At 59.2% G+C, this 115,343-nt stretch carries 100 protein-coding genes and 1 pseudogene (1 of these 101 running past the window's edge); 43 read left to right on the top strand and 58 right to left on the bottom strand.

Features of this window, described 5'->3' with window-relative positions; translation table 11 throughout:
* Positions 1 to 229 carry the end of a DsbA family protein gene (locus tag HCK86_RS09885; RefSeq protein ID WP_176084302.1) on the top strand. It extends 380 nt beyond the left edge of the window, so the window shows 229 of its 609 coding nt (coding positions 381–609); its start codon lies beyond the left edge, outside the window; the stop codon is at positions 227 to 229.
* A gap of 51 nt (positions 230 to 280) precedes the next feature.
* Here the strand turns inward: HCK86_RS09885 and HCK86_RS09880 are convergent, their stop codons facing one another.
* The 3 genes from HCK86_RS09880 to HCK86_RS09870 all read right to left on the bottom strand — a co-directional run bounded on the left by HCK86_RS09880 (position 281) and on the right by HCK86_RS09870 (position 3,386).
* Entirely contained in the window at positions 281 to 1,159 is an 879-nt protein-coding gene (locus HCK86_RS09880; protein ID WP_176084301.1) for an aldo/keto reductase, read from the bottom strand.
* A 150-nt stretch (positions 1,160 to 1,309) separates the two neighbouring features.
* Complete coding sequence (locus tag HCK86_RS09875; protein WP_176084300.1) at positions 1,310 to 2,236, bottom strand: Gfo/Idh/MocA family oxidoreductase; 927 nt, start codon at positions 2,234 to 2,236, stop codon at positions 1,310 to 1,312.
* Between the two features lie 175 nt (positions 2,237 to 2,411).
* Positions 2,412 to 3,386, bottom strand: coding sequence for a LysR substrate-binding domain-containing protein (locus HCK86_RS09870; RefSeq protein ID WP_176084299.1), 975 nt, complete (start codon positions 3,384 to 3,386; stop codon positions 2,412 to 2,414).
* A 430-nt stretch (positions 3,387 to 3,816) separates the two neighbouring features.
* On the opposite strand from HCK86_RS09870, the gene ytfQ reads away from it, so the two are divergent.
* From ytfQ to HCK86_RS09830, 8 genes are all read left to right on the top strand, one after another.
* Positions 3,817 to 4,767, top strand: coding sequence for a galactofuranose ABC transporter, galactofuranose-binding protein YtfQ (ytfQ, locus tag HCK86_RS09865; RefSeq protein WP_176084298.1), 951 nt, complete (start codon positions 3,817 to 3,819; stop codon positions 4,765 to 4,767).
* Between the two features lie 84 nt (positions 4,768 to 4,851).
* Positions 4,852 to 6,366: a sugar ABC transporter ATP-binding protein gene (locus tag HCK86_RS09860; RefSeq protein ID WP_176084297.1), complete on the top strand. Its 1,515-nt coding sequence runs from the start codon at positions 4,852 to 4,854 to the stop codon at positions 6,364 to 6,366.
* Positions 6,366 to 7,403, top strand: coding sequence for an ABC transporter permease (locus tag HCK86_RS09855; RefSeq protein ID WP_176084296.1), 1,038 nt, complete (start codon positions 6,366 to 6,368; stop codon positions 7,401 to 7,403). The genes HCK86_RS09860 and HCK86_RS09855 overlap by 1 nt, the downstream gene beginning before the upstream one ends.
* On the top strand, positions 7,400 to 8,371 hold the full coding sequence (gene yjfF / locus HCK86_RS09850) for a galactofuranose ABC transporter, permease protein YjfF (RefSeq protein ID WP_176084295.1): 972 nt from the start codon (positions 7,400 to 7,402) through the stop codon (positions 8,369 to 8,371). Before HCK86_RS09855 ends, yjfF begins: the two co-directional genes overlap by 4 nt.
* Before the next feature lie 87 nt (positions 8,372 to 8,458).
* Positions 8,459 to 10,138: a ribulokinase gene (locus tag HCK86_RS09845; protein WP_176084294.1), complete on the top strand. Its 1,680-nt coding sequence runs from the start codon at positions 8,459 to 8,461 to the stop codon at positions 10,136 to 10,138.
* 42 nt (positions 10,139 to 10,180) lie between these two features.
* Positions 10,181 to 11,689: an L-arabinose isomerase gene (gene araA / locus HCK86_RS09840; RefSeq protein ID WP_176084293.1), complete on the top strand. Its 1,509-nt coding sequence runs from the start codon at positions 10,181 to 10,183 to the stop codon at positions 11,687 to 11,689.
* 10 nt (positions 11,690 to 11,699) lie between these two features.
* The gene (gene araD, locus HCK86_RS09835) at positions 11,700 to 12,398 is read left to right on the top strand and encodes an L-ribulose-5-phosphate 4-epimerase AraD (RefSeq protein ID WP_176084292.1); all 699 of its coding nucleotides are present in this window, start codon (positions 11,700 to 11,702) and stop codon (positions 12,396 to 12,398) included.
* A 306-nt stretch (positions 12,399 to 12,704) separates the two neighbouring features.
* The gene (locus tag HCK86_RS09830; RefSeq protein ID WP_176084291.1) at positions 12,705 to 13,901 is read left to right on the top strand and encodes a serine hydrolase domain-containing protein; all 1,197 of its coding nucleotides are present in this window, start codon (positions 12,705 to 12,707) and stop codon (positions 13,899 to 13,901) included.
* A gap of 187 nt (positions 13,902 to 14,088) precedes the next feature.
* Here HCK86_RS09830 and HCK86_RS09825 read toward each other — a convergent pair whose 3' ends face one another.
* On the bottom strand, positions 14,089 to 14,559 hold the full coding sequence (locus HCK86_RS09825; RefSeq protein WP_176084290.1) for an Lrp/AsnC family transcriptional regulator: 471 nt from the start codon (positions 14,557 to 14,559) through the stop codon (positions 14,089 to 14,091).
* Positions 14,560 to 14,660: 101 nt separating this feature from the next.
* On the opposite strand from HCK86_RS09825, the gene putA reads away from it, so the two are divergent.
* Complete coding sequence (gene putA / locus HCK86_RS09820; RefSeq protein WP_176084289.1) at positions 14,661 to 18,071, top strand: bifunctional proline dehydrogenase/L-glutamate gamma-semialdehyde dehydrogenase PutA; 3,411 nt, start codon at positions 14,661 to 14,663, stop codon at positions 18,069 to 18,071.
* Between the two features lie 151 nt (positions 18,072 to 18,222).
* On the opposite strand, the gene HCK86_RS09815 is transcribed toward putA, so the two are convergent.
* From HCK86_RS09815 to HCK86_RS09780, 8 genes are all read right to left on the bottom strand, one after another.
* Positions 18,223 to 19,041, bottom strand: a complete 819-nt coding sequence (locus tag HCK86_RS09815) for an ABC transporter permease subunit (protein ID WP_176084288.1) — start codon at positions 19,039 to 19,041, stop codon at positions 18,223 to 18,225.
* A complete protein-coding gene (locus HCK86_RS09810; protein WP_176084287.1) occupies positions 19,038 to 19,934 on the bottom strand; it encodes an ABC transporter permease subunit in 897 nt (298 codons plus the stop codon). The genes HCK86_RS09815 and HCK86_RS09810 overlap by 4 nt, the downstream gene beginning before the upstream one ends.
* A 9-nt stretch (positions 19,935 to 19,943) precedes the next feature.
* A complete protein-coding gene (potA, locus tag HCK86_RS09805) occupies positions 19,944 to 21,083 on the bottom strand; it encodes a polyamine ABC transporter ATP-binding protein (protein ID WP_176084286.1) in 1,140 nt (379 codons plus the stop codon).
* 65 nt (positions 21,084 to 21,148) lie between these two features.
* Positions 21,149 to 22,231: a polyamine ABC transporter substrate-binding protein gene (locus HCK86_RS09800; RefSeq protein ID WP_176084285.1), complete on the bottom strand. Its 1,083-nt coding sequence runs from the start codon at positions 22,229 to 22,231 to the stop codon at positions 21,149 to 21,151.
* A gap of 233 nt (positions 22,232 to 22,464) precedes the next feature.
* A complete protein-coding gene (locus HCK86_RS09795) occupies positions 22,465 to 23,400 on the bottom strand; it encodes an endonuclease/exonuclease/phosphatase family protein (protein ID WP_176084284.1) in 936 nt (311 codons plus the stop codon).
* Positions 23,401 to 24,059: 659 nt separating this feature from the next.
* The gene (locus HCK86_RS09790; RefSeq protein WP_348641063.1) at positions 24,060 to 24,725 is read right to left on the bottom strand and encodes a D-sedoheptulose 7-phosphate isomerase; all 666 of its coding nucleotides are present in this window, start codon (positions 24,723 to 24,725) and stop codon (positions 24,060 to 24,062) included.
* A gap of 398 nt (positions 24,726 to 25,123) precedes the next feature.
* Positions 25,124 to 25,483, bottom strand: coding sequence for a hypothetical protein (locus HCK86_RS09785; protein ID WP_176084283.1), 360 nt, complete (start codon positions 25,481 to 25,483; stop codon positions 25,124 to 25,126).
* 145 nt (positions 25,484 to 25,628) lie between these two features.
* The gene (locus HCK86_RS09780) at positions 25,629 to 26,591 is read right to left on the bottom strand and encodes a hypothetical protein (protein WP_176084282.1); all 963 of its coding nucleotides are present in this window, start codon (positions 26,589 to 26,591) and stop codon (positions 25,629 to 25,631) included.
* 171 nt (positions 26,592 to 26,762) lie between these two features.
* Here HCK86_RS09780 and HCK86_RS09775 point away from each other — a divergent pair, with 171 nt between their 5' ends.
* A complete protein-coding gene (locus tag HCK86_RS09775) occupies positions 26,763 to 27,485 on the top strand; it encodes a response regulator (protein ID WP_176084281.1) in 723 nt (240 codons plus the stop codon).
* A complete protein-coding gene (locus tag HCK86_RS09770) occupies positions 27,482 to 28,972 on the top strand; it encodes an ATP-binding protein (protein ID WP_176084280.1) in 1,491 nt (496 codons plus the stop codon). The genes HCK86_RS09775 and HCK86_RS09770 overlap by 4 nt, the downstream gene beginning before the upstream one ends.
* Positions 28,973 to 29,081: 109 nt before the next feature.
* Here HCK86_RS09770 and HCK86_RS09765 read toward each other — a convergent pair whose 3' ends face one another.
* The 6 genes from HCK86_RS09765 to HCK86_RS09740 form a co-directional block, all read right to left on the bottom strand.
* Positions 29,082 to 29,396 carry an SCP2 sterol-binding domain-containing protein gene (locus HCK86_RS09765; RefSeq protein WP_176084279.1) on the bottom strand — a complete coding sequence of 105 codons (315 nt, stop codon included), beginning with the start codon at positions 29,394 to 29,396 and terminating at the stop codon, positions 29,082 to 29,084.
* 105 nt (positions 29,397 to 29,501) lie between these two features.
* Entirely contained in the window at positions 29,502 to 31,292 is a 1,791-nt protein-coding gene (locus tag HCK86_RS09760; RefSeq protein WP_176084278.1) for an acyl-CoA dehydrogenase C-terminal domain-containing protein, read from the bottom strand.
* A gap of 4 nt (positions 31,293 to 31,296) precedes the next feature.
* Complete coding sequence (locus HCK86_RS09755; protein WP_176084277.1) at positions 31,297 to 33,618, bottom strand: 3-hydroxyacyl-CoA dehydrogenase/enoyl-CoA hydratase family protein; 2,322 nt, start codon at positions 33,616 to 33,618, stop codon at positions 31,297 to 31,299.
* The gene (locus HCK86_RS09750; RefSeq protein ID WP_176084276.1) at positions 33,618 to 34,754 is read right to left on the bottom strand and encodes a thiolase family protein; all 1,137 of its coding nucleotides are present in this window, start codon (positions 34,752 to 34,754) and stop codon (positions 33,618 to 33,620) included. Before HCK86_RS09750 ends, HCK86_RS09755 begins: the two co-directional genes overlap by 1 nt.
* Positions 34,755 to 34,911: 157 nt before the next feature.
* Positions 34,912 to 35,313 carry a MerR family DNA-binding transcriptional regulator gene (locus HCK86_RS09745; RefSeq protein ID WP_348641062.1) on the bottom strand — a complete coding sequence of 134 codons (402 nt, stop codon included), beginning with the start codon at positions 35,311 to 35,313 and terminating at the stop codon, positions 34,912 to 34,914.
* A gap of 47 nt (positions 35,314 to 35,360) precedes the next feature.
* Positions 35,361 to 37,130 carry a long-chain fatty acid--CoA ligase gene (locus HCK86_RS09740; protein ID WP_348641061.1) on the bottom strand — a complete coding sequence of 590 codons (1,770 nt, stop codon included), beginning with the start codon at positions 37,128 to 37,130 and terminating at the stop codon, positions 35,361 to 35,363.
* A 201-nt stretch (positions 37,131 to 37,331) separates the two neighbouring features.
* Between HCK86_RS09740 and HCK86_RS09735 the strand changes: the two genes are divergently transcribed.
* Entirely contained in the window at positions 37,332 to 37,853 is a 522-nt protein-coding gene (locus HCK86_RS09735) for an acyl-CoA thioesterase (protein WP_176084274.1), read from the top strand.
* Between the two features lie 44 nt (positions 37,854 to 37,897).
* Complete coding sequence (locus HCK86_RS09730; RefSeq protein WP_176084273.1) at positions 37,898 to 38,824, top strand: nitronate monooxygenase; 927 nt, start codon at positions 37,898 to 37,900, stop codon at positions 38,822 to 38,824.
* A 47-nt stretch (positions 38,825 to 38,871) separates the two neighbouring features.
* On the opposite strand, the gene HCK86_RS09725 is transcribed toward HCK86_RS09730, so the two are convergent.
* Both HCK86_RS09725 and HCK86_RS09720 read right to left on the bottom strand, forming a co-directional pair.
* A complete protein-coding gene (locus tag HCK86_RS09725; RefSeq protein ID WP_176084272.1) occupies positions 38,872 to 39,798 on the bottom strand; it encodes an FAD-binding protein in 927 nt (308 codons plus the stop codon).
* Positions 39,798 to 40,553, bottom strand: coding sequence for an electron transfer flavoprotein subunit beta/FixA family protein (locus HCK86_RS09720; protein ID WP_176084271.1), 756 nt, complete (start codon positions 40,551 to 40,553; stop codon positions 39,798 to 39,800). The genes HCK86_RS09725 and HCK86_RS09720 overlap by 1 nt, the downstream gene beginning before the upstream one ends.
* Positions 40,554 to 40,765: 212 nt before the next feature.
* Here HCK86_RS09720 and HCK86_RS09715 point away from each other — a divergent pair, with 212 nt between their 5' ends.
* Both HCK86_RS09715 and HCK86_RS09710 read left to right on the top strand, forming a co-directional pair.
* Positions 40,766 to 41,146 (top strand): antitoxin Xre/MbcA/ParS toxin-binding domain-containing protein, encoded by a 381-nt coding sequence (locus HCK86_RS09715; RefSeq protein ID WP_176084270.1) that lies wholly within the window; start codon positions 40,766 to 40,768, stop codon positions 41,144 to 41,146.
* Positions 41,106 to 41,882, top strand: a complete 777-nt coding sequence (locus tag HCK86_RS09710) for an RES family NAD+ phosphorylase (protein WP_176084269.1) — start codon at positions 41,106 to 41,108, stop codon at positions 41,880 to 41,882. The genes HCK86_RS09715 and HCK86_RS09710 overlap by 41 nt, the downstream gene beginning before the upstream one ends.
* 42 nt (positions 41,883 to 41,924) lie before the next feature.
* Here the strand turns inward: HCK86_RS09710 and HCK86_RS09705 are convergent, their stop codons facing one another.
* Positions 41,925 to 42,935 (bottom strand): LacI family DNA-binding transcriptional regulator, encoded by a 1,011-nt coding sequence (locus tag HCK86_RS09705; RefSeq protein ID WP_176084268.1) that lies wholly within the window; start codon positions 42,933 to 42,935, stop codon positions 41,925 to 41,927.
* A gap of 247 nt (positions 42,936 to 43,182) precedes the next feature.
* Between HCK86_RS09705 and HCK86_RS09700 the strand changes: the two genes are divergently transcribed.
* The 6 genes from HCK86_RS09700 (at position 43,183) to HCK86_RS09675 (ending at position 50,632) form a co-directional block, all read left to right on the top strand.
* The gene (locus HCK86_RS09700; RefSeq protein WP_176084267.1) at positions 43,183 to 44,463 is read left to right on the top strand and encodes an extracellular solute-binding protein; all 1,281 of its coding nucleotides are present in this window, start codon (positions 43,183 to 43,185) and stop codon (positions 44,461 to 44,463) included.
* Between the two features lie 132 nt (positions 44,464 to 44,595).
* A complete protein-coding gene (locus tag HCK86_RS09695; protein WP_176084266.1) occupies positions 44,596 to 45,528 on the top strand; it encodes a sugar ABC transporter permease in 933 nt (310 codons plus the stop codon).
* A 4-nt stretch (positions 45,529 to 45,532) separates the two neighbouring features.
* Positions 45,533 to 46,378, top strand: coding sequence for a carbohydrate ABC transporter permease (locus HCK86_RS09690; RefSeq protein ID WP_176084265.1), 846 nt, complete (start codon positions 45,533 to 45,535; stop codon positions 46,376 to 46,378).
* Between the two features lie 13 nt (positions 46,379 to 46,391).
* Complete coding sequence (gene ugpC, locus HCK86_RS09685) at positions 46,392 to 47,534, top strand: sn-glycerol-3-phosphate ABC transporter ATP-binding protein UgpC (protein WP_176084264.1); 1,143 nt, start codon at positions 46,392 to 46,394, stop codon at positions 47,532 to 47,534.
* Positions 47,535 to 47,564: 30 nt separating this feature from the next.
* On the top strand, positions 47,565 to 49,955 hold the full coding sequence (locus HCK86_RS09680) for a glycoside hydrolase family 3 N-terminal domain-containing protein (protein ID WP_176084263.1): 2,391 nt from the start codon (positions 47,565 to 47,567) through the stop codon (positions 49,953 to 49,955).
* Between the two features lie 260 nt (positions 49,956 to 50,215).
* On the top strand, positions 50,216 to 50,632 hold the full coding sequence (locus HCK86_RS09675) for a hypothetical protein (protein ID WP_176084262.1): 417 nt from the start codon (positions 50,216 to 50,218) through the stop codon (positions 50,630 to 50,632).
* 463 nt (positions 50,633 to 51,095) lie between these two features.
* Here the strand turns inward: HCK86_RS09675 and HCK86_RS09670 are convergent, their stop codons facing one another.
* From HCK86_RS09670 to HCK86_RS09645, 6 genes are all read right to left on the bottom strand, one after another.
* Complete coding sequence (locus HCK86_RS09670) at positions 51,096 to 53,267, bottom strand: alpha-glucuronidase family glycosyl hydrolase (RefSeq protein ID WP_210259868.1); 2,172 nt, start codon at positions 53,265 to 53,267, stop codon at positions 51,096 to 51,098.
* 141 nt (positions 53,268 to 53,408) lie between these two features.
* Positions 53,409 to 55,067, bottom strand: coding sequence for a glycoside hydrolase family 43 protein (locus HCK86_RS09665; protein WP_176084531.1), 1,659 nt, complete (start codon positions 55,065 to 55,067; stop codon positions 53,409 to 53,411).
* Positions 55,068 to 55,108: 41 nt separating this feature from the next.
* A complete protein-coding gene (gene ugpC, locus HCK86_RS09660) occupies positions 55,109 to 56,191 on the bottom strand; it encodes a sn-glycerol-3-phosphate ABC transporter ATP-binding protein UgpC (RefSeq protein WP_176084261.1) in 1,083 nt (360 codons plus the stop codon).
* A 12-nt stretch (positions 56,192 to 56,203) separates the two neighbouring features.
* Positions 56,204 to 57,286 carry a carbohydrate ABC transporter permease gene (locus HCK86_RS09655; RefSeq protein ID WP_176084530.1) on the bottom strand — a complete coding sequence of 361 codons (1,083 nt, stop codon included), beginning with the start codon at positions 57,284 to 57,286 and terminating at the stop codon, positions 56,204 to 56,206.
* 2 nt (positions 57,287 to 57,288) lie between these two features.
* Entirely contained in the window at positions 57,289 to 58,278 is a 990-nt protein-coding gene (locus tag HCK86_RS09650; protein ID WP_348641059.1) for a sugar ABC transporter permease, read from the bottom strand.
* A gap of 71 nt (positions 58,279 to 58,349) precedes the next feature.
* Complete coding sequence (locus tag HCK86_RS09645) at positions 58,350 to 59,615, bottom strand: ABC transporter substrate-binding protein (protein ID WP_176084260.1); 1,266 nt, start codon at positions 59,613 to 59,615, stop codon at positions 58,350 to 58,352.
* A gap of 565 nt (positions 59,616 to 60,180) precedes the next feature.
* On the opposite strand from HCK86_RS09645, the gene HCK86_RS09640 reads away from it, so the two are divergent.
* Positions 60,181 to 60,873 carry a GntR family transcriptional regulator gene (locus tag HCK86_RS09640; protein ID WP_176084259.1) on the top strand — a complete coding sequence of 231 codons (693 nt, stop codon included), beginning with the start codon at positions 60,181 to 60,183 and terminating at the stop codon, positions 60,871 to 60,873.
* Positions 60,874 to 61,028: 155 nt separating this feature from the next.
* Here HCK86_RS09640 and HCK86_RS09635 read toward each other — a convergent pair whose 3' ends face one another.
* A complete protein-coding gene (locus HCK86_RS09635; protein WP_176084258.1) occupies positions 61,029 to 62,066 on the bottom strand; it encodes a LacI family DNA-binding transcriptional regulator in 1,038 nt (345 codons plus the stop codon).
* A 258-nt stretch (positions 62,067 to 62,324) separates the two neighbouring features.
* Here HCK86_RS09635 and HCK86_RS09630 point away from each other — a divergent pair, with 258 nt between their 5' ends.
* The 5 genes from HCK86_RS09630 to HCK86_RS09610 all read left to right on the top strand — a co-directional run bounded on the left by HCK86_RS09630 (position 62,325) and on the right by HCK86_RS09610 (position 69,536).
* Entirely contained in the window at positions 62,325 to 63,596 is a 1,272-nt protein-coding gene (locus HCK86_RS09630; protein ID WP_210259867.1) for a dienelactone hydrolase, read from the top strand.
* Between the two features lie 258 nt (positions 63,597 to 63,854).
* Positions 63,855 to 64,832: a TRAP transporter substrate-binding protein gene (locus HCK86_RS09625; RefSeq protein ID WP_176084256.1), complete on the top strand. Its 978-nt coding sequence runs from the start codon at positions 63,855 to 63,857 to the stop codon at positions 64,830 to 64,832.
* A gap of 278 nt (positions 64,833 to 65,110) precedes the next feature.
* Positions 65,111 to 66,199: a glycoside hydrolase family 88 protein gene (locus HCK86_RS09620; RefSeq protein ID WP_348641058.1), complete on the top strand. Its 1,089-nt coding sequence runs from the start codon at positions 65,111 to 65,113 to the stop codon at positions 66,197 to 66,199.
* A gap of 2 nt (positions 66,200 to 66,201) precedes the next feature.
* Positions 66,202 to 67,038 carry a 5-dehydro-4-deoxy-D-glucuronate isomerase gene (kduI, locus tag HCK86_RS09615; RefSeq protein ID WP_176084254.1) on the top strand — a complete coding sequence of 279 codons (837 nt, stop codon included), beginning with the start codon at positions 66,202 to 66,204 and terminating at the stop codon, positions 67,036 to 67,038.
* On the top strand, positions 67,038 to 69,536 hold the full coding sequence (locus HCK86_RS09610) for a hypothetical protein (protein WP_246739537.1): 2,499 nt from the start codon (positions 67,038 to 67,040) through the stop codon (positions 69,534 to 69,536). Before kduI ends, HCK86_RS09610 begins: the two co-directional genes overlap by 1 nt.
* An 84-nt stretch (positions 69,537 to 69,620) precedes the next feature.
* Here the strand turns inward: HCK86_RS09610 and HCK86_RS09605 are convergent, their stop codons facing one another.
* On the bottom strand, positions 69,621 to 70,658 hold the full coding sequence (locus HCK86_RS09605; protein ID WP_176084253.1) for a LacI family DNA-binding transcriptional regulator: 1,038 nt from the start codon (positions 70,656 to 70,658) through the stop codon (positions 69,621 to 69,623).
* 177 nt (positions 70,659 to 70,835) lie between these two features.
* On the opposite strand from HCK86_RS09605, the gene HCK86_RS09600 reads away from it, so the two are divergent.
* The 5 genes and pseudogenes from HCK86_RS09600 (at position 70,836) to HCK86_RS09580 (ending at position 73,901) form a co-directional block, all read left to right on the top strand.
* Positions 70,836 to 71,339 carry a TRAP transporter small permease gene (locus HCK86_RS09600; protein WP_176084252.1) on the top strand — a complete coding sequence of 168 codons (504 nt, stop codon included), beginning with the start codon at positions 70,836 to 70,838 and terminating at the stop codon, positions 71,337 to 71,339.
* 1 nt (position 71,340) lies between these two features.
* On the top strand, positions 71,341 to 72,663 hold the full coding sequence (locus HCK86_RS09595) for a TRAP transporter large permease (RefSeq protein ID WP_176084251.1): 1,323 nt from the start codon (positions 71,341 to 71,343) through the stop codon (positions 72,661 to 72,663).
* Between the two features lie 82 nt (positions 72,664 to 72,745).
* Positions 72,746 to 72,886, top strand: a pseudogene (locus HCK86_RS09590) (transposase); the annotation flags it as partial.
* A 386-nt stretch (positions 72,887 to 73,272) separates the two neighbouring features.
* Entirely contained in the window at positions 73,273 to 73,482 is a 210-nt protein-coding gene (locus tag HCK86_RS09585) for a hypothetical protein (RefSeq protein WP_176084250.1), read from the top strand.
* A 218-nt stretch (positions 73,483 to 73,700) separates the two neighbouring features.
* The gene (locus tag HCK86_RS09580) at positions 73,701 to 73,901 is read left to right on the top strand and encodes a hypothetical protein (RefSeq protein WP_176084249.1); all 201 of its coding nucleotides are present in this window, start codon (positions 73,701 to 73,703) and stop codon (positions 73,899 to 73,901) included.
* A gap of 22 nt (positions 73,902 to 73,923) precedes the next feature.
* On the opposite strand, the gene HCK86_RS09575 is transcribed toward HCK86_RS09580, so the two are convergent.
* Positions 73,924 to 75,279, bottom strand: coding sequence for a pentapeptide repeat-containing protein (locus HCK86_RS09575; protein ID WP_176084248.1), 1,356 nt, complete (start codon positions 75,277 to 75,279; stop codon positions 73,924 to 73,926).
* An 847-nt stretch (positions 75,280 to 76,126) separates the two neighbouring features.
* Between HCK86_RS09575 and HCK86_RS09570 the strand changes: the two genes are divergently transcribed.
* The 5 genes from HCK86_RS09570 (at position 76,127) to HCK86_RS09550 (ending at position 78,959) form a co-directional block, all read left to right on the top strand.
* On the top strand, positions 76,127 to 77,083 hold the full coding sequence (locus HCK86_RS09570) for a zincin-like metallopeptidase domain-containing protein (protein WP_176084247.1): 957 nt from the start codon (positions 76,127 to 76,129) through the stop codon (positions 77,081 to 77,083).
* 48 nt (positions 77,084 to 77,131) lie between these two features.
* The gene (locus tag HCK86_RS09565; protein ID WP_176084246.1) at positions 77,132 to 77,428 is read left to right on the top strand and encodes a type II toxin-antitoxin system RelE/ParE family toxin; all 297 of its coding nucleotides are present in this window, start codon (positions 77,132 to 77,134) and stop codon (positions 77,426 to 77,428) included.
* A gap of 3 nt (positions 77,429 to 77,431) precedes the next feature.
* Entirely contained in the window at positions 77,432 to 77,746 is a 315-nt protein-coding gene (locus HCK86_RS09560; RefSeq protein WP_176084245.1) for an addiction module antidote protein, read from the top strand.
* A gap of 518 nt (positions 77,747 to 78,264) precedes the next feature.
* Positions 78,265 to 78,606, top strand: coding sequence for a DUF3768 domain-containing protein (locus HCK86_RS09555; protein ID WP_176084244.1), 342 nt, complete (start codon positions 78,265 to 78,267; stop codon positions 78,604 to 78,606).
* Between the two features lie 95 nt (positions 78,607 to 78,701).
* The gene (locus HCK86_RS09550; protein ID WP_176084243.1) at positions 78,702 to 78,959 is read left to right on the top strand and encodes a DUF1640 domain-containing protein; all 258 of its coding nucleotides are present in this window, start codon (positions 78,702 to 78,704) and stop codon (positions 78,957 to 78,959) included.
* A gap of 280 nt (positions 78,960 to 79,239) precedes the next feature.
* Here the strand turns inward: HCK86_RS09550 and HCK86_RS09545 are convergent, their stop codons facing one another.
* Positions 79,240 to 79,530: a mobilization protein gene (locus HCK86_RS09545; protein ID WP_176084242.1), complete on the bottom strand. Its 291-nt coding sequence runs from the start codon at positions 79,528 to 79,530 to the stop codon at positions 79,240 to 79,242.
* A gap of 283 nt (positions 79,531 to 79,813) precedes the next feature.
* Between HCK86_RS09545 and traA the strand changes: the two genes are divergently transcribed.
* Complete coding sequence (gene traA / locus HCK86_RS09540) at positions 79,814 to 83,191, top strand: Ti-type conjugative transfer relaxase TraA (RefSeq protein ID WP_176084241.1); 3,378 nt, start codon at positions 79,814 to 79,816, stop codon at positions 83,189 to 83,191.
* Positions 83,192 to 83,238: 47 nt separating this feature from the next.
* Here traA and HCK86_RS09535 read toward each other — a convergent pair whose 3' ends face one another.
* The 15 genes from HCK86_RS09535 to HCK86_RS24060 all read right to left on the bottom strand — a co-directional run bounded on the left by HCK86_RS09535 (position 83,239) and on the right by HCK86_RS24060 (position 96,555).
* Entirely contained in the window at positions 83,239 to 85,041 is a 1,803-nt protein-coding gene (locus tag HCK86_RS09535; RefSeq protein ID WP_176084240.1) for a type IV secretory system conjugative DNA transfer family protein, read from the bottom strand.
* A 179-nt stretch (positions 85,042 to 85,220) separates the two neighbouring features.
* Complete coding sequence (locus HCK86_RS09530; RefSeq protein ID WP_176084239.1) at positions 85,221 to 86,282, bottom strand: type IV secretion system protein; 1,062 nt, start codon at positions 86,280 to 86,282, stop codon at positions 85,221 to 85,223.
* Positions 86,282 to 86,713 (bottom strand): hypothetical protein, encoded by a 432-nt coding sequence (locus HCK86_RS09525; protein WP_176084238.1) that lies wholly within the window; start codon positions 86,711 to 86,713, stop codon positions 86,282 to 86,284. Before HCK86_RS09525 ends, HCK86_RS09530 begins: the two co-directional genes overlap by 1 nt.
* Positions 86,710 to 87,687 carry an ATPase, T2SS/T4P/T4SS family gene (locus HCK86_RS09520; RefSeq protein WP_176084237.1) on the bottom strand — a complete coding sequence of 326 codons (978 nt, stop codon included), beginning with the start codon at positions 87,685 to 87,687 and terminating at the stop codon, positions 86,710 to 86,712. The genes HCK86_RS09525 and HCK86_RS09520 overlap by 4 nt, the downstream gene beginning before the upstream one ends.
* A complete protein-coding gene (locus HCK86_RS09515) occupies positions 87,687 to 88,988 on the bottom strand; it encodes a TrbI/VirB10 family protein (protein ID WP_176084236.1) in 1,302 nt (433 codons plus the stop codon). Before HCK86_RS09515 ends, HCK86_RS09520 begins: the two co-directional genes overlap by 1 nt.
* Positions 88,985 to 89,704: a TrbG/VirB9 family P-type conjugative transfer protein gene (locus HCK86_RS09510; protein ID WP_348641057.1), complete on the bottom strand. Its 720-nt coding sequence runs from the start codon at positions 89,702 to 89,704 to the stop codon at positions 88,985 to 88,987. Before HCK86_RS09510 ends, HCK86_RS09515 begins: the two co-directional genes overlap by 4 nt.
* Positions 89,701 to 90,369, bottom strand: a complete 669-nt coding sequence (locus HCK86_RS09505; RefSeq protein WP_176084235.1) for a type IV secretion system protein — start codon at positions 90,367 to 90,369, stop codon at positions 89,701 to 89,703. Before HCK86_RS09505 ends, HCK86_RS09510 begins: the two co-directional genes overlap by 4 nt.
* Before the next feature lie 8 nt (positions 90,370 to 90,377).
* Positions 90,378 to 91,181, bottom strand: coding sequence for a type IV secretion system protein (locus HCK86_RS09500; protein ID WP_176084234.1), 804 nt, complete (start codon positions 91,179 to 91,181; stop codon positions 90,378 to 90,380).
* A 10-nt stretch (positions 91,182 to 91,191) separates the two neighbouring features.
* Positions 91,192 to 92,337, bottom strand: coding sequence for a lytic transglycosylase domain-containing protein (locus tag HCK86_RS09495; RefSeq protein WP_176084233.1), 1,146 nt, complete (start codon positions 92,335 to 92,337; stop codon positions 91,192 to 91,194).
* Positions 92,327 to 92,476 carry a hypothetical protein gene (locus HCK86_RS09490; protein WP_176084232.1) on the bottom strand — a complete coding sequence of 50 codons (150 nt, stop codon included), beginning with the start codon at positions 92,474 to 92,476 and terminating at the stop codon, positions 92,327 to 92,329. The genes HCK86_RS09495 and HCK86_RS09490 overlap by 11 nt, the downstream gene beginning before the upstream one ends.
* A complete protein-coding gene (locus HCK86_RS09485; protein ID WP_176084231.1) occupies positions 92,464 to 94,908 on the bottom strand; it encodes a type IV secretion system protein B4 in 2,445 nt (814 codons plus the stop codon). Before HCK86_RS09485 ends, HCK86_RS09490 begins: the two co-directional genes overlap by 13 nt.
* Positions 94,898 to 95,179 carry a VirB3 family type IV secretion system protein gene (locus tag HCK86_RS09480; protein ID WP_176084230.1) on the bottom strand — a complete coding sequence of 94 codons (282 nt, stop codon included), beginning with the start codon at positions 95,177 to 95,179 and terminating at the stop codon, positions 94,898 to 94,900. The genes HCK86_RS09485 and HCK86_RS09480 overlap by 11 nt, the downstream gene beginning before the upstream one ends.
* Before the next feature lie 25 nt (positions 95,180 to 95,204).
* Complete coding sequence (locus tag HCK86_RS09475; protein WP_176084229.1) at positions 95,205 to 95,588, bottom strand: TrbC/VirB2 family protein; 384 nt, start codon at positions 95,586 to 95,588, stop codon at positions 95,205 to 95,207.
* 2 nt (positions 95,589 to 95,590) lie between these two features.
* Positions 95,591 to 96,259: a lytic transglycosylase domain-containing protein gene (locus tag HCK86_RS24065; RefSeq protein WP_246739536.1), complete on the bottom strand. Its 669-nt coding sequence runs from the start codon at positions 96,257 to 96,259 to the stop codon at positions 95,591 to 95,593.
* Positions 96,256 to 96,555, bottom strand: a complete 300-nt coding sequence (locus tag HCK86_RS24060) for a hypothetical protein (RefSeq protein ID WP_246739535.1) — start codon at positions 96,553 to 96,555, stop codon at positions 96,256 to 96,258. Before HCK86_RS24060 ends, HCK86_RS24065 begins: the two co-directional genes overlap by 4 nt.
* 203 nt (positions 96,556 to 96,758) lie before the next feature.
* Between HCK86_RS24060 and HCK86_RS09465 the strand changes: the two genes are divergently transcribed.
* The gene (locus tag HCK86_RS09465; RefSeq protein ID WP_176084227.1) at positions 96,759 to 97,445 is read left to right on the top strand and encodes a hypothetical protein; all 687 of its coding nucleotides are present in this window, start codon (positions 96,759 to 96,761) and stop codon (positions 97,443 to 97,445) included.
* Positions 97,446 to 97,990: 545 nt separating this feature from the next.
* Positions 97,991 to 98,761, top strand: a complete 771-nt coding sequence (locus HCK86_RS09460; protein WP_176084226.1) for an FCD domain-containing protein — start codon at positions 97,991 to 97,993, stop codon at positions 98,759 to 98,761.
* Between the two features lie 9 nt (positions 98,762 to 98,770).
* Here the strand turns inward: HCK86_RS09460 and HCK86_RS09455 are convergent, their stop codons facing one another.
* The 7 genes from HCK86_RS09455 to HCK86_RS09425 all read right to left on the bottom strand — a co-directional run bounded on the left by HCK86_RS09455 (position 98,771) and on the right by HCK86_RS09425 (position 104,759).
* Positions 98,771 to 99,526, bottom strand: a complete 756-nt coding sequence (locus HCK86_RS09455; RefSeq protein WP_281409597.1) for an amino acid ABC transporter ATP-binding protein — start codon at positions 99,524 to 99,526, stop codon at positions 98,771 to 98,773.
* Positions 99,527 to 99,550: 24 nt separating this feature from the next.
* Entirely contained in the window at positions 99,551 to 100,576 is a 1,026-nt protein-coding gene (locus HCK86_RS09450) for a ketose-bisphosphate aldolase (RefSeq protein WP_176084225.1), read from the bottom strand.
* A gap of 69 nt (positions 100,577 to 100,645) precedes the next feature.
* Positions 100,646 to 101,443 carry a transporter substrate-binding domain-containing protein gene (locus HCK86_RS09445; RefSeq protein ID WP_176084224.1) on the bottom strand — a complete coding sequence of 266 codons (798 nt, stop codon included), beginning with the start codon at positions 101,441 to 101,443 and terminating at the stop codon, positions 100,646 to 100,648.
* Positions 101,444 to 101,461: 18 nt separating this feature from the next.
* Entirely contained in the window at positions 101,462 to 102,073 is a 612-nt protein-coding gene (locus tag HCK86_RS09440) for an amino acid ABC transporter permease (protein ID WP_246739534.1), read from the bottom strand.
* A 42-nt stretch (positions 102,074 to 102,115) separates the two neighbouring features.
* The gene (locus HCK86_RS09435; RefSeq protein ID WP_176084222.1) at positions 102,116 to 102,787 is read right to left on the bottom strand and encodes an amino acid ABC transporter permease; all 672 of its coding nucleotides are present in this window, start codon (positions 102,785 to 102,787) and stop codon (positions 102,116 to 102,118) included.
* Positions 102,784 to 103,848, bottom strand: coding sequence for a tagatose 1,6-diphosphate aldolase (locus HCK86_RS09430; RefSeq protein ID WP_176084221.1), 1,065 nt, complete (start codon positions 103,846 to 103,848; stop codon positions 102,784 to 102,786). Before HCK86_RS09430 ends, HCK86_RS09435 begins: the two co-directional genes overlap by 4 nt.
* Positions 103,845 to 104,759 (bottom strand): PfkB family carbohydrate kinase, encoded by a 915-nt coding sequence (locus tag HCK86_RS09425; protein WP_176084220.1) that lies wholly within the window; start codon positions 104,757 to 104,759, stop codon positions 103,845 to 103,847. Before HCK86_RS09425 ends, HCK86_RS09430 begins: the two co-directional genes overlap by 4 nt.
* 224 nt (positions 104,760 to 104,983) lie before the next feature.
* On the opposite strand from HCK86_RS09425, the gene edd reads away from it, so the two are divergent.
* A complete protein-coding gene (edd, locus tag HCK86_RS09420) occupies positions 104,984 to 106,819 on the top strand; it encodes a phosphogluconate dehydratase (RefSeq protein WP_176084219.1) in 1,836 nt (611 codons plus the stop codon).
* 391 nt (positions 106,820 to 107,210) lie between these two features.
* Here the strand turns inward: edd and HCK86_RS09415 are convergent, their stop codons facing one another.
* Positions 107,211 to 107,729 carry a DUF4405 domain-containing protein gene (locus HCK86_RS09415; RefSeq protein WP_176084218.1) on the bottom strand — a complete coding sequence of 173 codons (519 nt, stop codon included), beginning with the start codon at positions 107,727 to 107,729 and terminating at the stop codon, positions 107,211 to 107,213.
* 225 nt (positions 107,730 to 107,954) lie between these two features.
* Between HCK86_RS09415 and HCK86_RS09410 the strand changes: the two genes are divergently transcribed.
* Entirely contained in the window at positions 107,955 to 109,301 is a 1,347-nt protein-coding gene (locus tag HCK86_RS09410) for a prolyl oligopeptidase family serine peptidase (protein ID WP_210259865.1), read from the top strand.
* 173 nt (positions 109,302 to 109,474) lie between these two features.
* Here the strand turns inward: HCK86_RS09410 and HCK86_RS09405 are convergent, their stop codons facing one another.
* The 4 genes from HCK86_RS09405 to HCK86_RS09390 form a co-directional block, all read right to left on the bottom strand.
* Positions 109,475 to 110,215 (bottom strand): SDR family oxidoreductase, encoded by a 741-nt coding sequence (locus HCK86_RS09405; RefSeq protein ID WP_176084217.1) that lies wholly within the window; start codon positions 110,213 to 110,215, stop codon positions 109,475 to 109,477.
* A 38-nt stretch (positions 110,216 to 110,253) separates the two neighbouring features.
* Positions 110,254 to 111,783 carry an MDR family MFS transporter gene (locus HCK86_RS09400; RefSeq protein WP_210259864.1) on the bottom strand — a complete coding sequence of 510 codons (1,530 nt, stop codon included), beginning with the start codon at positions 111,781 to 111,783 and terminating at the stop codon, positions 110,254 to 110,256.
* Between the two features lie 63 nt (positions 111,784 to 111,846).
* Positions 111,847 to 113,499: a tannase/feruloyl esterase family alpha/beta hydrolase gene (locus HCK86_RS09395; protein ID WP_176084216.1), complete on the bottom strand. Its 1,653-nt coding sequence runs from the start codon at positions 113,497 to 113,499 to the stop codon at positions 111,847 to 111,849.
* Between the two features lie 76 nt (positions 113,500 to 113,575).
* Positions 113,576 to 115,039, bottom strand: coding sequence for a prolyl oligopeptidase family serine peptidase (locus HCK86_RS09390; RefSeq protein ID WP_176084215.1), 1,464 nt, complete (start codon positions 115,037 to 115,039; stop codon positions 113,576 to 113,578).
* Positions 115,040 to 115,343 lie beyond the last annotated feature (304 nt).

Raw genomic sequence — 115,343 nt, 5'->3', positions numbered from 1 at the left:
GACCGTCGACATGATCCTCGCCAACGCCGGACTTGATATGGATGCGGTTTCTGCCGCCGTGAAACGCAACAGCCGCAAGATCAACGGCCTTCTTGATCGCAACTATCTTCAGGCCGATGCCTTCGGCTTCATCGGGACACCGTCTTACATCGTCGACCAGACGTTGTTTCCGGGCGTCATCGGAGCAGATGTGTTGCATGCCGCGATTGCCGAAGCCCGCGCCGCCTGAACGCCGCCGGCAGGCGGCGTTCGCGCGTGATATCGCGATGTCGTTGCCGTGTCAGTCTTTCTTGTCAGCAAAGGCGGCGCGGCCGGCCTTGTCGAGTTCGGCAAATTCCGCGTCTGTGAGGCGGATGCCCGCACCGGCGATATTCTCCTCCAGATGGGCGCATTTTGACGTGCCGGGGATCGGCAGCATCACCGGGCTGCGCTTGAGGATCCAGGCCAGGGCGATCTGACCCGGCGTGGCGTCATGCGCTTTGGCAATTGCATCCATGATCGTCCCGGGGCCGGCCAGCGCGCCGGCGGCAAGCGGGAACCAGGGAATGAAGCCGATTCCATGCGCGCTGCAATAGTCGAGCACGGCTTCGCTGGTTCGGTCGATCAGATTGTAGCGGTTCTGAACTGTGGCAACCTTGAAATGGGCAGAGGCGGCCTTGATGTCATCGACCGAGACTTCTGACAGTCCGGCATGGGCGATCAGCCCTTCCGCGATAAATTCGGCAATGGCGCCGAACTGCTCGTCGGCGGGAACCTTCTGGTCAATGCGGTGCAGCTGCCAGAGCGGAATCTGCTCGAGCTTGAGGTTGCGCAGGCTCTTGTGAAGCTGCTGGCGCAGATATTCAGGGCGGCCGACAGGGAGCCAGATGCCAGGCCCGGTGCGGGTCAGTCCGCCTTTTGTGGCGATCGTGATCCCGCCATAGGGATGAAGCGCCTCACGGATCAGCCATTCGGACACGTCTGGTCCGTAACTGTCGGCCGTGTCGATGAAGTTGATGCCGAGTTCGGGAAGGCGTTTCAGGGTTCTGAGCGCTTCGGCTCTGTCTTCAGGTTCGCCCCAGACGCCCTTGCCGGTGATGCGCATGGCGCCGTAGCCGAGCCGGTTGATGGTGATATCGCCGCCGATTTTGAAGGTGCCGGATTGAGCCGCGTCGGTCATGGAATTCTCCCTTGATGAAACGAGACGGGTGCCGCGAGCCGTGTGTGATACCGGTGCAGCAAGAAAGATCTTGGCTCTTGTCACATGGTCAGCTGGCAGCATTGTTTCAATGGATGGACGTGCTTTTGCGACAGATTGTCTGTCTTCCGGTCATTCGCAAAAGGCAGGGCCCGTTTCGCGTATGCCGCGGGCAAGCGCGTCCGTGACCTGCGCCAGAGGACTGGTATCGACATCACTTTGTCCGCTGCCAATGAGGGTGGCGAAGTGGCGATAGAGCCCTGCATATTCGCGTTCAGGCGCTTCACAGAGCGTTACGCCATTGTGGCGCAGACGCATGCCGCTGCGATCGATCTCGATGGAGCCGCTATCGGTTTCGACGACGATCATCTTGTCGTCTGGACCGGTTTTGCGCCAGTCAAATGCGGCCTCGATGCCAAGGCCAGCTGCACCTTCAAACTGCAGGCGAGCGGCGATCGGGGCATCACGGCCATCGGGGTAGACGAGGTGAGCGGCGTGCAAATGAAGCGGCATCGGCAAGATATGGCCGAGAAGCGCCAGGCCGTTGATGCCGCTGTCAAACACGCCGAAAGCGCCGCTTTGCCAGATCCAGTCCTGACGGGGATGCCAGCGTCGCACGTCCTCATGCCAGCGCAGCCTCGCCGCGCGGACGGCGCTTTGCGCGACCAGCCGGCGGGCGGGTTCCGCGGCCGGGGCGAAACGGCTGTGCCAGCTGGCAAACAGTGTCAGTCCCCTTCTGTCGGCTTCCTGTTTCAGTGTTGCCATCTCCGCAAGACTGGTCGCCGGTGGTTTTTCGAGCAGGACGTGACAGCCGGCCTTTAGCGCCGCCATGGCAAGCGGAAAACGTGCATGCGGGGGCACGCAAAGGGCAAGGGCGTCGATATTGCGGTCGGCGTCAAGCAGGGCGTTAAGCGAAGTGAATGCGGGGCGAATATCGTCTGGCAGGGTCGGGTCGACAACACCCGCCAGCCGGAACTGGTGATCGGCCGTGATCGCAGGCAAATGCTGATCGCGGGCGATCTTGCCGAAACCGACGATCGCAATGCCGATCTGTGTCATGGTTTTCCCCGTTTTTCCGCCGAGGCGATCTGTCCTGAACAGGAATCGCGCGACGGGCGCCCACATTCTTCGTTTATCGCTGCTTAAGCACGAGGGGAAGCAGTGGCCGCGCCTCAGCCGCTATTTTTCTCGTTTTGCGTGAGATCCTGACGGCGAATGCCCGGTGCGGGCCGCTTCAACGGGAGGCAAACAGGTTGGCGAGCTGCTTTTCGATCAGTGTCAGCACCCGCCAGACCGGCGGCGAGGGAGAGCCGTCAGCGCGCTGGATCAATGAATAGGGACTGACATTGATCTCTTCCTTCAGCGGTAGCTGGCAGACCCGGCCACCGAGAATGCCTTCTTTTTCGAAGAAGGCGGCAACCGGGCGGGCAACCGGGCTGATGGCATCGGTCTCGGAGATGATTGCGAGTGTCAACAGGGCCGAGGTGGTGACGAGAATATGTTTCGGCAACATCAGGCCATGGGCGAGGAGGTGGATCTCGATCGAGCGGCGCAGCGGCGAGCCGGCCGGCTGCAGCACCCAGTCAAAATCGAGACAGTCGCCGATGGACAGCGTGTCGGCGCTGGCAAGCGGGTGATCGAGCCGGGCCATGATACTGACCGGCTCGAAGCCGATCGGGCGCATGGTGACGGTCTTGGCATCCATATCCTCCGGCAGGCGGCCGAGATAGAAATCGAGATTGTAGGAGAAAAGCGCTTCCGAGAGCTTGTCGGACGTATCAACCTGCACGGTCAGCTCGATTTCGGGATAGTTGCGGCGCAGTTCGCGGATCACCGGCATCACGATCTCCAGCGATGGGCCGGTAACCGCGCCCATGCGGACGGAGCCGCGCGCACCGGCAGCCATCTGGGCGATCTCGCGATGGCTCTCGTCAAGCTGATGCAGGATGACAACGGCGCGCTGGGCGATGGCGTAGCCGATTTCGGTCAGCACCACGCCGCGGCCGTGACGATCATAAAGCTTGGCGCCGACGGTATGTTCGAGTTCGCCCAAGAGGCGCGATGCGGCCGACTGGGTCATGCCCAGCTGGGCGGCAGCGGCGGAGATCTGCCCGCTGCGCTCAAGGATCGAGATCAGCCGGAGCTGCGAAAAACGCAAGCCCCTGCGGATAAACTCGTCTTCGAGGAATATCTGCTCCTTGCCAGCCATAGGATATACCAATTTCGCTATATCTATTGAGTTATTATTCATTTGAACGTCTAGCACAAAATTGCAACTATGGCTTCAGCGATTTGGTTGTAATTTTTATTTAACGTCCTGAAAATAAAGCGTTAAATTTGGATTTTGACCGCTCGCTCCATAGCTCGGGCGCTCTTTTGCGGCCGAAGGGGAGGTTGACGAACAATCCAACTGCATGCCCGGCCGGAATGATCCGGCGCGGGTCGGGAAAGTTGTACCCGAAACATCCGCAGGTTGTCTCTGGAGGTGGAGGCGCGTGCGGAAAGGATGGTGTTTGTCGCAAATCTGCTGACCTGACGGCGCGTGGTGCGCTTGCGTCATCGTCCGCTTCTGGCGGGCATCCTGTTGGGTTTGAACCGGAGAGGAACGGTTGGCCCGACGATCACTGGGAGGACTTTTTATGAAAGCATTGCTTTTGACGACCGTCGCCGCGCTGGCGATGAGCGCTGCCGCCGCATCGGCGGAAACGGTCGGCTTTTCGCAGATCGGTTCGGAATCCGGCTGGCGCGCCGCCGAAACGACCATCACCAAACAGCAGGCTGAAGAACGCGGCATCGATCTGAAATTCTCCGATGCACAGCAGAAGCAGGAAAACCAGATTGCTGCGATCCGCTCCTTCGTGGCGCAGGGCGTTGACGCGATCTTCCTGGCTCCGGTTGTTGCAACCGGCTGGGACAGCGCGCTGGAAGAGGCAAAGGATGCCGGCATTCCGGTGATCCTGCTCGACCGTCAGGTCGATGCACCGGATGATCTTTACATGACGGCCGTCGGCTCCAACGTTGTGCATGAGGGCGAAGTTGCCGCCAACTGGCTGATCGACACCGTCGGCGACAAGGATTGCAATGTGGTTGAACTGGAAGGCACGACCGGTTCTTCCGTTGCCATCGACCGCAAGAAGGGGTTCGATGATACCGTTGCATCGCATCCCAACATCAAGATCATCCGCAGTCAGACCGGCGATTTCACCCGCTCGCAGGGCAAGGAAGTCATGGAAAGCTTCCTGCAGGCGGAAAATGGCGGCCAGAATATCTGTGCGCTCTTCTCGCATAATGATGACATGGCCGTCGGCGCCATCCAGGCCATCAAGGAGGCCGGTCTGAAGCCCGGATCCGACATTCTGGTGGTCTCGATTGATGCCGTTCCGGACTATTTCAAGGCGATGTCCGAAGGCGAGACCAACGCCACGGTTGAACTGACGCCGAATATGGCCGGTCCGGCCTTTGATGCGCTCGCTGCCTACTGGAAAGACGGCACCATGCCGCCGAAATTCATCCAGACGGAATCGAAGCTTTACACCCAGGCTGACGATCCGGCCGGCGAATATGCCCGCCGCAAGGACCTTGGTTATTAAGGTCCCCTCCCGAGCCGCCGGGGCCGTTTCATCGGCCCCGGCGGGTCAAGCCTGGGCCTTGCGCCCGAACCGGGGTGAATTGAAATGCTATTGGAAATTGAATCTCTGACGAAGACCTTTCTGGGCATGACTGCGCTCGACCACGTCAATTTCGAGCTGGCCGCAGGAGAGGTTCATGCGCTTCTGGGCGAGAATGGCGCGGGAAAGTCGACGCTGATCAAGTGCCTGACCGGTGCCTATCATCGCGATGCCGGCTCCATCACGCTCAATGGCGCGCAGATTTCGCCGCGCTCCACGTCGGAAGCGCAGGAACTGGGCATTGGCACCGTCTATCAGGAGGTCAACCTCCTTCCCAATCTCACCGTCGCGCAGAACCTGACCTTCGGCCGCGAACCGCGCCGCTTCGGTGTGATCGATAACCGCACCATGAAGATCGATGCGCTGAAAATGCTGGAAGGCTATGGCCTCGACATTGATGTCAGCCGCGACCTCGGCACCTATTCCGTTGCCGTGCAGCAGATCATCGCCATCGCCCGCGCCGTGGCGCTTTCCGGCAAGGTGCTGATCCTTGACGAGCCGACGGCCAGTCTCGATACCCGCGAAGTGCGCATGCTGTTTGATGTCGTGCGCCGGCTGCGCGATGAGGGGCTGGGGATTATTTTCGTATCCCATTTTCTCGATCAGGTCTTTGAACTGACGGACCGGATCACGGTTCTGCGCAATGGGCGCAAGATCGTCACCGAAAAGACCGCCGATCTCGACCGGATCCGGCTGATTTCGCATATGCTCGGCCGGGAGCTGGAAGGCGAGGAAGGCGAGGGTGCCCGCCGGCCGACGGAAGGTCGTGTCGGTGCGGAACCGATCCTGACCATGCGCGGGCTTGGCCGCAAGAACATGGTCGAACCCTTCGATCTCGACATTCACAAGGGCGAGGTCGTCGGACTTGCCGGTCTGCTTGGCTCCGGGCGAACCGAAACCGCGCAGCTGGTATTCGGGGTGCGGCACGCCCAGACGGGAACGATCTCCGATCAGAATGGGCCGCTCAAGATCACAAGTCCGCGTGATGCCATTGCGGCGGGTTTCGGCTTTGCGCCGGAGGACCGCAAGACGGACGGGATCATTGCCGATCTCTCCATCCGCGAGAATATCGCGCTGGCCATGCAGGCCAGGCGCGGCTGGGCGCGGCCGATCCCGCGCGCCGAACAGGACCGGATCGTCGCTGATTATATCGAGAAGCTCGACATCAGGACGTCTGGTCCGGAAAAGCCGATTGGCGAGCTGTCGGGCGGCAACCAGCAAAAGGTTGTTCTGGCGCGCTGGCTGGCGATGAATCCACGCTTTCTCATTCTCGACGAGCCGACACGCGGCATCGATGTCGGGGCACATGCGGAAATCCTGCATCTGATCCAGGAGATCACCGCCGAGGGTATGTCTATCCTGGTGATTTCGTCCGAACTTGACGAACTGATCGCGGTTGCCGACCGGGTGATCGTGGTGCGCGACCGCGCCCATGTCGCTGAGCTCGTCGGTGAGGAAATCGTCTCGGACAATATCGTCCGGGCGATTGCCACCTCGAAGAAGCAGGAGGAGGTTGCGTGATGCCACAGGGAATCAAGCGGGTTCTGCCGCAACTTGTCACTCTGGCCTTTCTGGTGGCGCTGGTTTCGGTGTTCTTCCCGGCCTTCCTTCAGGTCGATTATTCATCCGGCCGTTTTGTCGGCCCGGTCGTCGACGTATTGAAACGGGCAGCACCTGTCGCACTCTTGTCCATCGGCATGACGCTGGTGGTGGCGACCAAGGGCATCGACCTTTCGGTCGGCACGGTGATTGCCATCACCGGCGCGGTTGCCGCCGCCACGCTGACGGCGGGCTACGGCATTCCGGCCGCGATCTTCATGGCGCTGGTCGCCGGGCTGATTGCCGGCCTTTTCAACGGGACACTGGTTGCCTTTATCGGCATTCAGCCGATTGTTGCGACGCTGATCCTGATGATTTCGGGACGCGGGATTGCCCAGCTGATCACCGAAGGCCGTATCCTTACGTTCAACGCGCCGGGTTTTGCCTGGCTCGGTTCCGGGGCTCTGTTCGGTATCCCGGTGCCAACCGTGATCTGGCTTCTGGCCGCAGTGATTGCCATTCTCGTGATGCGGCGCACCGCGCTCGGCCTTCTGGTCGAGGCAGTCGGCGTGAACATGAAGGCGGCGTCGCTTGCCGGCGTCAATGCGCGGGTGCTGCTGATTGCCGTCTATATGGCGTCAGGCCTTTGCGCAGCGGTTGCCGGCATTATCACGGCTGCCGACATCCGCGGGGCGGATGCCAATAATGCGGGGCTCTGGCTGGAACTTGATGCGGTGCTGGCGACCGTTATCGGTGGCAATTCGCTGCTTGGCGGCCGGTTCTCGATCTCGGCTTCCGTCATCGGTGCGCTGATCATCCAGACCATCGATACCGGCATTCTTCTGGCGGGTTTCCCATCGGAATATAATCTGGTCATCAAGGCAGCGCTGGTGGTCATCATTCTGGTTCTGCAATCACCCAATGTTGTCGGTGATCTGAAGTTCTTCCGTCAGGATTTCTTCCGTCGCGGCGCGTCTGCAACGACGAATGATCCGGCTGTTCGCAGGGGGGCAAAATGAAAAACCCGCGTCTCTATCCGCTGTTTGCCACGATCGCGATTTTCATCGTTGCCTATGCGATCTGCTACACGCAGTTCCCGGCCATGCTGTCGACCCGCGTCGCCGGTAACCTGCTCACCGACAATGCCTATCTCGGTATCGTCGCCGTCGGCATGACGGTGGTGATCCTGTCCGGGGGGATCGACCTCTCGGTCGGCTCGGTGATTGCCTTTTCCGGCGTCTTCATCGCGGTTTTGCTGCGCGATACCGGACTTCACCCGCTGGTCGTTTTCGCCCTGCTGCTGGTGGTCACCACCGCTTTCGGTGCGGCGATGGGCTTCCTGATCCACAAGCTTGCCATGCCGGCCTTCATCGTCACGCTGGCCGGCATGTTCCTGGCCCGCGGCGTTGCCTACATGATGACGATCGATTCCATCCCGATCGCCGATCCCTTCTTCAAGGCCCTGCAAAAGACCTATTGGGTGATGCCCGGCAAGGGACGGCTGACGCTGATCGGTATCATCATGCTGCTGGCCTTTGTCGTCGGTCATATCGTCGCCCACAAGACCCGCTTCGGCGCGTCGATCTTTGCGATTGGCGGCGGCGAGCAGACGGCCAAGCTGATGGGTGCCAGGGTGGGCCAGACGACGATTGCCATCTATGCCTTTTCCGGCTTCATGGCCGGGCTCGGCGGCATTGTTTTCGCCATCTATACCGGCTCGGGTTATCCGCTGGCGACCGTCGGCACGGAGTTGTCCGCAATTGCGACGGTCGTCATTGGCGGCACGCTTCTGACGGGTGGCGCCGGCTATGTTTTTGGCACGCTGTTCGGCGTGTTGACCATGGGGTTAATCCAGACTTACATCGTCTTTGACGGGACGCTTTCGAGCTGGTGGACCAAGATGGCAATCGGCATTCTCCTGCTCCTCTTCATCCTGCTGCAGAAGGGGCTTCTCAAGCTCACCGTGGCGCGCAGCGCTCCGGCCTGATCTTCACCGCAAAAGATCATCGGCGCAGTCAGGCGCCGGTGATGTCCACAACCCATAAAAACAGTCCCAGCCAGGGAGTACACCGCAATGTCCAGGGCCAACAAAGCCTTCTCGATCGGCCTTGATTATGGCACGAACTCCGTTCGCGCCCTTGTCGTCGGCTGCGACGACGGCTTCGAATATGGAACCCATGTGTTCAACTATCCAAGCGGCGATCAGGGCGTGCTGCTCGATCCAGCCAATCCGCTTCTCGCCCGCCAGAGCCCGGCTGACTATCTCGCCGGTCTCGAGGTGAGTGTGAAAGGTGCGCTTGCTGCTGCTTCAAACCATCCCGACTTCGCGCCTGAGCGGGTGATCGGCATCGGTGTCGATACGACGGGCTCCAGTCCGCTGCCGGTGGATAGCGAAAACCGTGCGCTCGCCGTGGATCCGCGTTTTGCAGACAATCTCAACGCCTATTGCTGGCTGTGGAAGGACCACACCTCCTGGCGCGAGGCTGGCAAGATCACCGAGCTTGGCAAGGCCGAGCGGCCGCAATATCTGGCCATGGTCGGCGATACCTATTCGTCGGAATGGTGGTGGTCGAAAATCTGGCACTGCCTCAATGTCGATCCGGCGGTCTTTGATGCCGCCGCTTCCTGGGTGGAGATCGCTGACTGGATTCCGGCCGTTCTTTCAGGCATCGACAAGCCGGCAGACATTCGCCGGGGTGTCTGTGCGGCCGGTCATAAGGGGCTCTACAATCCCAAATGGGGTGGACTTCCCGACAAGGAATTCCTCGGCATGCTCGATCCGAAGATCGCAAAATTGCGCGACCGGCTTTACGAGACAGCACAGGATATCGCCACGCCGGCGGGCGCGCTTTCGGCTGAATGGGCAGAAAAGCTCGGCCTGCCGGAAGGGATCATGATTGCCACCGGCGCTTTCGACAACCATCTGGGCTCGATCGGCTGCGGCATTCGCGAAGGGATGCTGGTCAAGGTCATCGGCACGTCCACCTGCGACTGCGCCGTGGTGCCGCCGTCGAGTGGCACGGACACGATCCCGGGTCTCTGCGGCATTGTCGAAGGCTCGATCCTGCCGGGCTATTTCGGCATCGAAGCCGGGCAGTCCGCCGTCGGCGATATTTTCAAGTGGTGGGTCGAACGTGTCTGCAAGGGCGATGCCTCGCTGCATGCCGAGCTGACGGCAGAGGCCACGGCCATGAAGCCGGGTCAGAGCGGGCTGATCGCGCTCGACTGGAACAATGGCAACCGTACCATCCTCGTTGACCAGCGCCTGACCGGCCTGATCATGGGCCAGACTCTCTATACGACGCGTTCGGAAATCTATCGCGCGCTGGTGGAAGCAACGGCCTTTGGCGCGCGTGCCATTGTTGAGCGGATGACCGATTTCGGCGTGCCGATCAATGAGGTGGTCTGCGCTGGCGGCATTGCCGAGAAGAACCCGATGCTGATGCAGATCTATGCCGATGTCATGAACCGCTCGATGCTGGTGACCCGCTCGGCCCAGACCTGCGCGCTCGGTGCGGCTGTGGCTGCCGCGTCGGTCGCCGGAGCGCATGACACGCTGGCCGAAACCACCGCGGCAATGACGGGGCTGAAGGACATCCGCTACGATCCGATCCCGGAAAATGTTGCCGTCTATGAGAAGCTTTATGGGCTCTACATCACGCTGCATGACGGCTTTGGCGGGGTGACCCGTGACGCCGATTTCTCCACCGTGATGAAGGAACTCATCGATATTCGCGACGAAGCCCGGGCGTAACGCCTCCGTCGCCAAGTGTTTGAAATTTGAAAGGGAATGACCATGCTCGGCTTAAAGCCTGTCAAAATCTGGTTCGTCTGCGGCTCGCAGCACCTTTATGGCCCGGAAACCCTGGCCCAGGTGGATGCACAGCTGGCGAAGATTACCGACTATCTGTCGAAGGAAGCCGGCCTGCCGCTCGAAATCGTCACCCAGCCGGTGGCCAAGTCCTCCGCCGAGGTGACGGATCTTTGCATCCGTGCCAATGCCGATCCTGAATGCGGTGGTCTGATCCTGTGGATGCACACGTTCTCGCCGGCCAAGATGTGGATCCGCGGCCTGTCGCAGCTCACCAAACCCTTCATGCATCTCCATACCCAGTTTGCCCGCGAATTGCCGTGGGATACGATCGATATGGACTATATGAACCTCAACCAGTCTGCCCATGGCGACCGCGAGGCCGGTTTCATCCATTCGCGCCTCAGGCTTGGCCGCAAGGTCGTTGTCGGCCACTGGACCGACACGGACGTTCATGCCCGCATTGATGCCTGGATGCGGGCCGCACGCGCCTGGCACGACTGGCAGGGCGGCCGCTTCTGCCGCTTCGGTGACAATATGCGCGAGGTCGCGGTGACGGAAGGCGACAAGGTCGCCGCCGAAATGGCCTTCGGCTTTTCGGTCTCCGGTTACGGAATCATGGATCTGGTCGACGTGATGTCCGGCATCGCTGACAGCGATGTTGCCGCACTCGCCGCCGAATATGAGACCCTCTACGATGTCATGCCGGTTCTGAAGAAGGGCGGCGACAAGCATCATTCGCTGCTGCACGCGGCCCGCCAGGAGCTGGCGCTCAAGGCCTTCTTCGCCGAGGGCGGTTTCAAGGGCTTTACCGACACGTTCGAGGATCTGCACGGGGTTGAGCAGCTGCCGGGCATTGCCTCGCAGCGCATGATGGCGGCTGGTTTCGGATTTGCGGGGGAGGGCGACTGGAAGACGGTGGCGCTGGTGCGGGCGCTGAAGGTGATGGGCCATGGCCTGTCCGGTGCGACCTCCTTCATGGAGGATTATACCTATCATATGGTTCCCGGCGCCGAGCAGGTGCTCGGGTCGCATATGCTGGAAGTTTGCCCGACGATCGCTGCCGACAAGCCCAAGGTGGAAATCCATCCGCTCGGCATTGGCGGCAAGGCTGATCCCGTTCGTCTGGTGTTCGATGCCCGTCTTGGCGACGCGGTGTCGGCGAGCCTGATGGATATGGGCAACCGCTTCCGCCTGCTGGTCAACGAGGTGACGACGGTCGAACATCCCGCTCTGCCGAACCTGCCGGTTGCCAGTGCGGTCTGGGAATGCAAGCCGGATTTCAAGACGGCGCTGCAGTCCTGGATCCTTGCTGGCGGTGCGCATCACACGGCCTTCTCCTTTGATGTCACCACCGAGATGCTGGAAGATTTTGCCACCATGGCCGGTATCGAGCTGGCGGTGATCAATGCCGACACGACGATCCCGCAATTCAAGCAGGACCTGATGACCAATGAAGTCTACTGGCACATTGCCAAGGGCTTCAGGGCCTGAGGAGGGTGACATGTCGATTTATAAAGAGATCCGGCGCGAGGCCTATGAAGCCAATATCGCGCTGCCGAAACACGGGCTGATCAACCTGACCTTCGGCAATGCCAGTGCGGCGGATCGTGACCGCGCCGTCTTTGCCATCAAGCCGAGCGGTGTCGATTACGACGAGCTGTCTCCGGACAACATGGTGGTGGTCGATTTCGACGGCAAGACTGTCGAGGGGAATATGCGCCCCTCGTCAGACACGCCGACCCATCGCTGCCTGCTGATGGCATTTGAGGGGATTGGCGGCGTGGTGCATACCCATTCCAGTCATGCCACCGCCTTTGCCCAGGCGGGCAGGCCGATCCCGAATTTCGGCACGACCCATGCGGACTATTTCTACGGCGAGATTCCGGTGACCCGGAAAATGACGCCGGAGGAAATCGCCAGCGCCTATGAATGGGAAACCGGCAATGTCATCCTTGAGCGCTTCAAGGGGCTCGATCCGCTGGACTTTCCGGGCGTTCTGGTCAATCGCCACGCGCCCTTCACCTGGGGCAAATCGGTTGCCAAGGCAGTTGAGGTCGCAGTTGCCGTCGAATGCATCGCCCATATGGCAATGATGTCGATGCAGCTGAACCCCGGTCTGCAGCACATCGAGCAGGAATTGCTGGACAAGCACTTCCTCCGGAAACACGGCAAGAACGCCTATTACGGACAGCCGGGCTGAAAGACATCGATTTCGAGATTTCGGGCGGGCGTGACGAAGGTCGCGCCCGTCTTGTTCTGGTGGCATGTCATCACTGAAATGACTGATAAATGTCATTCGTCACTTGCATGGAAAAATCGTATCGGTTTTACTGTCGGTATCGTACACAACCGGTGCAAATCCGACTTGCACTGCCGGCTGACCGCCGGGACGCATTGCCTTTGATCGCGGTGGCGCCGTCTTGTCGTCTGCGGGCTTTGCAATGATCATGCGTGTGCTCAAGGCCCGGGGAAATGCCGGTGTGACCGGTCCGAAAGCGAGACAGCGATGCGATCCCTCTTCACTGCCTTTTCCTGCCTGCTGCTGATCGGTGCCAGCGCCGAAATGGCGGCGGCCGACCCGTCGCCGGCGCAGCCGGCAGATGTCACCGCCATCGGCGATATCGTCCGGGCGCAGTTCGACGCGCGTGATCTCAACGCTCTGATCGTTGAGGTGAGGGTGGATGGCGAACCGGTCTTCAGTGAAGCGCTGGGCGAGGCCATGACGGGGGTACCTGCGACGACGGAGGTTCGGTTTCGCAATGGCGCAGTCGGGCTTGCCTATGTTGCAGCCCTTGCTCTCAAGCTGTCTGAAGAGGGAGCTGTTGAGCTCGATGCCCCGATCTCCAGATGGTTGCCTGATCTGCCGGACGCTGACACGGTCACCATCCGGATGCTTGCGAATATGACCGCCGGCTATCCTGATCATGTCGCCAATCAGGATGGCTTTGTTGAACCCTTCACGGAAGATCCCTTCGCGACCTGGACGCCTGATGCGCTGATCGCTGTCAGCCTTTCGATGCCGCGCCGTTTCGCGCCGGGGACGAACTGGGACTATTCGCATAGCGACTACGTCATTCTCGGTCAGGTGCTGACCGCTGCCACCGGAAAACCGATGCATCAGCTGATGCAGGATTATATTCTGACACCGCTGAACCTGACCGGGACATTCGGATTTGACAATGCCGAGATCCCTGCGCCCGTGCTGCATGGCTTCACCGCCGAACGCGGCTTTCTGGAGGATGCCACGTTCTGGAACCCATCCTGGACGCTTCCGAGCGGAGCTATCCAGGTGGCGACCATCTCGGATATGGCGAAAAGCTTTGACGCGATTGTCGGCGCCGATGGTTTTCTCAGCAAAGCGGCGCGTCAGGCAATGATTACGCCGGCGCTGATCGGTTTCGGTGCTCCGCTTGAGGGATGCCCGACCTGTCACAGGCTAACGCGTGATTTCAGCTACGGGCTTGGCACCATGCTGCAGGGCGACTGGGTGTTCCAGACGCCGCTGTTCGGCGGTTATGCAGCTTCGGTTGGCACGCTGCCTGAGGAGCACAACGATGGTCGCAGGATCACAATTGCCGCCGTCGCGACCTATCGTCCAAGTTCCGTTGCCGACTGGAGCGGGGCGTTGCCAAACTGGGCGGACCAGACGGTCCGGCTGATAGCCGCTGAACTCAAACCGGATAATCCGCCGCCGATGCGCTGATTTAGCCGCGTGAACTTGATTGTCTGCGACTGGCGGGATGGCGCATCGCAATGGCTTTTCGGTTGCCGCCAAAGGCGGAGAGGCTGCGGCCAGAAAAAGCGCGGAAGGCTCGCTTTTCTGGTGATCTTTTGAACAAGCGGGGCTGTTCAAACTCTTCTTTGGTGATTATGCAGGGTTGATGTGTTTTTTAAAGTTCAACCCAGCTTTGTTCGACGACGGCTTCCATGGCCACATAGCTGGTCGTTGAACTGACAAAGGGGAGTTCCGAGATCCGTCCGGCCATGATCTCGCGAAAGTGCATCATATCGCGCGAGCGGACCTTCAGCTGATAGTCGAAGCCGCCGGTGATCATGTAGCATTCCTCGACTTCGGGGATTTTGCGAACGGCCTCATTGAACTGAAGCAGGGCCTTTTCGCGCGTGTCTGTTACCTTTACGGTCACATAGGTGACATGGGTGAGGCCGAGTTTGATCGGTGAGAGAATGGCACGGTATCCGGTGATCAGGCCCATGGCCTCCATCTGCCGGATGCGCAGCGCGACGGGAGTCTTTGAAAGACCCACCATGCGTGACAGTTCCGTCAGAGGAATGCGCGCATTGTCGACGAGAATTTCGAGGATCCTGCGGTCGATAGCGTCGATCTTCGCGGTTGATACCATATGAAACCTGAATTTTGGTCTGATAGACCAAGTCTTTAACATTCTTCAGTCGCATGGTCCAAGGAATTGGCGATAACCTCACAAAAAAACCGAGGAACAGCATGACCAATATCAATTTCGATACACTGAATTTTACCGCGAAATTTGCCGACGAGCAGGCATGTCTGAAGGAGTTGGTCGATCAGGCCCGCATCACCGCAGACGAGCGTGCGGCCATCAGCGCCCGCGCGGCCGATCTGGTTCGCCGTATTCGCAGCGAGAGCAAACCCACGTTGATGGAGCATTTTCTCTCCGAATACGGGCTTTCGACCCGCGAGGGCGTGGCGCTGATGTGTCTGGCCGAAGCGATGCTGCGCGTGCCGGACCGTGACACGATCGATGCGCTGATCGAAGACAAGATCGCACCGTCGGAATGGAACAAGCATCTGGGCACAGCGGCATCCTCGCTGGTCAATGCTTCGACCTGGGGGCTGATGCTGACCGGCAAGGTGCTGGATGAAAAGAGCGAGCCCGGGATTGCTAATACACTGCACGGTCTTGTCCGCCGGCTCGGCGAGCCGGTGATCCGCACCGCGGTCACCCGGGTGATGAAGGAAATGGGCCGCCAGTTCGTGCTGGGCGAAACCATTGAGGGCGCGCTGAAGCGCGGCGAGGCACGCAACAAGCAGGGCTTCACCTATTCCTTCGACATGCTGGGCGAGGCGGCGATGACCAGCGCCGATGCCGACCGCTATGCCCGCTCCTATGAAAATGCCATCACCGCCATCGGCAAGGCCGCCGTTCATGCTGCCACTGTTGATAATCCCGGGATTTCGATCAAGCTTTCGGCGTTGCACCCGCGTTATGAAGTGGCCAAGGAAGAACGGGTGATGGCGGAACTGGTGCCGGTTGTCACCAGATTGGCGCGGCAGGCGAAAGAGGCCGGGATCGCGCTTCATGTCGATGCCGAGGAGCAGGCCCGGCTGGTCATTTCCTTCAAGGTGATCGAGGCTGTCATGGCCGACGAGACTCTTTCCGGCTGGGATGGCTTCGGCGTCGTGGTTCAGGCCTATGGCAAGCGGGCAGGGGCCGCCATTGATGCGCTTTACGCCATGGCGACGCGCTATGACCGCAAGATCAACATCCGTCTCGTCAAGGGCGCCTATTGGGACACCGAGATGAAGCTCGCCCAGGTCAACGGCATGCCGGATTTCCCGCTCTTCACCTCGAAGACCGCGACCGACGTTTCCTATCTTTGCCTGGCGAAGAAGCTTTTCTCCATGGGGGACCGGATCTTCCCGCAATTTGCCTCGCACAATGCTCATACGATTGCAGCGATCCTGGAAATGGCCGATGGCAGGCCTTACGAATTCCAGCGCCTGCATGGCATGGGCGAGCGGCTGCATGATATCGTGCTCAAGGAAACCAAGGGCCATTGCCGCATCTATGCCCCGGTTGGCGCCCATCGCGATCTTCTGGCCTATCTGGTGCGCCGCCTGCTCGAAAACGGTGCGAATTCGTCCTTCGTGCATCAGATCGTCGATACCTCGATCACCCCCGAAACCGTGGCCCGCGACCCGTTTGCCGGGCTTGAAACTGCCCGCGCGCCCTCCGGTCTCAAGCCAGTCAGCCAAGTCTTCGGCGCCGATCGCGTCACTGCACGCGGCTGGGACATCAGCGATGACGGTGTACTGGCCGAGATTGAGACCGCGCGCACTGCCGATCTGCCGAAAGGGTCGCCATTGACGGTCTCGCCACCGTCGGGTTCGGCCCGGCAGGTCCACAATCCCGCCACCGGCGCGGTGATTTCCGAGGTGGTTGATGCCGATGCCGCCACCGTTTCGCGCGCGCTCGATGATGCCATGCCGTGGAGCGCTCCGGCGGCGGAACGCGCCGCTTGCCTGCGCCGCGCCGCAGACCTCTACGAGGCGCATTACGGGCTCTTCTTCGCACTTCTGGCACGCGAGGCAGGCAAGACACTTGCCGATGCCATCGGTGAGGTGCGTGAGGCGGTGGACTTCCTGCGCTATTATGCAAACGAAGGCGAAAAGATCGATGCAGCGCCACGCGGCATCTTTGCCGCCATCAGTCCGTGGAATTTCCCGCTCGCCATCTTCACCGGCCAGCTCTCGGCGGCGCTGATGGCCGGCAATGCGGTTCTTGCCAAGCCGGCGGAACAGACATCGCTGATTGCCTGCAAGGCGGTTGAACTTCTGCATCAGGCCGGTGTGCCGCGCACCGCGCTGCAGCTTTTGCCTGGCGATGGCCCGACGGTCGGGGCACAGCTTTCTGCCGATCCGCGCATTTCAGGCGTTGTCTTCACCGGCTCGACGGATACGGCGAAACGGATTGCCGCTTCGATGGCGGACAATCTTGCGCCCGGCGCACCGCTGATTGCCGAGACCGGCGGCCTCAATGCGATGATTGTCGACAGCACGGCGCTGCCCGAACAGGCGGTGCGCGATATCGTCGCCTCGGCCTTCCAGTCGGCCGGTCAGCGCTGCTCGGCGCTCCGATGCCTCTATATTCAGGAGGATACGGCAGAGCACGTGATCGCGATGATCAAGGGGGCGATGGACGAGCTTGCCCTGGATGATCCATGGAATTTCGCCACCGATGTCGGCCCCGTCATTGACGCGGAAGCGCGTGACGGCATTCAGGCCTATCTTGCAGAAAAGTCCGACCAGATCCTGCACCAGCTGACGCCGCACGAGGGTGGCACCTTCATTGCGCCGACGCTGATCAGGGTCGATGGCATTGACGGGCTCGAGCGGGAAATCTTCGGGCCGGTGCTGCATGTTGCCACCTTCAAGGCACGCGACATCGACAGGGTTGTCGCGGATATCAATGCGCGCGGCTTCGGCCTGACGTTCGGTTTGCATACCCGCATTGACGATCGCGTTCAGGATGTTGCCGAAAGCATTCATGTCGGCAATATTTATGTCAACCGTAACCAGATCGGCGCCGTTGTCGGCTCGCAGCCTTTCGGTGGCGAGGGGCTCTCAGGCACCGGGCCGAAGGCCGGCGGGCCGCTTTACCTTCCGCGCTTCTACGTGCCGGAAGAGGCCCATGCAAAAGCGGGTAAATGGGCAAAGTCCGCCGATCTCGATGCCGTCGCGGCAAAGCTTGCCGCCCTTTCCGAGGAGAAACGCGGCGAGGAGATCATGCCCGGCGTAACCGGCGAGCTCAACCGGCTGGCCTTCTATTCCAGACCGCCGCTCCTGTGCCTTGGCCCCGGCAGGGCCGCAGCACTGGTGCAGGCCGATGCGGTCGAAGCGCTTGGCGGCAAGGCGGTGATGGTCGAGGGCGACGCCGATCCGGATGCAATCGCGGCGCTGACGGGCTTTTCCGGCTGCCTCTGGTGGGGTGGTGAGGCGGAGGCTGCTGCCCTCTCGAAGGCGCTGGCAAAGCGGGACGGGGCGATCCTGCCGCTGATCACCGCCATGCCGGATCGCGCCCATGTCCTGCATGAGCGCCACCTCTGCGTCGACACCACGGCGTCCGGCGGAAACGCGGCATTGCTGGCTGGCTGAACTTGGCGTTTGCGCGTTTTCTGTCCATGTTGGATGGCGGGCAGCAATTTCAACGCGACAGAAAGGCTCGCCAAGAGGTCTGACATATCATCGTTGGGCGGCGGGCCAATGACTGTTTGGTTTCGGAATATGACCAAGTTACGGGGCGCGTTCAGTCGCCGCTGGCAAGGGTCTCGTCGCGGCGCCGGCGACGGATGGCCTGGCGTGACATCACGCTTGCGCCGATGACGCCGGTTGCCACAATGGCCAGCAGGATCGTCGACAGGGCGTTGATCTCGGGTGAGACGCCGAGCCTGATCGAGGAGTAGATCTTGATCGGCAGCGTGGTCGAGGCCGGTCCCGTGGTGAAGGAGGCGATGACCAGATCGTCGAGCGAGAGGGTGAAGGCCAGAAGCCAGCCAGAAATGATGGCCGGTGCGATGATCGGCAGGGTCACAAGTCGGAATGCGCTGAGCGGGGTGCAACCGAGATCGAGGGCGGCCTCTTCCAGCGCCTGATCGAAGGATTTGAGGCGTGCCGTCACGACAACCGAGACATAGCACATCAGAAAGGTCGTGTGCGCCAGCACCACGGTCATGACGCCGCGTTCGATCCCCAGCGCGATGAACAGCAGCAGAAGCGACAGGCCGATGATTACATCCGGCATGACCAGCGGCGCAAAGGTCATTCCCGTAAACAGGGTCCGCCCCGGAAACCGCCGGATCCGCACCAGCACCAGGGCGGTCATGGTGCCCAGAATGGTGCCGAGCGTGGCCGACATCACTGCAACCTGAAGCGTGATCCAGGCAGCAGAAAGCATCTGATCGTCCTGAAACAGGACGCCGTACCATTTGAACGAGAAACCACCCCACACCGCCACCAGCTTCGAGGCGTTGAAGCTGTAGGTGATGAGGATCACCAGCGGTGCGTAAAGAAAGCTGAATCCGAGAACCAGCGAGACAAGATTGAAGACACTCAGGTTGCGCCTCATTGTCCGTCCTCCTCGGCCCGGGTCTGCGAACGCTGGAACAGAAGGATCGGCACGATGAGGATGATCAGCAGCACCACCGCGACGGCCGAGGCGGTCGGCCAGTCGCGATTGGAGAAGAATTCATCCCACAGAACCGAGCCGATCATCAGCGTGTGCGATCCGCCGAGAAGCGAGGGGATGACAAATTCGCCGATGGCGGGGATGAAGACCAGAAAGCATCCGGCGATGATCCCCTGTTTCGATTGTGGCACGGTCACCAGCCAGAAGGCCGAAAGTCGTGAACAGCCGAGATCCTCGGCCGCCTCCAGAAGCGAAACATCCATCTTGTCGAGAGCTGCATAGATCGGCAGCACCATGAAGGGCAGATAGCCGTAGAGAATGCCGAGATAGATGGCGAAATCGGTATTCATCATCTGCAGCGGCTGATCAATCACGCCCAGCCAGGTCAATAGCTGGTTGATCAGTCCCTCCTTCGAGATGATGCCGATCCAGGCATAGATGCGGATCAGGAACGAACTCCAGAAGGGCAGGATCACCAGCATCAGCAGCGCCGGGCGCCACTCGTCACGCGCGCGCGACATGGCATAGGCAATCGGATAGCCGGCGACGAGCGTCAGGATCGTGGCGAAGAACGCGATCTTCAGACTGGAAACATAGGATTTCCAGTAGAGGTCGTCGGTCGTCAGATAGATGAAATTGTCGAAGCTGAGCTGGGAGACGAAAGATCTGATCGCGCCCCAGCCGCCCCAAATGTCCAGCGTCGGCGTATAGGGCGGGATGGCGAGTGCGATTTCGGAGAGCGAGATCTTCAGCGCGATCAGGAACGGAATCAGAAACAGCGTCAGCAGCCAGAGGAAGGGAATGGCAATCAGGGCCAGGCGGCGGAGGTTCATCGCTTCATCCTATCGCGTCAGCACGATACCGGCAGTATCTGTCCAGCTGAGCCAGACGTCGTCTTCCCAGGTGAAATCGCGCCGCGAAAGGCGTCTGGCATTGGTCATCTGCGCCGACACCATCTGACCGCTCTCCAGCTGCACGTGATAGGTCGAGATATTGCCGACATAGGCTATGTCGATCACGCGGCCGCGGGCATGGTTGGCGCGTTCGGGATCGGGTGCGGCGGCGACCATGATCTTTTCGGGACGGACGGCATAGAAGACCCGTTGCCCCTGCGAAACCCTCTCCCCCATGCGGGCGTGGATCGGAACGCTACCCTCGGCATAGTGAATGTCGACCTTGTCATCGGAACTGGGATCGGCATTGCCCTCGAAGATATTCACGTCACCGATGAAATCCGCGACATAGACGGTTTCCGGGGTCTCGTAGATGCCGGCCGGGGTGGCGACCTGAACCAGCCTGCCTTCATCCATCACCGCCACGCGTGAGGCGACAGTCATGGCTTCTTCCTGATCATGGGTGACGATGATGAAGGTTGTGCCGGTGCGCTCCTGGATATCCATCAGCTCGAACTGGGTCTCCTGACGCAGTTTCTTGTCAAGCGCGCCGAGCGGCTCATCCAGCAGCAGAAGTTTGGGGGCCTTGGCAAGCGAGCGGGCCAGGGCGACGCGCTGGCGCTGTCCACCCGAGATCTGATGCGGTTTGCGGCTGGCGAATTTCTCCAGATGTGTCAGACGCAGCATTTCCTTGACGCGTGCGGCAACCTGATCTTTCGGCATTTTTTCGCGCTTGAGCCCGAAAGCGATGTTCTCCCAAACGCTCAAGTGCGGGAACAGGGCATAGTTCTGAAACATCATGTTGAAGGGGCGGCGGTTCGGGGACAGCGGCGTGATATCTTTTCCGCCAAACAGGATCTGCCCGGCCGTCGGGGCCTCGAACCCGGCAATCACCCGCATCAACGTGGTCTTTCCGCAGCCGGACGGGCCGAGCAGCGCAAAGAATTCACGCTCATAGATATCGAGGGTCAGATCCTCGATGGCGGTGAAGGTGCCGAATGTCTTGCGGATATTCTGTGCCCGTATCAGCGGCGTCGCTTTGGCATCTTCCCACGGGGCGAAGACTGGATGCGGTTTGGTCTGGACCATCTGGACCTCTTATGGCGGCATTCAAGATGAAGGCCCCCGCGCATGGCGAGGGCCGCCAATCATGCTCACGTACCGGATTTCAGCTGGGTCCAGAGCCGGGTCGCACTGCGCTGCACTTTCGCATCATAGGGCGTGGTAATGAACAGCCGCTGCATGACGTCTTCCGGCGGATAGATTGACGGGTCGTCGAGAATGTCCTTATCGACATAGGCCTGCGCCGCCAGATTGCCGTTCGCATAGAAGACATAGTTGGTGGATTTGGCGATATTCTGCGGGTCCATCATGAAGTTGATGAAGGCCAGCGCGCCGTCCGGGTTCGGCGCGTCGGCGGGGATGGCCATTTCGTCAAACCACATCGCGGCCCCTTCCTTCGGGATGTGATATTCGACCGTCACGCCGGCATCGGCCTGTTCCGCCTGATCGGCGGATTGCAGGATGTCGCCCGACCAGCCGAAGGCGACGCAGATATTGCCGTTCGCTAGGTCGTTGATGTAGTCGGAGCTGTCGAATTTGCCGACATAAGGGCGAACACCCTCCAGCAGTTTTTCGGCCGCCGCGAGGTCGTCGGGGTCCTTGCTGTCGGGATCCTTGCCCAGATATTGCAGCGCGGCCGGGAACATCTCCTTGGGCGCATCAAGGAAGGTCACGCCGCAGGCAGCGAGCTTGGACATGTTCTCGGGATCGAAAACCAGCGCAAGGCTGTCGACCGGGGCGTCGTCGCCTAGAACGTCCTTGACCTTTTCGGGATTGACGCCAATCCCGGTGGTTCCCCACATATAGTTCACCGAATAGGCATTGCCCGGATCGAAGATTGCGGCCCGCTTCTCGATTTCGGGCCACATGTTCTTCAGATTGGGTAATTTCGACTTGTCGAGTTTCTGAAATACGCCGGCCTGGATCTGACGTTGCAGGAATTCGCCGGAAGGCACGACCACATCATAGCCGGAATGACCGGCCAGAAGCTTGGTTTCGAGTATTTCGTTACTGTCGAACACGTCGTAGACGACATGGATGCCGGTTTCCTGCTCAAAGGCCTCGAGCAGGTCGGGGTCGATATAATCTGACCAATTATAGACATGAATTTCATCTGCCGCTGCGGCATGGGCTGCCAACAGTCCCGCGGCCAGGGTCGCCAATACTGTCTTCATGTGTGTGTATCCCGCTGCTGTTCCGTTTTTCCCATCTTGATCAAATGATTCCGGCGCTTGCAACATGCAAAACCAAAGTAATGCGAATAACCGCTTTTATCGTCAGGGTGCGATCGCAAAAGAGAAGGGGCTGTTGCTTGGATACCGCGTCGCGGGCGACAGCGACTGGTCGGAACGCGCGGTGAACAGGCCGGTCATTCCGGGTTCCGGCCAGAGGCTGTTCGGATGCCGCTTTACTGTTCCAGTGTCAGCGTGCAGATCATCGGGCGGTGATCCGATCCGAGAAGAGGCCCTGTCGAACAGTCCGACAGTTTGTTGCGGCCGTTGGTTAGGATGTGATCTATCGGCGATCCGAGCGACTGCAGACCGCGTCGCACGGCCATTCGTGTCGGGAACGGCAGCAATCTCGGTTCCTCATGCAGCTTTCCCTGGCTGACGACATGCTGAAAATTCGGGTCCCAGCGGGTGGCATTGAAATCACCCATCATCAGCATTGGTTCTGTCTGCCTGGATCCGATCTGCTCTGCCAGCATGGCAAGATAGTCATTGCGGGCAGCCAGTTCCGGAAAATTCCGTAAGGTTGAGGGGTGGATCGACCAGACGCCGATCCGGGAACCGTTCACATCCAGCTTGGCATATAAAATCGCCCGGCTCCCAACCTGGGTTATCCTTTGCCTGATGATCGGATATTTGGAAAGGAGGATGTTGTCCTGGGCAAGCTTGCTGCGATAGGGGAATAACGGAAACAGGCGCGTGGTCGCATCAAGATCGCGCGCGTTGAATTCATCAATGGTCATGATGTCAGGCTGTTGCTGGGCGATCCAGCGATAGATATCGCTGCGATCACGGTTCCCGCCAAGCCAATTATAGGTAATAACTTTGAGCGACTGACCGGTCGCTGGACCATTCTTTCGATAGTCAGACAAATAGGGCGAGATCAGGCTTGCCGCCAGAACCGTGAGCACAAAAGCTGCCGGCCACCGCGCCCTGGCGAAGACGATTGCGGTAAAGGCGACAAGGACGGCAAATGCGATCTCAAGATAGGCCCAGAAAAGATAAGCAACGGCAAAAAGATATGAAATCTGTAACTGATAGTGCTTTGCGAGAAGGATGACCGTGAGCAGGGTGGCCGGCATGAAGATGAGGAAGAGGCGTTTTTGCCTTGGCATCGTGGCTCCAGCTGGATTAAATTTTGTGCCGAAAATAATCCTAAGTATAAATTCTATAATCGGACCGATGTCGACCTGTCACTAATGGATTTTTTGCTGATTAAGGCTGAATAAAAACGAGTGACAGCCATATCCGAAGCTTCTTAATATATTTCGTCATTTTAATTGGAAAAATATGATCCCATCGTCAGGATCGGTCATCTTTTTCATCTTGTTGGAAGCTTGAATGGGTATTCATGAATGTAAATGAAAATGCAAAGAATCCGATCAATATAAAGTAAATGTAGATGATATATTGACCTGTTATGAGTAATGACACGATGCCGAATAGAAATGCGATCGCAGTCACTATCCTGATAAGTAGTAAAACCATTTATGTCTCGCAGCGTATGATCGGTTCCAGGCGCGTAAAACTGATTTAAATTGCCGTTATGTCGCGTCGGCGCTCAACAAGGCTTCTGGTGATTGCTTGCCGGAGGTGAAGCGAAGGAACATCGTGTTGACGCGGCGTTCAGGATCGCATGAACCGATAGGGTTGTCCAGCGATCGCGCCGTCGCGGCAATTGGGGGGGCGCCCCGCGCATGTGGGGCGCTGTCGAAACCATTGACGGAAAAGGTAGAAGCGCCCCAGAGGCTCGGGCCGAGGCGACCTCAGAGAATTACAGCTTGGGTGAGCACAATGCGGCCTCTACGAAAGCACAGATCAGATGGCCAACGGCAATGTGAGCTTCCTGAATATGATTTGTCTTGTCATGTGGAACGGCAAGCAGGACATCAGCTTCCTCAGCCATTTTCCCGCCTTTTGCCCCGGTCAGCGCAATGGTGCTCACCCCAAGCGACTTTGCGACCGCGAATGCCTCAACGACATTCTTGCTGTTGCCGCTGGTCGAGAGGCCAAACAGGACATCACCCTTTTGCGCGATACCGCGAAGCTGTCGTGAAAACACCTTCTCATAACCGTAATCATTGCCGATCGCCGTCAGGGCGGAGGTATCGACGGTCAAAGACAACGCTGGCAAAGGGTCGCGATCAATCAGGAAACGTCCCATCAGTTCCGCGGCAAGATGCTGGGCATCAGCGGCAGAGCCGCCATTCCCACAGAAGATGATTTTCCCGCCCGATTTCAGCGATGCGATGCAGAGCTCAGCGGCCGCAACGATATCGGCTGCGATGCTCTTCGTATCAGAAACACTTTTGGCAGCTTCGGTCAGATAAGCGTTGACCGCGGCTTCATCGCATTTCGGCATAACAATATTACTTGCATCACTCATAAATCGCGTCTCACCCCTTAGGACCCAAACATAATTTGGGCGTTTCAGATTCACTCTATATGCCTTTCGGCTACTCCAACAAGAACCAGAACGCAACGACCTCGATAGTTCGGATGATGTGTACCCGTAGAAAACCTTCGAAAAATATCGTCTCGCTGCAGATTCCGCTGGCTGATTGTTATCAGTCTCATCTGCTATCTCCTGCGTGTCGTTCACAAATGGGCAGGGTGACATTCCTAGTTTGTAGAGCCGGGACATTGTTACTTGTTGGCCACATTTACTGTCGCAACCGCTTTGAATTGTTGCGGGTTGCGCAACATAGAAATGTCTCCAACAGGCGCGGGCGGGAGTAAAACAGACAGACCGAGACCAGATATATCACAGCTCTGGCTGGCTTTGCGGCGGAGAAGAGGCTGAGATTTTCTGCAGATGCTGAGAGGGTCCGCAGACGGTCAAACTCGCGCCACCGCCATGCCGAAGAACGTCTTCTTCTCTCTGGAGCGCGATGCAGGCGATTGACCGGGCCTCCTGCTGCTTGGTTTGTACTCCTTCGTCTCTGCAATCGCGGCGCAGCTGTCCTCGTATTTGCCGACAAAGTCGCGCGTGGTCTCGGTCTCTCCGAGCATGATGCGCTTGCGATCATGGGAAAACGTGAGCTGCCGACCATCACACCGGCTCTCGTGGCAGCGCAGGTCGTTTGCCAGTTGATCCGGCTCGAGGTGCAGTTGGTTGAGCGCATGGCCGCACTGCGCCATCCTTGGCTCGACGGTTGGCTTGAACCAGTGCGTCCAGAGGCGAAAACTGTCGCACAATCAAGTGGCTTCTATAATCTCAGGTAAGATAATCGATCTTATGGAACTTATGCTGGCGAGCCTCCAGCCATCAGGGCCAGACAAGCCGGGGGCGCCGGATTGCTCCGGCGCCCCCTGTGGTCGTGTCATGAAAGCGGATCAGGCATCAGTTCTGCTGGATCGGGCCGCCCATGCCGCGCGGTGCGGGTGGCGTGCCGGGCTGACCCTGCTGGAACTGCGGGGCCTGCTGTGCCTGGTTCAGCGGTGCGCGCTGACCGGGAAGCTCGGCGATTGCGACCTTGCCGTCACCATTTGCGTCCAGCGCTTCGAAGCGGTGTTCGACCATTGGCCGGCCGGTATCGGTGACGAAGGCCTGGAATTCATCCAGCGTGATGAAGCCGTCGCCATTGGCATCATATTTCTGGACATTGGTCAGGAGACCGGGACCATGCGGGCCACCGCGCATATTGTCGCGATCAAAACCCTGCTGGGGCCCGGGCGCCTGGCGATTGCCCATCATGCCCTGACCATAGGCCGGACGGTCATCATGTCCGCGCATGGCCATCATGCGGCCGCCCATGTCGTCACGGTCAAAGCCGCGCTGCGGGCCGTTGGCCGGCTGACCGTTGAACTGGGGCTGGCCATTGCCGGGGCCGAAGCCCGGGCCGCGCATTTCGCCACGCGGGCCGTTCATATTGGCCTGCATGCGGTCCTGATCCGGTCCGCGATTGAAGCCCTGGCCGCGATCACCAACCGGACCATGCGGGCCGCTCTGGTCGCAATCGGCCGGGGGCTGGAAGTTGCCGCGCATCGGGCCATTGCCCTGTGCGATGCCTGCGGGTCCCTGACCATTCATCATGGTCGGGCCGGCGTCCTGGGGACCACTTGCCTGTTGGCCATATCCCTGGCCGCGCATCGCCATCATGTTACCGCGCGGTCCGTCATTGTTTTGACCGGCAAACTGACCCGGGCCGGCATTCATCGGACCGTTGCCATTGGTGGCGGTCTGCTGAGTGGCATAGCGCGGTGCGTTGACGCTGCCGGTGACATCCTGTGCGAACGACGGGATGGCCGATGCGCCGAGAAGGACTGCTACAAGGCTGGTTGCCAGGATCAGATTGCGTTTCATAACATCACCTCTTGTGTTCGATGTTCCGATGACCCCAATCTGGTGGCCGCCTGTCGCAGGGCGATGCCGAAAAGACCCCTAATTGTATCCGTTTGTCGCAGCGCGGGCTTCTGATACAAATCGCGACACAGTTTTCCACGTCCCCTGCCGAAGTTGCGCTAAAACGTAAACATGACAAAAGAACCGCATATCCTGATCGTTGACGATCACCGGGAAATCCGTGATGCCGTGCGCAGCTATCTGGAGCGCAATGGCTTCCGCGCCACGACGGCGCGCGATGCCGGAGAGATGAATGAGAAGCTGCGCGCCGGGCAGTTCGATCTGATTGTTCTTGATGTGATGATGCCGGGTGAAGACGGCATCTCCGTCTGCCGGCGGCTCAGTGCGGAAGGTTCTGTTCCGATCCTGATGCTGACCGCCCTTGGAGAGGAAACCGACCGGATCATCGGACTTGAGGTCGGTGCTGATGACTACCTGCCGAAGCCGTTCAACCCGCGTGAACTGCTGGCGCGGATCCGGGCCATCCTCAGGCGCTCCGAGCGCCAGCCGAAGATCGCCGGTGCGCCGACAGGTGAGAAACTCCGCTTCGCCGGCTGGACGCTTGACACGGACACGCGGCGACTGATTGCAGCAGATGGGCGCGAGGAAAATCTGACGACCGCCGATTTCCGCCTCCTGACCACGCTCCTGGCACGGCCACGTTTCGTCATGAGCCGTGATCAGCTTCTCGATGCCACTGCGGGCCGCGCCGCCAACGTCTTCGACCGCACGATCGACAACCAGATCAGCCGGCTGAGACGCAAGATCGAGCATGATCCGGCAGCACCCGAGATCATCGTCACCGTGCGCGGCGGTGGCTACAGCCTCGCCGTCGATGTGGAGCGGCTGTCATGAGATCGCTGCTGCCAAAGACCTTGCGCGGACAGATCATCTTGTTGATCGTCATTGCGCTTGCTCTGGCGCAGGCATTGACGCTGTGGCTTTTTGTCGATCAGCGCGCGCTTGCCGTGCGTTCGGCTCTGACGCTTGAGGCGACGGACCGGACCGGCAATACCGCACGCCTTCTTGAAGACGCACCGCAGGACCTCTGGCCGGATATTCTCAAAGCCGCCAGTTCGACGCTGGTGCAGTTTGCCGTCTCCGACACGCCCTCGGTCGCCGATGGCAAGGGTTCGGCTCCCTCTTGGGTCAGCCAGCGGATCAGGGTCGCCCTCGGCAATAGCGATCCTCAGGCCGTTCGCGTCGAACTCAACACGGTTCATTCAGCTCCGCCGCCGCCACCCGCCCCTGCCCCATTGCCCGCGCCTGAGGGTGGCGGGATGATGGGCGGTGGCTCCGGGCAGGGGCTCGGAGCCATGACGGGCGGCGGCATGCAGGGCATGCGCCCTATGCGCCAGCCGGGCAGCGGCCAGCCACAGAACCGCGAACCGGTCAGTGCGATCGAGCTCAATCTGTCCGTGGCGCTGAGTGACGGCAACTGGCTGAATGTCACGTCGCGTTTTCGCGATCCGCCCTATCAGTGGGTCTGGAAAGAAGCCGCACCCTTTGCGCTCACCGCCGCATTGCTCGCGGCCGTCCTTTGGTTTGCACTGGCCCGGTTGGTCGGGCCACTGAAACGGCTCGGCCGCGCCGCGGACCGGCTCGGGCGCGGCGAGGATGTTGAGCCGCTGCCGCTTGGCGGGCCGGTCGAGATGCGTCAGCTCGCGACATCCTTCAACGACATGCAGTCTCGCCTCGACCGCTTCGTGCGCGAGCGCACGCAATTGCTCGGCGCGCTAAGCCATGATCTGCGCTCGCCGCTTACCGCGCTGCGGGTTCGTGTGGAAATGGTCGATGATGAGGAAACCCGTGAGCGCATGACCGCAACCATTGAGGAAATGCGGGAGATGGTCGAGGCGACGCTGTCCTTCTCCCGTGGTGCAACCGTCGCCGAACCGGCCGAGGATGTGTCGCTTCGCGACTTTCTGCTTTCGCTGGCAGAGACCTGTCGCGAGACCGGAGGCACCGTGCATACTGGCGCGATTGCCGATATTCATCTGCGGCTCAGGGTGACCGCGATGCGCCGGGCGTTGCGCAACCTGGTCGAGAATGCCATCCGCTACGGCCACGAAGCCAGCGTTTCGGCCGGTGTCGACAAACGACACGCCGTCATCTGTATTGATGATAAGGGGCCAGGTATTCCTGAGGACAATATGGAGCGGGTGTTCGAACCCTTCGTGCGTCTCGAAACGTCGCGCTCGCGCGAGACTGGCGGCGTCGGTCTCGGCCTTGCCATTGCGCGGACGACGATCTTCGCCCATGGCGGTGACATCGCGCTCGAAAATCGCGCCGAAGGCGGCCTCAGGGTAATAGTGACGCTGCCGCTCGATGATCAGGAATGAATGGAAGGCCGCGGCCGCCGAATAAAAAAGCGCGATTCACGTTTCCGGAAAGGAATGTGAATCGCGCGAAATAGCGGTCCGGGTGCGCCGTTGGACCGCATGAATCTGGTCAATCCACATTCAGCAGACGCAGCAGCTTCAGGGCAACCCCCTGTGATCCCTGCAGCTTCAGCCGGCCCGTCGAAAAAGCCAGCATTGGACTCAGGCGACCGGCAAGCAGCTTCGCCAGATTGTCGGATGAGAGTTTCAGTATCGTATCGGCTTCTGCGGAGCCTTCCGCTTCATGTATTGTTGTCTGGCCATCTGCTGCATCGAGCAGAATGGTTCCACCATCGGTCAGATCGAAGCGGACACGATATCCCAGCGTCTCCAGCTGAGCGGCCTTCTCCTCCATGGCCGCAACCAAGGTTGCAAGCTCTGCCATAACGCTCCTCTCCTACCCCGCTCCTCAACGGGGTGATTGCGCTATCCTAACCAGAGATGAGACGAAAGGCGAATACGACTTTCGTCCCGATCCAGTGGGACCTGTTCAAAACAGTGTTTCATCCAGATCCATCATCGACGCCTTGCCGGCGCGGATGGCGGCGATGAGGCCTGCTGCCTGTGGCAGGATCCTGTCCATATAGAAACGGGCGGTCACCAGCTTGGCCCTGTAGAAATCCGGATCGTCACAGTCACCCGCCAGCGCCGCATGGGCCACCTTTGCTGATTTCAGCCACATGAAGCCAAGTGCCACCAGTCCGAACAGCCGCAGATATTCGCTGGCTGCGGCGCCTGCTTCTTCCGGGTCGCCAAGACCTATCTGGGCGATTTTCGCCGTTGCAAGCTGCAGCCCGCCAAAGGCCTTTGCCAGCGGCTCGGCAAGCGGTGCCAGCCGTTCGTCATCAATAGCGGCGTCTATTTCTGCCAGAACCGGATGGAAGAAGCTTCTCAGGTAGCGGCCCATATGCGCTGGCATCTTGCGGCCGACGAGGTCGAGCGCCTGCACGCCATTGGTGCCCTCATAGATCATCGAGATGCGGGCATCGCGGACATATTGCTCCATGCCGTGATCGCGGATGAAGCCGTGGCCGCCATAGATCTGCATGCCGATTGACGCGCTTTCAAATCCAAGATCGGTAAAAAGCGCCTTGACGATCGGCGTCATCAGCGCGGCAAAATCCTCCGCTTCGGCTTTCGCCGCCGGGTCCGGGTGATGTTTCATCATATCGAGCGTGCGCGCCACCCAGCCACCGAGGGCGCGGCAGCCTTCGGTGTTGGCGCGGATCGTCATCAGCATGCGCCGCACATCCGGGTGAACGATGATCGGGTCGGCCGGTTTGTCGGGATGTTTGGCGCCGGACAGCGCCCGGCCCTGCAGGCGTTCCCTCGCATAGGCTACCGCCCCCTGATAGGCCGCCTCGCCGACGCCCAGACCCTGAATACCGACGGAAAGCCGCTCATTGTTCATCATGGTGAACATGGCGCGCATGCCCTTGTGTGCTTCGCCGACCAGCCACCCTTTCGCATCATCAAAGGCCATCTGGCAGGTGGCTGATGCCTTGATGCCCATCTTGTGCTCTAGCGCCGTACAGGAAACGCCATTGCGCGGGCCCGGCATTCCGTCTTCCTTTGGCAGGAATTTCGGCACCAGAAACAGGCTGATCCCTTTGACACCCGGCGGCGCATCGGGAAGCCGGGCAAGCACAAGATGAATGATATTTTCGGTCAGGTCATGATCGCCGGCGGAAATGAAGATCTTCGATCCGGTGATCCGGTAAGATCCATCATCCTGCGGCACGGCGCGGGTGCGCAGCAGTCCGAGATCGGTTCCGCAATGGGCTTCCGTGAGGCACATGGTGCCCGACCATGTGCCGTCGACCAATTTCGGCAGATAGGCTTGTTTCAGTTCTTCCGAGGCATGATCCACCAATGCGGTATAGGCGCCGTGGGTGAGGCCGGGATAAAGTCCGAATGACAGATTGGCCGAACAGGTCATCTCCTCGACCAGCTTGTTGAGCGCTTCGGGCAGGCCCTGCCCGCCCCATTCGGGATCGGCGGACATGGCGGTCCAGCCGCTTTCGGCAAAGGCTTTATAGGCCTCGGGGAACCCCTTTGGGGTGCGCACGATGCCATTTTCGAGACGGCAGCCTTCCTCATCACCGGATGCGTTGATCGGCAGCAACTGCTCGGTGCAGAATCGCGCTGCCTCCTCCAGGATGGCATCGGCCAGATCAGGCGTCACCTCCTCAAGGCCGGGAAGGGTCTGATAGTCGGACATGCCGATCAGTTCGTGCAGTACGAAGCGCATGTCCCGGATCGGTGCGTTATAGACTTGCATGGGCCTAATTCCTCAGCGGGCGTCCGGTTTCGACAACACTTTCAAAGCGTTGCAATGTCGGGATGGTTCTGACCAGACGCATGAAGCTTTCATGTTCAAGTTCGAGAATGCGCGCCTCGCCAATCCGGTCGATGATGTCTGTGTCGCCGCCGGAAAGAACGGTGGCAAGTTCACCGGCCACGGTGAGGTCATGGGGCGTTGCGATACCGCGCCGGGCAAAGCCTTCGGCCGCCATCACCATTGCGGTCTTTCCAGCAGGTCCCGGCAGGATGATCTCGTCGGCAAGCGGCGGTCGGTAACCATCGACCATTGCCAACGCCTTTTTCTTGGCATCAGCCAGCAGCCGGTAACGGTTCATGGTGACTCCGTCGTGCTGGCGCAGGATCATCATGTCACGGGCCTCTTCAGCCGACTTGGAGACCGTGGCCGTGGAGATCATTTCAAAGACTTTCGCCGCCGCCGGCATCGGCCCCTTGGGCAGCTTGCCGCTGGTCTGCCAGCGGGTCAGCATTTCCTTGCAGCCGCCCCAGGCCGGCACAAGGCCGACGCCGCATTCGACAAGGCCGATATAGCTTTCTGCGTGCGCCTGAATGGCATCGGAATGGAGCAGGATTTCGCAGCCGCCGCCAAGCGCCATGCCGGAGGGGGCTGCGACGACTGGAAATTCGGCATATTTCAGTTTGAGATAGGTCGACTGCCCGGCCGAGACGAGCTTGTCGATCTCGCCCCAGGCAGCAATATTGGCGGCGAAAAGCGCCAGGCCAAGATTGGCGCCGACGGAGAAATGCGTGCCCTCATTATAGATCACCAGTGCCTTGAAGCGCTTCTTTACAAGGCCGATCGTCTTGTCGAGCAAGGCCATGATCTCGGCATCCATGGCGTTGGCCTTGGAGGTGAACTCGAAGCAGACAATACCGTCGCCGAGGTCCCACAGCGCTGCGGATGCGTTCTTGAGCAAGGGTTGGCTGACGCGTTTGATGTCCTCCAGCATGATCACCCCGTCCGGGCGGACAACATCGCGATAGACCCCATCCAGACCGAGCACCTGACGGCGCCCGTCTTCGATCCGGTAGAAGCTGCGATTGTCGAGCTTTTCGAGAAGCGGGGGCACGGCTATGCCCTCAGCCTGCATTTTCGACACAAGCCAGTCGGCGCCGATCATGTCGATCAGTTCGAAGGGGCCCCACTTCCAGTTATAGCCAAGCCGCATGACCTCATCGATGGCGGCTACGTCGTCGGCCACTTCGCCGGCGATGGATGCAGCATAGCCAAGCGTTGCCGCCATCACCGAAAAGGCATAGGCGCCGAGACGATCGTCAAGCGCCATGACCTCGCGTGGCTTCTTCGCTGCCTTCAGCGACGGATCTGAGGGTTTCTCGGAAAGCCGGTATTCACCGGTATCAAGGTCGATCGCCTCCTTGATCTTCTCGCCGCCGGACCGGTTCAGACGGTAAAAACCGCCCTTGCCCTTGCGCCCGGTATAACCCTCGGCAATCATTTTCGTCACCAGCGGCAGGTCGACATTGGTGTCGTGGAACAGGTCGCCTTCGGGCAGTGCGGCCTTGAGGCTGATGCTAATATGCGGCATCAGATCGAGGCCGACGAGATCGATCAATCCGAAAATGCCGGTTTTCGGAATGCCGAAGGGACGCCCCATCACCGCATCAGCTTCCTCGACGGTCAGTCCGTGTTCGATCGCCTTGATGACACCAAGCTGGATCCAGGTGACGCCAAGCCGGTTGGCGATGAAGCCGGGTCGATCATGGCAGGCGATCACGCTCTTGCCGAGCTTGCGGTCGGCGAAATCGGCAACCAGCGCCGCCAGAGTCGGGTCGGTTTTTTCTCCCTTCACCAGTTCCATCAGTCGCATGTAGCGTGGCGGATTGAAGAAATGGGTGATCATGAAATCGCGGGCAAAATCCTCCGGCATGCCCGAGACAAGTGTCTTCAGCGGAATGGTCGAGGTATTGGAGGAAATCGCTGTGCCCTTGCGGCGCACGGCATTGATCCGGCGATAGAGTGCCTGCTTGATATCAAGCCGTTCGACCACCACCTCGATGATCCAGTCCACCTGATCCAGCTGCTCAAGGTCATCGTCGATATTGCCGGCTGTCACCAGCCCCATGGCCCGCCTCGACATGAAGGGCGCGGGATCCGCCTTTTTCATTTTCTCAAGCGCTGTTTCTGCGACGACATTGCGGTTTTCATTCCCTTCCGGCACGATGTCGAGCAGCAGAACCTCGTGACCGGCATTGGCCACCTGTGCGGCAATGCCGGAACCCATCACCCCGGCGCCGATGACGGCGACTTTTCTGATTTCAACCATCACACTCGCTCCAGAACCGTTGCGATGCCCTGTCCGCCGCCAATGCACTGGGTGGCGAGTGCGAACCTGCCGCCGTCGCGGGCAAGCAGACTGGCGGCTTTGCCGACAATGCGTGCACCGGTGGCGCCCAGCGGATGGCCGAGGGCGATGGCGCCACCATCGATATTGACAGTCTCATCCTTCAGCCCGAGCTCCCGCATGCAGGCAATCGCCTGGGCGGCAAAAGCCTCGTTGAGCTCGACGATATCGAGGTCATCCATGGCGATGCCGGCGCGGGCAATGGCTTTCTTCGTGGCACCGACCGGGCCGATCCCCATCACATCCGGTGCACAGCCGGCAAGGCCGACCGAGACGATGCGGGCGAGCGGGCTAAGGCCGTGTTCCAGGGCGTAGTCCTCCGAGCAGACCAGCACCGCCGAGGCGCCATCCGTCAGCGGCGAGGATGTGCCGGCCGTCACCGAACCATCCTCCTGAAAGGCGGGTTTCAGCCCGGCCAGGATGTCGGCCGTCGTCTCTGCCCGGATGCAGCCATCGTCTGAAATGCTGGATCCATCGGCGCTGATCGTGACGATCTCATCGCGTAATCGTCCCTCAGCCTGTGCTGTGGCGGCTTTTTTCTGGCTGAGAACGGCGAAGGCCTCCTGCTCGGCGCGAAAAATCTGCCAGCGCCGCGCCACATTTTCTGCCGTGTCGCCCATGCTCATATAGGCAGCCGGCATCCTTCCGGCCAAAGCCGGGTTTGGCAGCGGGTTATAGCCCATCATCGGCACGCGGCTCATGCTCTCGACGCCGGCGCAGATGAAGACATCGCCGGCACCCAGCTGGATCTGGCCCGCGGCCATGTGGATCGACTGCATCGAGGAACCACAATAGCGGTTAACGGTGACACCGCCGACCGAAAGCGGCAGATCCGCCATCAGCACCAGCATGCGGGCGAGGTTGAAACCCTGTTCCGCCTCGGGAAAGGCGCAACCGAGGATCAGGTCTTCGATATGTTCAGGATTGACGCCCGTTCGCGCGATCAGCCCCTTGATCACCTGGGCGGCGAGATCATCTGGACGCACCCGTTTTAGGGCGCCCTTCTGGGCAAGGGTAAAGGGCGAGCGCTGATAGCCCGCGATCACGACATTGATCATGGCATCCTCATGGAAATCAGGTTGTGCGGGGGATGGGCCCTTTCGCTCCGTCGCGAAGCGAAGACAGAGCCGGTCATTCGGCGGACCGCAAAACGGCGCCGTTCATCATGCAGCCGGGCGGGGCTTTTGCCGCACCGGCCACGAAACGATGGCGATGTCAGCTTGCGAGCTGATCCTTTGCCGAGCGGTCCGAAAGGCGGGTTTCGGTTTCGATCAGAACCTGCTTGAGTTCGCTCAGCGTGAGCTCGAGCGCGATCTTCTGATCTTCGAGAAGCGCAATCCGGCTTCGCACAGCCTTCTGCAACGCGGTCAGCTGTTCTTTCTGGGTTCTGTCGATCTCGTAGAGATCCAGAAATTCCTTGATTTCCTGGAGCGAGAAGCCAAGGCGCTTGCCGCGCAGGATCAGGATAAGACGGGCGCGATCCCGGCCCGTATAGATACGCGTCTTGCCCGCGCGGCCGGGACTGATCAGACCCTTCACCTCGTAGAAGCGTACCGCCCTCGCCGTTAGGCCAAGCTCGTCGGCAAGCTGGGTCACAGTGTAGAACTGATCCGTCACGCGAAACCTTTTCGTTATATAGGGCCTGATCATAGCGACCTTCCGGCTCAAGCGTCAACATGGGCCGGCCTCCGATTTGCTTCACCCTGAGGGCTCAGATGTGCGTGACGCTCTTCCTCAATCAGCTCCTTCTTGGAAAGCTTGCCGATCAGCGTTTTCGGCAACGTGTCGCGGATCTCTATGGCGCGCGGGCGTTCGATTTTCGACAGCCGTTCGGCGAGAAATGCCTGCAATGTTTCTGCCGTGACCGTTTTGCCGGGTCTGACCGTCACGAAGGCCTTCGGGCTTTCGCCGCGATAGGGATCGGGAACGCCGATTACGATGGCCTCGGCGACGGCATCATGCTCGTAAAGTGCTTCCTCGATCACTCGCGGGTAGACATTGTAGCCTCCGCAGATGATCAGATCCTTCATACGGTCGATCAGGAACAGATAGCCGTCCTGGTCGAGATAGCCGATATCGCCGGTGCGCACTGCATCGCCGACAAGCGTGGCGGCGGTTTCGTCGGCGCGGTTCCAGTAGCCCGTCATGTTTTGCGGTCCGCGAACCCAGACTTCGCCCTTTTCGCCTCTGGCGAGAACGCGGTCCGGATGGTCGGGGTCATGAATTTCAATGATTGTGCCGGGCAGAGCCTTGCCGGCGGAGCCGTCGCGCACGGCTGAAGCATCAAAAGGATTGACGGAAACGACCGGTGAACATTCCGTCAGCCCATAGCCTTCGCACAGGGTGCAGCCGGTGAGTTTCTCGAACTGTGCCCGCACTTCATAAGGCAGCGGCGCTCCGCCCGAAATGCAGAGCCGGAGCGAGGTCAGATCGACTTTCCGGGTCATGGCGACGGCATTGATCGCGCCATAGATCGTCGGAACGGCGGGGAAGAGCGTCGGGCGACGCTTCTCCATCAGGGCAATCAGGGCGTCGCGGTTGAAGCGCGGCACCAGGATCTGCTTGGCACCGATCTCGACCGCTAGCAGCATGATCACGGTCATGGCGAAGACATGAAACAGCGGAAGAACCCCCATGATCGTTTCCACGCCGTCGCGCAGCATGTCCGAACCCTCATGGGCAATCATCTGCCGGGCATTGGAAATAAGGGCGGCGTGGGAAAGCATCGCGCCCTTGGGGACCCCTGTCGTTCCGCCGGTATATTGCAGAACGGCGATGTCGTCCGGAAAGAGTGCGACAGCGGGAAGCGGTCTCTCCCGGCCCTGGCGCATCACCGCCTCATAGCTGATATGGATGCCGTCTTTCGGGATCGATGCCCTTTCGGACCGCTTCAGCAGTCTGAACATCATCGCCTTTGCGGCCGGCAGCGTATCCGCCATTGAACAGACGATCACGTGTTTCAGGCCGGCTTCGCCGACGATCTTGCCGAGGTTCTCATAAGCCGCCTTCAGGTCGATCGTGACCATGATTTCTGTGCCTGAATCGCGGATCTGCGTCAGAAGTTCGCGGCTGGTATAAAGCGGGTTGCAGTTCACGATGATCGCTCCGGCCTTGAGCGCGCCGAAGAAGCAGATCATAGAATAGGGCGTATTGGGCAGGCAGAGCCCGAGCCTCGTTCCTTTCTTGACGCCGAGAGCTGCAAGGCCGGCGGCGAAGCCGTCAATCCGGCTGCCGATTTCACCATAGCTGTAGGCGCGGTCGAAAAACTCGATGGCAGGACGGTCGGAAAAGCGTCTGACAGCCGCATCCAGGAAGGATGGCAATGTCAGCCCCTCATCCTTCCGGCTGAACAGGTGCCCCCCGGCAACCTTTGCCTGCGATAGGTCATTGCAGCCGGCCATGGTGGCCGGCTTTTCAAAATCTTCCTGTCTCACGTCTCCTCCCTGGATATTGCCGGCCTCTCCTCAAAGGCTGATGGCGATATCTTCTTCTCGACATGACTGATAGGATAGATAGTATACGTATACGTCATCCTCATCAAGAGAAAGGTTGACGACTGTCAATCTTTTGGTGGTCTATCCTGATCCACCAAACGCTCAGGAGCGAAAACGATGTATGTCTGGCGAAGGTTATTGATGACGATCAGTCGCAGCCGGTTCCGGCAGAACCTCAACCCGCCGCATGATATCTCGACGGTTTGGCTTCGTGTCTGGCCGCAGGATCTCGACATCAACTTTCATGTCAACAACGGTCGCTACCTTACCTTGATGGATATAGGGCGCATGGACCTGCTTTTCCGCTCGGGACTGGCACAGAACATGCGGCGACATGGCTGGATACCGGTTCTCACCGGTCTCAATGCCCGCTATCGTCGGTCACTGGGACTGTTTGCCCGCTTTGCACTCGAGACAGAAATTGTCGGCTGGACGCAGCATTCTCTGTTCATGGAGCATCGCATCATGACGGCGACTGGGGAGCTTGCCGTCAGTGCGTTTGTGCGCGCCGTTGTGCTGAAGCCGGGCGACGGCAAGGAAAAGGTGACGACAGAAGATTTTTTCGCGCCGCTCGGGCGCTTGCCGTCAAGCCCAGCCCTGCCGGAAGCCTGCCTTTTGTTGCTGTCTCCCGCCGAGCGGGCGACCATGGCCGTGGCTGCATGAGGTTTGACTGATCGCGGTCAGCATTTGGACGCAGGAGCATCTGCATGGTTTCGCTTGTCGAATTCAGATCAAGGTTGCGGTTGCCGGTAATCGCCGCGCCGATGTTTCTGGTCTCAGGCCCGGACCTGGTCGTTGCAGCCTGCAAGGCCGGGATCTGCGGTACATTTCCGGCGCTGAACCAGCGCAGTACCGCTGGCTTTGCCGCCTGGCTGGAGGCGATCGATGAACGTCTTGCGGATCTGCCGGGTGCTGCCCCCTTTGGCGTCAATCTGATCGTTCACCGCTCCAACAATCGTCTCGATGCCGACCTTGAGGAAGTGGTGCGTCACCGTGTGCCGCTGGTCATTACCTCCCTTGGCGCTGCGCCAGCGGTGGTCGATGCCGTTCATGGCTATGGCGGCCTTGTCTTTCATGATGTGATCAGCCGCCGTCATGCGGAAAAGGCGGCAGAGGTTGGCGTTGACGGCATTGTCGCTGTCTCCGCCGGCGCGGGTGGCCATGCCGGGACCATCAATCCCTTTGCCCTCGTTGCGGAAATCCGGCAGGTTTTTTCAGGGCCGATTGCGCTTTCCGGAGCCATTTCCAATGGTGCGCAAATCGTGGCAACGCTGGCTGCAGGCGCGGATTTTGCCTATATGGGAACCCGCTTCATCGCCACGCGAGAGGCGCTGGCCGCCGAGGCCTATAAAGCGATGCTGGTCGCGGCGCAGGCCGGTGATATCGTCTATACCCGCGAAATTTCAGGGGTGGGTGCCAACTTCCTGCGGTCCAGCATCGCGGCGGCCGGTCTTGATCCGGATGCCCTGCCGCCCCACGGTGCAACGGACATCGCCAGTGAGGCCAGGGCTTGGAAGACGGTCTGGTCGGCTGGCCATGGTGTCGGTGCGATCGATGCCGTGCCCGGCGTCGGTGCTCTGGTCGATCAGTTGGCGGCGGATTACCGGGCAACGCTGGCGCGTCTCTGCCGCTGAGGCAACCGCATGCCGCACAGGGCAGGATGCCCCGCCCTGTGCGCTGTTCATAGCTTTCGCTGAAGTTCCGGTACAGCCTCGAAGAGATCCGCGACGAGGCCATAATCGGCGATCTGAAAGATCGGCGCCTCTTCGTCCTTGTTGATGGCGACGATGATTTTCGAATCCTTCATGCCAGCCAGATGCTGGATGGCGCCGGAAATGCCGCAGGCGATATAGAGGTCGGGTGCAACCACCTTGCCGGTCTGCCCGACCTGACAGTCATTGGGGGCGAAACCGGAATCAACGGCCGCGCGCGAGGCGCCGACGGCGGCACCCAGCCGGTCGGCAAGCCCTTCGATCATGGCAAAGGCGTCCCGAGAGCCCACGCCGCGGCCGCCAGAAACAACGACGCGCGCCGCGGTTAGATCGGGCCGGCCGCTGTCTGCCCGATGGTCAGCGATCCAGCGCGCGCAGCCTTCCGCGTCCGGCACGGCGACAGTCCTGATGCTGGCGGCAGGGGCCGTTCCGGCTGCGGCAAAACCGGATGTGCGGATGGTCAGTACTTTGATCCGGTCGCGGCTTTTCACCGTCTGGATCGCATTGCCGGCATAGACCGGTCGGGAGAATTGGTCCGGTCCGCTAATGGCAATGACATCGGGAACTACCATCACGTCCAGCAGGGCTGCGAGACGCGGCATGACATCTTTCGCCGTTGTCGTCGCGGGGGCGGCGATGATGTCATATTCCCCGGCGAGACGTGCGAGCAGCATTGAGAGCGGTTCGGCGAGCTGATGGGCAAGCGCGGTCGAGCCGGCTTCCAGGACCTGTGAAACGCCGTCGATGGCCGCCGCCATTTCAGCTGCTTCCCCGGTCTGTGCATCAGCGATCAGCACAGTGACGTCGCCATGCGGTGAAAGCGCAGCGACCGTTCGTGCGGTCGGATCGCGCATCAGCTTGCCATCCGTCATTTCGGCCAGTACGAGTATGGGCATCAGATCACTCCTGCTTCCTGTCTGAGCTTTTCGATCAGCGCGTCTACCGTGGCGACGCGGACGCCCGCTTTCCGCCCTGCCGGTTCACGCGTCATGACAATCTCGAGCCGCGGAGTGACATCGACACCGAAATCTGCAGCCGTCATTTGGGTGAGAGGCTTCTTCTTGGCCTTCATGATGTTGGGAAGCGATGCATAGCGCGGCTCGTTCAGCCTGAGATCGGTGGTGACAATAGCGGGCAGTGCCACGCTGATTGTCTGCAGACCGCCATCGAGCTCGCGGGTGACTTCGGCCGTGCCCTCGCGCAGCACGAGTTTCGAGGCGAAGCTTGCCTGCGGCCAGCCGAGAAGCCCGGCCAGCATCTGCCCGGTGGCGTTCATGTCGTTATCGATCGCCTGTTTTCCGGTGATGATCAGATCTGGAGCTTCCGCCTCAGCCACTGCCTTCAGCAGTTTGGCGACGGCAAGCGGTTCGAGGTCGAAGGATGGATCGGCAACAATCAGGATGGCCCGGTCCGCACCCATGGCCAGAGCGGTCCGCAGTGTTTCCTGTGCCTGGGGCGCGCCGATGGAAACGGCAATCACCTCTTGCGCTATGCCCCTTTCCTTCAGCCGGATCGCTTCTTCGAGCGCAATCTCGTCGAAAGGGTTCATCGACATTTTAACATTGGTGAGATCAGCTCCCGATCCATCGGCTCTCACCCGGATTTTTACATTGTAGTCAATGACCCGTTTGACGGGCACCAGCACTTTCATCGCCTGCCTCCTCCGCAAGAGATTTTGTCAGTCACCACATGGCCAATTATCGACATTAAATGACGTAAAGGCAATATATATGACGTATAGGGAATATACCGTCAACCATGCGATGACATGGCTCAGGCAGTGGTGCGGGAAGCTCTGTCCGTGCAGATGATCTTTACGAGGGAAGAATTTGACACTATATTTCCCTCAGAAAGGATTTGGCGATGCTTCAACCTGTTGCAATGCAAAGTGCACCTGATCGTGGCGCGATCCTGACCAAGGCTGTCTCGCGGGCCAGTGATCGGCTCGGCCTGTCGGGTCGGCTGCTGGCAGAGGTGCTTGGTGTGTCGGAAGCACAGATCTCGCGCTACCGCAAGGGCGAGGCTATTCTGGCCGAGGGAACAAAGCCGTTCGAACTGGCCGTGCTGCTGGTGCGCATCTTCCGCTCGCTCGATGCGATCACCGGCGGTGATGAAGCGGTGACGCGGTCGTGGTTTGTTGCCGAAAACAATGCTCTCGGCGCCCGCCCGATTGACCGAATCACCTCCATTCAGGGACTTGCCGATGTCGTCGCCTATCTGGACGCCCGCCGCGCTCCGCTCTGAAGCGCGTGCCTATTCCGGCAAGGGCTGGCGACTGGTCGAAGCGCAACATCTGGTGTCGACCCAGAAGCTTGTCGACAGTGCCGACGAACAGGCGGCACTGGAGGATATTCTCGAGACAACCAAGCCGCCGGTCCCGGCTTCCTGCCGTCATCTCGATTATCTTCTGTCGACGCCCTTTCGCTATCGACCTTATCCCTATGGCTCGCGCTTTCGCCGCGCCGGGATCACGCCTGGTGTCTGGTATGGGGCAGAACGGCCGGAAACGGCCGTGGCCGAAATGGCATTTTACCGGTTGCTGTTTTTTGCCGAGAGCCCGGATACGCCTTTTCCGGACAATGCGGCAGACTATACGGCGTTTTCGGCGGCGCTATACGTGGATCTGGCGCTTGATCTTGGCGCCGGTGGGCTGGCCGATGACGCGCCGCTCTGGACCCACCCAACCAATTATGAGGCCTGCCAAGCACTCAGCGCGACGGCGCTTGAAGCCGGAATTGGGCTGATCCGCTATCGTTCGGTGCGTGATCCCGGATCCCGCATGAATGTGGCCGTTCTGACCTGCGCCGCCTTTGCCAGCCCCGCACCGCTTGAGCGGCAGAGCTGGCGGATCCGGGTTGCCGCCTCCGGCATTCAGGCAATGTGCGCGTTTCCGCGCCTGCGGCTGGAATTCCCGCCCGCCGCCTTTGAGGCCGATCCGCGTATTGCCGCGATGGACTGGCATCGCGTGCGCGGGCACTGAAGCGGCGCCTTTGACCGTCGAACCGCACCGATCTCGGTGTGTTCAGCGTTTTGGCGGGGCAACGGATTGCCGCACGACCAGTTCGGCCGGCAGTGTGATCTGCTTTGATGGCGCTTCAAGCCCGAGAATCAGCGCCAGCAGCATGTTGACGGCCGAACGGCCCATCTGCTGCAGCGGCTGGCGGATCGTCGTCAGCGGCGGATGCATCTGTGCCGCCAGCGGAATATCGTCAAAGCCGACAATAGAGATATCGCCCGGAATATCGAGCCCGGCCTCACGCACGGCGGCATAGGCGCCGAGAGCGCTGATGTCATTGGCCGCGAAAATCGCCGTTGGCGGCGATTTCAGCGTCAAAAGCCGCTTGGCGGCCTCGAATCCGCTGCGTTGCAGAAAGTCACCCTCGGCAATCAGTGCTGGATCATCGTCAAGGCCAAAGCGGCCGACCGCGTCGCGATAGGCAGAAAGCCGTTGCCGTGCGGACAGCAGCCGGTTGTCGCCGGTGATGAAGGCAACGCGGCGATGGCCGTGTTCGGCCAGATGCTGCATGATCAGCCGTCCGCCCTGATAGCTGTCCGCCATCACCGAGGGAAAAGGCGGCTCATCTTCCTGTGCGTCAATGGTTACGACCGGCACGGCTGCACGGTCGAGCGTTTCGAGATAATGCGATTCGTAGGGTAGGATGGTGATCACGCCATCGGCCACCTGCTGCACGAGGCTGACAACGCTCGACGGCGGCTGGCTGTCGCTGTCCGGCAGCGAGTAGACCAGCATTTCATAGCCCGCCCCGCGCGCTGCGCGGCCAACGCCCATGACCAAATCGCTGGTGAACGGCGTGTGAAGCTGCGCTATGACACCGATGATATGGGTCCGGCCGGAGGAGAGCTTCTGGGCCAGGCGGTTCGCGACATAGCCCATTTCATCGGCGATGCGCAGAATATCCTCGCGCGTTTCCTCTGACACGCCGGGCTGGTTGTTGAGCGCGCGTGAGGCGGTCATGCGGGAGACGCCCGCAACCTTGGCAATCTCGGCGAGTGTCGGTGTACGCTGTTTCATTCTTTCCTCCCCGGGGGCCGGGCCTCTTGTCGTTTTTCTCGCCAATCTGTCCGCGACATCTGCCTTCGGCCTTTCAGCATTTAAGGCGAGAGGTGCGGACTGTCCACTTTCGCGGTGCTGAAGCATGTGCCTGGCGTGGCGCCGGGACCTTTTGAAAGCTGCCGAAAGGCGATTGACACTCTATAACGTTACCGGTAACGTTACATCTATGGCGACGTTTTCGCCACTGTTTCCATGGGAGGAAATCATGAATTCACGTTTTTTGCCGCGCGCCGCGGCCCTGTTGTGCACGGCTGCCGCCATCGCAGCCGGCCCTGTAGCTGCCCATGCCGATGATGTCATTACGTCCTGGGATCTGCGTTCCGATGCGGTGACGGCCGGAACGATCCGCGATGCGGCCGATCGCTTCGAAGCCGCCAATCCCGGCTATAAGGTTGAAGATTCCCACTTCGCCAACGATGCCTACAAGACCAAGCTGAAGATTGGTTTTGGTGCCAACCAGCCACCTTGCGTTTTCGCGTCCTGGGGCGGCGGGCCGCTGAAGGAATATGTCGATGCCGGCCAGGTCATGGATATGACGCCCTATCTCGACAAGGACCCGGCTTTCAAGGACCGCTTCATTGATGCGAGTTTCGGACCGGTCACATTTGACGGCAAGATCTACGGCATCCCGGCGGAGAATACCGGTCTTGCTGTTGTCTTCTACAACAAGGACATGTTCGCGGAATATGGTCTGACACCGCCCAAGACCTGGGATGATCTGATGAACATCATCCAGGTGCTGAACGATCATAATGTCGCGCCCTTTGCGCTTGCCAACAAGAACAAGTGGCCGGGGCTGATGTATTACGGGTTGCTGGTTGACCGCGTTGCGGGACCTGGTGCCTATCAGGCGGCCTCCACCGGTGAAGGCTCCTTCACGGATCCTGCCTTTGTCGAGGCCGGAACGCTGTTGCAGGATCTGGTCAAGGCCAATGCCTTTGCCAAGGGCTATAACGGTCTCGATTACGATATCGGCGGCTCGCGGCGCCTGCTTTATGCCAATAAGGCGGCCATGGAAGTCATGGGGACCTGGGAGCTTTCCTCGATCATCAACGAGAACCCCTCCTTCGCTGACAAGGTCGATTTCTTCACCTTCCCTTCAGTTCCCGATGGCAAGGGCGATCCGAGCGATGTGCTCGGCACGCTTGGCGACAACTATATCTCGGTTTCCGAAGCCTGCCCCTATAAGGACAAGGCCTATGAGCTTGCCACCTATATGACCGACGATACGGCCGCTGCCGACCGCCTTGCAAACCAGCGGATGATGCCGCTGAAGAATATCCAGACGGACGACCCCTTCCTGCAGAAGGTTGCCAATACCGTGGCAAACGCTAAGAGCGTTCAGCTCTGGTACGATCAGGACCTGCCGCCGGCCGTTGGTGAAGCCACCAAGGATGCGGTTCAGGAACTCTTCGGTCTGTCGGTCACGCCGGAACAGGCAGCCCAGCAGATCCAGGACGCTGCATCGGCCAAGGCCTCCAACTAAGGCCCTTCCCCTACTGCCTGCCGGTGCGGCTTCTGCCCTTCAGGGGCACACCGCATCGGCAATCTGCCCGACGCACGCGCTTTCATCGGCGCGTGCGAAAGGAAAAGGCTGGCTTCTTGAAAGGACATCATCATGTCACAGGTCGGCGACAGCACGCGGTCTGACAGGCTCCGGAAACAGCGAAAGCTGATCCTTGCCAATAAAACCGCCCCGGTGATCTTTCTGGCACCGGCGCTTATCCTGCTTCTGATCTATCTACTGTATCCGCTGATTTCCAGTTTCCACTATTCCTTCCTCGACTGGAACGGTCTGGGCGACAATGCCAAATTCGTCGGTCTCGCCAACTGGAAACGACTGATCCATGACGGCGTTTTCTGGCATTCGGCCTGGAACAATATTCTGCTGGCGCTGTTCTCGATCGTCATCCAGCTGCCGATTGCGCTAGTTCTGGCTGTCGTGCTGGATGAGGCCTCCAAGGGCTCGCGGATCCTGAAGATTCTCTATTTTATTCCGCTTCTGATGTCGTCGGTTGCACTCGGCGTCTTGTTCAAGAACATTTACGATCCGAATTTCGGGCCGGTCAACGCCATCCTCGATGCCATCGGCCTGCCCGGCCTCGCCCATGATTGGCTCGGCGATCCAAGCTACGCGCTTGGTTCCGTGATCGTCGTCGTGCTGTGGCAGAACATCCCCTTTTACATGGTGCTGTTTCTGGCCGGACTTGCCTCTTTCCCGCGCGAAATCACCGAAGCCGCCCGCCTTGATGGCGCCAGCCAGACGACGATTTTCTGGCGGCTGAAGCTTCCGCATCTGCAGGGCACCTTCCGTACTGCCGTGCTGCTCGCAGTGATCGGTTCGATGCGTTACTTCGATCTCATCTATGTCATGACCGAAGGCGGGCCGGAAAATGCTTCCCAGGTGATGGCAAGCTACATGTACAAGCAGGTCTTCGCCTCCTTCGAGCTCGGTTACGGCACCACGGTCGCCTCGGCCATGTTCATCATCATCACCGTGATCGCGGCCATTTCCTTCCGCCTGTCACGGCGCTTCGAGACGGAGGTCTGAGATCATGGCAAAAGCAGCAAGAAAATCCGGTTTTTCGGTCAAGTCCGTTGTGATCCCGGTGCTCGGACTGTTCTGGCTGGCGGTGACCACCCTGCCCTTCATCTTCGTCGTCATGATGAGCCTGAAGACCCAGAATGAAACCTATGTGAACCCGGTCTGGGCCTTGCCGGAAAGCTTCAATCTTTCCAACTATATCGATGTGCTGAAGGGGTCCTTTCTGATCTATCTCAGAAACAGCCTGTTTGTCATCTCGGTCTCGGTCGTCCTGATCGTGCTGATTTCGGCCATGGCTGCCTATGCGCTGGCAAGGCTCAGATTCCGGCTCTCCGGCGCGCTTTTCGGCCTCATCGTCGCCGGCATGATCGTGCCGCTGCATGTGACGCTGGTTCCGGTCTATCTGATGACGAAGTCGATGGGGCTTTATGACACGCCTGCCGCCCTGATCGGGCCCTATGTGGCAATGAGCCTGCCGATCTCGATCTTCATCCTGACCGAATTCATGCGGCAGGTGCCGAAGGAACTGGAAGAGGCAGCCCTGCTAGATGGCTGCGGCCCGTTCAAGGTGTTCTGGAAGATCTTCTTCCCGCTGTCCGGGCCCGGCCTTTCCACCGTTGCAATCTATAACGGCATCATGCTGTGGAACGAGTTCGTCTTTGCCTATGTGCTGACCTCGTCTCCCGACAAACGCACCCTGCCGCTCGCCGTCTGGGATTTCCAGGGCCAGTACGCATCCAATATTCCCGCCATTCTCGCCGTCGTCACCTTGAGTTCCCTGCCGCTGATCATCGTTTACGCGATCGGCCAGGAAAAGATCGTCAACGGCATGATGGCCGGCTCACTGAAGGGCTGATGGAGACAAGACCATGACCAGTATCACTCTCACAAAGGTCGAAAAGCGCTTTTCCGCCGTCACCGTTCTGCACGGTATCGACCTTCAGATCGCAGATGGCGAATTCTGCGTCTTCCTCGGGCCGTCCGGTTGCGGCAAGTCGACGCTCTTACGCACCATTGCCGGGATTGAAACCTTGAGCGAAGGCCAGCTCACCATCGGCGATGAGGAAATGAACGACGTGCCGCCATCGGAACGCGGCGTCGCCATGGTGTTCCAGAACTATGCACTCTATCCGCATATGAGCGTTTACGAAAACATGGCCTTCGGGCTGAAGCAGGCGAAAACGCCGAAAGCCGAGATTGAACGGCGCGTCGGCGATGCAGCCCGCATTTTGCAGATTGAAAACCTGCTGGAGCGCAAGCCGAAACAGCTCTCCGGCGGCCAGCGCCAGCGCGTTGCCATCGGCCGGGCCATTGTGCGCCAGCCTGCTGTCTTCCTGTTCGATGAGCCGCTTTCAAATCTTGATGCAGCGCTCCGGGTTCACATGCGTACGGAGATTTCCAACCTCCATCGCGACTTTCCCGAAGCCAGCATGATCTATGTGACCCACGACCAGACAGAGGCCATGGCGCTGGCCGACAAGATCGTGCTGCTCAGGGCCGGGCCGGATGTGCTGACCAAGGGTTCGATCGCCCAGGTCGGCGCGCCGCTGGAGCTCTACCACCGGCCGAAAAACCTGTTTGTCGCCGGTTTCCTCGGGTCTCCGGCTATGAATTTCCTGCCGGCAACGCTGGCATCTGTCGGCCCGGACGGGGCATCCGTGACGCTTTCAACGGGTGAGACCATTGAGGTTCCGGTGGATGCTTCGACACTTTCCAGCGGCGCCAAGCTGACGCTCGGCATACGTCCGGAACACATGCAGCCGGCGGTACCGGGAGCAACCGAGCAGGTACTGACCCGCAAGGTCACCTCGGTCGAGAATTTCGGCGAATATAGCTATCTCTATCTCGAGAGTGATGCACCGATGATCGCCAAAGTCTCCGAGGACATCGTCAGCCCGGCCGAAGCCCCCACCACTTTTTCCATCAGGCCCGCCTCATGCCATCTCTTCGACGCCGCCGGCGACGCGCTCAGCTATCTGCCGAGCGTTCCCGGACCGCGCAAGCAGGCATGATGCCGTCGTAACGCTTTTGGATTTCAGGACATGAACACAATGACAACGCCCCTCTACAAGGACTCCGCCCTTTCGGCCGAAACCCGCGCTGAAGATCTGATCTCGCGTATGTCGCTTTCTGAGAAGATCGGTCAGCTTCACGCCGTCTGGCTGTTTCTCGAGGAGAACGGGCAACACCGCACCCGTTCGGACCAGTTCACCGGCTCATCTGACCCGGAAACGCTGAAGGCGATGCTGTCATCCGGCCTCGGCCAGGTGACCCGTCCGCTCGGTACGCGCAGCATTGACGCGCAGGAAGGGGTTCGCGCCCTCAACAGCCTGCAGCACTTCATGATCGAGGAAACCCGCCTTGGTGTTCCTGTCATGTCGCATGAGGAATGCCTTTCCGGTCTGATGATCAAGGGCGGCACACTGTTTCCCTCCTCGCTTGCCTATGGTGCGACCTTCAATCCGGCACTGATTGAAAGGGTTGGCGAAGCAATCGGCCAGGAGGCGCGTGCCATCGGCTGCCACCAGGGGCTGGCCCCTGTTCTCGACGTTGCCCGCGACGCTCGTTGGGGCCGGACCGAGGAGAGTTTCGGCGAAGATCCCTATCTCGCCGGCATCTTGGCGACGCATTATGTCCGCGGCCTGCAGGGCAAGAAGCGCGATCTCCTGGCAACGCTGAAGCATTATGCCGGTCACTCTGCCAGCGAAGGAGGCCGTAACCATGCGCCCGTTCATATGGGCTGGCGCGAACTGAATGACATGTTCCTGCTGCCGTTCGAAATGGCGGTGAAACTTGCCAATGCCGGATCGGTCATGCCTGCCTATCACGACATCGACAATGAGCCGGTGCATGCCTCGCATCATCTCCTGACAGAGGTGCTGCGCGAGGATTGGGGTTTTGACGGGCTGATCGTTGCCGACTATGTCGGCGTCAGCCTGCTCTATCAGCATCATGGCGTCGCGGCAGACCGGGCGGAAGCAGCTGCCCTTTCCTTCGGTGCTGGCCTCGATATCGAGCTTCCGGGCGATGACTGCGCGCGGGATCTGAAGGATGCGGTTGCCCGTGGCCTGATTTCCGAGGACAAGATCACTGAAATCGCCCGCCGGGTTCTCACCGAAAAGTTCCGCATCGGCCTGTTTGAGAAGCCCTATGCCGACGACGCCGGGATCGTGCTGCAGGCGGGGTCAAGCGTCGAAACAGCCCGCAAGGTTGCCGAACAGTCGGTGACGATCCTTGACAATACCGGCATCCTGCCGCTCAAGCCTGGCCTCAAGGTCGCCGTGATCGGCCCCTGTGCCGATGATCCGCTGGCACTGCTCGGCGACTATTCCTTCCCCGTGCATCTGATTCATAACGAGGCGCAGGAAGAGGTCGAAAGCGTTGTCACGCCGCTTGAAGCGTTCAAGAAGGCTCTAGGTGAGGACAATGTCGTCTATGCCCGTGGCTGCAACATCCTCGATGAACGGCGTGCCGGCGCGCCGGTTTTTCCCGGCGATGTCGATGACAGCACCTCGCTGGAGCAGGCCTCGTCGCTTTCCACAAGGCTTGACATGATCCCGGATGCCATGGCGGCTGCCAAATCAGCTGATGTTGCCGTGATCTGTGTCGGTGATCTGTCCGGCATTTTCCAGACTGGTACCGTTGGTGAAGGTTCAGATACGGACAGGCTGGACCTTCCAGGCGTGCAGCAGAAACTGATTGACAGCATCATCGCCACCGGCACACCGGTGATTGTCGTGCTCTCTTCCGGCCGCCCCTATAATCTCGGCGGTAATGAAGACCGGATCGCGGCGCAGGTAATGACCTTCTTTGCCGGGCAGGAGGGTGGTACAGCGCTGGTGTCCGTGCTGACCGGTGCAGTCGAACCATCAGGACGTCTGACGCTTTCCGTGCCGAAAAGCGCCGGGGCCGGTCCCTATTTTTACAACCACAACTTCAAGTCGTCGGGCACGCCGATCGCCCGCCACTTCGGTAGCCGCTATCCATTCGGCCATGGTCTGAGCTACACGCGCTTCGCCTATTCCAGTGTCATGCTGGAGCGTAACGCTGTTGATATCGACACCGGCACGGTTGAACTCTCCTTCACGGTGACAAATGTCGGCGGGCGCAAGGGCATCGCCGTGCCGCAACTTTATGTGCGCGACGAACTGGCTTCGGTCGTCCGCCCGGTCAAGGAGCTCAAGGCCTTCGGGCGTGTGGAGCTGGCCGCGGGCGCTTCTGCGCGGGTCCATATCCGCCTGCCAGTCGATATGCTGAACTTCACGGGCATGGAAGGAAAGCGCGTGGTCGAGCCCGGCTTTTTCACGCTGATGGTCGGTGCTTCCAGCGGTGACATCAAACTGAAGGCCCGCGTCGAGGTGAAGGGGGCTCGCCGTGTGCTGGCGAAGGACTGGCGCATGGAAAGCAGCTTCAGCTACGACTATCAGATTTGAGTGCTGACGCTGGCGCCGGGGACACGGACACCTCGGCGCCACACCTTCGCCGCGTTATTGGCAAAATTGATTATAATATCTGTATAAACTTGAATATATTTGACAGAGATTTTCGATTAGCTGAACAACTCTGCGAGTTTGCCATGAAGACCATAACTGGCCATATACAATCAGGGCGAGCGCCCAGCGTGTGCAATGAACCGGCCCCGTCAGAGAAGCAAGCCGCGATACGCGGCCGTCTGAACAACCGATCGGCAACGTTGAAGCCGAAAGAGGGCGGCAGCGACGTCTCCGCAATCTACGGTCGGGCCGGACGAACGACAGCCCCAGCCAGGCTGCATGCCGGACACCACGACACTGAGCGCGATCTGGCGCAGAACCATCAGGCCTTTTTCGATCGCCACGAAACGGCAATGAAAAAGCTCGGTCTTGCATCGGAAAATGGTGAGATCAGGTCTGATTTTGCCAATATCATACACAAGCCCGGCATGGAGCGGGCGATGCACAGCCTGACCGATCCGGCGAAACAGGCCGCACAGATCGCGCGCGGCTTTCTTGACAGAGACGGCAAGGTGACGAAATCGGCCATGTCCATCCTGAAGATGCCGACGCTGTTCGCCTGCCTTTATGGCGACAGGGCGTCCGACGATCTGAAGCTTCTCGGGCTGCAGGCCTAGCAACTCGGACAATCGTGCTTCGGGCTACGCGCCTCTTTAGGCTTCTGACTGGTCTCATTGAGGTCGTCGGAGGGCGGTTACATCATCAGAGCCGAAAAGAGTTCAGCTCCGCTGAGGTTCGCCTAGCCAGGAGCGAGAACGTTCTTGCTGATCTCTCTCACAATATGCGTTTTTAGATCATCTTTTGCGCGATGCGATTTTTCGATGGGCAACCTGTAATGACGGTTATGGATGTCCCCGGCCAGGTGGCCGGCATAGTTTTCGCCGCACCGCGGTGCCTATCCGATGGACATCCCCACGGGACCATATTGCCGAGATGATCGGTTCACCGGAGGGGCCGGGGCCCGATGAGGCAGGGTCCTGCTAACCTGGCAATCCCATTGGCTGAGATGCCCGATGTTTGTGCGCCTGTGAAGACCCGGACAGCAGACCTGAGCCTGCGGTCCGGGCCTTGCGGTGTCCGTCAGTCGGGATTGCCCGGGGCAAATGGGAAAGAAAGGGCTTTGTAGGTTTCAAGTCCCTTTTGCGGGGCTGCATACCCGGTTGGCAACGGCAGTCCCGAGATCGCCTGAAAATAGGCAATATTGGCATCCCGCCACCATCGTGCCTCGCGTGCCTGGATTGCGAGAAAGGCGTTTACCTGTTTGAACCGCTGGCCGTCCACATAGGGGCGTGCGTCGGACCAGTTTGCCGCCATGACGGCGGCAGCTTCCGCGCCCCTGTCGAAACGCTCGATCAGACTTTGCCACAACGACTTGCCGGATTTCATGCGGAAATCCCAGGGAATGTGATGAAACCAGAGCAGATAGCGTTCGTCAAACGCGTGTGGGTCGGAAAACAGCGCCTGCATCTCTTCGCTATATTGGCCAATGCTATTGCTGCCATCGGCAAGCCGGTTGAAGCCGATACCGGCGCTATCCGCCCTGTTATAATAGGTCGGGTTCCATTCCGCGCGTGCCAGATCGTTTACCCAGGGGCCGGGCCCATAGTGATGGCCGGTCGCCACTTGGTGATGCAGGCCGAAGGGCATCATATAGTCGACAAGGATTTCGTGCGACTGCATCAGCATGTCAACGATTGTGGACACGAAAGCAGCCTCATTGCTGAAGGTCATGCGAGTCCAGTCTTCTGCGATGGCACGGGCTGTGTCATCCGGGTCCCATGCCATTCTGCCAAAGGCATACCAGTTGGCCTGATTGAATATTCCGCCGGTCCAGTCGCGGTCGGAGCCGATATTGGCAACGCCCGACATGCCTGTCAGCCTCTGCGGGAAGAGCTTTCCCTGCAGGATTTTCGAGATTGTCGATCCCCTGCCGGCGCTCAGGGTGTCAAATTGCAGCACCTCTTCGAAGACGGGGCCGAGAAAGGCAAGGTGGGTTGCCTGGCCGAGATATTCCTTGGTGATCTGGAATTCCATCACCAAAGGGGTTTTGGTGAGCTTGCCGAAGATCGGCGAGAAGGGTTCGCGCGGCTGGAAATCAATCGGACCGTTTTTGACCTGTACCAGAACATTTGGCGCAAAGTGCCCGTCCAGCGGCGCAAACTCGTTCAGCGCCTCGCCCGCCCTGTCTGTTCCGGCATCCGAGGCGTAGACAAAGGCGCGCCAGATCAGTATGCCGCCATGCGGCGCCAGTGCCTCGGCAATCATATTGGCGCCTTCAGCATGGCTGCGCTGATAGTCGCCCGGGCCGGGCTGTCCTTCGGAATTTGCCTTGACCAGAAAGCCGCCGAAATCAGGTATGGCGGCATAGATCGCGTTGACCCTGTTCTGCCACCAGGACTGGACATCCGGATGGCTCGGATCTGCCGTTTCACATTCGCCGAGGGCAGCGGGTGAGGCGAAATTGACCGAAAGGAATACCTTCAGACCAAAGGGCCGGAAGATCGCTGCCAGCATCGCGGCCTTTTCCAGATAGAAGGGGGTGAGGATTTCCGGAGCTGCGTTGACGTTGTTGAGTACAGTGCCATTGATACCAAGTGAGGCATTGGCCCGTGCGTAGTCCGTGTAACGCTGCTGCTGATAGTCCGGCAGCGTCCACCAGTCCCAGATCGAGAAACCCGCATAGCCGCGCTCCACCGTGCCATCGAGATTGTCCCAGTGGTTCAGGAGGCGGAGATCGAGTTTCGGACGGGAACGAAGATCCGTTGCCGCAAGCGACCGGCCGGTCTGAATATGACGCAGGAAGGCAAAGCAGCCATAAAGCACACCGGTATCGCTGCCGGCGGCAATGGCCGTCACATTGCAGCCATTCATGGTCATGCGCCGAACCAGATAGCCCTCGGGGCCGAGATCATCAAGTGGCAGTGCCGCCGATGCGATAAGCGGATTACCTTCAGGGGTTCCGATGATGATCGCGCCATCGCCGATGGTGGATGGTTCGGCCTTTGGCACACAGTGGAGCGTCATGGCGAAAAGCGCGTGTTCAAGTTCCTCCTGGGCCACCAGAATGGTGGGGCTGTCTGCACCGGCAATCAGCATTGATGCATGTTCAAGGATATGCGTGCGCCGGTCTTCCGGCTGCGGCAGATAGCGCAGCCAGAGGTCATATCCATCCTCGTTGGTGAGGGTGGCCGCGCAGGTCTCGCCTCTGGCGTCTGCCTCTAGCTTCATAAAATGCGACAGTAAGGTGTTCATCGGTGCTTCTACCATTGGGCTTTGTGACGCGAGCGACTGCGACGGAGGTATGTTCAGGGCACGAAAACCCATCTTCGGCGCGGCGCGCCAAAGCAATCAGGTTTCGCAGATGTAAAAAATGCGGAAAGCGGTATGCCCCAGCTAACCGCGCGTCTCGTAATCGAACCAGGCGAAGTCGGCATGCTGTGCCTGGCCGCTGATATCGTGTGCGGCCATGCCAACAAAGGCGCCGGTGAAATTATTGCCCTCGCCGACGCCCGCCTCATCGGAGAGGATGGTGGCGTCAAGGACCGGGCCAATCATCTGCCAGCCGCCCTCGCCGTTCCGCCAGAAGAACTGCAATGCCGGACCGGCGACTTCGACGGCGAGATCCAGCGGGCCTTCTTCGGGAAGCCGGACTGGATCACAGCCGAAAACCGAGCGACCGAACGGAAAATCTCCGAGTGCCGACATGATCCGCAGGGCACGGCTTCCGTCATCTTCGCGCGTCATTGCAAGATAATGATACTGGCACTGATTGTACCAGCAGATCAGGCCGGCAAAGCTCTGGAAATCGCGCGGGCTGAAATCAATCTGCGTTGCAGCACGATAGCTGAGCGCTGTCTGACGGCGGGCCAGCATGGCGCTTTCGAAAAAGTTGCCGGGCGACAGACGGCCATAGATACGCAGGCTTCCCGGGTTGGCCGCAAGTGAAAACAGGCGCGCAGGTTCTGGGCTGCGCAACCACTGGAACGCAATGGGAAGCTGGCCGGGGGCAAAGCGGGTCCGCACAGGTTCCGCGGCCGTTTCTTCCGCTTTCAGACCGTCCGGTCTTGTGGTGTGGATCGTCTTCGGTGCCTGGCCGCCTTCGGCAAGATAGAGCCAGCCGTCATCACGCCATTCCATCTTCTGGATAGCTGTCTCCCGTCCGAGTGGTGAGCGGCGCTGGATCTGATCTGAGCCGGGCAGATCACGCCGGATCGCTGACTGTCCCGTCGTATCGGAGACGGTGAGCGGGCGGGAACACAGATGAACCATATAAGTCTCGCCCGCCTGCGTCTCGACTATATCAGCATGCCCGCAGCGCTGCAGCGGAACGTCCGGTGCGAAGGCGGTGGTCAGCACATGCTTGTCCGGGTGAACCTCATAGGGTCCGAGGAGCGACCGTGATCGTGCCAGTGTCACGGCATGTTCGTAGCCCGTGCCGCCTTCAGCCGTCATCAGATAGTACCAGCCTTCACGGTAATAGAGATGCGGCGCTTCCGTCAGCTTCCGCTCCGTTCCCTGGAAGATGTTGTGGATCGGCCCGGCCAGTTTCTCGGCGTTTACATCATATTCCTGCAGCACGATCCCGGCGAACTGATCACCATGACCTTGCTGTCTGTGGTCCCACAGCATGTTGACAAGATATTTCCGGCCATCGGGCGCATGGAAAAGGGACGGATCAAATCCGCTTGCATTAAGATAGATCCGCTTTGACCAGGGGCCGTTAATGGTGGGCGCTGTGGTCAGGTAGTTGGGGGCATCCTTGAAACTGCCCGAAAGCCGTTTCACATCGGTGTAGATCAGCCAGAACAGCCCGTCGGCATGGGTGAGGCAGGGTGCCCAGATACCGCAGCTGTCGGGGTTGCCGCGCATGTCGAGCAGATCACCCCGATCAAGCGGATGGGCGATGAGGGTCCAGTTCGCGAGATCGCGCGAATGATGGATTTGGACGCCGGGATACCATTCAAAGGTGGAGGTCGCGATATAGTAGTCGTTGCCTACGCGGCAGATGGAGGGGTCCGGATTAAAGCCCGGCAGGATCGGATTGGTGATCATGGTTTCAGTCATGGCAAATGCGTTCCGGATTGAAGGATGGGTCACCTGATGACCTGTTCATCGGCACCAAAGAGGTGCCAGGCGGCCGCCTTCGGGCGGACGACAAGCACGTCGCCACGACGGGTCTTGAACTGACCGGGCTTGTGCACGAGAATTTCGGTGCCATCGGCAAGGTTGCCGTGAAGATAGGTGTCGCGGCCATGCTGTTCGGCGACAGACACCGTGAAACGCCAGCCATCACCACCGGTTTCGAGAACCTCGAGATCTTCCGGGCGAATGCCGAGGCTGACCGCCTCATTGTTTCCGACCGGCAGGTCACGCGGGTCAAGCCGGATCGTTTCCAGCGTGTCGGATGTGAAGGCGAACCCGCCCTCGCCATCGGCTGCAATACTGCCGTCGATGAAATTCATTCGCGGCGAGCCGATAAAGCCGGCAACGAACTTGTTGTCGGGACGGTTGTAGAGCTCAAGTGGCGCCCCCACCTGCTCGATAACCCCCTTGCGCAGCACGACAATTTTGTCGGCCATGGTCATGGCCTCGATCTGGTCGTGGGTTACGTAGATCATGGTGTTACCCAGACGTTCGTGCAGGGCGTTGATCTCAAAGCGCATGACCACGCGCAGTTCCGCATCGAGATTGGACAAGGGTTCGTCGAAGAGAAAGATTTTCGGCTCGCGCACGATCGAGCGGCCGATGGCAACGCGCTGGCGCTGACCGCCCGAGAGCTGGGTCGGCTTGCGCTGCAAGAGTTCGTTGATCTGCAGCATCACTGCAGCGGATTGGATGCGCTGCTCGATCTCCGCTTTGGGCATGCCGATATTCTCAAGGCCGAAGCTTAAATTCTGGCGCACCGTCATATGCGGATAGAGTGCATAGGACTGGAAAACCATCGATACACCCCGGTCTGCGGCCGGCGTCCGAACCACGCTGTGTTCATCGATCAGAATATCGCCCGTGGTTGCCGTTTCAAGTCCGGCGATCATGCGCAGCAGGGTCGACTTGCCGCAGCCGGACGGGCCGACGAAGACCACGAATTCTCCGTCCTCGATTTCGAGATTGACGTTCGGAATGACCGCGAGGTTGCCGAATGTCTTGTTGAGATTGACGAGTTTGAGATTAGCCATGGGACAATACTCTTATTTGACACCTGACGAGGCAATTCCGGCGGTGATGTATCGCTGCAGGAACAGGAAGACGAGCGCGAGCGGGAGCGCCGTCAAGGTCGTCATCGCCAGCAGCAGGTGCCAGACAATACCGTTTTCTGTCTGGAAACCGGCCAGCGCCAGCTGGAGGGTATGAACTTCGGGACGGTTGAGCACGATCAGGGGCAGCAGGAAGTCGTTCCAGCGGCTCATGACCGAGAAGACTGCGACGACAGCGAGCGCCGGCGTTGCGAGTGGCAGGACGATGCGCCAGTAGATCTGCCATTCCGAGGCATGGTCCATGCGGGCTGCTTCCAGCAATTCATCAGGTATGGTCAGCATATATTGCCTGAGCAGGAACACGCCTGTCGGTGTGGCGACGGTTGGCAGGATGACGCCCCAGAGATTGTTGACCAGCCCCAGTTCCGAGACGATCAGATAGGTGGGAACCAGGATGACCGTCGGCGGAACCATCAGTGTGGCGATGATCGCGACCAGGGCTATGGTCGAGCCAGTGAACCGGTATTTCGACAGAGCGAAGGCGGCCATGGAATTCATCACCAGCGTAATCAACGTCGCGATGATGGTGATGAAGGCCGAGTTGTAGATATTGAGCCAGATGTTACCGCCCGATGTTTCCAGCAATTCGCGGTAGTTTTCAAAGGCGAGATGGAATTTTCGGACCGGGCTCGTATCATTGACATCGACAGTAACGCGTCCGGCGGCGGGATTGTCTGGATCGATCATCTGGGCGCGGATGCCGATCCGGCGCAGCTGCGCCATCCGTTTGACCGTTCCGTCTTCACCGGTGACGTTGAAGAGCGGAAGTGGGTCGTCAAAGCCGTCGACCATGACGGTCTGAACGGTCTGTGGCACCAGGGTCGGCGGATATTCCGACAGATTGGCCGGCGCCTTGAACGAGGAGATGAAAACCCAGACCACGGGCAGGAGCATGATGACGACGCCGAGTAGCAGATAGCCATAGGTGACGTAATCGGCCCAGGTGGCCTTGATACCGCCCTGCCGGCGGGTCAGGAATGCACCGATCCCGCCACGTTGCGTGGTTGAAGCATGCATCGTCATTTTTTCCCTCCCGAAAGCTTCATCTGGACCAGCGTGAACACGAGCAGCGCGGCGCCGAGCATCAGCGAGGCTGCTGCCGCAAGTCCGTAATTGCGCGGCTGCGTGGCAAAGCCGGTTTCATAGATGTATTGAACCAACAGCATGGTCGCAGAACCGGGGCCGCCGCCAGTCAGCACGTAGATCTCGTCAAAGGTCTGAACCGAACGGATGACCGCGAGAATGAAGACAACCAGAAGAACCGGCTTCAGAAGCGGGACCGTGATCCTGTAGAACACCCGCCACGGCGAGGCGCGGTCCATTTTTGCCGCCTCATAGACATCGCGCGGTATGGACTGCAGGCCGGCGAGAAGAATGATCATGAAGAAGCCGGAATGGGCCCAGACGGTGACGAAGATGGCCCAGAAAAAGGCCCAGTGGGAATCGGCAAGCCAGGTGTATCGCTCAAAGCCGAAAAAGCCGAGAATACCGTTCAATATGCCGTTTCTCTGCAGGATCCACTGCCATGTCAGGGCGACGACGACCGGGGAGAGCATGACGGGAAAGAAGAACACGCCGCGGAAAAAGCCACGCGCCCTGATCTTGCCGTTCAACGCGATGGCCGTCAGCAGCGCCACAGCCATCATGAAGATCACCTGCAATGGCACGAACATAAGGAGATTGCCGAGCGCACGCCAGAACAGGTCGCGCGAACATGTCGCCGGATCGAGATAGTTCTGGCAGGCCAGCAGTGTCGCGTAGTTCTCGCTGCCGACGTAAGGTCTGTCCTGCAGGTAGAGATTGTCACTGCCAGTGAGCGAATAATAGATGTTGATGAAAACGGGTAGCAGGCTGAAGCAAAGAACGCTCAGCATGTTGGGCGTCAGGAAGACCCATGGCAGGCGTTTGACGCCCACCCGTTTCTGCAACCATTTCCAGACGGGCTCCACGGCGCGGGCGGGTAATGCCGCAGCCGAACCCAGTATGGTTGAAATCGTACCACTTGCCACGAGAGCACCTTTTGCAATTTGGCATTCGTCTTGTGACGGGCAAAGCCGCCACAAGACTTTCCGGGAGGCTGTTATTGTTTGGCGGCTTCGATCGCCAGGCGAACGTCCTGATCAATGCGCTGAAGCGCCGTATCGATATCCATTTCGTTGTTGATGACCTGGCTGATGCGCGTGGTGAGCGAATTCATCATGGCGCGCTCAAATGGCCAGCCCTGGAACCGGTAGGCGGTTTCCGTCATCTTGGGGATCTGGGCGATGAAGGTTGATAGCCCTTCCTGCACCTTGTCCGAAACACCGGGATATTTGATGCCCGACTGGATCATCGATTGTGCCGTAGGAATGTTGACGGCGGCCGAAATCATTTCGCGGAGATTTTCATCCTGCGATGCGAAGTTCAGGAATTCGCCAACGAGTTCGGGGTGCTTTGTCGACTTGAAGCCCGCCAGTGCACCGCCGCCAGGCATGGATGAACATGCGGCAACGCCGCAGGGGGCATCGATCACTTTCCAGTCGAAGAAATCGCCGACTTCTGAATCGAGACGGCGCAGCTGCCAGGATCCGCCATAATAAAGAACAGTTGTTCCATTGACGAAATCAGTGAAATTATCGCGCATCGTTGCGCCACCAACGGCGCCCCACAGATCCATTGGCATCACGCCATCGCGATGCCATGCGACAAACTGAGCGATGGCATTGCGCAAACCGTCGTCGATAACGGGCATGCCCTGTTCATCGACCAGCTTCGCGCCATAGGAAATCGCCATGGCAGCAAAGCGATGGCCCGAGCGGTCCATCTCGAAAGGGAAATCGGTGTTGGTGGCTTTGGCAACCTCCTGTGCTGCCTTGCCCCATTCCGTCCAGCTGGCCTGCGGGCCTGGCAGCGCTATTCCGGCCTGTTCGAAAAGCGTCTTGTTGACGAAGCCACCGGTGACCGTGATGGAATCCGGCAGTCCGTAAATGCCCTTCGGGTCAGAGCCTTCACCGCGCATCCAGTTCAGTACCATACCAAACTGCTTTTCGAAGTAATCGGCGTCCACATAGGGGCGGAGATCCAGATAGTATTTCGAGAGGCCACCCATATCTGTGACGACGGAAATGTCTGGTCCGCCGCCAGATGCGAGCTGTACCGGCAGGCTTTCGGCAACAGATTGATAGCTTACGACCTGGAGATTGATCTTGTCTCCCGGATGTGCGGCCTCAAATTTCTCGATAACCGGTTTGAGATACTCGTCCAGCGCTTGAACGGTAATCTCCTCCGCCCGCGCTGCGGTGGTAATGGAAAGGGTAGCGGCAGTCATCGCCAGCAGCAGACCAAGGCGTCTGGTTAAGCACTTCATGTTAATCCTCCCGATCGTCATAACTAGTCGACAGTTATTGCCTGTCTTTCAATAACTACCATACCATTATGGACTGTCAACGCTACTGCGAAAAGTTTTAGTTCGCATTTACTAACATTGGTCAAGAAAAGGTCCAGATGTGGCGCCGTCCCTTCGCTCAACCGGCGCGATTTCACAGCTTTAGGGATGCTGCGGCAATTCTCACAGACCTAGTTTCCAGGGTCTGGTCGTGGTGTGAAAAATAAGATATATATAACATATAGATAACGGATTTTATCGCCTCGCTTTGGTTTCGCCTTTTACTTGAGGTGAACGTGATCCAGACATTGTGCGTTTGAGGTCGGTTCACTTTTCATCGCCGATGAGATTGATCGCCGCCGCCATGGATGCAGCATCTCAAAATGCCTTGTGCAATGTGGCATATGCCTTGGAAACTTTATGATTTGCGTAAAATTCGCAGCAAGATGGAGAGAAAATTGCCAATTTGGTATGGTAAAATATCTTCGCTTTGGTATGGTTCTTTTTCCGGCGAGGGGGCCGGAGATAAAAGGCAAGGACCATCAACATGACGGAAACCGATCTCGATTTTCTCGGACCGGTGGATTTTAGCCAGCCGATTGTGCCGCAGATTCATCGGAAGTTGCGAAATGCTATCATACGCAACTATTTGGAGCCGGGGCGGCGCGTCTCGGAGGCTGGTGTCGCAGATGCTCTCAAAGTGTCCCGACAGCCTGTCCGGGAAACCTTCATTCGGCTTGCCGATCAGGGAATGCTCGATATCCGCCCAAAAAGCGGAAGTTCCGTGCCACAGATTTCCATTTCTAAGGTGATTCAGATTCAAGCTATCCGCGAGGCGATTGAGGCCGATATTGCCCGCGGCGCGGCGCGTCTGATGACCACCAGACATATTGATGATCTCTTTGCCCAGCTGGACCGGCAGGAATGCGAGGAGGCCCGCAATCCCTCAACCTTCATGGAGCTCGATGACCTGTTTCACAAAACGCTGGCGCAGGGCGCGGACCTCCCCTTTGCATGGAATGTGATTGAGGTGCAGAAGGCGCAGCTGGATCGCGTACGTTTCCTGGCGCTCAACGAAATACCTTCGAGTAGCCTCAAGGAACAGCACCGTGCAGTTGTTGAGGCAATTGCCGATCACAATCCGGATCGGGCTGAAATGGAGATGCGGGCGCATCTGCGGAACGTCTTGCGGGATCTGCCCATCATTGCGCGCCGGAACAGTAGCTATTTTATCGATTGACCGGACGTGGAGACAGTTACCCTGTATAGCAGTTTGTCCGGCATCGCCTGCTGTACAGCAGACTTGCTGATTTCGCTTCCAGGTTCGTGGAAGAACATATCTGTGACGGCGTCGCTAGCCGGGCCGTGATCGGGGCGAGACGCCCTCTCTGCCTCTCAGGCAGCAGGCAGATGCCGGATCGAGAGCTGGTGCGGCAGAAACAATGCGGGCGTCGCCGTCTGTGGGTCTAGCTGGCGCATGACCGCCGCTCCGAAAAGCTCCGCTGGGACCACGGCCGAATTGAGCCAAGGGGCAACCCATGCGTTGAAGATGAGATCGTCAAAGCCGAAGAAGACGAAGCGACTGGGCGGATCAAGCCCCGCTTCGTGCAGGGCGCGAAAGGCACCATAGGCAAGTGTATCGCTCAACCCGAGCACCAGAGGCGGGGTGTCGCCGGCCGCAAGCGCCTGCAGCATGCCGCTCCGCCCGACTTCGAGCAGATTCGTGCCCGGCGCCGTGGCCAACATCAGCGCGTCGTCCGGCAGTCCCTGCGCGGCAAACACCTCACGAATACCCTGAAGCCTGAGTGTCGCGGCCGTGCGGTCGAGCGAGCCATGCAGCAGCACGGCGCGACGATAGCCGCGTGCAAGAACTGCCCGAGCCACATCGCGGCCGGCCTCTCGATTGTCCATGCCGGCATAGCAGGACGTTCCGGCCCCCGGATCCGGTCGGTTGACGAAGACTTTCGGAACATCTTCCTGCCGGAGGCGGTCGAGCTCCGGGCTGTCGACAGCGCCAAGCAGCACGAATCCGCGCACCGACTGGGCGCGCATTTCGGCGAGAAACTCATCCTGAACCGCTGCATTTTCATGCGTGTCACTTAGGGCCATCACCAGACCGCGCTCTCGCATGGCCCTGCCCATCGACGCGGTGATGGCAGCCATGACCGGATTGATCAAGGATGCGGCAAGCACGGCGACGATCCGACTTTCACGCCGCCGCAAAGCCTGGGCCGCACCGGCAGGGCGGTAGCGCAACGCCTCGACCGCCGCCTTCACCCGCTTGACGGTTTCCGGCGATGCCTTGTTCGGAATGCCATTGATCACCCGTGACACTGTGGCGACCGAGACGCCTGCATGCCTGGCGACCTGGCGCAGTGAGGCCGGGGCCGATCTGGCCTTCGCTCCGGTTTCCGGTTTGTCCGAGGATGACATGGCGCGTTCCCTGGGGGCTGTTGTCGGCGCAGGCGAAAATATCGCAGGTCCGGCCGTGATAACGACTTGCCTAAAAAGACAGAAAAGTTCAACCTTGCAATAAGGGTAATCGATTACCCTTATTTGGGATACTGCTGCCCGCCGGCCGGAAATAGCGAGACGGACAGCAAAGGAGTGATTTTTGAGGAGATTGAAATGCATGCGATAAGCAGATTGGTTTGTGGCGTGGTCCTGCTGGCCGCCATGGGAGTGCCGGCCTTGGCCGAAAACAGAATTGATGTCATCCGGCCTGATGCGCCCGCGCTGGCCGCTTATGGTGACCAGATGGTGGGCGTGCGTGAACTGACGCTCGTTCATAAGGACCAGATCGACATCGCCAATGTGACTGCGGACATGACCACTCCGGATCAGATGCCCCGTTATGATCGCCCGCTGCCGGTCGAGATCTGGTATCCGGCCGATAGCGAGGCTACCGGTTCGACGACGCTTAAGGCCTATATGCGCGATGGCAAAACCTTGGTCGATCTGCACGGCAAGGCCATGCTAGACGCCGCACCGGCAAAATCGGAAACGGGCTTTCCACTGGTCATTGTCTCACATGGCTACCCCGGCAACCGGTTCCTGATGTCGCCGATCGCAGAAAATCTGGCATCCAAGGGCTATGTCGTGGTCTCGATCGACCACACGGACACCACCTACAGCACGCTGCGATCTTTCCCATCGGCCTTGGTCAACCGTTCGGAAGACCAGATGTTTGTGCTCGACGAAATCGCCCGCCTGTCGCAGGATCCGGACAGTTTCCTGAATGGTCTTGTCGATGCCGGGGATACGGCGATCATCGGCTACTCCATGGGCGCCTATGGTACTCTCGTTTCAGTCGGTATCGGCCTGACGGATCAGGCGGTCGACGCGCGAGAAGGGTTCTGGCACGCGCCGGCAGGTACGCTGGAGCGCTATCGGGCAAGTTCGCCTGCCTATCGCGGCCGCTTCGATCCCCGCATCAAGACAGCAATCGTTTTTGCGCCGGCCGGCTATTCCAGCGGCTTCTTTGATGATGAGACCTTGAAAGGCATTCGCGTCCCAACCCTTTTCATCGGCGGATCGAATGATGATACCGTCGGCTACAAGGATGGCGTTCTGCCGACATTTCAGGGTGCAAAAGGCGTTGATCGCGGCTTTCTGGTGTTTGAAGGCGCCAATCACAATGTCGGCGCCCCCATGCCCGCGCCGGAAGAAGCATGGGTCTACGACCCCGATCTGAAATTCAATCTCGCCATGCATTACACCGACTTCGTCTGGGACAATGTGCGCATGAACAATATTGCCACCCATTTTGGCACGGCCTGGCTCGGCAAGTATCTGAAGGGCGACGCGGCGATGCAGACCTATCTGGATCTTGTGCCCGTCTCCAATGATGGCGTCTATGACATGGTCGACGGAAAGCCTGCTGCAGACCATACCTACTGGGCCGGCTTCCAGCCGCGCACAGCCCAGGCACTGCGCTTCGATTTTCTGAGCGCTGAACATTAACCCTTCGCTTCGGGCCGATGCTTTCAAGGGGCGCCGGGTGTCTTAGCCCGGTGCCCCTTGATGTCGACGGCCAGCCAGGGCCGTCCTGTCGGGGAACCGGCGCCTGATGTTCGGAGACGATTTGAAATGAAATTTTCTTTCAACTTGAGAAATAAAATTTCATTTTGCATACTCTATTCCAGAAAAGTGCTCCTTTCCAATTCATGCCGCCGAGCGTCATGACGGGAGGAACGGGACCTTTCATCTGGGAGTGAGATAATGAAGAATACGACCTACGCACTTGTCGCGCTGGCGGCAGGTATTGCACTGTCATCAACTGCGGCCAACGCCGCAGTACGGCTGAAACTGGCTGATGCCCTTGCGGCAGACCACCCGACCAGCATCATCCTTCAGCAATTCGCCGACGAGGTTGAGGAGAAGACCAACGGCGACGTCAAGATCCGCCTTTACATGAATGCCGTTCTGGGTTCGGAACGTGAGGTTCTCGAACAGGTTCAGAACGGTGCGGTCGACATCACCCGCGTCAGCGCCGCCAATCTCGAGAACTTCAATCCGATCTACCAAGCTTTCACCCTGCCCTATCTGTTTTCGGATCAGGAACACTTCTACAAGGTGATGGACGGACCGATCATCGATCCGGTCTATGATGCCTCGATCGAGAGCGGTTTCAAGGGGCTGACCTATTTCGACAGCGGAGCCCGCTCCTTCTACACCAAGTCCAAGTGCGTTGAAACGCCGGATGATCTGAAGGGACAGAAGCTGCGCGTCATCAACTCCCACACATCGATCCGGATGGTCGAGCTGATGGGCGGCATTCCGACACCGCTTCCCTATGGCGAAATCTACACCGCCCTGCAGCAGGGCGTGATCGACGGAGCCGAGAACAACCCGACGGCACTGACGCTTGGCCGCCACGGCGAAGTCGTTAAATGCTATTCGCTCGATGAACACCTGCGTATTCCTGATTTTCTGGTCATTTCCAACACAGCTCTGGCAAAGCTGACTGATGAGCAGCAGGCCATCATCAAGGAAGCCGCTGTTCACGCGACGGAAGCCCAGAAGAAGGCCTGGAACGAAGCGGTAGACGAAGCCATGAAGCAGATTGCCGACATGGGTGTCGAGATCGTCCGCCCCGACAAGGCCCCATTTCAGGAAAAGGTCGCGCCGCTGATCGAGGAATACAAAGCCAACCCGGCAATCGGCCAATTGGTTGATGCCATTCAGAACGCCCAATAATCCTCGGAATTTCTGACATTACTGAAAGGCGTCCTTTTGCGCAGCGCGCGCGGAAGGGCGCCTTTTAGCTTTTCCGGAGGCCCTCGGGCGACGGCGGTGTCAGGCTGCAGGCTATCCTCTGTCGCCGCCCATTCAAGGCAGATCGTCCGCGATCCTTCTGCCGCGGTCCGCTCTTGCGAAACGTCAACCGAATCTGAATGAAATTTTATTTCATATTTCGCAATAGATTTTCATACTGCATATTATTGCCACCAAGAAATGAAAATGGAGGAAATGCGGTGCTCTCGGCAAAACACCTGAAACAGAAGATCGACCTCGTGGTTGATGGTTTGAAGTCGCTGCGCGATGAGGGGAAATTCAACGAGCCAAATCTTGACGGTTCGGCGGGAGACTATGTCAGCTTCAATTCCTGGGAATGGCCGCAGGGCGTCGGCCTCTACGGCCTTGCCCAGATGTGGCGCCGGACCGGCGACAGCTCGATCCGCATGCTGCTGGAGGACTGGTATGCCGGCCAGATCGAAAAAGGCCTTCCGCCGCAGAATGTCAACACCACCGCACCGATGCTGCCCCTGTCGCTTCTGTGGCAGGAAACCCGCGATCCGCGCTGGGAAGAACCGCTGAAGCGCTGGGCTGATCAGCTTCTCTCAGAGATGCCACGCACGCGCTGCGGCGGTTTCCAGCACAATGTCTCAGATAAAATCAATGACGACGAACTCTGGGACGATACGCTCTTCATGGTCGCCCTGTTTCTGGCCAGCTATGGCCAGGCCGCAGGGCGCAAAGACCTGGTGAGCGAGGCGGCGTTTCAGTTTCTCATACACACCTTTTATCTTGCGGAACACGAAACGGGCCTGTGGTTTCACGGCTTCACCTTCGACGGCCACCACAATTTTGCCCGTGCGCGCTGGGCCCGCGGCAATTCATGGATCTCAGCCGGCGTTCTCGACCTCCTGGAACTAGCCGAACTGGATGAGGCGACCCGTCGCTACCTGACCGAGGTGGTGCGCGCGCAGCTCGAAACGCTGATCGGCTATCAGGCCGAAAGCGGCGCGTGGCACACGCTGGTCGACGATGAAACCTCCTATGAGGAAATCTCGGCCACCGCTGCGATTGGCTACGCCCTGCTCAAGGGCGCAAGGCTCGGGATCGGTCCTGCAAGCTGGCGCGATGCCGGGCTGAAGGCCCTTGCCGTGACTGTGAAGAATATCGGCGATGACGGTGTCGTCGGCAATGTTTCCTATGGCACGCGCATGGGCCACGACCTGCAGTTCTACAGGGACATTCCGATCCAGCCGACCGGCTATGGCCAGTCCATGGCCCTGTTGCTTCTGGTCGAAGCGCTCAACATCGCCAGCGAAGAGGCATGATCATGTTTGAAGATACCCGTTATTCCGTGTCGCCCAAGGATGTGCGCGGCTATTCCAATGAACGTCTGCGTGAAGAGTTCCTGCTCGAGAGGCTGTTCGTCGCAGACAGGCTGCAGATGGTTTACACCCATGTCGATCGCATGATTATCGGCGGATTCCTGGCCATCCATGGCGAGGCCGAGATTGCCGATGGATCTGCGGTCGGAACACCCGGATTTTTCGATGCCCGCGAGATGGGGATCGCCAATCTCGGCGGTCCGGGAACCGCAACGGTGGACGGTCAGGTGTTCACAATGGAACATCGCGACATTCTCTATGTCGGACGGGATACCAAGTCGGTCAAACTCGCCGGTCTCGACCCTGACAATCCGGCCGCTTTCTACATGAATTCGGTGCCCGCCGGCTATGCCGTGCCAACCGCGCTGATCCGCAGGGCAGAGTCCAAACCGGTTACCATGGGCGATGAAGCCCATGCCAACAAGCGCACGTTGAGAATGTACATTCATCCCGAAGTGTCGCCGAGCTGCCTGCTGCTGATGGGGATCACCGAAACGGCTCCCGGCAGCATCTGGAACACGGAACCGCCGCATGTGCATGAACGCCGCATGGAGGCCTATGTTTATTTCAACATGGCCGCCGAGGACCGCGTGATGCATTTCATGGGTGAACCGCAACAGGTGCGCAGCATTGTCGTTGCCGACCGTCAGGGCATTCTGTCACCCGCCTGGTCCATCCATATGGGGGCTGGAACAGGGCCCTATTGCTTCGTCTGGGGCATGACAGGTGAGAACAAGGCTTATAACGATGTCTCGCCCGTCGCCGTGAAAGATCTGCTGTGATGAAACACGAAACTGAAATGAATGGTGCATTGCGCCGGTCGCTGCCAAAGGGCGCGCCGGTTTGCTACTGGCATGTTTCCGCTATCGCCCCGGAAGAATACAATGTCGCCGATACAACCATGTCCGGCCATATGGATGCACAGTTCTTCCTGACCAAGGAAAAGAACTTCATCCCCCACGAATATCCGTGCCGCACGGCCTTTTTGCAGGAACGGCACGGCCGGCGCCCCGTTCTCGTCGACAAGAAAGGCCCGTCGCGGATCTGGACGCCGTTCGGCTCGCCACGGGTCGACCTGTCCGGCTTCTGGTTTCGCGCCACAGCAGTTTCAGCCTGGGCTGAAACCCGTATCGAGGCCGAAACGGCCGGGGTCGCACGACTGAAACTCAGTTGCTGTGGCGGCGCCGTTCTCTTCGTCAATGGCGTTGAAGCGGGCCATATGAGCATCTATCAGCGCAACTTCGAGACCGCGAAGGAATTTGAGGTTTCGCTCGCAGTAGGCCTCAACACGATCACCGTCTTCTTCGACGATCTGGCTGAACGCGATGCCCGCTACTTCTTTGAGCTCGACTATCTCGACGGACCTGCCGCCCATGTCTCGCTCGCCGTGCCGTGCGCCGACCGTCTTGCCGATGAGATGGAAGCGCTGCTCGAAGCCATGCATTTCGAACATCCGGCCTATTCATCGGGAATGGTGGCCTTCAGATGCCCGGTCACGGTCAGCCAGGATCTCGCGGTCGAAATTGCGGTCGCCGGTGACTTCCTCGCCGAAGAGCACGATATTTTCACCAGCAGCCTGCCATCGGGATCGTCCAGACTGGAGGTTGGCGACGTGTCGTCCTTCCACAGCGATTTCCGCCATTTCGATGTCCGCCTGAGCGCCGGCGGGTTGACGATGTCGCGGCCCTTCACGGTCGAGATCGCCCGCTGTGCGGAACAGGGAGCGCCGCCTGAAAATCTCGATCAGAGAATCGACGAAGCGCTTCATCATGTCGCCGACAAGGGCTATGCCGACGCGATATCGGCGCTAGCTAGGCTTGGCCTTGGGCTTTCTGGCGACCGAACCGAAGAGATGATTGCCGTCTCGCTGCCGAAAATCGAGAACTGCCATGACTGCGCGGACTTCCATCTGGTGCCGCTGCTGTTCGGCCGCATTCTCTATGGCGACCTTCTGTCCGATGCCATCCGTGCGCGCATTGACGCGGCAACGCTGAACTTCCGCTACTGGATGGATGAGCCCGGCAATGACGTGCAGTGGTATTATTCGGAGAACCATGCGCTTCTGTTTCACACTGCGGCCTATCTTGCCGGACATTTCCACGCAGACAAGATGTTCGTCCGCGCAGGGATCAAGGGCGCAGAGCAATCACTGCGCGGTGCGGAACGTTTGCGGGCCTGGTTTGATCACTTCGAGAGATGGGAGATGGCGGAATTCAATTCAGTGCCCTATTTCCCCATTGATCTCAAAGGTCTGACCACGCTCTACGCACTCGCCCATGACGATGACATAAAGAGGCGGGCCGGCAATGCCATCCTGCGGCTGATCGCCATTGTTGCGGCTTCTGCCCATCATGGCACGCTGACAGCCGCGCAGGGGCGCTCTTATGAACATACGCTGATGGCCGCGCGCACCAGCGAACTGTCGGCGATCGCCCGCGTTCTGTGGTCCCGTGGCTATTACGGCCGAACTTTCCAGACCCTGCCACAACTGCTTCTTTGCTTGCGCGACCATGGCCTTGCCGTTCCCGCGGAGAACCGCGCTATCGCCTGCCTGTCGGGCGATGCGGCACGGGAATGGACCTTCTCCCAGGGCGAGAACAGCTTTGCCCATCTCTATCACTACAAGACGGCCGATACGGCGATGGGCTCGCTCGCCCGCTATCGTTGGCGTGAATGGGGTTACCAGGAAACCGTGCTACAGCTGCGGCTCGGTGACAATCCCGATGCCCAGATCTGGATCAACCATCCCGGCGAGGTCATTCATTGCGGTTTCGGCCGGCCCTCCTATTGGGGCGGTTGCGGTTCACTGCCGCGCGTCCACCAATATCGCGATCTGGCCGTCGTTCTTTTCGAGACCAATGAGGGCCAGCCGGAGTTCAGCCATATCTGGTTTCCTGAACAGGTGTTCGACGAGGCGATCCGCCGGGAGAATTCAGCCCTGGCCCGCTGCGGCAATGCCATGGCTCTGGTCATCGGCTCCGGCCCGCTCGAAACGGTTCAAACCGGCCCGACTGCTGGCATGGAAATCCGCCAGCATGGCCGCAAAACGGCCTGGCTGATCCGGCTCGGCGTTGCAGGTAGGGCTGAGACGACGCTTGCCGGCTTTGGCGTGCGGTTCGCGTCGCTGCATGCCGAAGAGCCGAGCGGAGGTGCACTCGTGATCCATGATCCGGACTATGGTGAGGTGTGTTTCGGCAATGACGGAACGATCGAAGCCGAGGGTCGCCGTCTCAATCCGGCGGACTGGACTATCCGCGGCGAGACGCAGGTCTTCTCCTGACCTCAGCGCTTCAGCAAAGAATAAGGGCCGTGACGCGCCGGCGCCACGGCCTTTTTCATCAGGGCTTGGGCCCATCAAGCGGCGCTATCGCTGTTTCCTCGGGGCGGCGGCCGAGCCGCGCGCACTCAGCGTGCAGGAGAGCTCGATCCGGCGCGGCAACCACGTCTCGTTGTCGAGATGATCGCGCAGCATGTCGAGGGCGGCAGAACCGACCTCGCGCATCGGGATTTGCACGGAGGTCAAAGGTGGATCGAGGAAATCACTCTGGGGCAGGCCATCAATGCCGACGACTGACACATCATCCGGGACGGAGAGGCCAAAGGAACGCAGGCCAAGAATGGCACCGGCTGCGAGACTGTCTCCGGCACAGAGAACAGCGGTGAAAGCAGGTGGCCCGTCGCCGATATAGCGGCGCAGCGCTTCAATGGCAGCGTCAGGTGTCCAGTCGGCGGCATCGACGACGAGATCCTTCCAGTCTATGCCTGGAATGGTCTCAATCTCGTCTCGCCAGCCTTCCAGCCGCCGCAGGATCGTGCGCCGGCCGTGGCGGGCCAGAAACAGAATGCGTTCATGGCCGAGCGATTTGAGATAGCGCGTGGCAAGCGCCGCCGCCGCTCGGTTGTGCGGAGCAATGCTGGACAGTTCCATCAGCGGGTCATCGCCGTTGACCAGGAGGATCGGCTTTGGAAACGAGCGCGTCGGCGCCAGCATCTCGTCTTCGTCGATGGTCAACATCAAGACACCAGCAATCTCGTCGTCTTCCGCGGCCTCCTCCAGCATGCGGCGCTCCTCCTGAAGATCCGATATGGCCCGTGTCACCAGTGTCAGCCCAAGCACTTCGCTGCGCTCGCGCATGCCTTCCAGCACAAAGGCGGTGAACTGGTTGCGCTGGTAGTCGATCATCGCGCTGGCACTCGCTGCAACGATCACCTTGTAGCCAGCAATCGAGGTCGGCACATGATAGTTCTGCGACCGTGCCGCTTCGAGGATCTTCTCCCGAAGCTCGGGACGGACCCCGGGCGTGCCGGACAGTGCCCGCGAGGCCGTCGACGGCGAGACACCGCAATAGCGGGCCAGATCACTGAGACGGAAACGTTTGCTGGTCTTCTTCATCGCGTTCACTCCCTTTGCCCCAGTATGAAAAATTGTTTCATATAGCGCAATCACTTTTCATGCTGCATTATAATATTCATATTCGTCGGCCTCCGCGGAGGAACGCTTTACAATGGACCGGCGAAAAACAGCCACAAACGGAACTGCGCGATATCTTCGACGCGCCGTGTGGCATGGAGGAAGCCCATGCTGGACAAGATAAAAACAACACTGGAAAAAATACTGCTCTACCTGACCTCGGCGATGCTGGCAGTCATGGTCTGCCTGATGCTCTGGCAGGTCTTCACCCGCTACGTCCTGGCATCGCCGGCTCTCTATACCGAAGAGTTGCTGCGCTTCATGATGATCTGGATGGCCTTTCTCGGATCGGCCTATGCCTTCGGAACCCGTCAGCATCTCTCTCTCGTCTTCATGGTCGATGCCATGTCGGGACGCAAGCAGCTGATCCTGATGCTGATCAATGACGCCGTCGTGCTGCTTTTCGCACTGTTGATCCTCCTGCCGGGCGGGATCAAGGCGGTCAATTCGTCAATGGCGCAGTTCTCGCCGATCATGCGTATTCCCATCGGTGAGGTCTATATGATCATGCCGATCACCGCCGTGCTGATCGCCGTCCTGCAAATTCTGAACATGGCCGACCTCATGCGCAACCACAAGCATCGGCATCTCGAGGCTGCGGGGACTCTCTGACATGGACTTCATTTTCGATTACGTGGACGAGACGGTATTCGCCGCCGTCCTTCTCTTCGGCCTGTTCTTCTGGATGCTGGCGCAGGGCATTGCCATTTCGGTGGCCATTGCCGTCTCGTCGATCATTACCGGTCTGTTCTTCCTGCCGCCCAAGGTTGCCTTCTTCGTCGCGACGCAGAAGATGTTTTCCGGCCTCGACAGCTTCACGCTTCTGGCCATTCCCTTCTTCATTCTGGCCGGCAACATCATGAACAAGGGCGGCATCGCCATAAGGCTCGTCAACCTTGCGAAACTGCTTGGTGGGCGCCTGCCGGGCGCGCTGGCGCACACCAATGTCATAGCCAACATGCTTTTCGGTTCCATCTCCGGATCGGCGATTGCTGCAGCCGCAGCCGTCGGCGGCACCATGGCGCCGCTGCAAAAGAAGGAAGGCTACGACCCGACCTTTTCGGCAGCCGTCAATATCGCTTCGGCGCCGTCCGGTATCCTCATCCCGCCAAGCGGTCCGCTGATCCTGTTCTCGCTCGTCTCCGGCGGCACCTCGATTTCAGCGCTCTTCATTGGCGGCTATGTGCCCGGCATCATGATGGGCCTTGCGGTCATGATCGTTGCCGGGATCATTGCCAAGCGCCGCAACTTTCCCATCTCGGAACGTCCAGGAACCGGTGAGGCGATCCGCGTCGTCTGGCAGGCCCTGCCGTCGCTCCTCATGGTCGTCGTCGTCATCGGCGGTATCGTCATCGGAGCCTTCACGGCAACTGAGGGTGCGGCCGTTGCCGTTCTCTATTCCTTCATCCTGTCGCTTATCTACCGCCTTGCGACCTGGCGTGAATATCTTGAGGTTCTGAAAGGCTCGATGATCACCAGCGCGGTGATCCTCTTCCTGATCGCCGCCTCCGGCATAATGTCCTATGTGATGACAATAACAGGGATTCCCGATGCCATCGCCGATGGGCTGCTGACCTTCAAGAACCCGATCGTGATCCTGCTGATCATGAACATATGCCTGCTGATCATCGGCTTTTTCATGGACCTGACACCGGCCGTTCTGATCTTCACGCCGATCTTTCTGCCGATCGCGACCCAGGTTGGGATGGACCCCGTTCAGTTCGGCCTGATGATGATCTTCAACCTCGGAATCGGTTCGATGACGCCACCGGTTGGATCGGTCCTGTTCGTCGGCTGCTCGATCGCCGGCGTCACCATCGAAAAGGTGGCAAAGCCGCTGCTGCCATTCTTCATCACCCTGTTTATTGCGCTGATGATGGTAACCTATATTCCAGCCCTGACGCTCGGTCTGCCACGGCTGCTCGGCCTGATGTGATGTCCTTCCACGTCAGCTGAAAGGACGCGGTGGTTTTCGGGCCACCGTGTCTCGTTGTCAGTCCCACTCACGGTGACAACGACAGGCTCGCAGCCGTCATCGCGTTGACGATCGGCGTGTTCTGAGCGGTATCATCTTCGTCAACCGCAATCGGCTCGGGTGGTTCGATGCATCGAAGGAATACGGGCCCTTCAAGACGCATTATAAGCTCTGGAAACGCTGGTGTCGCTTGGCAGTTAATTTTGAGAATCTGTGAAATCATTTTCACAAATTAATTGTATCTGATTTGTATGTCTTTCCTTCTCTGCGGGTAAGAAAAATGGGAGTGCCTCGGGGTCGAAATGCGTTTGGTTGGTGGCAAATGTTGATTGCCGCAACATGAATGACATTTCGGCTCCCGCAGGAAGTTGGCCCCGATCGGCAGGCAATACTGGCGCACCAAGTTTCTGGTAGCTTCCTTCTGTTCGTCATCAAACTAATGCGACCGTGCGGTCATGGCTTTTCCAGCGACCTTTATGAGCCGTTTGCGCTTGATCGAGTAACGGTGATGGTGAATATCGTGCTCAGTGACGTTGGGCCGCCAAATCAGAGCGCAGGAGTTAAGTCGTTATGGCTGAGAACATTCAGATCGAAACCCGGGGTGACTTTGGCCTATGGGCCATCGAAGTTGCCAATCAGATCGTCAAGGAACAGGGCTTCGAACTTGCCAGAGCCGCACGCGACGGCACGGAAGAGGATATTCGTGTTGCGGGCAATGCTTTGGGTCAGGCAATCACCAGCGCGCTGATGGAGGTCTATGACGGACTTTTGCAGGAATAAGCCGAAAGGCTATCAACAGCGCGGCCTGCTCGCCATTTCGTCATGCGCCCTGTTCCCGATCCGGTTCCGGTGATGCGAACATATCTCGTGCAGCCGAGCGCCCGCAAGCATCCGGCCTGCCCACTGACCGCCCGGCTATCGCCACAAGCCCGCCGTTGCCGATGCGCTGTTGACAGATTTTGGATAAAGCACACTTCCCGAATTCTATGAGTAGGGTCATGGGAAAGACCTTCGTCAGACACCGGCTGGTGCTCAGGGACCAGAACGACCGGATCATCCTCGATCTTTCCTTCGACAGCTTCGCCGAGGCCCAGCCGCACTATATTGAGGCGTCGGCGACCCTCAAGGCCGGCTATTCGCTCTGTCTGCAACATGGCGCGCGGATTATCAGCAGGGTGGAGGCCGCTCAGGAGCTTTGACCGTCTTGGATGAGCAGCAGCGCTAAACTGGAATATCCATCATGAGAAAGTGGACAGTATTCGAAGCCACGATGAGGAAGTAGACCAAGACTGCTTTGTCGGCGATTTTTTGCAGTGTCCCCCAGGTCAGCCTCCGGAGGCCCTGCGCCTCGAAAATAGGATCGACAAGGCTGAAATCAACCCGAACGCCTCTGACTTCTTCCTGAAATTCCAACGTCTTCGTCTTCCAGAGCATTATCCCGCGCAGGCAGTTGAACAAAAGTCCAAGTATGAATATGACAAACGAAAAGCTGAAATCGAAGCCGGTCTCCCAGTTCACGCCACCGTTGTAAATATAGCGGCAAAGCGCTTCAGCCAGCGTGATGTGCTCCACCGCCGGATTGTCAAAGAAGCGCGCCTCGCCCCATTTGCTGAGCAGAAACCATGCATATGGGAAGATAAAGGCCACCAAAGCGACAAGGTGCATCCAACGCAGATAGCCACTGAATCTCTGCCTCAGGATTGCAACGTCATCCTGGATCGCCATCTTCATTCTTGCCCCGTCAGACAACTCGCCATAGTCTTTAAGGCATTCCAGTGCGTAGCGGTTTATCCGGCAACCATCGGCGGTGGCCTTCTCGAATATTGTCTTCGTGTTGGTATGCGCTCCGAGCAAATTGGCGTTGGTGAGGTCCGCTCCGGTAAAATTTGCGTCCTCAAGGTTTGTGTTCGTGAAGTCGGCGTCATGTAGAGAAGCACTTCGAAAATTCGACCCGTGCAGGTCCTTTCCCGCGACAACTAGCGGCGCGTGAAATTTCGAACCTTGCATCGCAACCGTCCCTTCAAGCATTGCCTCCGATAAGTCGGCTCCCTCATGAAACGTTGACCCACTCAGATTCAGCTTCCTTTCGCTTCTCATACCCTTCCAGTTGGCGGGTTTGTGCATTTCGCTGCTTTGGATAGCGAACTCCTGGCTGATGTGGCTTCCGGAGAAATCGGTAGCGTCATGAAAGCGCGCGTGGAAAAACTTGAGTTCGGTCGCTTGGCATCGAGATAGATCCAGCTGCCCCTTAAACGCAACGCCATGAAAGGTGATTGCAGAGAATTCACAACCATTGAAGCTGATTGCGGCAGCGAATTCGACTCTGTCGAAAGTCAAAAATCCAGGAAATAGCCACCCGGAAAAGTCGATTTTCTGTTCAAAGATATGTTTTCGTAACACAACATTGGCACGTTGTTGCCAATCTTGGGTCAAGCGTTCACGTTCCACTTGCTCATTGGCGGGAAGCTGTGACGTTGGAATGCTCGTGTCTGGTTTTTCGCGAAGCAACCCGTTTGCCCAGCGGTTCCAGGCGCTTTTGCCTTCACTGAAAAGCTTTCGCGTCTCATCCTCATCCATCTTCGTCCCCCGAAATCTAGGCACGCCGTAGATTTCCAGAAACGATCCACGCCGGCCGTGGCAATGCATCCTATGGTTCCGTCGCCATCTATACCATCCTGTTTTATATACCGCTTGTAGGTGGGTGGGCCTGGCAAATTGTAACTTCTCTTGAGATCGCCTTCCGTTCTTGCGCCCAGCCGCGCTCTATGCCTGCGGCACGAAGCCAGCCTTGGCCGTCTTCTCCCATGCGGGTTACGATCGCTAAGGCAGGCCGCCGCCCTTGGCGCCGGAAAATGAAGGCCCAGCCGGCGATGCAGTCGGTCCCGCCTTCCGGCCTGCGGCCGTCGCTATGCTAAGGCTCCTGCGGCTGCATTCTCTCACCGGCCGGACCTGTCGAGAATTCCCGCGCTCCCGGCCTGCGGCCGTCACGATGTTGAGCGCTCCGATGCTCGCCATTCTTCTTTCCTTATCGGCCTCGCCCGTCGCCGTCGCGACGGTCGAGGCAGCAGCTTGTCGCTGAAAAGGCCAAGGGCTTTTTTCGAAGATCGAGGGGGATCAGGAAGACGCTGTCTCCCTCCCCCTAAAGCGAAAATTCGGGTCTCCCCATCCTTCCGCTCTGCGTTCGCGCCGGCTTCGCCGGCACGCCCTCCGTTTGTGCAGGACTGCGCCAGGCTCCGCCCAGGGCAGGCCTTGGGCGGAGCCTCGCTTGCACCTGCGGTGTGGGCGATACCCCTCCCGATTTTTCGCTTTGCCCCCAACCCTCTGATCGGATCGCCGATTGCTCGGGAGCAGGAGCGGGGCTCCTGCCCGAGACGGGCAAGAGCAAGACCGCTTCGCGGGAAAATGGGAAAGCAGGAGAAACACCATGGCACGCCGGAACACGAAAAAGGCAAGCGAAGAACTGGCAGTTCATTCCGATATTTATCAACGGATCACAGACAGGATTGTTGGGCAGCTGGAAGAAGGAACGCGGCCATGGTTCAAGCCTTGGAAAGGCGGCGCTCCATGCCGCCCGCTTCGCCATAACGGCCAGCCCTACCGTGGCATCAATGTTGTCCTGCTTTGGATCGAGGCAGAGGATCGCGGTTACACGTCTCCCTACTGGATGACCTACAAGCAGGCGCAGGAACTAGGCGGGCAGGTGAAGAAAGGCGAAAAATCGGCCCTTGTGGTCTATGCCAACACCTTCGAGAAGAAGGAAGAGGACCCAGAGACAGGCGAAGAACGCGAGCGCCGCATTCCGTTCATGAAGGGCTATTCGGTTTTCAACGCCGATCAGATCGAAGGCTTGCCCGAGCAATTCCACATTGCCGCGCAGCCGGAACAGCCGGAAAATGAGTTTGACCGCATCGAGGCAGCCGACCGGTTCTTTGAAAATCTTGGCGCTGATATCCGCACAGGCGGAAGCCGTGCCTTCTACTCGTCGTCAGGCGATTTCATCCGTATGCCGCCGTTTGAGAACTTTGTTTCCGCCGAGGCGCATGCCGCCACGCTCGGCCACGAATGCGTCCACTGGACGATGCATGAAACCCGCCTTGATCGCGATTTCGGCACGAAGCAGCGCGGAGACGCTGGCTACGCCCGCGAAGAACTTGTAGCCGAGCTAGGCAGTGTTTTCCTTTGCGCCGATCTTGGCATCGAGGCCGAACCCCGCGACGATCACGCGGCCTATATCGGTTCGTGGCTCAAAGCTTTGAAGAATGACAAACGTGCCATTTTTCAGGCCGCAAGCCATGCTGAAAAAGCCGTGGGCTACCTGCATTCAAAGCAGCCAAAGGCCGAGGAGGCCGCCGAAAACGAGGGGGTGAGCGTCGCCGCTTAAGCGGCGCTGTTCCCTTGACAAAATGACAACCATGGTTTACATATCGACATGTTCACAATTCACCAGACCGACGAATTTTCCCGATGGCTGACGGCATTGCGCGACAGGCGCGCTGTCCTTCGCATCGTCAAAAGGATCGATCGCCTTGCCCTTGGGAATGCGGGCGATGTTAAGCCGGTTGGCGAAGGCATCAGCGAATTGCGGATTGATTACGGTCCCGGCTATCGCGTCTATTATGTTCAGTCGGGTGAGGTTGTCTATTTGCTGCTTTGTGGCGGCAGCAAAAGCACGCAGGCGCAGGATATCACCAGAGCCAAGAAGCTGGCCAAAGAGCTGAGAGATTAAGTCATGACCTTGAAAACCAGAGCTTTTGACAGTGCCGAATATCTCGAAACCGAGGACGATTTTGCCGAATATCTGGCGTTGTCGGCGGAAAGCGGTGACGCGCAGGAAATGGCGCATGCGCTCGGTGTTGTGGCCCGCGCGCGCGGCATTACCGACATTGCCCGTAAGACGGGCCTGACCCGGCAGGCGATCTATAAAGCGCTGAGCGGCGAGGGAAATCCGGAGTTTCTCACAATCACGAAGGTGGCCGACGCTCTGGGCTATCGTTTGTCGTTTGTCGAGAAGACGACCGATCATACGCTGTCTAGCGTGTCCTGATCCGGCAAGTTGAGGGGAACCCAAACCCTTCCCCTCAAACTCCCCTGCCCGCCCCCCTCTTTTTGGCAAACATGGACGTTCGGCTCTCTGTTGACGTTCAATAACGGCTAAGCCGCTATCTACCCGTGTCGTTCGAGAATCCACTCTGAATCGCCATGCGCGGCAGCAGCGTGCCGCTGAAAAGGTCAAGGCGTTCCTCCTAAGGTCGAGGAGGATCAGGAAGACACTGTCTTCCTCCCCCTAAAGCGAAAAATCGGGTCTCCCCATCCTTCCGCTCTGCGTTTGCGCCGGCCCGGCCGGCACGCCCTCCATTTGTGCAGGACTGCGCCAGTCTCCGCCCAGGGCAGGCCTTGGGCGAAGCCTAGCTTGCACCTGCGGTGTGGGCGATACCCCTCCCGATTTTTCGCTTTTCCCCCAACCCTCTGATCGGATCGCCGATTGCTCGGGAACAGGAGCGGGGCTCCTGCCCGAGACGGGCAAGAGCAGGACCGCTTCTCGGAAGAATAGGAGAGACGAATATGTCAACGACAGAAACGAGCAGAACCGCCGAGATTGCAAAGCTGAATGACACCTTGCGGCAGTTCTTCTGCATTGGCCGCGTTGTCCAGACGCTCGGAATTTCGGCACTGGACGCCGACACGCAATCGGCCATCCGTGAGAAGGTCGTGGCCTATGACGATTTCACGCGGGACAATGACCCCTATGGCGAACGGGACTACGGCGCGTTTGATCATGACGGCCACAAAATCTGCTGGAAAATCGACTACTACGCCCTGGACATGCTGCATGCCTCGGAAGACCCGGCCGACAGGCGGAAGACCGTTCGGGTTCTGACGATCATGCTGGAACGCGAGCGCTGATCGCAACGGTGCGGCCTGCCACCTCAGCGGCAGGCCCTAATCGCACTGTGAAGCCCATGCAAAATGCAGTATACAGGACAGGAAGGAGAACCGGAGTGGCGGTTTTGGCATTTGACACACTGAAGGCAGCGAACCGGCTGAAAGAGGCCGGGTTTGATGACAAACAGGCGCAAGAGCTTGTCTCGACCTTTGCCGAGGGCGTTGGCGAGAATATCGCAACGAAACACGATATTGAAAGGCTGGAAAGCAAGATCGAGGCTCTTGGTCAGAAGATGACGATCAAGCTTGGCAGCCTGATGGTAGCAGGCGTTGCCTTTCTGGCGCTTCTGGACCGGCTTTTCCCGCCCGCGTGATTGCGAGGGGCAATCATCTCTTTGAATTATCGAAGGCCGCGTGAGCGGCCTTTTTGCTGCAGCGCTTGCGGCGTTTTTCCACCCCGAAGGGGCGGAGCGCAGCGGCGCAGGCGGAGGCTGAACGTGCTTTCCAACGCGCCGTAGAGAGGCCGGAGCCTGTGGGGAAAGCGGTCCGTGCAATGGCTATTTCGGAACGTCGATTGACTCGTCTGCCAACCCCTTCCGCCATGTCTGGCAGAACGAGCGCATAGCGGTTGAGCGCCGGGCATTCCGTTTCCGGTCAAATTTCAGAACCCGGCTTTGCTTCCGAATTGGGATTCAGGATCTCATCGAACAATTCTTTGTCACCGTCGCGGGTGAGGAATTCCGGCAGTTCGGCTGTGATCCATTCCCGTATCTTTCCGACGAACTGCTGATCGGCCTTGTGTTCGAGACGATGGAGCAGAAACGCGCCGAGCAGCACCTTGCGGCGGGTGTCTCGGCTGCGTTCCTGCTTGCCCAGTCTGGCCTTGAGGGTCTTCTTCTGCTGTTCGAGTTCAGCGAGCCTTTGCTCGATCGATTTCTGCGCCATGGATGGTCTCCTGTCTGATGAGGCCGGAGACTATCCGGCGCGTCGTGAAGCTCAAGAATAACCTCTCTATCACATTGTTATATTTCCATTTTCCCTGCCTTTGCCGGACAAGTTCGTTTCATTGCCCTTCCTGTCCGACGCGCGCTGCAGTCGCCACACCGATGTGGTCTGAAGCGGGAGCTTCAGAACCGCGAAGGGCGCACTTACGAGTTGCTGCGCAACTCAGCGCGCCGATCCTCCTTTCGGGATCGGAGCATGATGAGACGGCATCGGGGCACGGGACGTGGCGATCTACCATTTCAGCATGAAGCCGGTCTCGCGGTCGTCTGGTCGCAGTGCCGTCGCGGCGATCGCCTATCGCGCCGGTGTCTGCCTCACCAACACCCGCGATGGCATCACCCATGACTACACCCGCAAGCAGGGGGTCGCCCATGCCGAGATCGTGCTGCCCGATGGTGTCGATGCCGCCTGGGCCCGTGACCGCTCTGCCCTGTGGAATGCCGCCGAGCATTGTGAGAAGCGCAAGGATGCCCGCGTCGCCCGCGAATTCGTCGTCGCCCTGCCGCATGAGCTGGATCGGGGGCAGCGGCTTGAGGCGGTGCGGCTGATGGCGGGCGAAGTTGCAAACCGATACGGTGCAGCGGTGGATTTTGCCATCCATGAACCGCATGAAGCAGGCGATATCCGCAATCACCACGCCCATCTTCTGATGACGACACGGCAGGTCACGCAGGCTGGCCTCGGTGACAAGACCCATCTGGAACGGGAGAACAAATGGCTGCTGGAACAGGGCCTGCCAACCACCGACATGCAGCTGAAGGATCTGCGCCAGACCTGGGAGGATATCGCCAATGCACAACTGGCCACCGCCGGTCTCGATATCCGCGTTGACCAGCGCTCCCACAGCGCGCGCGGACTTGAGATCATCCCGACCGTGCATGTCGGTGTTCACGCCACGCAGATCGAGCGGCAGGGCAAGGCGGTTTCGCGGTTGCGGCTTACCCCGGACGATGCCGCCTACAATGCCGATCTGATCCGGGAAAAGCCGGAACAGCTGCTTTCCGTCATCACGGCGGAAAAAAGCGTGTTTGACCGTCGCGATATCGCACGGACCCTGCATCGCTATATCAACGACGATGTTCAGGAATTCCAGAACGCCTTTGCCGCGGTGATGGCCTCGAAAGCGCTGGTTGAGTTGCAGGCCGAGCAGGTTGATCAAACGACGGGAGAGATCAGCGCTGCCCGCTATTCAACGCGCGAGATGATCGAAATCGAGTTCGGCATGGCCGAGGCGGCGGTGCGGATGGATGCAGCGGAAGATCACGGTGTAGAGCAGCGGCACGTTGAGAACGCCATCGCGCGGCAGGATGCCGCCATTCAGCAGAGAAGCGGTGATCTGACAGCCGGGCTCTCTGACGAACAGCGCGGTGCGATTGCCCACATCACCGGGGCGGAACGGATCTCTGTCGTTGTCGGTTTTGCCGGGGCTGGAAAGTCCACCATGCTGGCGGCGGCGCGGGAGGCCTGGGAGGCGGAAGGCTACCGCGTTCACGGTGCTGCCTTGTCGGGCAAGGCGGCCGAGGGGCTGGAAGAGAGTTCCGGCATTGCAAGCCGGACGCTTGCCTCGTGGGATATCAGCTGGAAGAACGACAAGCGTCTTCTCGGCCGTGGCGATGTGTTTGTGATTGACGAGGCGGGGATGGTTGGCAGCCGGCAGCTGGCCCGTTTCATCAACGCGGTCGAAGAACGCGGTGCCAAGGTCGTTCTGGTTGGCGACCATGAGCAGCTGCAGGCGATCGGCGCCGGTGCACCATTCCGGGCGATTGCCGAGACGGTGGGCCATGCGGCACTGTCGGACATCCGCCGTCAGCGCGAGGACTGGCAGCGGGCTGCGTCCATTGCCTTTGCCACGCACCGGACAAAGGAAGGGCTGGACGCTTACCGCGAACAGGGGTCCGTCGCGATCACGCAAACCGACGAAGATGCGCGCCGGGTCCTGGTTCGCGACTATCTTGCCGATTGCGCGGAACGGCCGGATGGAACCCGCCTTGCCATGGCGCATCGGCGCAGCGATGTTCGGGCGCTGAATTATGCAATCCGCTCCGCTTTGCAGGAGCGTGGCGAGTTGGGGCAGATGCCGATCATGGGCGATGATGCTGGAGAAGCGACTTTCCGCACTCAGGATGGCGAGCGGCAATTTGCGGCCGGTGACCGACTTGTCTTCCTTGAGAACAATCGCGATCTCGGCGTGAAGAACGGCATGCTGGGGACGGTGACAGAGATCGCGGTGGACGAGGACGGCGCCGGCGGCGCCATAGTCGTCCAGCTGGACGGCCGCGACGGTGAAACGGTTCGGGTTGCGATGGATGATTATCAGGCTGTCGATCACGGCTATGCGACGACCATTCACAAGAACCAGGGCGCAACGGTGGACCGGGCCTTTGTCATGGCCTCAGCCTCGATGGACCGGCATTTGACCTATGTCGCCATGACCCGCCACCGCGACGGTGTTCAGCTTTATGCCTCGGAAGAGGCCTTCAGCCATAGCGGCCGTCTGATTGCCCATGGCAAGGCACCTTATGACCATGAAACGGCCAATCGCGACAGCTATTTTGTGACGCTTGAGGATCGAAAGGGCGAGCAGCACACGCTCTGGGGTGTGGATCTCAAACGGGTGATGGAGGCCGAAGCGCCCGAGATCGGCGCGAAGATCAGCCTGCAGCATGTTGCGGCCGAACCTGTCCGGCTTCCGGACGGAACGGTTACACACCGCAACAGCTGGTCGCTTGAGACAGGGCCGGAACTGACGTGGAAGGGCGTGCAGGAACGGTTGTCGCGCTCGGGCGTCAAGGAGACGGCGCTGGACTATCTCGAAGCCTTTGCCGCCAAGCGGGGCATTGCCGCGGCAATGGGCATCGAGAGCGAGATTGAAGTTTCGGTGGACACAATCGTGCGGACAAGGGGTGATGATATGGAACAGGGTGTCGAGAACCGGGCCGCGACGGCGGAGGAATACCGCGCGGGCCTGATCGCTGAGGTCAAAAGTCTTGCTGCGCGGGATCAACTGGATGGCGAGGAATGCGAGCGGTTTGTTGTTGCCGTGGACACGCTGCTTGACAAGGAACAGCGCCATGATCTGCGCTGTGGCAACAGCGAGGCGCTTGCGGACGTCGTTGAAGACAGGAAGGAACGCTTCGACCTGACCGAGAGATACCTCCAGGCGGAGAAAGGCCTTGGAGAAGACCGCGACGATGCACTGAGGATCGTTGAGCTTGAGCGCAAGCTCTGGACTGATGATCGCGTCTCGGAGGTCCGTGCTCTTGCTGCGCGTGGCGAACTGGATGGCGAGGAACGCGAACAGTTCGTTGATGCCGTGGACATGCTGCTTGACGAGGATCAGCGCCATGATCTGCGCTGTGGCAACAGCGAGGCGCTTTCGGACGTCGTTGAAGACAGGAAGGAACGCTTCGACCTGACCGAGAGATACCTTCAGGCGGAGAAAGGCCTTGGAGAAGACCGCGACGAAGCATTGAGGATTGTCGAGCTTGAGAAAAAACTCTTCGAGATGGACCGGCAGCTTGAGATTCAGGCCAACCGGGAACGGCTCGATCAGGTCTACCGGGACCGTGCCCGCGAACAGGATGACGGGTTGGATCTGTAAAAATCCGAAGGGTGCTCCGGGCGCCCTCCATGGCATTGAAGTTTCAGTCAGCTTTTCCTTTCCGCTCGTGTGACCGAGCCTCCGACACTTTGTTTCAGGCGCTCAAGCTCGGCCGCTGCCCCGTCCCGATCTTCCTGCTGTTCGGCAGCCGGCTCCATCACGACATAATCTGCTTCCGTGATGGTATGTGGCGGCAGCGGCAGGGGTGCGGTGAAGTCCTGGCTCTCGAACAGCGGCTTGTATTTGCTGTCCTCGTAATAGACGATCCGCTTGGCCCGGATCGGCATGTCGGCATCGACAACGATAATGATCTCATCAAGCGGCATGCGCCGGGCCTCGTCCTTTGTCAGGAGCGGGTGTTCTTCTGTGCGCTCGGAGACACTGGTTCCGAACATGCCATCCTTCTGCGATCGGGATTTGCTGACGACGCGTTTGGTCGTTGTTCCGACGGAGGCGGACATTTCCGCGATCGTGTCTTCTTCGCTCGGCGTCAGATAGAGCTTGATACCCGTTCCCGCCTGGATGGTCTTGCGGCCGTTCTCGCCATAATGCCTTTCCAGCTCCGGAATGGACTGGGTGACAATCGCCAGATTGACGCCGTAGCTGCGTAAAAGCGAGATGCTGTCCACGATCTTGGGCATCTTGCCAAGGCGCTGAAACTCATCGAGCAGGATCAGAACCGGAAATGGTTCGTCTTTGCCGGGCTCGTGATGCTGCATGGTTGCAACCAGGTCGGAGAAGAACAGGCGTGCCAGCGGCGCGATCGGCTCAATATCGTCAGTCGGCACATTGAAATAGACCGTCTGCGGCTTTCTGCGGAAGGTCGCGAAATCGAAATCGGTGCTGTTGGTGACGGCGCAGGTATGCGGGTTCATCCATGTGGACATGCCGGCAGACGAGAGAACCGAGAGATAGGCCGAAAGCGTTTTCTCTGTGGTATTTGAAAGCTTCTGGAACAGAACCTTTGCTTCAGGATCTTTGACTTCATCGGCATAGGCGGCGAATTTGGCATTGTTGTTCAGCGCCCCGCCAAAGGCCAGCCGGTAGACCTGGCCGAGGGTGAGATTGTCCTGTTCATAGGCCAGAATGGCGCAGGCGATAAAGACCTCGCGGCTATTGGGCAGGAAGCCGGCGGCGCTGCTGTCTTCGGTCTGCAGGAACAATGTGGCGATCTTTTCCAGCTCGGCCATGCGCTTGGCGCGATTGGAATAGGTTTTGATCCGATCCAGCGGATTGTAGCGGAAGCTTGGCTGGTCGAAATCGCGCGGGCAGAAGCGATAGATGGTGTGCCCCATCTTCTTGCGGAAACGGGCAGTCTTCTCGAAGTTCTCGCCCTTCACATCGAGGACAACCGCGCTGCCGAGATAGGTCAGAAGGTTCGGAATGACGAAACCGACATTTTTGCCGCGGCCAGTCGGCGCGATCAGCAGGCAATGCGGGAATGGGCCCGAGGCGATGTAGTCGCCTTTTGCGGCGGGCTTTCCGGTCTTGCCGAGTGTGAAGGCGATGCAGGGATCGGCAAAGAAGTTCTTCTTTGCTAACTCGCAGCCGCTCATCCAGTGGGTTGAGCCGAACCGGGTGAGACGTTCAGTGACGATGCGGGTGGCGAGCAGAAGCCCGGCGAGGAAAAAGCCCCCGATGGTCACGTTGATGATGTTCCACACACGCAGATCGACGGTGCGCAGTTGCCACCAGTGGCGGGCGATCCACAGAAGATCCGGCTTCGGTTGGCCGTACCAGTACTGAACGATGCCGGTTGCCACGACATAGCCGATGGCTGCGGTAAAGATAGCGATGGTCAGGGCGCCGCCGATCTGGCGGCCCCTGATTTCGGAAACGCGTGTGCGCATCGGCGCAACCTTTCATGACGGGAGGTTTGTTATTCGCTGCGGAGCCGTTGAATGCCGAGGTGCCTCTTCGCTGCGCGGTGGCCGAAACTGGCAGGCATTTCAGGCTGCTTGGTTGTCGTAAGTCGGGTTCCAGCGCAGCGGATGGACGATGCAGATGGGGAGATGAACTGGGCAAAGCTTTACGGTGTTGCCGGAAAGGACTTCTTCTGCCTTTCGGCATTTTCACGCTGCTTTTTCGCCAGTCGCTCAGCTCGTTCATGCATCCGGAGCGCCAGGCCATGATCTGGTGGCCTTGTGTTGTTGGGTGGCGTGTTGCCGGTTGGCCCGCCTGGTGCCTGTCCAGTATCACCACATGAATTCTTCGCTATCGGGTTCTCTTTCAGAAGCGACTTTCCGAGTGTTGCAAGAGCAAATGTGGCTGCGATCGGGGAAGCCGCGGCGATAACGCCGGACAGAGCGCTGACGATCGTGGGAATGAAGATCACGCTGATCAGCAGAATGATCAGGCAAGTGAGAAAGGGGATGAAGTCAGAAATACTTCTCGAAACGGATGCATCAAGAGTGTCTGAATATCCGATCACGAGACGCAGAACTGATCCGAGAAGGACTGCGATTACGAGCGGGTAGAGCATGTAGTGGATGCAGCTATGCAGCCATTTATAGAAGTAGTCCTTTGTGGCTTCGAACATGCTGAGTGCAATGAAGATCGGCGCAACGCCGATAAAGATCGTGACGATGATATTCGCAAAAATGAGCACTATTGCCACAGCCGCGCACAAAAGCCCCATCGAGAAGGTGACAAGTGCACCCATGACTGCTCCGGTCATCCAGCCCATGGGTGCGAGCATCTGGTTGACCTGGGTTTTGTAGGCACTGAGAAAACTGTCCATGGCGCCTGCCAGGCCGCCGTAACTGGAGACGGTCTGTCCACCGTAGTTTCCCAGCAGCGTGCCGGCAATCGAGTCGATGGTGCCTTGAACCGCCATGGCGATCTTGTTGAACTCAGACCATTGCAGGCCTATGGTGATGATGGCGATCAGCTTGATGAGGTTGACAAGAATCGCGCCCGACGACATGGGGCGATATTGCAGCAGGATGTTAACGCCCATCAGGACAACAGCGAGTGTGGCCGCCGTGGCAAAGGTGGTGGACAGCTCGGATACGACCTCGCCAAAGGCAGAGGCTGCCACGTTGTTGAGCTGGTTTTGGGCGCTGTTCACAAAGCCGGAGATGACACCCATCACTTGATCCCCTGGCTGCGGCAGTAGTTCGTGAATTCATTCAACATTCTGCCCCCTTCAACGACATAACCGGGCATCCAAGGCGCATCGTCGGCGTTGAGGGGAAGGATCTTGGTCTGATACTCTGCCAGAGCTGCGTCCCATCTCGGGAAACGTAATTCACAGGTGCACGTGCCAACCTTCATCAGATTTGCGGCAATCTGATGAAAATAAACGGCCTCTAACATGCGGCCACCGCCCTGTCCCTGCACCCATTTCTCTGCGACTTGAGGACGTCTATAGCCAGTGCAGCCGCCAAGCGTTGTATATGTCTCGGCATTTGGATCTTCCTTCTTGAATGTGAAATATCCTGCGTCGGGCCTCGCCTGCTGAGCGGCGGCGACGGTTGCACCGAGCGTTGCGGCAAGTGCCAGACATACGGTCTTGTTCATTGGGTTCCCTCCTCTTCGACCCGGTAGATTTCAGCGACGCCCCAGCGCCCGCCAATCTTGCCGGACTGGATGATCACGTCGATGGTGCGGCGGATATAGGCAGTAAGGTTGTCGTAACTCATGGGAATGTCGGCGTGGCTTGCGGCGATGGCGAGACGATCAAGCGCCAGGCGCGGCGTCTCGGCATGGATGGTGGTCATCGATCCGCCATGGCCGGTATTGATGGTTTCCAGAAAGGTCATGGCCTCACGGCCGCGCACCTCACCGACAATGATGCGATCGGGCCTGAGCCTGAGCGTTGCTTCCAGTAGCTGATTCGTGGTGCGCGACGTACCGTCCTTGTCGGCGATCAGCGCCACGGTGTTGGGTTGCTCGGGATAAAGCTCGCGGGAATCTTCAATGGTGATGATCCGGTCAGTCACCGGGATCATCGATATGATCTTTCTGAGTGCCACGGACTTGCCGCTTTCGGTGCCTCCCGAGATCAGGATGTTCATCCTGTTCTCGACGGCAAAGCGCAAGGACTCCATCAGATTGCCGGCAGAGATCAGCTGAGCAAGAGCCTGGTTCTTTTCCCTGCATCTTTGATCCAGTGACACCGGTTTATCATGCAGCCAGTCAAGGGTGATCTGATCGAGTGGAAGGGCAGCAAAGAGGCGGAAAGACATAGCCGGTTCTCCACCCGCTGTTGCGGGCGGGAGGACGGCCTGCGCGCGCAAGGGGCGGTCCCTATAGGTGACGGAGGCCGAAATCAGCAGTTTGTTCCTGCCGGTCTGGGCGTGATTGGCGCCGGCAATATGATTGGTCAGCTTCAGGCTGAAGCCCTCATCAACCATTTCGCCGGTATCGACCATGGCGTGATCACCGCGTCTGAGCAGCCAGATACGGCGATCGGGATTGATCGAGAGTTCAATCGTGGCCGAATCATCCAGCCATTGGGCAAAGCGGCCGAGATAGTGTTCGACGTGATCCATCAAAAAATCTCCAGATCGCGATCGACCATGATTGTGATTTCCGACCCCTGATCGATGCCGAGTGTTGGCTTGCGGTTGAGATAGGCCGAAAGCGTGTTGCCGAGCGCGCCGGAAAGGTTTTGCGCCATGGCGTCGGCAATGTCCGATCCGTTGTTGTTGTCGCCCTTGTCTTCAATGAGAAGCGCAGGCGCGAGTGTGATCAGGCTGATAAGGGCAGCCGAGCCGAAGCGCGCGCTGAAATGGGTATCGACCTTACCGCTGGCACCGGAACGGCCAATGGCATCACCACCATAGGCACCGATATTGACGGTCTGGTTGTCAGGCATGATGATCCGATGCCAGACGATCATGACGCGGCGCTGGCCGAGCACGATATCGTCGGAATAGGCACCGACGACATGAGAGCCGCGCGGAATGAGAACGCGGCTTCCGTCGAAGGAATGAACATCCTCGGTGGTGATGGCGCGGATTGCGCCGGGAAGATCGGTGTTGATGGCGGTTTCAAGTGCCGCCTGGATCATGGTCCCCTGCATCACGGTGTTGGCCGGATTGGCGATGATCGCCGCCTTTTCGACGGTTGCCGGCTTTGCCTGTTCGCGGGCGAAGAGCTCGTTATTGCTCATCTTGTGCACTTCGCCATTGTCACCACCGGCTGCTGTTTCGCTATTGCCGGAACGGGCATAGGCAACCATCGGTGAATTGACGCGCTGTTGATAAAGATCTTCGTCACTATGGTCTGGCGGCGCTTCATTGAGGCCGCGCAGGCGGGCGGCATCGAGATTGGCCTGCATGATTTTCAGTTGCCGGTCACGTTCTTCGAGCGCCCTGCGGTTCTCCTTCTGGGCATCGTCAAAGGTGGCTTGCAGCTTTGTCAGCTGGGCAAGCAACTGTTCGATCTTCTCATCAGCACCATCGTCTTCGACCGGCTGCGGTTCCTGTGGCGGCTGGTTGCGTAATGCGTCGAGTTCGGCTTTGAGCGCGGCCAGCTGCTTCAGCAGTTCCGGATCCGGTTCGGCTGGCGGCGCCGGTTGCGGTACTGGCTTTGCGATCTGGCCGAAGGGGTCGCCATTGCCGGTCTGGAACTGTTCGGCGCTGCCGGTTTCGAGCGTCTTTTCCGGTTTCGGCCAGTAGACGAAGACGAGAAAGCCGGCTGCGACGCCGATCATGACGACGGCTGGAAGAAGGCGGCCCTTGAATGCTGCGCTAGATTGGCCGCCACGGCGCTGCTTCTTTGCCGTATCGATCGCATCGGCCATACGGGCGGCATCGGCTTCCGGGCTGGTGTCTTGCTCCTGGGTCATTTTGGCGGATCCATCATGGCGACGACGGTCTCGGTGGTTCCGGCACGCAGGACCCAATATTGGGAAATCCCGCTGACGCGGACGGTTCCGTCGGCCGTTGTCGTGGAATTGACGGTGCGCTCCGGCCCCGACTGTGTCTTGAAGATTGCTGGCACACGGCCGGCCTCGGGGAAGCGGAAATAGGTGAAGGCTCCGTCATCCCAGACCTGAAGCGGCGTGATATCGTTCAGGACATTGGCGCCGTAGGACGTATAGGGGGCCGTGTGTTTGACCATCTTGCTGGATGCCGCGCTGCCCGTGTTCTTGCTCGAAACACCGCCATCGAAGCGGACGGCGTAATAGGCTGCGTGGCCGGTTTCCCTGATTTCGAAGTAATAAGCGCGGCGATTGGTATAGACGGAGGCGTTGGTTACGGCCCCTTCCGCCACCGGCTTGATGCCGAAGGCCTGGCCGCCAGCGGCCGGCTGCGGCTCCTGAAACCCTGCGGTGTCACCCATCAGGATATTGGTGATGTATTCGCCGGGACCGAACTCGATCATGGTTGTGCGCAGCCGGTTGGTGTCGATCCTGTAGACCTGGCCGTCCACATAGCGGGCGTTTCTGACGCGGCTGTCATAGCGACCGGCAGCGGGAACGGATTCCGCCTTGGCCGGGCTGGTCAGGACCGGAAGGACAGTCACAAGGACTGCAAGCGGTGCGATAAGAAACCGTCTCACTGGCTGGCCTCCTTTGCCTTGAAGCGTTCGGCGACCACCCGGTAATCCCTGACCTTGAAGCCGAATGGATTGTTCCAGATATCCTTGAGGTCCCGCAGCGTGGATGGCTCAAAATCATAGGCGAGCGTGACCACGAAGGTTCCCTCGCTGACGCCATCCGGAGAGGTCAGCCGTTTGGTGATACGCGCTTGCGCCCGCTGATTGGAAATCTGCGTGATCGAGGCAATGGCAACGTCGATACGGGCGTGACTACCATAGACGGACGGCGGATAGTTCGCATCGGTTGCGTCCCAGAGCCGGTTGAGCGAGTTCAGCGCTTCGCCGGTCGAGCGATCGATAACGCTTTTGATGCGCAGATCATTGTCGAGCTGGTTATAGGTCTCACGGTCATGCACATAGGCGTAAATCAGAGACTCAAGAACGGCCTCTTTCTCATGCATGCCGATGGTACCCACGCGAGCCTGCGGCAAAGCCACGCCCGTGGCCGGATCGAAGGGCACGAGAACGGGCGGCGGCTTGTCGATGACGAGGGCTTCCACACCGGCAAGGAGGCAGCCGGCAGCGCCGAAGACGAGGCTGACGAGGGCAATTTTACGCCACCGCGCTTCGCGATCGCGGGCGCCGAAGATCAGTTCTTCCTCAAGAAGGTCTTTGACTGATGACATTGCCGGCCTCACTCGTTTGAAAACGTCATGTATTTGCGCTCGTCGGCAATCGCCGCCGCCGAGAGCACACCGGCCTGACCGTTATAGACAGCCTCGATCGACTGCAGTTCGAGTGACTTGGCGAGTTGCACGGAAAGCTCGGCCAGCATGCGGGTGTTGAGATCGATGGACTCTTTAATGTCGGCACTTTCCTTCGACATATTGACGATCTTTTCGACCCGCTGCAGCGACTGACCTGTTTCGGAGTAGGTCTGTTCGGCGGATGCCGCCAGAACCGCGCCAGCCGAGGCCTGACTTGCCGCCCGCTGCGCGCCGGGGTCTGCCGACTGCGCCAGTGCCGCGACATTTTCCTGCGACAGCCCGGCAGCGGACAAGGCCTGTGTCACGCCCTTGCGCATGACAGAGCTCTTGCCATCGGCGAAGCCGGACCAATTGCCGGTCTTGCCGGCATTGATGGTGCCGAGCACGTCGCCAAGACTGGATTTGAGAACACCGTCGAGCCTGGGGCCGGCGTCTTCAAGTTTCAGATCATCCATTGCCATGCCGACGATATCGCGCGCGCCGGAGAATTGGCCGTAGATCCCTTTCAGTTGGGTAAGTTGCGCCTCAAGCTGCTTGATCTGTGTTTTAGCCTGTTCGAGGATACCCTTCTGAATGCCGGCGTCAGCATCCATGACGAGCCATTGTGCATAGGTCTGGGCCAGACTTGCTTCATCGCTGGTCGGGATGCCTGATGGCACGGACTGTGCATGGGATTGCGATGCGAGAAGGCCGGTCACGGCGAGCGAAAGAATGAAGGATGTGCGTTTCATCGGGGTCATCTCACTGATTGGAAAAAGTCATGTAGGCGCGCTCCCCGGCGTGGAGGGCGGCCTGTTGCAGGGCATCGGCGCTGACCTGTTTTGTCTGGGCCGCCAGAAGGCGCAGACGCAGCACCATGATCCGTTCCATCTCGGCGCGCGCATAGGTGTTGATCACCCAGGCCTTGGCCGGATTGGTGTTGTTTTCCATCTGGATCATGATGGCCTTGACCCGGTAGGCGATGGCGGCAACCTCGGCGTTGAGGTTGGCGCCATAGGCCATGGCATTGTCGCTCGACATGGAGAAATTGGCTGAAGAGGCCAGCACCGGATCAATGGTGCCGGTCGCGTCAATGCCGCCGATCAGAGCGAGATATTCGTTGTATTTCTTCGGAATGACCTGGACGTAGTGTTGCGTCTCTTTGAACGGCGGCACGCCGTTATGTTTGCGGACATTGCCAGGACCTGCATTATAGGCGGCAAGGCCATGAACGACGTTGCCGTTGAACATATTCAGCATATTGCCGAGATAGTTGGCACCGCCGCGCACCTGTGCGTTCGGGTCCGTCCTATAGGCGGGATTGACGCCCATATCCGAGGCCGTTCCCGGCATGAGCTGGGTCAGACCATAGGCGCCGACCGGCGATGTGACATGGGCATTGAAACGGCTTTCCTGCCAGATCAGCGCTTGCAGCAGCGCGCGCCACTGTGCCTGTGACAAGCCGGCCGCACTGACCCCTGCATTGCCATAGGTCGCCTTGGCACCAGCAATGATCACATCTTCGACCGTGGGGGCAGCATCGCCGAAGGTCTGTGCGGCGGCCGGGTTGGTGTCGTCCGGATTATAGAGCTGGCTGACGGCCGCCTTGTCCTCGCCAGCGCCTTCTTCCAGCGTGTCTATCGTCTTTTCGGTACTCTCTGACGGGACGTTACCGGCATCGATCAGCCGGTCCAGTTCCTTGATGATATCGGCGTCGAGATCGAGAAGCTGACCGGCGCGGGAGCGCTTCTGGTCCTGTGTCGTCAGGTCCGCGTTCAAGGCGTCGAGGATATCGCTTTCCTGGTTTACCAGGGCTCTGTCGAACACGGGTATACCGGCAGCCAGAGCATTACCGGTCCCGGTCATCAGCAGCATGGCGACAGCCGCGATTTTTCGTTTATGGCGCATCACTGCCCCACAGTTCCGGCAGTAGCGTGAAAGTGCAGCTTGCCTTGCCGTGCCGGAAGCAGTCGGAGCTTGCCGGATTGGTCGTGGCACAGGCAGAGACGGAAAGAACAAGGATCAGAAGAGAGATCAGCCGGAACATGCAACGTCCTCCTGGCTGTTGGTTGACTTGAGGCGGCGGGCGAGAGCGGCGCGGCCGGCCGGGCCGCCGCCAAGGATTTTGAGGTCTTCGCCAAGGGCCGAGAGATCGACATTCAGCATCACCGAAGCCGCCTGATTGCGGACAAGGGCGAGACGGGCATTGCCGTTTCCGTTCAGCAGGTTTGACAGTTCCTGTTGGTTCAGATCGAGCGCCGCATAATGTTCCGGCCTGGCATTCGCATTCGGAATGAGGATCTGGTTCGAGATCGCCTGCAGCATGGAAAGCCCTGCCCTGCTCTGTTCCAGCTGGGAGGGAAACTGTGTGACCATCAGCACCACGGCATTGAGCTTGCGTGCGGTCACCAGCCAGTTCTGAAGCTTTTCGGCAAAATAGTCGGTCGCCAGAGCCTTCCACGCCTCATCAATAATGATCACGGTCGGGCGGCGGTCCTGCAACTTGCGCTCCAGGCGCTGGAACAGATAGCCGAGAATGGCTGTGCGTTCCTTGTCCTGTCCGGAATCGAGCAGTGTCGTCAGATCGAAGCCCATGACGGGTTCATCAAGGGCGAAACTGTCGGTATTGTTGTCACCGAAGACCCAGCCGAAACGGCCGCCCGTGGTCCATTCGCGCACGCGGCCTTCCAGATCGCCATCGTCATCGACATGGCGGAGGGCAGCGGCCAGGTGTTCGAATGTGCGCAGGTGTTCGGGCAGACTGGTATTCTCGACGACAGCATCATGGATGGCCTGGATCTGGACTGGCGAAAACGGGTGATCCGGCCGGTTCAGAAGCGCTGACAGCCAGTCACCAAGCCACATCTGACCGATGGCATCTGTCTCCGCAAAGAGTGGGTTAAGACCGGTCGGCCTGTCTGCGGCGATCGTCGCATAGCGCCCGCCCAGCGCCTCGATCTGAACTTCCAGCCCGCAGCGATAGTCAAAGGCAAAGACCCGAGCATCGACGCGGGCAAGCTGGGCGGCGAGAAAGGCGACCAGCAGCGATTTGCCGCCACCGGTCGGCCCGAAGACAAGCCCGTGTCCGGCTGACGGTTCGGCATCGGGCTTTCCTTCTGGATGGAACGAGAACTGAAAGCCGCTCCGATCTGGCGTCGGAAAGATGCTGACGGGCGTCTGCCACGGCAGGCTCGTCCCGGCAAGGCCGGTCGGGGTCCGGTGCAGAGAGGCCATGCAGGCATAGGCGCGATTGCTGATCAGCCCGGTTCTTGCACGATAGGTGGCATTGCCTGGCCACTGTGCAAAATAGTGGCCCTGCCCGGCAAACGCCTCGGTGATGATTTTTGTGCCGCCTTCCTGGCTGATCTGGGAGAGTTCTGCCGACGCGTTTTCGAGGTCTGTCTCATTGTCGGCATAGACCGCGACCGTCATGTGATGGGTGCCGAAAGTCTCAAGCCCGCTCGCCAGCCGGTCGAGACCAACGCCGAGGGTTTCGCTTTCGGTGCGGGCGGCATTGCCAAGCCCGCTGCGCTGACGCATGGTCCGCTGGAAGCGCTCGGTGACAATGTCTTCGGACGCTGGTACGAATGAATGGGTGACGACTAAGTCGGCGGGCAAATTCAGCTCGTCGAACATCCCGGCAACGGCTTGCCGTGGATAGGTCTTGATTGCAAATATCCGCCCGACCCTGTTCGGTACTGATCCGCCCGAGATAGTGATCTTTGTGCCCCGGAAAGTCGGACGATAATTGGCGACACTGCGTGACAGGACGGCAATTTCCGGGTTTGGCCAGGCCACGGTTTCGGTGCCCGTTCCAATGGCTTCAAGAAAGCCGATCAGCTCGCCACTTTCTCCCGTCAGAACCCGGCCATTCATCCCAGCCGTTGCCGACAGTAAAATCCGCACAAGGTCATTGAGTGTCTGAAGACGCTCGCACCTGTCATCGGCATAGTGCGACCAGCCTGTATTGCCATTGCCGGACAGCGCCGCCCGGATGCGCTCGAAACCCTGCAGGGTCTGCTGCAGCCTTTTGGGCCGGTTCATGATGGTGATCGTCAGCGTGATATCGCGCAGGCCCCGCCGCTGGAGGTGCCGTTGCCATTTGCAATCTATATCCTGCGCGAAACCGGGTTGGACGATCGCGGCAATTTCCGGCCTGAATGGCTTGCTGATCTTGTGGACGTAGAAGCTGTGTCCCGTGCCGGCATGTGTGATAATCTCGGCCATCCGCTTCCTGAGGCCGTCGATGTTCTCGTCCGTCGCCGTGAGTGCATTCAGGCCGTCCACCCGAATGCACTGCATCAGCTCACCGCCGCGTGTCAGAATGGTCTTGTCATCGTCCTGCAGGGTGACGAAGGGCAGATCATCCTCGAACTGCAATTCATGTTTCATGGCACGCGGATAGATCCGTTTGCCATTGGTGGAATTGAACAGCCTTTTAAAACCCGGCGAAAATTCCTTTCGGCTTTTACGGCTCATAGGAAAATCCCCCCCAGATCCTGCGATTGCGGCACACGCCAAAATTCCGCGTCGTGACCGAAATGACGGTAAAAAAGTGCGGATCCCACTGGGTCAGACCGTAGAGAAAGGCGTAGCCCGGGATGGCGAAGGCGAGGCTGAAAAAGCTCTCGCTCCACATGAAGGCCAGCAGGCTTGTGACCATCAGTACGGCGAAGGCACCGCTCGGCAGGCCGAACACCTTTGTCGGCCGCAGCAGGCCGGTGTAAATTGTTTCGGTTTGAAGCGTCATGGTGCCCCCCTTGTCGTGACTCCGGTCAGGAGCCACTGCCCCAGAGGCTGTTGACGACGGTCGGTGCGGCGCCGACAAAGACGATGGCGACGACGATCCACATGGCCTGGCGGAAATCGATCACGCCGAAGAACCAGCTGATGAAGACGCCGACAAGCGCCAGCGTGGCGGCGGTCTTGCCGAGCGTGCCGGTCAGGGCGTCAACGAGCGACTGAAGAAAGTTCTGGATCGCATTTGTATTGACGGACTGGGCGAAGGCGGGTTCGCTGAAGATGAGCAGCGCCAGAAGGGCTGCACTCAGAATGCAAGCGGCTCTGAAAAGTCGTGTATGCCAACTACTATTAAATTTAGGGTTGTGTTTGACGGCATACGAAAACGGCACTGTGTCGAAAGCGGTGACAGCGGTCATGCTTATTTCCTGTCTGTGGTTTCGGAAGTTTTGAGACGGTGATAGACGGCCATGACCTTGCGGACATGACCTTGCGTTTCCGCGTAGGGCGGAATTCCACCATGCCGGGTGACCGCATCGGGTCCGGCATTATAGGCGGCGAGCGCCAGCTCCTTGGAACCGAAGCGATCAAGCTGCATCAGCAGATAACGGGCAGAGCCGTCGAGGTTCTGTTTGGGATCACGAGGATCAACACCGAGATGGGCCGCAGTTTCCGGCATCAGCTGACCGAGACCAATGGCTCCGGCATGGCTGATGCTCGATTGCCGGTAATTGCTCTCAACGGCGATATTGGCAGAGAACAAAGCCATCCAGTCGGTCACCGACAGGCCTGCCTTGCATAAGCCATTGTTTCCGGCATAGCGCAAAGCCGTCTCTTCGATTGCTGTCTTAATGTCTGCCGCCGGGATGGATGTTTTGATGGTGGTCGGTGTTGCCACCTCGTTCGATTTTGCAGCAGGTTTGGAGCATAGTGGCACGCCGCCGGGACCATAGCTGAAAGAAAACGCCCCCTGCCCTTGTGCGCAGGCGTGAGATGTCCGAACTCCGCCAGGACCGTAGTTAAATGCAAAATCGGCAGCGATAGCTGGGACGCCAGCTGAAACGGCCAGCACTAGACCAGCAAGGGTCAATCGGTATTGATTTCCTCTACGGGGGTCATGGGGATGGGCAGGATGGTCTCGTCCGGCATCATTTCCCGATAATAGCGAAACAGCGCGGCGAAGGTCCTGAAGTAGCGAATTTCTGCAGTGTGATAGACGACGACACGATAGATTGTTGGGTCGTCCGGCAACCGAACATGGACCCGCCAGGCGAGTTTCCCGTTCAAGAGAACGGTTTCGACTTCCAGTCTCCCGCCTTTCCGTCTGATCAGATGCCTGATGGCAAAGGTATTGGCTGGTTGAACGACAACACGGGTTGTGGACACGCCACCTCCAGAAAGCATGAGCGACACGTCCGAAGGATTTGCTTCGGACTGAGCCGTGCTTTTCATGTTTGAATAAATATATCAACACATCGATCATTTTTATGCTTTGAGCACTAAGTCGTAAAATGATCAATATTACGGATCGATTAATATTTACAAAATATTAATCGAATTTCAAAATGTGTTGTTAGAAGAAGACGAAATTGATTCTTAAGTTGTTCCGACATGGTGCGCTCCAGGTGCATTCGGCATTGTTCAATGAGGTTAATGTGAAGGGATCTGACAAGACGATAGGACGGCGGCTATCGCTCATGGCCGCATCATTCGCGGCTGCTTTTGCCGTCCAGACTCCGGCTTTTGCAGATGAGGACTATGACCTCGATTGCGCTGTGATCCTGTGCCTGGCGGGTGGTTTTCCTGTCGGTTGCGCCGATGCATGGGACTATATGATTGATCGCATCACCCACATTCCATCAAAGCCGCCATTCGGTTTCTGCGCCATGTCGGATGGTTCTCAATACACGGACTATAGCACTCCCTATAAACGCCTGAATGGCGATGACGAGAGAGGCTGGTACTGCCCGGATGGTCTCATGCTCCACCACGAGATCTCCCGTGATGACAATGGCAGGCGCCGGGTTGAGGCCTTCTGCTACAAAAGCGTTTCATATCGATGGAAAGGCTACGGCGAAGACCGCCGCAAGGTCCCTGTCTACAGTAACAGGCAGGCGGCAACGCCGCTGGATCTCGAGATGCAGATCACCATCGCGCCGGGGACGGCCGATGAGTACCGGTCATCCGTGTTTCGAATCAATACCAAAACGGGTTTCAGAGTAGAGGTGCGAACGAATGAGGGTGATTTATACTTCGATGGCGCCGGCCAGGACTAGCGGCAGGCCAAAGTCAACACAGAACCCTGCCAGAGACTACACCCTCAACCTACGCCCACTAGGTTGAACCCGAACATCATCCAGCAGCATGCGCCGGCTGGGAAGAGCGGCAACCACTCCATCTATTCAGATCGATGTGATTGGTCGTTGGGAAACGGCCCATGGCCCGGGTGGCTTGAGGTATAGTCGATCGCGGCCAGCGATTGGTCGACGGTCTGCTATGGTCGCACATCGACGCTAATGGCGTACTTTCGAAGCCAATAAGCACAACAGGCCAGACAGCCGAACACGATACCCGCGCCTACCCAATTGAAATCTTTGGTGATCCCGACGCGATTCGAACGCGTGACCCTCAGATTAGGAATTTGGGTTAACGCCTTGATTGCGTTGTTGCACGTTTCGTCTTTCCGAGCTGGTTCCCCGCCCTATGAACAGGGCATCACATCCATCACCTGCACGTCGCCACACCGCTGTTGACATCACGGTTTGAACGAAATTCATCCAGTCATGTTGTTAGAAAAAATAACAGGTGCTAGATCTGTCGCATGGCCCATCTGACAATTACACCGACCCACAAGAACCGTCTGGCGGACTCTGTCTATAAGCAAATTCTCTCGCAAATTACGACGGGCGAGTTTTCCGCAGGCGACAAACTGCCTTCTGAGGCACAGCTCTCGCATGCTTTCGGCGTGTCGAGGCCGGTCGTGCGCGAAGCGCTACTGCGATTGACAACGGATGGTCTGGTTCATTCAAAACGCGGTATCGGAACATTCGTCTCGACACAGCCGTCGACCCGGCTGACCGAGTTTGCCGATATCTCTCAGCTTTCCAACTATATCCGGTCCTTCGAGCCGCGGATCATTCTTGAGGTCGAGGCTGCCCGACTTGCGGCGCAAAGACGTTCTCTTGCCGACATCGAGCGCATTTCGGCGTCCGTCGATCAACTGAACCGGGCGATTGCCGCCGGTGAGCTCGGACTCGAACAGGATGCAGAATTTCATGCCGCAATCGCAGCGGCCTGCGGCAACCAGTATTTCGTCGAAATACTCGCAACGCTGCGCTGGCCAGTCACAAGTGCGATGAACATCGGGCTGGAGCTGGCGCGCGGCCGCCCGCCGACACGCAGAATGCGCATCATCGAAGAACATGCCAGCATCCTGAAGGCGATTGCCGCAGAGGATAGTGATGCGGCGGCAAGCTATATGAAGTATCACCTTTTGCAGGCGCGAGCCGCCGTTCTCGATGCGCAGCATCTTGAAAGGGCACGCGAGGATGCCCCGCGTGCTGATGACCTCTCCGAAGACGGACAATCGTGACAAAAACCGTCAGTGCAATATCTGCGACAGGAAATCCTTCGCCCGCTCCGTCTGCGGGTTGTTGAAGAACGCCTCCGGCTCAGCAACCTCGACCACTGTACCGCAATCCATGAAGATCACCCGGTCGGCGACCTGACGGGCAAAGTTCATCTCATGGGTCACACAGATCATCGTGCTGCCTTCCTCGGCGAGCCCGACCATAGTGTCGAGCACTTCTCGCACCATTTCGGGATCAAGCGCGGAGGTCGGCTCATCGAAGAGCATGACTTCGGGGTTCATCGACAAGGCACGGGCGATTGCCACGCGCTGTTGCTGGCCACCCGAAAGCTGGGCCGGATATTTTCCGGCCTGTTCTGGAATACGCACCCGTTCCAGAAAACGAGTGGCGATTTTGCGCGCTTCTTCACGCGGTAACCCCTTCACCTTCATCGGTGCGATCATGCAGTTTTCAAGCACAGTCATGTGCGGAAAAAGGTTGAAGTTCTGAAAGACCATGCCGGTGCGGCGGCGGACTGTGTCAGTTGATCTGCGCTTGCCATCGAGCTCTGTGCCAGCAACGGTCAGCTGCCCTTCCTGATAGGGTTCAAGAGCGTTGAGGCAACGGATCAGCGTGGACTTGCCCGAGCCGGAGGGGCCGCAGATAACGATGGTCTCGCCCCTGGAAACGGAAAGATCGATATCCTTGAGCGCGTGAAAGGCGCCAAAATACTTGTTCAGCTTCCGGGCCGTGACGATATGGTCCGTTGCAGCATCCATATTGATCATGAGCAGCTCCTCCCTAAGCCGGCTTCAGGATTTCACCTTGGGTGCCAGTTCGCCCGCCTGGTAGCGTCTGGCCATGTCAGCCATGGGGATGACCTTGATTTTCGCCGCATTGCCAGCGGTTCCGAAATCTTCCAGCCTCTGGCGGCTGAGCCTGGTTATGGCATCCATGCCGGGCTTGACGAGATTGCGGATATCAAACTCACGGCGATCCTCCTGCAGGATCCGGCGGATCTGGCCGACAAGCGCCATGCGGTTATCGGTGTCGATGTTAACCTTACGCACACCGTGGCGGATACCGCGCTGGATTTCCTCGATAGGAACACCCCAGGTCTGCGGAATATCGGCACCATATTTGTTCATGATGTCCTGCAGTTCCTGCGGCACGGATGAAGAGCCATGCATCACGAGATGGGTGTCCGGCAGGCGGCGGTGGATCTCCTCAAGCAGGTCCATGGCCAGCACCTCACCATCGGGCTTGCGATCAAACTTGTAGGCACCGTGCGACGTCCCCATGGCGATGGCCAGCGCATCGACCTCCGTTGCCTTGGCAAAGGCGACAGCCTGTTCCGGATCGGTCAGCAGCCGGCTATCGGATCGATCCTTCAGCTTGCCAAGCACGCCGATCTCACCTTCCACAGATGCCCCCATCCAGTGCGCCATCGCGCTGACCTGAGACGTCACGGCGACATTGTAGTCATAGTCCGAAGGCGTCTTGCCGTCGACACCGAGAGAGCCGTCCATCATCACCGAGGTGAACTTATGCTGCAGGGCAGTGGCGCAGGTCGCCTGAGAGTTGCCGTGATCCTGATGCACCACCATTGGCACTTCGGGATACATTTTCTCGATCGCCGCAAACAGGCTCTCGATCATAATATCGCCGGCATAGGCGCGCGCCTTGGTGCCGACCTGGAGGATGACGGGGGCGTCAACGCTGCGTGCGGCATCCATGACGGCAATCATCTGCTCCATTGTCGTTACGCTGAATGCCGGGACGCCATAATTATATTCAGCGGCGTGATCGAGAAGCTGGCGAAGTGTCATTCTGGTCATGACAAACCTTTCCAAGGTATGCGTTCTTGAAGGGCAGGCTCCGCAGGACGCGGAGCCTGGATGTGGCGATCAGAAGACCGGCAGCGTCTCATTAGCGAGACCAAGCCACTGCTTCTGGGCAGCCTGCAGTTCGCCGGAATTCCAGAGCAGCATGATGTCCGTGTTCAGCCACTGGCGCAGGTCGAAGTCGTCACGTCGGACACCGATGCCCATCGGCGACTGGCGTACGGCGAATTTCCGGGCAAACTTGTCCGTCTGCGCGCTGATGGCGTTGGCGGCGGCGACCCCCGAAACGATGGCGTCGACCTGGCCGGTGAACAGTGCTTGATTGGTCGATGCATCATCCTCGAAGCGCTGGATATTCGTGCCATCCAGTGCCTTCTCCGTGATCAGTGTATCATTGGTCGTCGAACGGGTGACGCCGACGCGCTTGCCGACAAGGTCTTCGAGGCTGGCTATCTGCGAAGCGGCCGGCGCCAGCACCATCTGCTCATCGACATAAATCGAATTGGTGTACATGACCGCCTTCGCCCGTTCTGCGGTGATGCCGAAGGAGGAGACGATGATATCGACCTTGCCACTGGTCAGATTGGGAATGCGAGCCTGGGAAACCTGATCGACAATTTGCAGCTCGACGCCGAGATCGCGGGCGAGAAGCTTAGCAACGGCCACGTCAAATCCGGCAGGCTGCATGCTGGAATCGGTCATGCCATAGGGCGGTGTCGACAGGGAAATTCCGACCACCAGCTTGCCGCTCTGAATGATCTTGTCGAGCGTGCTGGTGGCGGTCTGGGCCAGACTGGCGGTTGTCATTGCCGCCAGCGTTATTGTCGCGATTGCAAGGGTCTTGGCGAATTTGATCATCATTTACTCCTCCTTTGACGATCATGATTGAGACAGGCGGCGCTCGAGGCGACGACTGACAAGCGTGATGGGAAAACAGATCAGAAAGTAAAAAGCGGCTGCCGTCAGATAGACTTCGAGCGGCTTGAAGGTCGCATTGCTGACGATCTGTGCGGTTCGGGTAAGCTCGATGATGCCGACAACGGACGCGAGCGACGTGTTCTTGATCAGCTGAACGAAGAAGCCGACCGTTGCCGGTGTCGCGACACGGATGGCCTGCGGTACGATGATGTGAAGCATAGTATCGCTGCGGCTGAGGCCGAGCGCATGCGCTCCCTCGCTCTGACCGACCGGAACGGACTGGATGGCGCCGCGCCAGATTTCTCCCAGAAAGGCGGCGGCATAGAACGAGAAGGCAACCGAGATCGCGACCATAGGCGGGACGTTGAAACCGATATAGGTGGCCCCGAAATAGGCTATGAAAAGCAACACCAGAAGCGGCGTCCCCTGAACGACGAAGATATAGACTTGAGCAATGCCGCGCAGGAGGCCGTGTTTTGACACCCGCATCAGCGTCAGGACTGATCCGGCAATCGAGCCTCCGATCAGGCCGATTGCGGCCAGCAGGACGGTCCAGCTGAGACCGACGAGCATGAATTGAATATGGTGAAGGCTGAATTGTTGAAACATCTTGTGCTAGCGCCCCAGATACTTGAACCGAAACACGCTGCGCTCAAAGACGACACAGCCGAGTTTGAGAATGGCGACAAGCCCGACATAGATGGCGGCGATGATCAGATAGATCTCCATGTTGCGCAGGGTCATGCCCTGAATGTCATTGCCGATGCCGGTCAGTTCGGGCACGGAGATCGCCGAAACCACGCTGGATGACAGCAGCAGCAGGATGAACTGGGCGGCAAGCGACGGAAATATCGCGGAGAATGCCGGCTTCAGGATCACGTAGCGGAAGATCTGCAGAGGCGACATGCCGAGCGAACGCCCCGCCTCGATCTGTCCTTTGGCGACGCTTTGAATGCCGGAACGGATGATTTCACTCGTATAGGCACCACCATAGATCGACATGGCCAGAATCGCAGCCGCAAGCGGTGTCAGCTTGATGCCGAGAGACGGCAGGCCAAAATAGATCAGGAAAACCTGAACGATGAACGGCGTATTGCGGATCGCCTCGACGTAGCAGAGCACGAAGATGCGCAGTGGCTTGAAGGCGCTGAGCAGCATACTGGCGCAGCAAAGCCCGATGAGAAGGGCAAAGAACATTGCGGCCAGCGAGATCACTATGGTCAGTTCGGCGCCCCTGATCAGAAGATCCGTTCGCGACAGGACGCCGCTGAAATCAAGATAGGTCACTGGTCCCGCCCCGTCTGCTGATAATCCGGGGCTAAGAGTGCGGAATAGCTAGCCGCAAAGCGCTCGCCATCCGGAACCATCTCGACCATGCCCTGCCAATGAGCATGCGCGTGCCAAGGCATTGCCAGACCTTCGGTGAGACGATTAAACCGATCCATGAAACGGGGCGCCTCGTCCTGCATCGCCACCTCCATGGCGTAAAGGTCAGGAAAATGGCTGAAAGCCTTCGCCCAGATTGCCCGGCCGGCAAGATATCCACTCGCACCCGCGCGATATGCAAAGGTAAGAAGGCGGAGGAAATTCTCCGGGCTGGAGCCTCCACTCAGCAGCAGCCACGGGCGGTGAACGTGGCGGGCCATGCGGTCAAAGGCTACCTGTGCGGCTGCGGCCTGCGGACCGTCCGGATCAGGTACATTGCTGACGGCGATGGGCGGTTCCAGCTTATAAAGATCGACACCCTGCGGATCCATGATGTCTGTGTCAGAGAGCGAACCTGCGATCAGTTCCGGCCGCTTGCCGTCAAATTCGGCAGCGCTCTCACCCGGCAGGGGGTAAACCAGAAATTCAAGCACGAAGGCGATGTCGTTCAGGCGGCACGCCCGCTTCACCGTTTCGAGATAGGCAAGTTGATGCGCCTTCACCTCCGGCGAGACATCTGGCCGGTACCAGAGATTGATCTTCACGGCGTCGCCGCCAATCCTCCGGATCAGTGCCGGATCCCATCCGGGAATGCTGGCGGACTTGCGGCCGGTTTCGGTGACCTCCCAGGTCGCCCACTCATTGGCAATGAGCAGGCCTCTCGAAGCCGGAATGTCGCGGATGCCAGCGGCATAGCCAAGCGGTGGATCGATGAGAACGGCCGACGCATGGGGCGCCAGATGACGCGCAAGCATGCGCTTGACGGCGGCAACATCTTCAAAGGGTGCCGCATCCAGCTTCCGCGCCTGCCGGATCGGGTTGACGATGGGGCCGGTCTGATCCATCGCCAGGATGCGAAAACGGCCATCGCTATCGGCGAGGCGACGCAGGCCCCAGTATTTTCCGGGTGATATTTCCATCATGCATTCTCCCTGAGCAGTTTGTCGACGGCCGGCCGGTCGGGAATGCTTTCCCAGCCACTGCCGCGAGCGCATTTGAGTGCTGCAGTCGCGCTGGCGAGCCGGGCCGCTTCCATAATCGGGAGACCTTCCGCGAGCCCCAGTGTGAAAGCGCCGTGGAAGATGTCGCCAGCGCCGTTGGTGTCGATCGCATCGACCGGAAAGGCCGGCACGTTTTTCACAGCCTCACCGTCATGCCAGAAAAAACCGCGGCTGCCGTCGGTCACGGAGACGATGCCGCGGCACAGCCTTGCCGCGACCGGTAGGGCCGCGACGATATCGCTCATACCGGTGAGGGTCGAAAGGCAGGCCGCCGAGAAGACGATGTGATCTGGCAGCTCGAGAAGTTCGTGCACCGCACTCATATCGCCGACATCGGCGTCCAGCACCGTGACAATACCGCGCTGCCGTGCCGCCGTGAAAATCGCCGCAGCGCCCTGCCACCAGCTGTAATCGGCCAGAACGCCATCGACATGATCCAGCTCGTCAAGAGGCAGCCACTCCGCCTCATTACCGAGATCCCGGCCGATAAAGCCGAAGGCCATGCGCTCTCCGCCCGGCGACACCAGTACGGTGCCAACCGGGCTCATTCCGCCGGCGACGCGCTTAACCGCCTCCGTTTTCACACCGAAGTGATTGAGCCGGGCGATAATCTGATCGCCGGTCTCATCCTCTCCCAGCCGGCCCCAATAGACCGCTTCAGCCCCGAGCCGGGCAACGGCGCAGGCCGCCGTCGCCGCAATGCCACCACCGGTGCGACGCACATCGGTCGCACGGAACTTGCAGGGTTCGGTCGGCAGTCGCGGGAGGTAGACAATCGTGTCGAGAAAGGCGTTGCCCAAAGTCGCGATACGTCTCGGCCTGTTAGATGACATCTTCACGGTCCGCAATATCCTCTCATCTGGCAGAACAAGACCGTCCCGGCGGAGGATGCTCCGCCTGGTTCCATCATCTTGCTGATCTGGGATCTCCTCCCCAGAGGCATTCCGCCGGTTATCGATTTTGATCAACGCTAAGCGCTACTTGACATGTAGTCAACAAAAATTACAAGTTGATTTACAGATAACAACAGGGACTGGCAACCAGCCAGGAAAATGGCATGGCCACGCATGACACCATTCGGCGTATCACCCACCGCATTGCCGAGCGTTCCGCAATCTCGCGGCGGTGTTACCTGGAAAACATGGCAAAGGCGGCGGCAAGCGGGCGCAACCGGACGAAGCTTGCCTGTGCCAATCTCGCCCATGTAGCAGCAGCAACCGATGCGGCTGAAAAGCGCGCTCTTCTGACCGCGAATGTCGCGAATATCGCAATTGTCACAGCCTATAACGACATGGTCTCGGCGCATCAGCCCTTCGAGCGTTTTCCAGCGCTGATCAGGGATGCAGCGCGCAGACATGGCGCTGTCGCCCAGGTAGCCGGTGGCGTTCCGGCCATGTGCGACGGTATCACCCAAGGTGCCGATGGCATGGAACTGTCGCTGTTCAGCCGCGATACCATTGCACTTGCCACTGTGGTGGCGCTGAGCCATAACGCATTTGATGCAGCGCTTTATCTCGGTGTCTGCGACAAGATCGTACCGGGACTGGTCATGGGCGCGCTCGGTTTCGGCCATCTGCCGGCGCTTTTCGTGCCAGGCGGTCCGATGCCCTCCGGATTGCCAAATCCGGAAAAATCACGCATCCGCCAACTGTATGCCGAAGGAAAGGTCGACCGGGAAGCCCTGCTTGATGCCGAGGTCAGATCCTATCATTCAGCCGGAACCTGCACTTTTTACGGCACGGCGAATTCCAACCAGATGCTGATGGAAATCATGGGACTTCATCTGCCGGGCGCAAGCTTTGTCAATCCCAACACGCCGCTTCGTGATGCCCTGACGGCGGCCGCAACTACACGGGTCATCGCCCTGTCTCCCCCGAGAAACGAAGCCGTTTCCCTCTGTCGAATCCTTGACGAACGCGCCTTTGTCAATGGCATCATCGGCCTTCTGGCAACCGGAGGATCCACCAATCACACCATGCATCTCGTCGCCATGGCGCGATGTGCCGGCATCATCCTGAGCTGGGATGACTTTGCCGACCTGTCATCCGTCATACCGCTGCTCGTGCGGGCCTATCCCAACGGCAACGCGGACATTAATCACTTCCATGCTGCTGGCGGCATGGGCTATCTGATCTCGACGCTTCTGTCTGCAGGCCTGCTAAACGACGATGCCGAAACCATCATGGGAACGGGGCTGGAGGCCTATACCGAGGAGCCCTGGCTTGACGATGGCGAACTCGCATGGCGACCTGCGGCTTCAACTTCGGGCGACGACACAGTCCTACGACCGGCCGCCGCCCCTTTCCAGCCGACCGGCGGCCTCAGCTTGCTGTCAGGCAATCTGGGCCGTGCCGTCATGAAGGTGTCTGCAATCCTGCCTCAGCATCGCGTGGTGAAGGCTCCGGCGCGGGTTTTCGCCTCGCAGTCGGCCCTGCTCAAAGCCCATGCCAGTGGGGCACTCGAACAGGATTTCATTGCCGTTCTGCCCTTTCAGGGGCCAAAGGCCTGCGGCATGCCGGAACTCCACAAGCTGACGTCAGCACTTGGCGCCCTTCAGGATCGAGGGTTCCGCGTAGCACTTCTCACAGATGGACGGATGTCGGGTGCGTCCGGCAAGGTCGCGGCCGCCATTCACGTCACTCCGGAGGCCGTCGACGGTGGCCTGATCGCGAAAATCCGCGATGGTGACCTTCTGGTGATTGATCCGGAAAATGCCCGCCTCGACGTGCTTGTCGATGATGAAATCCTGGCGGAACGTGTGGCGACGGCCATGCCCGAGACGAATTGTTTCGGAACCGGACGGGAGTATTTCGCCCATGCCCGCAACACTGTCGGTTCGGCGGAGACAGGTGCCTCCTATGTCGCGCCGGTTTGGCTGGCAACGCCTGATTGATCAGCGTCGGATCGAGCCAGCCCAGCGAAGCATTGGCACTGTGCCGATTGCGATACGACTCGGCTGAAACCTGAAAAATCTGTGACTTTCATCTCCCGCTAGAGCGACAACAAGCAACGAGCCTCAGTGCGCTACGCTCGTTGATATCAAAAGGGCTCATCCAGTATAGAAACGTCGCCGCGAGCTGGGATGCACACACTCGATGGATTGAATAGCCATTCAGTTCGTGGTTCGGCCATTCAAGAAGCGGCTCTCAAAACGGATCGCTTATCTCTCGCGAAAAATGACTTGCGCTGGCGCTTCGGTTGAAGCGCCAGCGCAGCGAGAACACTTTTGCGTCCGTTTGCGAGCGCAAGTGCTATTTCAGCCTTAATTGAAGACAGACGCACGTTCAATTGCCGAGCTGCAACAGCGCACTATAGACATCGGTCGCCGATTTCGATGAGTTCCTGGCAATTGCCGCGATCGTATCGTCAGGGCCGGAGACAGTGAAGCCTTTCGTCTGAAGCCCGCTGGTGACGGCATCGTCACTCAGCTTGAGAAGCGGTGCCACCTCGCTGACCGGCGCATTCTGGATCTTGTTGAGAAAGGCGAATTCAGGGCGCCCGCCGCCGCCCTCGCGCCCGCCACCATTGCCGGGCAGGCTGTCCAGCGCATAATAAAGGCCCCCCGCCACCGACAGCAGAAGTGCCACAAACATCGGCACATGCTTGAAATAATTGTTGAACGGCCGCCAGTTCTTCCAGATGTGCAGCACAAAGGGAAGCAGCAGGACCATGCTGAGCCAGACATGCATGTTATGAAACAGACCGTTCTGATAGTTGAAAAACAGAGCAGTCCCGGAGATCGCTGAAACGAGAAAGAGCCCCGTGACAAAAGGCGTGGCATATCGCGAGAAGATTTTCGGCATTGACGTGATCCGTTGCGTGACTGGAACAGTCAAAGGGACACTGTCCCGTATCGCCGTTCCAGAATATTAGCTGAGATTTTGGGGTCTGAACCAACGGAGAGCCAGATTTCAAGCGGCCTTGCATCGCCCTGCCGGTTGAAAAGAGCGCCGCTCCGATTATTTATGATACCATCATAGTTCCATAATTTAAAGCGCAATATCTGCGCCCATCGGAAAGGGCAGATCATGACATCTTTCACCCACCGCCACGCCTGCGGCTCATCGCGCCGAGACGTCATGAAACTGTTTGCGCTTGGCAGCGCACTCATGCTGACACCTGCCGGCTTCGCCTTGGCGCAGCAGCCGGCAGCCGGCGGCCCGCCATCGTTCGGCCCGCCACTTCCCGCCCATATCCGCGGCAGCACGGCCATCACCGCGGTCTTTGGCGACGGTCAGAAGCTGACTGCCATCGCCATCGGCTACGACGCGGAAATCGACAGCACCGCGCTCTCTACCACCGCCTTCTCTGTCAAGGATCGCACGATCACCCGCGTCTACGCGAATACGACAGCCGCTCCGGCAGATCACGGCAGGAATGGCCGGTTCGTCATTGTCGAGCTCTCGCCTGATGATACGAATGCGGCCACCTTCGCCAGTGATGGCCGCGACATCACGCGCCGGGATGCGACCGAAATCGTCACGCAGACTGGAAACGTCAGGACGGTGGGAGGAGCAGACTACGCTCCAAGCGATGTTGTCGTACCGATCACCAGCGTTTCCAACACGGTCGTAGACGATTTCGACCAGATGGTGCTCAGCGATCCTGCAACGGGCAACGTTGTCGAATACAATCTCTATGTCCCGAAAAACTATGATCCCTCGAAGTCCTATCCACTGGTCCTCTTCATGCATGATGCCGGCGTCACCAGCCCGGTAGCGGAGACGACGTTGAAACAGGGTCTGGGTGCTGTCGTGTGGGCGGAACCAGAAGAACAGGCTAAGCACGAAGCCTTTGTCCTGGCGCCGCAATTTTCCGTCCAGGTCGCCGGCGACAACAGTGACGACACAAGCTGGGCGGATACCATTGTCAATCTGCTCGCAGATGTTTCAAATCGTTACAGCATTGATCAGAACCGGCTCTACACCACGGGCCAGTCGGGCGGCGCTATGTTGTCGCTGGCCATTATGATCAAGCATCCCGATCTGTTCGCGGCCGCCTTCATCGTTGCCGGGCAATGGGACCCCGCCAAGGTTGCGCCGCTGGCCAAAACGCGGCAATGGATCGTGGTCTCCGAAGGCGACGCCAAGGCCTATCCGACCGAAAATGAAATGACGGCGGTTTACGAGACACTCGGCACCAGGGTTGCCAAGGCCAGCTGGAGCGGCCTGTCCACGCCGGCGGAGTTTGCCACGCAGGTCAGGGCGATGGAGTCCGAGAAAGCGCCGATCAACTATACGGTGCTTGAAAAGGGTACGGTGGTCCCGACTGGTCAGTCCGATGATCCGGGAAGCAATCACATCAACACTTGGCGCATCGCCTACAGAGTCGAGGGAATCCGGGACTGGCTGTTTCAACAGGTGAAACCGCAATAAATCCGATCAAGGACGTAGTCGCGCGCCGCAAGCTGAAAACGCTGTCCATGGGCCTCGCCCGGCTGACCATGAACAGCGCAAGCCGATTTTTCCAGCCCGTGCCGCCATTGCCGACATGGAGATCATTTCCGGCAATCCCTTTTGTTCGACGGCGGCACCTGCCCTGATGCCCGTCAGCTTATCAGCGCCAGACCGCCATCAACGATGATGGTCTGGCCGGTGATGAAACCGCACTGCATCAAAAACAGATAGGCAAGGGCGACTTCCCGCGGCTTGCCTGTGCGGGCAAGCGGTATCTGTCCGGCAAAACGGAGCCGCGTCGCCTCCACCTCGGCTGCCGGAACGTCGCGCCAGAGCGGCGTCGGCGTCCAGGTTGGTGCTACCGCATTCGCTCTCGCCCGCGGTGCCAGTTCAACCGCAAGCCCCCGCACCAGGGTCGAAATGCCTTCATTGCCGACGATCGCCCCCGATGCATTGTCGGGACGGCCACCGGAACCGGCTGTCAGCGTGAGGCTGCCGGTTTCAGCGAGATAGGGGGCGAGCGTGCGGGCAATCTGGAGGTTTGAGAAGAATTTATCTTCAATGGCATTGCGAATTGTCGCCATGTCTGCGGCAAGGAAACCGCCGCCCATAGCGCCTCCGACCATCGACACGGCATGGTCAACGGGCCCGATTGCCTCCAGCAGCCCGCGTAAGGCGTCGCTGTCCGTCGCATTCAGCGCGTATCCTTCTGCAAGGCTACCGCCTGCCTGCAACCTTGCGGCGGCGTGTTCACACTTGTCTTCATCCCGGCCGACGATGATCAGCTTTGCGCCTTGCGCTCCTGCGAGTTGGGCGATCTCAAACCCGAAACCGGAACTGCCGGCGAGTATCAGAACCGTCTTGTTGCTGAGAAATCCCGTCTTGTCTGTCATTTCTGGTCCTTTCGTCGCTCTTCACCGAAGGCGCTGCTTCAGGCTGGTTTGTGCCCGGTTGTCACGAAATCCGTACCGCGGAGCGTCAACGCCAGGATGAAGGCGAACGCCATGACCCCGCCGCCGATCTCGAAGCTTGCCGTTATCGCATCGCCAAAAGCAGAGATAATGACCGGCCGAAATGTATCGGGCAGGGCCGCAATCGTACCCATGCCGCCATTGATGACCGCCTGCACGTCAATCTCGGTGTGGCGCGCCAGATCGGCGCCGAGCCGGGCGGTCATCACGCCGCCGGAAACGGCAACGCCAAGCGCGCCGCCCATGGAGCGGATGAAGGACATGCTGGCCGTGGCAACGCCCATTTCCGCCTGCGGTACGGCATTTTGCACAATCGCTGTGGCATTGGGCATGGCAACGCCCATGCCGAGGCCGAGAATGGCGAGCGCGCCCCAGAACCAGGGAATACCCGCGCCAGCACTGGCAAGAAGCGCCAGACTCGCCAGCCCGCCCGCTTCCAGGGCGATGCCGCCAGCCATGAACAGCTTCGGACGGCCAAGATCGGCCGAGATCTTGCCGCCGATCACCGAACTGGCCAGCATCATCAAGATCTGCGGCAGCAGCATGAAACCCGCTTCGGCCGGATTGAGTCCCAAAACCAGCTGGAAATAGAGCGGCAGAAACACCATCGCGCTCATCATGGCAAAGCCCATGCAGCCCATGGTGACGGTCCCGACGGTAAAACTCTGGATGCGGAAAAGCGCCAGGCTCAGCACCGGCTCGGCCGCATGCCGCTCGCGCCATATGAAAAGGCCCACAAGCACAATGACAGTCGCAATGACGCTGGCCGCCTGCCATGATCGCCAGGCAAACAGCGAGCCACCCCAGCTGAACAGAAGCAATGCCAAGGCCGCTGCTGCCGCGAGCAGAACCGCACCGGCATAGTCGATCTGGTGGGCAACACGCCGGCCGCTCGGCTTCAACGCCCGCAGGATCAGCGCCAGCGCGACAAGGCCCACGGGCAGGTTGACATAGAACACCCATCGCCAGGACAATGCCGTCGTCAGCCCGCCGCCCAGAATGGGCCCCGCCACGGCGGAAAGGGCAAAGGCCGCCGTAAACAGCCCCTGATAGCGAACCCGCTCGCGCGGTCCGACCACATCTGAAATGATCGTCTGGGTGAGCGTCATCAGCCCGCCAGCCCCTATGCCCTGAACCAGCCGGAAGAACACGAGCTGTCCCATCGACTGGGCCACTCCGCATAAGGCCGACGCGCCAATGAACAGGCAGATTGCCAGAACCAGGAAATTGCGGCGACCGAACATATCGCTCAGCTTGCCGAACATCGGCGTGGCAATCGTCGAGCTCAGCATGAAGGCCGTAACCACCCAGGACAGATGGGCGAGCCCGCCAAGATCACTTGCCATGCGGGGTAATGCCGTATTGACGATGCTTTGGTCCAGCGAGGCGAGGATCATCGAAAGCATCAGCCCTGCAAGGATCATCCTGAGATCGGTCCCGGGCTGCGATGTGGATGAAGGATCGGGGATTTCGTCTGTTGAATGGCGCATTCACATGTCTTTCAGGACCGCGCGCTGCACAGGGGGAGGCAGCGCGCGCCACGTTTCGTTGCTTCAGTCAGCCGGGGTATAGCGAGCAAAGAAGTCCGCACCCGGCCAGTCATGCAGTGTCACGATCTCGGCTGCGGGACCTTTGTGCCAGGTCGTCCCGTCGGTCACTTCACCCTTTCCACTCCATTCAGCGGTTGCGGGATAGGGATAGACCGGACGGGTCATGGCGGGCAGCGGTGCCACGCCGAGATCGGCCAGTTGCGGGTGGCCGCCGCCATCACCGACGCTTCCGTCGGGTTGCCCGAAGGTCGAGGTGTCATCGGTTGACGCTGTCATGATGCCGTCAGGGGCGCTGCCGGTTTCGACCCATTCCATCATGGGGGTGAGAAGGTCGAGCGCTGCCGGCCCCTGGCCGCCGCCACAATGGCCAACGCCGGGGAGAAGATAGAGGCGCTCAAAGCCGTCAACAGTCTCTGCGCCCATGTCGCGGATCATGCCTTTGTGAAAGCTAACCGTATTGGCCGGTGAAATATGCTGATCGGCCAGCCCGTGCCACAGGATGAGCTTGCCGCCATCCTGCTGGAACGCAGACAGATCGGTCATGGTGGCGTCGAACAGCGGATGGCGGGTGCGCAGGGCGTTGAGTGTTGCCTCGGTGAATTTCAGATCTGACAGCTGTGCATCCGGCACAGCTGTTTCAAATGCCAGATAGCGCATGACCGGCTCAACAATCTTCTGGGAAAACAGCTCGCTATCCGCATTGTCAGCAACGAATACACCCTGCCAGCCGAGTTCCGAGCCGTAGAGCGGATTGCCTGTCGTCAGCGGCGCACCGGTTTGCGGGTCGTGCGGGCCAGCATAAATCTTGGCAAGCGCATCGGCCTGCTCCTGTGTCAGCCCCTTGCCGACAAGCGTCTGCGGATCGAACTGGCAGAGCGCCGGCTGGGCGATCAGACCGTCCACCAGGCCATCATTGGCATCACAGGCATCCAGCACGGCCTGATGAATCAAGGGCAGAAGCTTTGATGTCAGGATGACTTGACCATCCGCATCATAATTGGAGCGGGCAAGCCAGCCATGATGCAGTGTGTTCTGCACCTGAAACAGCATGGCTGGTGCACCGGCAATGATACCGTTGAAGTCGTCAGGGAAGCGCATTGCCTCCATCACGGCTTCACGCCCGCCATCCGAGCAGCCGTTGAAATAGCTGTAGCGCGGGTCCTGTCCGTAATATGCGGCGATCAGCGCCTTGGCCGCTTCAGCAGTGAGATGCTGGGCGCGATAGGCAAAGTCGTTGCGCTGCTGTTCATCAAGCCCCCAGGCCCCGCTTGGGTCACTGTGGCCCATATCGGTTGCCGCCATGACAAATTCACCATTGGTGAGCGGCGTGCAGCCGGACGATGCGCCCGAACGCAGTGTGATCATGCCGCAAAGCCCGCCGCAGCCGACCTGCAGATAGCGCTGCGTCCACGTCTTCACCGGAAGCAGGACTTGGAAATTGATCTTCGGCGCCAGCGCGCCCTTGACGTTGCAGACCGCGATGCCATCCGACGTCGTCTCCTCTGCCGAGTTGACCTTGCTGCCAGACCCGCCGATCGCACTCAGATCTGCCTTGAGCAGGGCGCTGCACGGAACAGCCGCCGGGATTGCAGTGAGATCCGCAGGCGCGGCATGCGCTGCAACAGGTGAGAAGACCATCGCCAGAACAGCGGCCATCAACAAGCGCGCAACGGTGATGGGTTGTTGCCTGCAAGACATTTCTATCCCTTTCCGAACCTTGTAACGCACGGTGTCAGACCTTCTTCGTCTGGCTGAACAGCCAGTCACGGGCAGCCTTGATGTAGAAGAATTTCCGCGCGGACCCCATGTGATCGACGCCGTCAAACGTCAGGAAGGTGATATTGCCGCCCTCGCCGAGATAGCCATCGACCTGCGCCGTCAGCGCGTGTTGATCATCGACAGGGAAGATCAGCGCGGGATCCAGAAGCGCATCCGGGCGTGTCACCGTCCCGCCGGCCTCCCGCCAGACTGGGACGCATTCCTCCTCCCAGGGTGTGGCCTTCTGATCCTCAGAGCCGGTGATGATCAAGAGGTTTTGCGACGCCAGGGTTTCCACATCCTGCGGCCGTTGCTGGCCGGCAATGACGAGGCCGGCGGCAAAGGTTTCCGGGTGTTTCGCCATCAGCCAGAGTGTCGTCATCGCTCCCATGGACCAGCCGGTGCAATAAACCCGGCTGGGATCGATCTTCAGCACCTTGTCACGGCGGTCCGCGAGATTGGGGTTGCCGAAATTCCACGTGTTTCGCATCAGCGACTGAACCAGCCGATAGGTATTTTCAACGTCGGGCGTATGTTCCCAGTAATCATTCATCGTCGTGCGCTCATAGCGCGGCGTTATGACGACGCATTCATGCCGGGCCTGCTCTTCGGGCATGCCCCAGATACTGGCAATGCAGGTTTCCGTCAGCGTCTGTGCGCAGGTGCCATCATAGCTCGTACCCGAATGGGTGATGGCAAGCAGCAACGGATAGCTCTTTTCCTCGCCGCCGGGTTCGAGGAAGGATTTCGGCAGGTAGATACTGTATTCCAGCCAGGCCGAGCGGCTGTCATCCCACCACCAGTGGTTCTGCTCCCAGGCATCCACGCCCCGGATCACAACACTGTTGCCGCGCGCACCGACATTGCTCCACGACTTTGCCGCCGCAGCATAGACCACGCCATCGCTCGTTTTCACATCTCTGAGCTGTGTGAGCGAAACCATGTCGCTGTCGGTGGTCGGCAGGCTCAGATCCTCGGCATGGGCGAATTCGGCAATGACATACCGGCCGGCAACGCTTTTCTGATCCGGCCGCAGCGCCGCTGCAGCATTGGTGTAGATCGCGGCAACCGCGCGTGGCACGGCGGGCGCGGTCGTCGCATCCTTGTCCGGGCCGGTGGGCATGCCGGGAAAATAACCTTCCGCGGCAGGAACCACTCCGGTGGCAAAGCTGTCGGGCGAAAGGCTTTCCGGGTCGATGGCCGTGTCATATTCAACGGCGATGCCATAGACCTTTTCGCCACCGCCCGTCACTTCGCATATCGCCGTAATCCCCTGAATACCCGGCGTCTTCGGACCTTCATCCGTACCCGGCATCGCCGACGAGGCAATGTTGAAGGCGCTGCCTGCGCTCTGGGCAGCAGCCGTCCTGAGACACAGGCCGAGCGATGCCACGGCAGCCCCCGCCAGCATGAAGTTTCGTCTGGAAAGATACGACATGGATTGTTTCCTCACGGCTTGTGCTGATGGCACGCGCCAACGTCATGCTTCTCGCAGGAAGCACCTGACCCTGTATTTTTGCTGTTTGTTTTAGTGGTACTCAATTCGTACCATAATATCGCAAGGGCCGGACTTCGTCAACGAAGCCCGGGAAACGGCGCGCCGCACAACGTGATCGGTGACGGACAGCAGCGCCCCGCCATCCGGGTCCGTCAGCATGATCGAGATGGCTAAGCCCTGTGAGGACGATATTGATCCGGGCCAGGATCTCCTGCCGCTGATGCGTGCGATCCGGTGGCGCTTT

The sequence above is a fragment of the Martelella sp. HB161492 genome (genome assembly GCF_013184775.1).
In the GTDB taxonomy this organism is placed as follows: Bacteria; Pseudomonadota; Alphaproteobacteria; order Rhizobiales; family Rhizobiaceae; genus Martelella.
Note: the sequence above shows the minus strand (reverse complement) of the source record. Positions and strands in the feature narration are given on the sequence as shown.

Bases quoted from the DNA above. Each gene is read 5' to 3' on its own strand.
- HCK86_RS09875 (WP_176084300.1), bottom strand. From the start codon at position 2,236: ATGACACAGATCGGCATTGCGATCGTCGGTTTCGGCAAGATCGCCCGC.
- potA (WP_176084286.1), bottom strand. From the start codon at position 21,083: ATGGTCCAGACCAAACCGCATCCAGTCTTCGCCCCGTGGGAAGATGCC.
- HCK86_RS09555 (WP_176084244.1), top strand. From the start codon at position 78,265: ATGTCAACGACAGAAACGAGCAGAACCGCCGAGATTGCAAAGCTGAAT.
- HCK86_RS09405 (WP_176084217.1), bottom strand. From the start codon at position 110,215: ATGACAGACAAGACGGGATTTCTCAGCAACAAGACGGTTCTGATACTC.
- HCK86_RS09780 (WP_176084282.1), bottom strand. From the start codon at position 26,591: ATGAAACGCAATCTGATCCTGGCAACCAGCCTTGTAGCAGTCCTTCTC.
- HCK86_RS09880 (WP_176084301.1), bottom strand. From the start codon at position 1,159: ATGACCGACGCGGCTCAATCCGGCACCTTCAAAATCGGCGGCGATATC.
- HCK86_RS09830 (WP_176084291.1), top strand. From the start codon at position 12,705: ATGCGATCCCTCTTCACTGCCTTTTCCTGCCTGCTGCTGATCGGTGCC.
- HCK86_RS09515 (WP_176084236.1), bottom strand. From the start codon at position 88,988: ATGACCCAGGAGCAAGACACCAGCCCGGAAGCCGATGCCGCCCGTATG.
- HCK86_RS09760 (WP_176084278.1), bottom strand. From the start codon at position 31,292: ATGCAAGTCTATAACGCACCGATCCGGGACATGCGCTTCGTACTGCAC.
- HCK86_RS09545 (WP_176084242.1), bottom strand. From the start codon at position 79,530: ATGGCGCAGAAATCGATCGAGCAAAGGCTCGCTGAACTCGAACAGCAG.
- HCK86_RS09640 (WP_176084259.1), top strand. From the start codon at position 60,181: ATGACGGAAACCGATCTCGATTTTCTCGGACCGGTGGATTTTAGCCAG.
- HCK86_RS09410 (WP_210259865.1), top strand. From the start codon at position 107,955: ATGACATCTTTCACCCACCGCCACGCCTGCGGCTCATCGCGCCGAGAC.
- kduI (WP_176084254.1), top strand. From the start codon at position 66,202: ATGTTTGAAGATACCCGTTATTCCGTGTCGCCCAAGGATGTGCGCGGC.
- HCK86_RS09755 (WP_176084277.1), bottom strand. From the start codon at position 33,618: ATGGTTGAAATCAGAAAAGTCGCCGTCATCGGCGCCGGGGTGATGGGT.
- HCK86_RS09770 (WP_176084280.1), top strand. From the start codon at position 27,482: ATGAGATCGCTGCTGCCAAAGACCTTGCGCGGACAGATCATCTTGTTG.
- HCK86_RS09700 (WP_176084267.1), top strand. From the start codon at position 43,183: ATGAATTCACGTTTTTTGCCGCGCGCCGCGGCCCTGTTGTGCACGGCT.
- HCK86_RS09765 (WP_176084279.1), bottom strand. From the start codon at position 29,396: ATGGCAGAGCTTGCAACCTTGGTTGCGGCCATGGAGGAGAAGGCCGCT.
- HCK86_RS09505 (WP_176084235.1), bottom strand. From the start codon at position 90,369: ATGTCATCAGTCAAAGACCTTCTTGAGGAAGAACTGATCTTCGGCGCC.
- HCK86_RS09860 (WP_176084297.1), top strand. From the start codon at position 4,852: ATGCTATTGGAAATTGAATCTCTGACGAAGACCTTTCTGGGCATGACT.
- HCK86_RS09610 (WP_246739537.1), top strand. From the start codon at position 67,038: ATGAAACACGAAACTGAAATGAATGGTGCATTGCGCCGGTCGCTGCCA.
- HCK86_RS09750 (WP_176084276.1), bottom strand. From the start codon at position 34,754: ATGATCAATGTCGTGATCGCGGGCTATCAGCGCTCGCCCTTTACCCTT.
- HCK86_RS09825 (WP_176084290.1), bottom strand. From the start codon at position 14,559: ATGGTATCAACCGCGAAGATCGACGCTATCGACCGCAGGATCCTCGAA.
- HCK86_RS09460 (WP_176084226.1), top strand. From the start codon at position 97,991: ATGGCCCATCTGACAATTACACCGACCCACAAGAACCGTCTGGCGGAC.
- HCK86_RS09445 (WP_176084224.1), bottom strand. From the start codon at position 101,443: ATGATGATCAAATTCGCCAAGACCCTTGCAATCGCGACAATAACGCTG.
- HCK86_RS09665 (WP_176084531.1), bottom strand. From the start codon at position 55,067: ATGATCACCAATCCGATCCTGCCGGGCTTTAATCCGGACCCCTCCATC.
- HCK86_RS09855 (WP_176084296.1), top strand. From the start codon at position 6,366: ATGCCACAGGGAATCAAGCGGGTTCTGCCGCAACTTGTCACTCTGGCC.
- edd (WP_176084219.1), top strand. From the start codon at position 104,984: ATGGCCACGCATGACACCATTCGGCGTATCACCCACCGCATTGCCGAG.
- HCK86_RS09425 (WP_176084220.1), bottom strand. From the start codon at position 104,759: ATGTCATCTAACAGGCCGAGACGTATCGCGACTTTGGGCAACGCCTTT.
- HCK86_RS09795 (WP_176084284.1), bottom strand. From the start codon at position 23,400: ATGCCAAGGCAAAAACGCCTCTTCCTCATCTTCATGCCGGCCACCCTG.
- HCK86_RS09730 (WP_176084273.1), top strand. From the start codon at position 37,898: ATGGTTTCGCTTGTCGAATTCAGATCAAGGTTGCGGTTGCCGGTAATC.
- yjfF (WP_176084295.1), top strand. From the start codon at position 7,400: ATGAAAAACCCGCGTCTCTATCCGCTGTTTGCCACGATCGCGATTTTC.
- HCK86_RS09535 (WP_176084240.1), bottom strand. From the start codon at position 85,041: ATGCGCACACGCGTTTCCGAAATCAGGGGCCGCCAGATCGGCGGCGCC.
- HCK86_RS09495 (WP_176084233.1), bottom strand. From the start codon at position 92,337: ATGCGCCATAAACGAAAAATCGCGGCTGTCGCCATGCTGCTGATGACC.
- HCK86_RS09845 (WP_176084294.1), top strand. From the start codon at position 8,459: ATGTCCAGGGCCAACAAAGCCTTCTCGATCGGCCTTGATTATGGCACG.
- HCK86_RS09710 (WP_176084269.1), top strand. From the start codon at position 41,106: ATGTCGTCGCCTATCTGGACGCCCGCCGCGCTCCGCTCTGAAGCGCGT.
- HCK86_RS09595 (WP_176084251.1), top strand. From the start codon at position 71,341: ATGGACTTCATTTTCGATTACGTGGACGAGACGGTATTCGCCGCCGTC.
- HCK86_RS09815 (WP_176084288.1), bottom strand. From the start codon at position 19,041: ATGAGGCGCAACCTGAGTGTCTTCAATCTTGTCTCGCTGGTTCTCGGA.
- HCK86_RS09500 (WP_176084234.1), bottom strand. From the start codon at position 91,181: ATGAAACGCACATCCTTCATTCTTTCGCTCGCCGTGACCGGCCTTCTC.
- HCK86_RS09715 (WP_176084270.1), top strand. From the start codon at position 40,766: ATGCTTCAACCTGTTGCAATGCAAAGTGCACCTGATCGTGGCGCGATC.
- HCK86_RS09705 (WP_176084268.1), bottom strand. From the start codon at position 42,935: ATGAAACAGCGTACACCGACACTCGCCGAGATTGCCAAGGTTGCGGGC.
- HCK86_RS09645 (WP_176084260.1), bottom strand. From the start codon at position 59,615: ATGAAGTGCTTAACCAGACGCCTTGGTCTGCTGCTGGCGATGACTGCC.
- HCK86_RS09530 (WP_176084239.1), bottom strand. From the start codon at position 86,282: ATGGGTGTCATCTCCGGCTTTGTGAACAGCGCCCAAAACCAGCTCAAC.
- HCK86_RS09520 (WP_176084237.1), bottom strand. From the start codon at position 87,687: ATGGATCACGTCGAACACTATCTCGGCCGCTTTGCCCAATGGCTGGAT.
- ugpC (WP_176084261.1), bottom strand. From the start codon at position 56,191: ATGGCTAATCTCAAACTCGTCAATCTCAACAAGACATTCGGCAACCTC.
- HCK86_RS09655 (WP_176084530.1), bottom strand. From the start codon at position 57,286: ATGCATGCTTCAACCACGCAACGTGGCGGGATCGGTGCATTCCTGACC.
- HCK86_RS09695 (WP_176084266.1), top strand. From the start codon at position 44,596: ATGTCACAGGTCGGCGACAGCACGCGGTCTGACAGGCTCCGGAAACAG.
- HCK86_RS09450 (WP_176084225.1), bottom strand. From the start codon at position 100,576: ATGACCAGAATGACACTTCGCCAGCTTCTCGATCACGCCGCTGAATAT.
- HCK86_RS09400 (WP_210259864.1), bottom strand. From the start codon at position 111,783: ATGCGCCATTCAACAGACGAAATCCCCGATCCTTCATCCACATCGCAG.
- araA (WP_176084293.1), top strand. From the start codon at position 10,181: ATGCTCGGCTTAAAGCCTGTCAAAATCTGGTTCGTCTGCGGCTCGCAG.
- HCK86_RS09720 (WP_176084271.1), bottom strand. From the start codon at position 40,553: ATGAAAGTGCTGGTGCCCGTCAAACGGGTCATTGACTACAATGTAAAA.
- HCK86_RS09565 (WP_176084246.1), top strand. From the start codon at position 77,132: ATGTTCACAATTCACCAGACCGACGAATTTTCCCGATGGCTGACGGCA.
- HCK86_RS09870 (WP_176084299.1), bottom strand. From the start codon at position 3,386: ATGGCTGGCAAGGAGCAGATATTCCTCGAAGACGAGTTTATCCGCAGG.
- HCK86_RS09475 (WP_176084229.1), bottom strand. From the start codon at position 95,588: ATGACCGCTGTCACCGCTTTCGACACAGTGCCGTTTTCGTATGCCGTC.
- HCK86_RS09725 (WP_176084272.1), bottom strand. From the start codon at position 39,798: ATGCCCATACTCGTACTGGCCGAAATGACGGATGGCAAGCTGATGCGC.
- araD (WP_176084292.1), top strand. From the start codon at position 11,700: ATGTCGATTTATAAAGAGATCCGGCGCGAGGCCTATGAAGCCAATATC.
- HCK86_RS09485 (WP_176084231.1), bottom strand. From the start codon at position 94,908: ATGAGCCGTAAAAGCCGAAAGGAATTTTCGCCGGGTTTTAAAAGGCTG.
- ugpC (WP_176084264.1), top strand. From the start codon at position 46,392: ATGACCAGTATCACTCTCACAAAGGTCGAAAAGCGCTTTTCCGCCGTC.
- HCK86_RS09570 (WP_176084247.1), top strand. From the start codon at position 76,127: ATGGCACGCCGGAACACGAAAAAGGCAAGCGAAGAACTGGCAGTTCAT.
- HCK86_RS09635 (WP_176084258.1), bottom strand. From the start codon at position 62,066: ATGTCATCCTCGGACAAACCGGAAACCGGAGCGAAGGCCAGATCGGCC.
- HCK86_RS09690 (WP_176084265.1), top strand. From the start codon at position 45,533: ATGGCAAAAGCAGCAAGAAAATCCGGTTTTTCGGTCAAGTCCGTTGTG.
- HCK86_RS09810 (WP_176084287.1), bottom strand. From the start codon at position 19,934: ATGAACCTCCGCCGCCTGGCCCTGATTGCCATTCCCTTCCTCTGGCTG.
- putA (WP_176084289.1), top strand. From the start codon at position 14,661: ATGACCAATATCAATTTCGATACACTGAATTTTACCGCGAAATTTGCC.
- HCK86_RS09440 (WP_246739534.1), bottom strand. From the start codon at position 102,073: ATGCTCGTCGGTCTCAGCTGGACCGTCCTGCTGGCCGCAATCGGCCTG.
- HCK86_RS09585 (WP_176084250.1), top strand. From the start codon at position 73,273: ATGGCTGAGAACATTCAGATCGAAACCCGGGGTGACTTTGGCCTATGG.
- HCK86_RS09670 (WP_210259868.1), bottom strand. From the start codon at position 53,267: ATGAACACCTTACTGTCGCATTTTATGAAGCTAGAGGCAGACGCCAGA.
- HCK86_RS09625 (WP_176084256.1), top strand. From the start codon at position 63,855: ATGAAGAATACGACCTACGCACTTGTCGCGCTGGCGGCAGGTATTGCA.
- HCK86_RS09390 (WP_176084215.1), bottom strand. From the start codon at position 115,039: ATGTCGTATCTTTCCAGACGAAACTTCATGCTGGCGGGGGCTGCCGTG.
- HCK86_RS09525 (WP_176084238.1), bottom strand. From the start codon at position 86,713: ATGAACAAGACCGTATGTCTGGCACTTGCCGCAACGCTCGGTGCAACC.
- HCK86_RS09575 (WP_176084248.1), bottom strand. From the start codon at position 75,279: ATGGATGAGGATGAGACGCGAAAGCTTTTCAGTGAAGGCAAAAGCGCC.
- HCK86_RS09455 (WP_281409597.1), bottom strand. From the start codon at position 99,526: ATGATCAATATGGATGCTGCAACGGACCATATCGTCACGGCCCGGAAG.
- HCK86_RS09560 (WP_176084245.1), top strand. From the start codon at position 77,432: ATGACCTTGAAAACCAGAGCTTTTGACAGTGCCGAATATCTCGAAACC.
- HCK86_RS09800 (WP_176084285.1), bottom strand. From the start codon at position 22,231: ATGAAGACAGTATTGGCGACCCTGGCCGCGGGACTGTTGGCAGCCCAT.
- HCK86_RS09580 (WP_176084249.1), top strand. From the start codon at position 73,701: ATGGGAAAGACCTTCGTCAGACACCGGCTGGTGCTCAGGGACCAGAAC.
- HCK86_RS09775 (WP_176084281.1), top strand. From the start codon at position 26,763: ATGACAAAAGAACCGCATATCCTGATCGTTGACGATCACCGGGAAATC.
- HCK86_RS09430 (WP_176084221.1), bottom strand. From the start codon at position 103,848: ATGATGGAAATATCACCCGGAAAATACTGGGGCCTGCGTCGCCTCGCC.
- HCK86_RS09735 (WP_176084274.1), top strand. From the start codon at position 37,332: ATGACGATCAGTCGCAGCCGGTTCCGGCAGAACCTCAACCCGCCGCAT.
- HCK86_RS09395 (WP_176084216.1), bottom strand. From the start codon at position 113,499: ATGGCCGCTGTTCTGGCGATGGTCTTCTCACCTGTTGCAGCGCATGCC.
- HCK86_RS09490 (WP_176084232.1), bottom strand. From the start codon at position 92,476: ATGTTCCGGCTGATCTCTCTTCTGATCCTTGTTCTTTCCGTCTCTGCC.
- HCK86_RS09415 (WP_176084218.1), bottom strand. From the start codon at position 107,729: ATGCCGAAAATCTTCTCGCGATATGCCACGCCTTTTGTCACGGGGCTC.
- ytfQ (WP_176084298.1), top strand. From the start codon at position 3,817: ATGAAAGCATTGCTTTTGACGACCGTCGCCGCGCTGGCGATGAGCGCT.
- HCK86_RS09480 (WP_176084230.1), bottom strand. From the start codon at position 95,179: ATGACGCTTCAAACCGAAACAATTTACACCGGCCTGCTGCGGCCGACA.
- HCK86_RS09600 (WP_176084252.1), top strand. From the start codon at position 70,836: ATGCTGGACAAGATAAAAACAACACTGGAAAAAATACTGCTCTACCTG.
- HCK86_RS09680 (WP_176084263.1), top strand. From the start codon at position 47,565: ATGAACACAATGACAACGCCCCTCTACAAGGACTCCGCCCTTTCGGCC.